The following is a 113,664-nucleotide window of genomic DNA, read 5'->3' as shown; positions in this document are numbered from 1 at the left end:
GAGTGGAGGACCGTGACGACCCCGTCATCCAGGAACCCACCGATGCGATCATCAAGGTGGTGGCCGCGTGCGTGTGCGGCTCGGACCTGTGGCCGTACCGCGGTGCCCCGGAGGGCAATCGCAGCTTCATGGGCCACGAGTACGTGGGTGTCGTGGAGCAGATCGGCGATCAGGTCACCACGGTCGCGCCCGGTGACTTCGTGGTCGGCTCCTTTATGATCTCCGACAACACGTGCCCCATCTGCACCGCCGGCTACCAGTCCCGCTGCGTCAACGGCATGGGCGTGGGCGGGGAGATCGGCACGCAGGCGCAGTACGCGCGCACCCCGCTCGCGGACGGCACGCTCGTCGCCACGGACGGGCAGCCCGACGCCGATCTGGTCCCCTCCCTGCTCACGGCCTCCGACGTGCTTGGCACCGGGTGGTTCGCCGCAGACGCCGCCCAGGCAGGCCCCGGTAGGACCGTCGCGGTCGTGGGGGACGGCGCCGTCGGCCTCATGGGCGTCCTGGCCGCGCGGCAGATGGGCGCCGAACGCATCATCGCGATGAGCCGCCACGAGTCCCGGCAGAAGCTCGCCCGGGAGTTCGGCGCCACGGACGTCGTCGTCGAACGCGGGGACGAGGGCGTGGCCAAGATCAAGGAACTCACCGACGGGCTGGGCGCACACAGCGTGATCGAAGCGGTGGGCACCCAGGAATCCATGATGCAGGCCATCCACTCCACCCGCCCCGGAGGGCACGTGGGGTTCGTGGGCCTGTCCTTCGACGTGAAACTCCCGGGGCGCGACCTCTTCGGCGGCCTCGTACACCTGCACGGCGGTCCCGCCCCGGTGCGCCGGTACCTGCCGGAGCTGATCCGGTTGATCATGGACCGCACCATCGACCCGGGCAAGGTCTTCGACATGACCCTCCCGCTCGAGGACGCCGCCCAGGGTTACCGGGCCATGGACGAGCGCAAGGCCGTCAAGGTCCTGCTCACGCCCTGACGGCGGACGACGACGCCGCGTACGGTTCCCGAGCGACGTCGCGCCGCGCCGGGGGTCGGGGATTGTTGAACAACTCAGGTAACTCGCGTATACCTATGGCCCGGGTCACACGACGACCCGCCCCCCATCCCCGACACCCCGGAGATCATGGTGCCGCACCGTACCGGAAGCACGTCCATCACACAGTCCACCGACGCGGCGCCACCCGCCGCACACCCCGACCCCCGCGCACAGGAACCGGTGCATCGGCGCCTGGAGACCAACTGGTCCGTCTCGCTGTTCGGGACGGCCGTGGGCGCCGGGGTCCTGTTCCTCCCCATCAATGCGGGGCTGGGGGGACTGTGGCCGCTGCTGATCGTGACCGTACTGATCGGGCCCATGACCTACTTCTCCCACAGGGCCCTGTCCCGGTTCGTGTGCGCGTCCCCCGAGCCGCGCGCGGACATCACGGTGGTGGCCCGCACGAACTTCGGGGAGGGCGCGGGGCGCCTGATCACCGTGCTGTACTTCCTGGCGGTGTACCCGATCGTGCTGATCTACGCGGTGGGGATCACCAACACCGTGGACAGCCTCCTGGTGAACCAGCTGGGCCTGCAGTCCCCGCCGCGCTGGCTGCTCTCGGGTGCGCTCGTGGCCCTGCTCATGCTCGTGATGCTGGCCGGTCAGCGCATCATGCTGATCATCACCCAGTGGCTCGTGTACCCGCTGATCCTGATCCTGTTGGGCGTGACCCTCTACCTGATCCCGTCCTGGGACTTCTCCGTGTTCCACGGTGTCCCCTCCGCGGGGAACCTCCTGCTGTCCCTGTGGCTCGTGATCCCGGTGCTCGTCTTCGCGTTCAACCACTCCCCGGCCATCTCCCAGTTCTCCGTGAGCATGAAGCACACCTACGGACCCCGCGCGAGCGAACGTGCCTCCGTGGTGCTGCGGCGCAGCACCCTGCTGCTCGTGGTGTTCACCATGGGGTTCGTGTGGTCGTGCGTGCTCGCGCTGGGGCCCATGGGCCTGCAGTCCGCCAAGACCCAGAACCTGCCCGTGTTGTCCTACCTGGCGAACAGCCACGGCAGCCCGTTCATCGCCTACCTGGGCCCGGCCGTGGCGCTCGCGGCGATCGCGTCGTCGTTCTTCGGGCACTACATGGGCGCCGCGGAAGGTGCCGTGGGCATCGTGCGCTCCATGGTGGACCGGGACGGTTCCCTGATCTCCGACAAGCGCCTGCGGGCCGCCGTGGCGGCGTTCATCTTCATCACCGGCTGGATCGTGGCCATCGCGAACCCGAGCATCCTCTCCCTGATCGAGTCCCTCGCCGGGCCCGTGATCGCCGTGATCCTGTACCTCATGCCGATGTACGCCATCCATCGGATCCCGGCTCTCGCGCCGTACCGGGGCAAGGCCTCCAATGTGTTCGTGACGGTGGCCGGGTTGGTCGCGGTGAGCGGGATCGTCTACGGCCTGGTCTCCTGACCCGTCCCGCCGGGGGGGCGGTCCGCGGTCTCACTGACCCGAAGCGCCACCCCCGCCCGCGGCACCCGGACCGGCTCCACCACCGGGTGCCGCGGCGTTCTGCGGCGCGGTGCTGGTGTCCACGGGTACGTCGATGGTGAGGGTGTACCCGCCGGACACGCCGCCCGTCACGCGGGGCAGCTGCATGTCCGTCCCGTCGGAGAAGACGTTGTCGCTCGTGAGGCTCACCCGGGACATGTTGGCCGCCGAGTCCGGGTAGCGGGAGTCCTTGTAGACCGCGGTGGCCATTGCCTGCGGGATCGCGATCTGCGACGTCAGCACGGCATTGCCCGCATCCGTGATGGAGCCGATGTCCGGGAACACCTCGAAGTGGATGTGCGGCCAGCGTCCCGCGTAGCAGCCGGGCACCACGGACGTGAACGTCACGGTGCCGTCCTTGCCCACCACCTGCACCCCGCGCAGGTAGGTCTCCTGCGTGACACCGTCCGAGTACATGGAGTAGTTGCCGTCCGGATCACAATGCCACACATAGACGGCTGCCCCCGTCATGGGTCCGTTGTCCTTGACCATGTCCACGATGTTCATGGTCAGGGTCATGGCTACGCCATCCACGGCGGCACCCCCGCCGATGCTGGTGGTGATGTCCCTGCGTTCCACGCCCGAGACCTCCAGGACGTCCTGCCCATTGGAACCGTCCCCGGGGTACGGCCCCGCCGTCTCCTGCGGCATCTCAGTGCTGTAGGTCCGGGTCGCGGTGGGTGAGGGGCTGGCGCTCGCGGGGGTCGACGACGTCGCCCCGCCCTGGGATCCCGCCGTCGAGGTCCCGCCGCATGCAGCCAGCAGCATGACACCGGATCCGGCGCCCAGGATCCCCAGCGCCCGGCGCCGGTTGAGCAGGGTGCCGAGGTCAAAGGCCAGTCCCTGGTCCGCCACGTCCTCGTGGGGGCGGTCCAGGACCCGTCCCTCGAACGTCCCGGCTGCGGTTGCGGGGAGGGTCCCGGAGGCGTCGTGACCCTCATCGTGGGGGTGGCCGGTGCCAGGGCCGCCGGTGTCGCGGTGCCCGGGGTGGCGGCGGCCCGCGTGGGCGCGGTCGGTGCTCTGCGACTGCATGGCGCAGGTCTCGGAGGTGGCCGGGTAGGTGCGGATGCTGCGGCGTCGACGGATCGGGTTCATCACGTGCTCCTTCGGAAGGCGCTCAGTGGCGCGTCGAACCCTCGACGCTACGGAGCCGGGCTGGATCCACGGTCCGACCGGCCTGTGCTGCGCGTGGGGTGTGCCTGCACCGGGGCTGTAGATTGACGGGGAGCAGGCTCCGGGCCCCGCGCAGTGCCGGACGGCCGGGGTGCGGACACGCACGTCCCATTGAGGAGTTCGCATGACCACCGTGGTGTTGTTCCGCGACGACCTGAGGGTCACCGACCACCCGGCGCTGCACGAGGCCGTGGTGCACGGTGAGCCCGTGGTGTGTCTGTACGTGCTGGACGAGGAATCCCCGGGCATCCGGCCCCTCGGCGGTGCGGCGAAGTGGTGGCTGCATCACTCCCTCACGTCGCTGGCGGCGGACCTCGCCGCCCTGGGGGTGCCCCTGACCCTGCGGCATGGGGCGGCAGGGGAGGTCGTGCGCGACGTCGTCCGCGAAACGGGCGCGGACCGCGTGCTGTGGAACCGGCGCTACGGCGGGCCCGAGCGCGCGGTGGACGCCGGGCTCAAGGACTGGGCCGGGGAGAACGGGGTGGAAGCGCACTCCTACGCCGGGAACCTGATGTTCGAACCGTGGACCATCACCACGCAGGCCGGCGACCCGTACCGGGTGTTCACCCCGTTCTGGCGCGCATGCACGAGCGGGCCGCCGCCGCGCGAACCGTATCCGGCGCCGTCGTCCGTGGTGCCCGCCGAGCCCGCCCCTGCCTCCGACGCCCTCGAGGACTGGGGGCTCCTGCCCACCGCTCCGGACTGGTCGGAAGGCCTGGCCCGCACGTGGACCGTGGGCGAGCGCGCGGCCCACGAACGCCTCGACGACTTCCTCGACGAGCGCCTGCCCACCTACACGCGGGACCGGGATGTTCCCTCGAAACCGGCGACGTCGGGCCTGTCACCACACCTGCGTTGGGGTGAGATCAGCCCGCACACCGTGTGGTACACCGCGCTGTCCCGCGCGGAGAACCCGGGGAAGTTCCTCACCGAACTGGGGTGGCGCGAGTACGCCTGGTACAACCTCTACGTCCACCCGGACATGGCCACCCGCCCCATCAACCCCAAGTTCGAGCGCTTCCCGTGGCCCCCGTTGGACGAGGACGCGCTCGCCGCGTGGCAGCGCGGCCGTACCGGGATTCCCCTGGTGGACGCGGGCATGCACGAGCTGTGGGAGACCGGGACCATGCAGAACCGGGTGCGCATGGTGACCGCGTCCCTGTTGGCCAAGAACCTGCTGATCGACTGGCGGCTGGGGGAGCAGTGGTTCTGGGACACCCTCGTGGACGCGGATCCCGCCTCGAACCCGCACAACTGGCAGTGGGTGGCCGGTTCCGGGACGGACGCGGCCCCCTATTTCCGGATCTTCAACCCCGAGACCCAGCAGAAGAAGTTCGACCCGGATTTCGTGTACGTGGACCGCTGGAACGGGCGGCAGGAGGGCGTGGAGCCCATCGTGGACCTCAAGGTATCCCGCGCCCACGCCCTGGAGTTGTTCAAGACCCTGTGAACCTCGCAGGCTCCGTGCCTACCCTGGCCCCATGAAGATCGCAGTGCTGGGTGCCAGCGGGAATTTCGGGTCCGACGTCGCCGACCTCCTCGAGGCCGACGGCCACACCTTGGTGCGGGCGAGCCGCCGCACGGGGGTGGACGTCGTGGCCGGCCGGGGCCTGTCACAGGCTCTGGCCGGTGTGGACGTCGTCGTGGACGCGTTGCATATCAACACGTTCGGTGCCCGCAAGTCCGTCCCGTTCTTCACGCGGGCCGCGTCCCGGACCGTCGAGGCGGCGCGCGAGCAGGGCGTGGGCCGGATCGTATGCCTGTCCATCGCGGGTGCTACTGATCCCCGGGTCAACGGCGGTTTCGGCTACTACAAGGGCAAGGCCGCGCAGGAAAGCGTGTACCAGCAGGCGGGGATCCCCTCCACCACGGTGCGCTCGACCCAGTGGTTCGACTTCATCCCCGCGACCACCGGCCTGGTCGCGCGCGGCCCGGTGGCCCTGGTGCCCACCCTCCTCATGGCGCCCGCGCGGCGTGAGGAGGTCGCGCGGTTCGTCGCCGACGTCGCCACCACCCCTCGCGAGGCACGTCACGAGATCCTCGCGGTGCGCGGTCCGGAGGCGGACACCATGGCGAACTTCGCCCGCCGCATCCTCGCGGCCGGCGGTGACCTCGCGGGCCGTACGCCCAGCGTCCTGAAGGAAGCACCGCTGCTCGGCCGGGCGATCGCCCACGGCGGCCTGATCCCGCAGGACGCGTTCGTCACCTCGCAGCGCTTCGATGAGTGGCTGCGGACGGAGTACTGAGAGGCGGCACCGCAGCGGCCCGTCGTGTGACGGGTCGATGTCGCGAGGACTGCTACCTCGCCGTCGTCAGAGCATGGTGCGTGGGCCTTTAGCGGGCTGGAGGTCAGCCGCGTTCGATCCCGAAGAAGCCGCGCAGCGCCTGCTTGCCCTCGTGGGTCACCGGTTCCCCGGGCCGCACGTAGGTGTCGGGCGTGACGACGACGCGCTGCTCCTCCATCCCGACCGTCCCCTCCCGGGTGTGCTGCACCCCGCGGACCCGGCCGTTGTCCACGTAACCGGTCTTCCGGCTGACCGCCGCCGAGGCGTGATTGCTTACGACGTACGCGGACTCGCACGTGAGCGCGTCCAGCTCATCGAATGCGAAGCCGACTGCCATTTGGCGCATGAGCGTCCCGAGACCCCTGCCTTGGTGTGCTCGGCCGAGCCACGATCCCGTGGTGACCCAGCGGGTGAGGGGGAAGTCCTGGGCCATCACGTCCTGCACGCCGACGAGCTCGCCGTCACAGCGGACGGTCAGCGCCAGGTTCCAGCGATCCGGCGCGAACGTTGACCGTTGCGTCCACCACCAGGACAGTGACGTCGCCGGGAAACCGTCTGGTGTCCCGGGGGCGTACGGTTCCTCGTGCCACGCGCGCGGGAAAGGCATGGGGAGGCCGGAGACCGAGATGCCGTTCTGGACGAGTTCTACGAGCTCCGGGAAGTCCTCGTCCCGGAGCACACGCAGTTCCACGTTCCTGCAGGTGATGCGCAGCCCGTAGGGCGGGAAGATCTCCTCCAACGTGAGCATGTCAGGAAGCGTCCTCAGGGTAGCTGAGCAATGTGGGCTAAGGCCTCTCGGATTCGGAAAGCAAATCGGGGACACCCAGCTTTGAGGAGCGCCTGGTCCAACTGCAGGTGGTTGGACTTGCCACTCCAATACTTTATTTGATTGCGCGCAATGGGAACTACGCAGGCCGGATTCGAATCAGTAACCAGCAAAAAGAAATCGTCTGGATGGATGACCTCATACGGTTCTGTCTCGGGTGTTGTCGTGATGTCATTGGGATCGTTGCATGTGAGGATGATGTCTGCGCCTCCGAAAACGGCCCCCGCGTGGACGTGGTAATCGTGGCGATCCATACCGGTGAAATCGAGATCGGACGGGAAGCCCTGCAGGACCTCATCCATGTTCTTGCGTATCAGCTGCGCCCGCTGGGCGGTTCTATGTCCCGGAGCTGTAGGGCATTTCTTACGCATGTTCGCGATGACCTCCGCGAAGACGTCCTCCGTGCTGTGGACCTGGAACATCGCGGGGTTTTCAAGGCGCAACAAGAAGAGCCAATCCATCAGGGTCTTGCTGAAGAGGACGTTGGCATCGACGAAAACTCTTTGCGTCATGGTCCCAATCTAATGACATCACGGGGGGCACCCTGGTTGAAAACAGGGGTGCCCCCCGTGTCGCTCACGAACGCATGATCTCAGTCCTCGAAAAGCTCGAAATTGTCTGCCGCGTCGAGTGCCCGCAGTTTCTCGAAGGCGTCGCGACGTTCCGTTTCCCGCTGTTCCCGCAATCGGAGGACATCGGAACGACGGAAGCGCGTATGTGATCCGACCTTGAAGGATTCGATCAGCCCCTCGCGGGTCCAACGGAGAAGGGTGGGGCGAGAGACCCCCAGGATGTCCGCGGCCACCGTACTTGTCAGCTCGTCGGGCATTTGAGCAATGCTGACCGAACCGTGCTCGGCAATGGCCGTGAGTGCATGGAGGAGTGTCCTCTGGACCTCGTCCGGGAGTTCCACCTCCCCGCCGTTTGCATCGCGCAGAACCAAGGTTGAACCCTGACGCGCGGGGGCCTGCGCCGCGCGCACGGTCTGGGCCGAGATCGTGATCCGCTCAGTCATGGTGGTCATTGGCGTCTCCCTTCGCGCCGTGCTCGTAAGTATTTAGTTATACCGTAATACTCATTCACATATAAGTAAAATAACCTGCGGGTTCAGCGCTCCAGATCCAGCAGCTTGAGCGCCTCCTCACGCATCTCCACCTTGCGGACCTTGCCCGTGACGGTCATGGGCAACTCCTCCACCACGTGCACATAGCGCGGGATCTCGTGGTGGGAGATCTTCCCCTGCGAGAACTGCGCGATGGATTCCGTCGTGATGGGGGCCGCGCCCTGACGCGCCCGGATCCACACCATGAGCTCCTCCCCGTACTTCTTGCTCGGTACACCGATCACCTGGGCGTCCACGATGTCCGGGTGGGTGTAGAGGAACTCCTCGACCTCGCGCGGGTAGATGTTCTCCCCGCCCCGGATCACCATCTCCTTGATGCGGCCGGTGATCTGCGCGTACCCGTCCTGATCCATGACGGCGATGTCCCCGGTGTGCAACCAGCCGTCGGAGTCGACGGTCTCGCGGGTCTTCTCCTCCTGACCCCAGTAGCCCTTCACGACCGAGTAGCCGCGGGGGTGGAACTCCCCGGCCGTGCCGCGCGGCACGGTCTCACCTGTGGAGGGATCCACGGTCCTGACCTTCACGGGCGGGTGCACCCGGCCCACGGTCTCCACGCAGCGGTCCAACGAGTCGTCCGCGCGCGTTTGGAAGCTCACCGGCGAGGTCTCCGTCATGCCGTAGCAGATCGCGACCTCGCTCATGTGCATCTTGTCGATCACCTTGCGCATGACCTCCATGGGGCACGGGGAACCGGCCATCACGCCGCTGCACGGCGAGGACAGGTCGTAGTCCCCGAAGTCCGGCAGCTCGAGCTCGGCGATGAACATGGTGGGCACCCCGTACAGGCTTGTGGCCTTCTCCTGAGAGACGGCGCGAAGCGCGGCCCGCGGGTCGAGCCCCGGCCCCGACAGGATGATCGCGCTGCCGTGGGACGTGGCCGCGAGGTTACCGATCACCATCCCGAAGCAGTGATACAGCGGCGGCACCACCACGATGCGGTCCTTCTCCGTGCAGTGCCGCCGAGAGAACGTTCTCGGCGGCGCTGCGGTTTCGCGTCTCAGGCGAGCCGACGCGTGACGTCCGCCAGGTGGACGTGGTCGCGCTGGTTGTGCGGCAGGGCCGAGAGCAGCTGGCCCATGGCGCAGGTGTTGCTCACGGCGGCGAAGACCAGCCCCGCGCCGACGGCGCCGGAGAACCATGTGGCACGCGGCGCCACGGTGCTCGTCAGAAGCCCTGCGAGTACCAGGGACCCGGCGGTCAGTCGGACCTGGCGTTCCAGATCCCAGCACCGGTGCGCACCGTGCGTCCGGCGTCGCGCCATGCGTCGATCCCGCCGGTCAGGACGGTTGCGCTCGTCATACCCGCCGAGGCCAACAGCTCCGCGGCGCGCGTTGAGCGGGCTCCGGAGCGGCAGATCACCACGGTGTCGCGGGGTAGTAGCTGCCCGATCTGCCGGGTGTGCTTCTCGGTGAGAGCCAGGGGGGGCGTTGACGGAGCCCGGAATGTGACTGATGCCGAACTCCACGGGGGCCCTGACGTCCAGGAACAGCGGTGCACCCTCATGGGGGTCCTGGAGTTCGGAGGCGGAAACGGTGGCGGGTGAGGACATGGTGTTCTCCTTCTCGAGTGGTTCTCGGACGGGACGGTGCCCGGCTCGGGTGCGGGGTGTCACAGGGTCAGCCCAGGAGCCGGGGCACGCTTTGCAGGGCGGTGTAACACTCCGTGAGCACCAGCAGGCCGGCGAAGTCCAACGACAGCAGGCGCGTGTTGATCCGGTGGCCCACGCGGGCGCCGAGTGCTGGGCCCACCACGGCGGCGCCCGCGAACGGCCCCACGGCCTCCCACTCCAGGTGGGGTAGGACGCTCGTGTGCAGCGACAGGGTCACGAGACTGTTGACGAGGGCGGTGAGGATGAGCGGTAGCCATGAGCGCGGGTCGGATCATACGAGACGGTTCTCGGGGCCGTCGTGGTTCGAGGACGGGCGGGACGAGCGTCGCCGCGTGTTCTTCACGATCATGGCCGCGGCCACGACCACGAGCAGCGCGGAGAACAGCGTGAGCAGCACGGCGTCGTCCATCAGGCCGGACACGTTGGCAGCGAGCACCGCGCCCCCTGTGCCCAGGGCGCCGAAGACCACGCCGATCCCAGGGCGGACGTGGCGGCGCCGGAGATGCGAGACCAGGCCCGAAATCGCACCCGAGATCACGACCACTAGGGAACCCACCGTTGCGTGGGTCGGGGGGAGTCCCAGGGCGAAGGTGAGCAGCGGCACGGTCATGATGGCCCCGCCGCCGCCCAGCGCGCCCATGACGAGCCCCACCAGCAGCCCTGCGATGACGACGATGAGCGCGATCACTCCTGCGGGATGATGACGGTCCTGGGGTGCGCGCCGAAGCAAGCCGCACTCGCTGTAGCACATACTCCCGGGGGTAATTTTGGAGCGAGGGAGAACCGTGTGCGGATCACGCGGTGGGGTGCAGGGGAGGGGGATTCCGGGTGGCCCTCACCGGCCCGTCCCGCATGAAAAGTGAACGTCTAGATTGTGGACAATCTAAATACCGCGACCTACCATCGATTGCGGTCGTACCACCCGGCGTTCAGGGCCGGGGCTCACCGGCCACGGAAAGGACGAGGAATCATCATGAAGGCTATGTATACCGCGGAAGCGCTTGCCCAGGGCGCGGGCCGCAACGGCAGCGTCGCCACCAAGGACGGGTCGCTGCAGTTCGACCTGGCCGTGCCGAAGGAGATGGGGGGATCCGGGAACGGCGCCAATCCCGAGCAGCTTTTCGCCGCCGGGTACGCGGCCTGCTTCCACTCCGCCCTGCAGATGGTCGCCCGCCAGCAGAAGGTCTCGCTCGGTGATTCCGCCGTGGGTGCCCGCGTGCAGATCGGCGACAACGGCGCAGGCGGGTTCACCCTGGCCGTGCAGTTGGAAGTGATCATCCCCGAACTCGAGCACGACGCGGCCCAGGAACTCGCGGACGCCGCGCACCAGGTCTGTCCCTATTCCAACGCCACGCGCGGCAACATCGAGGTCACCGTGACCGTCGTGGAGGATTGACGAGCGCGTCGCACCGCGCCCGATGAGAGCGCACGGCACGTCCCCGGCGTTCTGCGGCCCACTGAGGCCCTGACGGGGCCGTGCCGTGACGCACGGGCGGGGGCCACGAGCCCCACGGCGCCGAGGGGGATGTCACGTCCCCTCGGCGCGACGTCGCCCTCAGACGCTCTCGGGGACGCGCACCTCGGTGCGCAGGGTCGCGGAGCGGCGGTCGGCGAGTTCGCGGCGCACGACCCAGACGACCGCGACGATCCACAGCAGGGCGAGCGCGCCGAGGATCGCGTAGTACGCGGCGTCGCCGGGGAGGCGCGCCTGCACGGCGTCCAGGCGCAACAGGGTACGCGTGTTCGTGAAGATGATGAGTCCGCCGGCGCCGACGGCGAGGATGCGCGGGGCGAGCCAACGCACGAGCCACGCGGCGATCGGCGCGGCCACCACACCGCCGATCAGTAGAGCCAGGACCATGCCGAAGTCGACGCCCTGGCTGCCGAGTGCCATCAGGAACCCGATGGAGGCACCCAGACTGACCACGAACTCGGACGTGTCGATGGATCCGATGACCTTGCGCGGGGCGATCTTGCCGGAGGCCAGCAGGGTGGGGGTGCCCACGGGGCCCCACCCACCGCCGCCGATCGCGTCCATGAAGCCCGCGACCGTGGCCAGGGGGATCAGGAAGAATCCGCGCACCTTGCCCGTGAAGTTCGGGCGCCGCCCGCCGAGCCGCAAGAACCGCCACACCACGTAGCAGCCCAGCAGCAACAGGATCACGGACATCACCGGTGCGGCGGCCTCCCCGGAGAGGGTCAGCAGATGGGCGCCCGCGAACGCGGCGATCCCGCCGGGAACCGCCATGAAGCCTACGACGCGCCAATCGATGTTGCCGAAGCGCCAGTGCGAGAGCCCGGAGGCCAGGGTGGTGCCCACCTCCGCGAGGTGCACTGTCGCGGACACCGAGGCGGGGGTCAGGCCCACGGCCAACAGCAGGGTGGATGAGGTCACGCCGTAGGCCATACCGAGCGAACCGTCCACGAGTTGCGCCCCGAAACCCACCAGGGCGAGCAAGATCAATGTACGCACGGTGCGACTCCTGTGCAGTGGAAGGGGTGAGGTCACTCAGCCTAGGAACCGGGCGGGCGCTCACCCAAGGAATGTTGCGCCGTGCGTCACAACGTGTAGTGCGATGACATCCGCTTGACATCGGCCGGGGGACGTCTTCCCTTGTCAATCGTCAGTACGCTGACGAGGATGGGAGGGTCAGCGATTCCGCCGACCGAGACGTCCAACGAAAGGACAGCACGTGGCAGAGAAAAATCCCGCCAACGCGGGCGAGGAATCCATCAAGATGAGCCCCCAGGAAGAGAGTGCGGCCCTAGGTCAGGAGACCCAGACGGACGCCGAACCCGCCGACGAGGGCGTGGGCGCCATGACGGACAACAAGGGCGACGAGCCCGCCACCGAGAACTGACCTGAACCACTACGCGATCGGCCCGTGGCACATGCCACGGGCCGATCGCGTATTCAGGTCTCCGATGTCCGGCTCAGTCCTCCTCGCCGGGATCCTCGCGGGGGTTGCCGATGTTGTACCGCGGCGGGCGGGTGCGGAAGTTCGCGAGCTTATGCGAACCGTCGCAGAACGGCGCGATCGACGACATGTTGCACCGGCACAGGGCGACGACGCGCCGCGGCGGCTTCTGCGGCTCGGCCCCCGGTTCCGGGGCGATCAGCACGTCACCGCGCACCAAGAGCGGCCCGTCCGGGCACGGGGTGATCACCACGGGATCCTCGGCGTCGTGCGCCACCGAGAGGACGGGGCTCCCGTCGTCCGTGGTGCGTGGATCCTGCTCGCTCACAGGGCCACCCGCTCGGCGACCGGGGCCTCGGAACCCACGGTCTGCAGTCCCGGCATGCTCCCGCGCAGGGAGGTCCGCCCGTCTGACCAGCACTCGAGCATGTGATCACCCATGAGCCCGTCCACGTAAAGGCACGCGGCCGCGCCGAACAGGACGTCCTCGAGCAGCTCGGGCTCGTCCTGGGCGAGCGCCCCGGCGAGGTCACGCGCGGCGATCTGTTCGTGAACGGCGTCGGCCTCCACGTGCTCGTCGTAGTACCAGGTGACGTCCGCGTCGTAACCGAGCTTGCGGAACGCTCGGCCGTAGTACTTGTTGGGGATCGAGGACGTCATCTCGAACGCCGCGAGGTGACCCGCGATGGCCCCGCGCAACCGGCGGTGCAGTCCGAACAGGCTCATGAGGTTCATGGACGCGAGCGTGGGGGCGGGCACGAGGTCCAGGTAGTGGTCCAGGGTGTCGTCCAGGCCGAAACCTCGCATGGTCTGCGCGAAGATCGTGGCGTGCACGCGCTCGGGACGGCCCCCGCCGTACTCGTCCGACTGGATCTCCACGAGCGCCGCCTTCGCGCGGCCCCGCAACCGGGCGATGCCCCACGAGTGGGGGTCCGCCTCGCGCAGCGTGTAGATGGAGCGGTGGACCAGGAACTCGCTCAGGATCTCCTCGCTCGGGTGCCGGGCGAGCCACGTGGCCAGGGTGGGCTTAGCGTCCCCGCCGGTCATCGCGAACATCGTGTCCACGAGCTGCGCGGAGTCGCCGGGCAGGGGATCGGGGAGGGGCACGCGACGGCGCAGCTCGGCCTCGAAACCGGCCTCGAGCACTGTGCGCACGCGCAGCAGCTCGGGATCCCACTCGCGGTCCGCGGTCACGAATTCCGCGGGCCCGTAGTGCAACAGGTAGAGCAGGAACAGGGACAGCTGCAGGTCCTCGTCCGCGAGGACGTCCTGCGACGCGTTAACCGCGGTGGCCGTTGCTTCGGACAGCGCCGCGTACCCGCTCGCCGGGGTCTCCTCCGGGTCGGTCAGGATCTCCAGGAGGGCCGTGCTCACGGGTCCGCGAGCGGTCGGGGTCACGGTTCGGGTGGGGACGGTCGTCATGATGGTGTTCTCCGCTCGGGAAGGTGGGTGCTCGGCGCGGGTAGGGTGTCTCTGAAGGCGGAGATTGCCCGCGGACCGCGGTGGAGCGGTCCGCGGGCAATCGGCGGAAATAGTACGACTACTTCCTATTCATTAGGCCAACATACCCGTGGTCGGGAAACGTTCCCAGACCCGGTGGCTGCCGAGCAGTTCCACCACGGTGCTCAGCACGTCCTTGGCGGAGTCCGCGCTCACGACGCCGGGCGTCTGGGCGATCTGCAGGGCGTCCAGCACGTCCGTGCCGGGGCCGAACGCGGCGATCGCCTTGGCGTGGCGCCACATCTCGTTGAGCAGCAGGCTCACGCGGGGGTCGATGTCACCCGGGCTGGGTGCACCGGCCTTCGCGTCCAGGCCACCGGCCACGGGGTTCACAGGAGCGCCGGCGGTGGCGACCACCACGGCGTCGAACTCGATGGACCGTGCCGTGAGCAGGGTGCGGTGCGCCACGATGCCCGGGGCCACCTCACCTCCCTGGGGTGCGATGACGAGCGGGACCATATCCGCGCCGTCGATCTCGGAGACGAGCGTGGCGAGCTGGTCGGCGTCCGTGTCCGGACCCACGAGAATGCCCACCTGGCGGCCTTCGACGGGCCACGTCTCGCCCACCTGGGTGAGGGCCGGGGAGGCCTGGACGTCCTGGGCAGGAGCCTCGGTGGGCTCCTGCTCGGGCAGCCCCAGCGCCTGGGCCACGGTCTTGCCCAGCGCGGGGTCGATCGCGAACAGGTGGCGCAGCTGGCGGGTGCGGATGTTCTCGTCCCAGCACTTGCCGAGCTCGAACGCGTAGGCCTGCGCGGTGTGCTCGCGCTCCACCTCGCTCAGCGAGAGCCAGAACAGGCGTGGCTGGCTGAAGTGGTCCTCGAAGGACTGGGGCCGCACGCGCTCCTTGACGGACGCGGGGACCGGGGCCGGGTAGTCGATGAACGCGTGCTCGTCCTCGGGAGTCTCCGCCGGGTTGCCGCCGTCCAGCGAGTTGGGCCGGTAGGGGGCCACACCCGAGTGCACCGCACTCTGGTGGAAACCGTCACGCAGCATGTCGTTGACCGCCGCGTGCGGGCGGTTGATGGGCAGCTGGTTCCAGTTGGGCCCGCCCAGGCGGGTGATCTGGGTGTCCAGGTAGGAGAACAGACGCCCCTGCAGCAAGGGATCGTTGGTCACGTCGATGCCCGGGACCAGGTTGTTCGGGTTGAACGCCACCTGCTCCGTCTCGGCGAAGTAGTTGGAGGGGTTGCGGTCCAGGGTCATCAGACCCACGGGCTCCACGGGGACGAGCTCCTCCGGGATGATCTTGGTGGGATCCAGCAGATCGATGCCCTGGAACATCTGGTCCTCGGTGTCCTCGAAGACCTGGACACCCAGTTCCCACTGCGGGTACGCGCCGGCCTCGATGGCGTCCGCGAGGTCACGACGGTGGAAGTCCGGATCCGCACCGTTGATCAGCTGAGCCTCTTCCCACGCCACGGAGTGCACGCCCAGGCGGGGCTTCCAGTGGAACTTGACCAGCACGGTGGAGCCGTCCTCGGCCACCAGGCGGAACGTGTGGACGCCGAAGCCCTCCATCATGCGGAACGAGCGCGGGATGCCGCGGTCGGACATGTTCCAGATGGTGTGGTGCTGGGCCTCGGTGTGCAGGGACACGAAGTCCCAGAACGTGTCGTGGGCGGACTGGGCCTGGGGGATCTCGCGATCCGGGTGGGGCTTACCGGCGTGGACGACGTCCGGGAACTTGATGGCGTCCTGGATGAAGAACACCGGCATGTTATTGCCCACGAGGTCCCATGTGCCCTCGTCCGTGTAGAACTTGACGGCGAAACCGCGGGTGTCACGGGCCAGATCGCCCGAACCGCGGGAGCCCAGCACGGTGGAGAACCGCACGAACACCGAGGTTTCCTTGTCCTTGGCGAACAGGCCCGCGCGGCTGAGCTTGGTGGCCGAACCGTAGCCGCGGAACGTGCCGTGGGCACCCGCGCCGCGGGCGTGCACCACGCGCTCCGGGATGCGCTCGTGGTCGAAGTGGGAGATCTTCTCGCGGAAGTGGTGGTCCTGCAGCAGCACGGGACCGCGGGCCCCGGCCTTGAGGGACTGGTCGGAGTTCGTCAGGCGCGCGCCGTGCGCGGTGGTGAGGTACTCACCCTGCTGGGCCATCGCGGACATCGGGGCATCGGTGGGCGCACCCGTGGGCGTGACCCGCTCGGGGGCACCCTGATCGGGCTTGGGCGGAAGCGGCTGACGGGGAGCCGTGGGCTCCTCGATGGTCGGCTCACCGGTCCCGGGAACTCCCGGGACCTGGGGGGCGTTGTTCTCGCGTGCGGACATGACGATCCTCCTACGAAGCTGACGCACGCCGCGGTCATGGAGTGCGACGTGGTCCTCCCATACTGTCAGCACCCTTGGGGGTGGGCATACACCTGTAGGGAGGCAGTCGCTGTCCTGCGGGGTTATGAACCCGTCAGGGGCTGCGCGCGCGGGCCGCGCGGCGTCGTCGTGAGACAGTGATTCCATGACGTGGACACCGGTGACACTGCGCGGGCGGCTGGTCCGCCTGGAACCCCTCATCCGCGAGCACCTGGACGGGCTGATCGAGGCCACCGAGGACGGGCGCATGTGGGAGCGCTGGTACACGAGCGTGGCGGACCCGGGCGGCATGGCCGCGGCCGTGGAAAAGTGGCTCACGTGGCAGGACGAGGGATTCATGCTGCCCTTCGTGACCGTGCGGCAGGCCGACGACGCCGTGCTCGGGATGACCACGTTCTACGACCCGCAGTGGGGTGTGCCGCGCGTGAGCGTGGGGCACACGTGGAACCGGGCGTCCACCCACGGGACGGGGACGAACGCGGAGTCCAAGCTGTTGCTCATGACCCACGCGTTCGAGGAGCTCGGGTGCCGGTGCGTGCGTTACGAGACGAGCTGGGCCAACCAGCAGTCCCGGACGGCGATCGAGCGCCTCGGTGCCCGGCTGGACGGTGTGCTGCGCGCGGACCGGTTGGAGCGCAACGGGGTGCTGCGGGACACCGTGGTGTACTCGGTGCTCGAGCACGAATGGCCCTCCGTGAAGGCGGGGCTCGAGGCGCGGGTCGCACGACGCTGAGGTAGAGGCTCACTAAAAACGTTTGTTTGCTATTGCGAATCACTGTGGGCGTTCCTACGCTGGGTCCATGGGACCCAAACTCTTTTCGGAGATCTCCCCACTGACCTACCGCATTGCGGTGGAGCGTCAGAGATGGCAGCGGCGCGCGAAGGACCTCGGCAGACGCGGGGCGTTCGCCGCCGAGCGTTCGACCGAGGACCTGCCCGTGAAGGTCTACCGTCACAACTCACTCATCCGGCGCACGCTCGGCAACACCGAGCTGGACCTGCAGGAGGGCAAGGCACGCTCGCTGGAACTGTCCGCGCCGCTCGTGGACGGGATCGTGATCCGCCCGGGGCGGACGTTCTCCTTCTGGCGGCTCGTGGGCAATCCCACGCGTTCCCGCGGCTACCTGCCGGGTGTGGTGATCAACGGTGACCACGCGGACGTCGGGATCGGCGGGGGCATGTGCCAGTTCACCAACCTGCTGCACTGGATGGCGCTGCACTCGCCACTGACCGTGGTGGAACACCACCACCACAGCGGATTGGACCTGTTCCCCGACTTCAAACGCCAGATCCCGTTCGGGACCGGGACGTCCATCATTTACAACTTCCTGGACTACCGGCTACGCAACGACACCGGGCAGAGCTACCAGTTCCGCGTGTACGTGGACGACGAGTACCTGCGCGGTCAGCTGCTCTCGGACGACACCTGGCCGGAGAAGTTCCACATCCGCGAGGACGAGGCGTACTTCTACCGCGTCACGGATCCCGCGACGGGTGAGGAGCAGGTGCGCCGGCACAACGTGGTGCTGCGGGAGACCCGGTCCAAGCGCACGGGCGGCACCTATCGGGACTCCCCGTCCAGCCTGCCCGCCCGCACGGTGATGGGCCAGACGACGTCGCGCGGCCGGGACGGTTCGCCCCACGCCTCGGTGAGGTCGGCGGCGTAATGGCGCAGAACGTCGTCGTGCCCGGACTCCGCGGCGTTGCGCACCGCGGACCACGTGCCCAGGTAGTCCAGGAAGGCATCGAGCGGCCAGGATCGCCGGATAAACAGCGCGGCCACCGGGACCTGCGGGAAGGGGAAGTCGATGTCCCGGTACCCGGTCTCCACGAGGCGGCGCTCGGGCGGCCAGAACGGGCCGATCTCGCGCCAGTAGAACCGCTCGAAACGTTCCCGCAGGCCCGGCTCCACCTCCACCACGCCGTAGCTGATGAGTGCGAGGACGGCGCCGGGGGCCGCGATGCGGCGTGCCTGCGTGTAGAAAGCCGGCAGGTCGAACCAGTGTGCGGCCTGGGCCGCGGTCACGAGATCGGCGCGGCCGTCGGCCACGGGCAGGTCCTCCGCCGTCCCGCGCGCGTAGTCGACGCCGCGTACGGGGGCGGCATGAGCGAGTTGATCCTCACCGGGGTCCACGCCGATCACGTGCGTGAAGTGTTCGGCCAGCAAGCCCGTGAGCTGGCCTGTCCCACAGCCCACATCCACCGCGGTGCCCCGTCGCGGGGCGATCCGTGCCAGTTCCGCGCCCAGCTCCGCGGGGTAATCGGGGCGGTGCGCGGCGTAGTTCCCTCCGCCCTGCTCGAACCAGTTCCGGGTCATGTGGCGGTCCTCTCATGGGATGGCGGGGTCGGGTGTACCGGTCGTTCCCACAAGGTCACACGGCTGCGTACCTCGTCGTTCTCGTACGGCGCTGTCTCGCCCGTGGGCTCGTACCCCAGAGCCTTCCAGAAGCCGACGGCGCTCGCCGCGTTGGTCTCCACGATCCCCAGGCGCAGGGTGGTCACCTCGGGCCAGCCGCTCACGAGGTTCGTGACGGCATCATGCATCGCCCGCCCCAGGCCCTCTCCCTGGTGGTCCTGCCGCACGAGAAGCAGACCGATGTGAGCGTGATGCTCCTCGGGGAAATTGCGGATGACGTCGGCCATGGCCGCCAGAGTAGGCCCGCGGAACAGCCCGACGTCGTACTTCTGTTCGCGTGCGAGGCCGGGCGGGAGCGCGGAAAGGATCTCGGCGGCGTCGCCGGGGAGGGGCGCGTGTCCACTGATCCGGCGGGTGTAATCGGGGGTCGCCTCGAGCAGCGCTTGTAGCGCCGGCGCGTCCTCCGGTCTCAGTCGACGCAGTTCTGCCGGTTCGGCGACGGCGCTCACCCGAGTTCCGGGGTCCGCGCAGGGGAGGTGACCGCAACGGCGTCGGGCACCCGGACGGTGCTGGTCAGGGCGGTGAGGCTGGGCCGGCGCGGGGTGGAACTGAAACCGAAGTCCGGGGCCGGGGTCATGTCCGTGAGGCGGCCCAGGTCCTGGTCGTCCCAGGTGGCGCGGGAGTGGGTGATGGTGTGGAGGTCGTAGGCGGCGTACCACTCGGTGCGGTCGTTGCCGGCCGTACCCAGGGTGCGCACGCCGGGCATCACGCGGTGGGCCACCTGATCGGTGAGCCGGGCGAAGGTCAGCGAGGTGCTGATCGGTCGGGGGACCGTCTGCAGCAGGTACCCCAGGGACGCTCGCGGCCCCACGCTGAAGTGCCATGTAAGCGGCCCCGCGGTGACCGTCCACCGGGAGGCGCGGGAGAAGCCCGTGCGCTGCACGTTCACGGGGACGCGGGTGACGGTGTCGAAGGTGTAGGTGTCGGACACGAAATGCGCGACCCAGTCGTTGGGCGCCAGCAGTTCACGGCGTCCGTCCGGGTGGGCGACCATGACGTCCGCGAACGGGCCCTGCGGCGTGTGGGACCAGCACCCCAGCACCAGACGCGTGCCGGAGGACGTGCCGACCCCGGCGATGTGGCCGGTGAAGCGGTGACGGATGGAGGAGGTCATGGGGCCAGGGTAGGGGAGGGAGAGGTGGTGGGGGAGAAGTTGGCATACGGACCGGGTACGTCACTGCTGCGTGGCAAACCCGGGGGCGACGTCGCACCCAGCCCGAGCGCCGAGGCCACCGTGGGTCCCGGGGTGTCGACGTCGCACGAACCCCGGCGGCGACGGCGTACCGGGCCCCACGTGGACACCCCACCGACCCGCCATTTCCCGCGGCTCACCCCACCGCCCCCGGCTCGTCCCGCGGGATGGCCAGCGTGGCGGCGGCCATGAGTACGGCGGTGACCGCCGCCGCCACGAAGACCCATCCGGAGGCATGGATCACGGTGGCGGGATCGCCCTCACCGCCGCCGGCGCGGATGAGGTTGGTGGCGATGGCGCCGTAGATCGCCACACCCACGGCTGACCCGGCGGAGCGGGCGAACATGTTGAGACCCGTCACCGACCCGCGCTGGTTCCACTCCACCGAGGACTGGGCCATGATCAGTGACGGCGCCGCGGTGTAACCGAGTCCCAGTCCGATGATGAACGCGCACACGGCCATACCGATCACGCTCGGCCACGGCGACAGAGCGGCGGTCAGGGCCGCTCCCACGATCGCGATCGCACCGCCCAGGAGCACGGTGCGCCGGAAGCCCCACCGCATGTAGATCCGCCCCGCCGTGGACGCAGCCACGGGCCAGCCGATGCTCACCGCGGCTACGGCCGCCCCCGCCGCGATCGGTGTGGCCCCGGCCGTGCGCTCCAGATAGGTGGGGACGTAGCTCGTCATCCCCACCAGCAGCGCGCCGATGCCCAGGGAGACCAGGGTGGTGCTCGCGACCACGCGGCGTCGTAACAGCGCGAGGTCGATGATCGGTTCGCTCGCGCGACGTTCGACGGCCACGAAGATCGCCAGCCCCACGACGCCGACGACGCCGCACACCAGGGTGGGCACCGAAAGCCACTCCCACGCGTTGCCGCCCTCCAGCGCACCGAGGATGAGGGCGGACAGGGCGATCGCGAGCACGGCGGCGCCGGTGAAGTCCACCCGGTGCTCCTCGCGCTCGATCTTCTCGTGATAGCTGCGTAGCAACAGCCACCCCGCCACGAGGGCCACCGGGATGTTGACAAAGAAGACCCATCGCCAGCTCAAGAACTGGGACAGCAGCCCACCCAATGTGGGCCCCACGACCGAGGAGACCGCCCACACCCCGGCCACATAGCCCTGCACGGCGGCGCGCTCGGCCACGGTGTAGATGTCACCCACGATCGTCATGCCCATGGGCGCCACGGCTCCCGCACCCAATCCCTGGATCACCCGGAAGACGATGAGCGACGTCATGCTCCACGCGCATCCCGCCAGCACGGAGGAGACCAGGAACAGCCCCACGCCGGTGAGGATCACGGGTTTGCGCCCGTACATGTCCGAGAGCTTGGAGAAGATCGGCACACTTACCGCCTGCGCCAACATGTAGCTCGAGAACAGCCACGGGAACTGGGCGAAGTTGCCCAGGGAACCCACGATGCTCGGTACGGCGGTCGCCAGGATCGTGGCGTCCAGAGCCACCAGGGCCGTGGAGAGCATCACGGCCAGCAGGACGGGACCGCGCTGCGAGCGCAGCCCCACCGAGGCACGATCCACGCCGGAGGTGTTCACGCGCCCCGCCGCGCCACGACCACCCGGTCCCGCGAGTGGCCGGACCCGGCACCGCGTTCCAGGTGGCGCTCGCGGATCTCGTCGGTCTCGATCTGCCACCCCTGCCCGGTCAGATACGCCACGATGTCCTCCGGCATCACGTAATCGGCGGGGTCGAAACCGTGAGGTGTCTCATCCAGTTCGTGATGCACGAACACCAGCCGCCCGCCCGGTGCCACGGCGTCGGCGAACGCGCGCTCCGCCGCGTCGTCGCCCCGCTTGGGCACCGCCGGGTACTGCGCGGACACCAGGTCGAACGGGCCGAGGGGGCGCTCGCCGAACCCTTCCATGAGCCACGTGATCTCGACGCCCGCGGCTTCGGCCGCCGCCTGGGCGCGGTCGACGGCGACGCGCGAGACGTCCAGGCCCGTCACCGTCCAGCCGCGCCGGGCCAGCCACACGGCGTCGGCACCCTCACCGCAGCCCACGTCCAGCGCCGTGCCGGGAGCCAGGTCCGACGTGAGCGCCATCAGGGCGCCATTGGGCTCGCCGCTCCAGATGTGAGCGGCGCCGTAGCGTTCGTCCCAGTCGGCGGCGGTCTCGGGCGTGCGGTGGGGAGCGTGTTCGTGGGTCATGCGTCCCAGAATTGCACCGCGGGCCGATGCGCGCCACGTCGTCCGCGCTGGGCGTGACCAGCCCGGAACGACGCCGTGACAGCCAGGGACAACTGGCGTCTCTATCTAATTGTGGACAACCCAAATGTGAACAACTATGATTAAGCCCGGTCGCCCGAGCACTGCACCCCGGCCCCCGCCTCGGTCCAGCACACGGCCGGTGACCGCGCGTCCGGATCGAACGCCCCGTTCCCCCACGGGGCTCCATACCGTTCGCCGACGCCGCAAACGTGCGGTGAGTCCCGGCACTTGGGGGGTCGGGACTCGCCGATCACGCGACCGTTCGCGACCCGCCGGGGACGACGACGCTCAGCGCGGTTCCCTGTGGAAGCCCACGCAGGCGGCTCCCAGCACCCCCATGATGATGTCCCCCAGCGTGTCCAGGGGCGGGATGTGGATGTCCGGTGTCACGAACAAGAACCCCAACAGTTCCATGACCTCCCACACCACGGCGATCACGAATCCGGCCACCGCACACCACGTGAACCGCAGCGCGGGACGATCACGTACCCGGCCCCGCACCCGGGGGTGGTGGGTCAGAACGCGATTCCACGCCATCCACACCAGGGCGTACAGCGCCACGAAGTGGATGAGGATGTCCCACCACCAGATCCTGCTGTAGAGCTGTTCGGCCGCGCTCACGGCGGCGGTGAGCATGATGAGCGAACACACGGCTCGCGCATGCGGGGTGCGGAACCACAGGAACGCGATCACCTGCCCCAGTCCCGCGAGCAGCAGGACCGCCACGTCCACCCAGCGCCCGTCCAGCGCGTAGTAGCCCGCGGCGATGATCGCGGTGAAGTACATGGCCGACGCGACCATACCGCCCACGCTGTGCGTCCGCACGGGCGTCATCGGCTGCCCCCACGACTCAGGGTGCTGGAGAGAATGCGTCGCCGAATGCGCACCCATGGTCGTTCACCGCGCCAGTTGAGGAACACGGTGGCCATGGCCATGCGCAGCTGCCGGCGGATCCGAGCGGGGGAGACCATGGCCCGCCAGGACACGATCGCGGCATTGCCCGGGTCCATGATCACGCGCTGATCGCGGCGGACGCGGAAGCTGAGGTCGAAGTCGTCGTGCACCCGTGGATCCCGGTGCACCTCGCCCCGGACCTGCTGCCACCACGCCCGGGTGAAGGCCATGTTGGACCCCCACAACGCCCAGTGGCCCAGGGCTGTACCGGCCACCAGGCGGTAGGCCGTGATGTATGCCGCTCCCAGGATGCGTCCGGCCAACCCGTACTGCGGCCCGAACCGCGCGATCCCGGACACCGCCACGGTCGTCTTCCCCCGCGGATCCCGCAGGGCCCGTGACAGCACCGCGGCGTGTCGCTCGACCCAGTCGGGGGAGGGGAGGCTGTCCGCGTCACAGCGCAGGATGAGGTCCCCGTGGGCGGCGTCGTAGCCAGCAGCCGCGGCGACGGCCACTCCGGGCACGGGCTCCCATACCCGGTGCACTTCGGGGTGGCGGTCCAGCACCCCCGGGAGATCGTCGGTAGAACCGTTGTCCACAACGACGATCTCGTCCGGGGTGCGGGTCTGCTCACGCAGGGCCCGGAGACAGCGGTCCAGATAGGAAGAGTCGTTACGAACGGGGATGACCACGCTGCAGGTCATGCGTTGCTCGGTATTCTCCCGTTCCACCCGTCCAGTCTGTCATGCCGCGGAGCGTGCCTCCCGCCGCAGCAGATCACGTTTAATCGCCTCGCCCCACGCGAACCCACCCATAGAACCGTCCGAGCGCAGCACCCGGTGGCACGGGACGAACAACGCCGCGGGATTGCGGGCACATACGGACGCAGCCGCCCGCACGGCCCGGGGGCTGCCCAGCTCCCGCGCGAACTCGGTGTAGGTCAGCGGGGACCCGGGACGGATGCGGCGCAGTGCGGCCCACCCGGCCTGCTGGCCCTCGGTGCCGTGCAGGTCCACGGGCACGGACATGACGGAGTCGAGGTCGCCATCGTAGAACGCGCGAACGGCCTCCAGCGCGGGCACGTCGCCGGATTGCGCTTCCTCCGGACGGAAGGCCGGGCGGATCCGCGCGAGCAGCTGCTCGGTCGAGCTTGTCCATCCGGAGGCCACGACGGTTCCGTCCTCCCGGGCCACTGCCGTGAAGGGGCCAGCAGGGGTGTCAATGCTCTCAACGACATATGTCATGACTGCTCACTTTCCGAGAAGGATGCGGGAGGGGTCAGCGGACCCCACAGATGGGTGGTGGCGTAACTGCGCCACGGGGCAGCGGCCCGGGCCCACTCCACGAGTGCGGGTTTGGTGTCCGGGAGGCCGAGCCGTCGGGCACCGGCGCGCATGGCGCCGTCGTCGATCAGGAAAACGTCCGGGTCCCCGGTGACCCGCATGCGCACGTGGTCCGCGGTCCACGGCCCCACCCCGGGCAGGGCGAGGAGCGCGGCGCGTTGCTGAGCGGCGTCGTCGCCGGGGGACAGCCGCAACTCACCGGAGGCGAGCGCACGGGCGGCACCCAGGACCGCCCGGACCCGCGCGGCCGGCCCGCCCAAGAACCGGGCGCCGTGCTCGGCGATGGCCTCGGCGGTCGGGAACATGTACCGGATGCCCGTGGCGAAGGAGGGCGCGGGCTCTCCCATGTCCCGCGCGCGGGCGCCCAACACGGTGCGGGCCGCGGCCAGGGAGATCTGCTGACCGATGAGCGTGCGGATCAGCGTCTCGTGCGGGTCCGCGGAACCGGCGACCCGCAGCCCCGGGGTGGCCTCGACCAGCGGACGCAGCACCGGCACCCAGGACAGCGCGGCGGTCACCGCTTCCGGATCGGCGTCCAGGTCGAAGAGCCGACGCACCCGGGCGATCAGCACGGGCAGGTCCGCGAGATCCGTGACCCGCGCGCGCAACCGCAACCGCCCCGCGCGCTCGTACACGCGCAGCCAGGCCGGGCCGCCGGGCAGGCTCAGCGCGCGGGTGTAGGAGGCGGGGGTCCCGACCTCCACGCCGTCCACCGCATGGACCGCGAACCACACGAACAGCCCGCGCACGTCCAGGGGCTCGCGATAGCTCAACGCGAGGTCCACCTCGCCCGGCTCACTCGCCGCGCCGTGTCCCGAGGGTCCGGTGCTCGTGCTGCGCGCCCGCAATTGCTGCGGGGTCATGTCGTACACCTCGCGGATCACCTCGTTGCACTGTCGGATGCTCGAGAATCCCGCGGCGAACGCGGTCTCCGCGACCGGCAGGTCCGTCTGCGTCAGTAGGGCGCGCGCCGTCTGGGCCCTGTGGGCGCGGGCGAGCGCGAGCGGTCCGGCGCCGAGTTCCTCGGTCAGCACGCGGGTGAGGTGGCGCGTGGAATATCCCACGCGCCGCGCGAGTCCCAGCACGCCCTCGCGGTCCACGACCCCCTCGGTGATGAGCCGCATGGCGCGCCCCACCACGTCCCCGCGCAGATCCCACTCCGGGGACCCCGGCACGGCCTCCGGGGCACAGCGTTTGCAGGCGCGGTACCCGGCGGCGTGGGCGGCCGCGCTCGTGCGGTAGAAGCGCACGTTCTCGCGGTGGGGCGTGCGCGCGGGGCAGCTCGGGCGGCAGTAGATCCCGGTGGTGCGCACCGCGGTCACGAACTGCCCGTCGAAGCGCCCGTCCCGGGATTCGACAGCCCGGTAGCGCTCGTCGAACGAGGAGTCTTGAGGGGGCATGCGTCCCACGGTCCCACGCCCGGGCGCCGGGCGCTAGCGGATTTCGGACACGGCGGTGGACCGAACCGGTTACTTCACGCGCTCCCACTCGGCGACCGGCCCGGGAACCGGGACGAACAACGGGTGGTGAGGAGCGGCATGGGGATCGATGCCGTCCAGTGCGGATCGCGCCCACTCTGGGTCGCGGTCGAGGACCTTGCGCAGCAGGAACTCGAACTCGTAGCGCAGCTGACCGGTGGTCACGGTGAGCGTGATGGGCTGTGTGCTCGCCTCCCGGGCCAGGCGGGTGCGGTCGAAGTTGTAGCCGCGGCGGTCGGCCTCGTCGGCGACGCCGTGCAGGTACGTGGCCACGGACAGGACCGGATCGCTCGTGGCGCGGAAGCGCTGTAGCTGGGGGTGGCGCGTGTAGCCCTTGGTCTGACCGAGCAGGACCTTCTGGGCGAGCAGGCCCTCCCGCCAGCACGCCACCAGAGCACGACGGTCCAGCAGGGACGGGTGAACTGACCACAGACGCATGGCCCCATTCAATCGCGCACCGCCCCGATAGCTCCAAGCGGACCCCAAGATTCCTCCCGTAGCATGGCGGACACACCCCTGACGACCACGTGCGGAGAACACCTTCATGTCCCTGCCTGCCATCCTGGCCGCCACATCAGCCGACGAGAGTGCTCAGCTCTCCGGTATCGCGGGGTGGGTGGTGGACGTCATGGAAGCCATCGGCGCTCCCGGCGCCGGACTGCTCGTGGCCCTGGAGAACCTGTTCCCGCCGCTGCCGTCCGAGGTGATCCTCCCGCTCGCCGGTTTCACGGCCAGCCAGGGCAATTTCAGCCTGGGCGGGGCCATCTTCTGGACCACGCTGGGGTCGGTCGTGGGCGCGATCGCGCTGTACTGGATCGGCGCCGCACTGGGACGACGCCGCCTGCGCGTGATCGTGGACAAGATGCCGCTCGTGGATCTGCATGACCTGGATCGCACCGAGGAGTGGTTCGACCGCCACGGCAAGGCCGCCGTGTTCTTCGGGAGGATGATCCCCATCTTCAGATCCCTGATCTCCGTTCCCGCGGGGATCGAGCGGATGTCGTTCGGACTGTTCGTGGTGCTCAGCGCGGCCGGGTCCCTGATCTGGAACACCATTTTCGTGCTCGCCGGGTACTTCCTGGGGGAGAACTGGCACATCGCGGAACAGTACGCCGGGGTGTTCTCACGCATCGTGGTGATCGCGGTCCTGCTGTTCCTGGTGTGGTGGGTCGTCAAGCGGATCCGGCGCAATCGTCGTTCGGCTCACGAGGGATGAATCACGGGGCACCTCGAGGGGTCGCAAACTGGGATACAGTTGTCCCCTAAGATGCCCACAATTCTAGATAATTAATGCACTAACAAGGCTTTGACCAGTACGATCGCACGTGTGGCCCGACCCCGAAAATTTGACGAGACCACTCGCAAAGCACTGATTAAGAACACCGCCGAACAGATCCTGGCCGGTGGTGTCGAGTCCGTTTCCCTCCGGCCACTGGCCGCCAAGCACGGCTGCTCCACCACCGCGATCTACACCATGTTCGGCAGCAGGGACGCCCTGATCGATGCCGTGCGGGAGGAAGCGATCGTGAGCTACCTCAGCGCGCACGAGATGGCCGTGCGCACCGGCGAACCCGTGGCGGACATGCGCGCACTCGCCCGCTCCGGCAGACGCTGGGCCCTGGAGTTCCCGGCGCTGTACAACGTGATCCTGGGCAAGGCGGGAGACTGCATCGGCGCCCGCAGGGACGGTTCCACCGGGGGATCCAGCCGCGCGGAGTTCGCGAACACGGCCATGCAACCCATGTACCGACTGGTCCGCGGGGCCATCGACAAGGGGATCTTCCATGACCTCCCCGTGGAGGTCATCGGTGCCACACTCTGGGCGGGCGTCCATGGATGGATCGCCATCGAGATGAGCCGTCCGGTCTTCCCCGACGCGGATGCCGACGCCGCGTTCGACCGTCACGTGCTCGCCCTCCTGAGAGCTTGGTGCGCGCGCACGCCCCTGGGTGAGTGATCCCGGACCCTCACCGTTCCGGGGCCGGTGGGATACTGGCCGCATGAGCACCCTCGAACCCTTCTCGTTCCGTATCGCCGACCGTCTGCGCGGGGTGAATTCCTCCCCCGTGCGCGACCTGTTGGAGGTGGTGTCCAAGGAGGGTGTGATCTCGTTCGCCGGTGGTGTCCCGGATCCCGCGTACTTCGAGGTCGATGACATCAAGGCCGCCTACGAGTGGGTATTCGCGAACCACCCCGCACGCGCGCTGCAGTACGCCTCGAGCGAGGGTGAGCTGGAACTTCGCGAGCAAGCGGCGCGTCGGGTCAGCAGGCACCTGCCCACCACTGCGGACCAGGTCCAGGTGACCACGGGCTCTCAGGAGGGGTTGTTCGTGGTGGCCCAGGCGCTCGTCAACCCGGGGGACGTGATCCTCGTGGAACGGCCCACCTACCTGGCGGCTGTACAGGCCTTCGATCTCAACGGTGCGCACATGGTGGGCGTCCCCACGGACGAGCACGGCGTGGTGCCGGAGGAACTCGAGCGGCTCATCGCCGAGCACAACCCCACCTTCGTCTACCTGATCCCGTCCTTCCAGAACCCGTCCGGGATCTGCATGCCCGTGGAACGACGCCGCGCCGTCGCGGACGTCCTACTGCGCACCGGCACCGCGCTCGTGGAGGACGACCCGTACGGCGAGCTGTGTTACACGGGCGAACCCATGGCCCCCATCGCATCCCTTCCGGGGATGTCCGCGCAGACGATCCTGCTGAACTCGGTGTCCAAGATCATCGCCCCGGGGGTGCGGATCGGGTGGATGCGCTCCGAGGGGCCCATCCAGTTCACGCTCACTGTGGCCAAGCAGGCGATCGGGCTGCAGTCGCCCGTGCCGGACCAATTGGCCGTGGCGCGGTATCTTGCAACCGCCGACGTCGAGGCGCACCTCGAGCGCGTACGTCCCGTCTACGCCGAGCGGGCGCGGGCCATGTACGCGGAACTCGAGGCCGTCCTCCCGCGGGACGCTCACATCACCCGCCCGGACGGAGGCATGTTCCTGTGGGTCCGACTGGGGCACGGGATCGACACCGCCCGATTGCTACCGTTCGCGGTGGAGGAGGGCGTGGCCTTCGTCCCGGGTGCCTCCTTCTATGCGCACGACCCGGACGAGTCCACCATGCGGTTGTCCTTCGTGACCCATGCCCCGGACGTGATCCACGAGGGCGTGCAGCGGCTGGGCCACGCGCTGGCCCGCTACGGGGAGCTGTAGACCTCGACCCCATGGAACACCGCGGCGGATCCGCACGGGCGGCGTCGCGCCGACCCTCCCATTGATCCGACCCTCCCGTTCCTGCGACCGAAAGGATCCCTCATGAGTGTGAAACCCCTTCCCGTGCCCCCGCTGGAGGAGACGCTGCAGCGGATGCTGAGCGCCGTCGAACCCCTCGTGGACGGCGCGGCGCTCGAGCGGACCCGGCGTGATGCGGAAGCGTTCCGGACCGGGGAGGGTCCGCGGTTGCAAGCGGCACTCGAGGAGTTTGCCCGTGCGGAGGACGCCGAGGGGCGCAGTTGGTTGTCCCGGGAGTGGCTGGACGGATATCTGAGCGTGCGCACACCCCTGCCGCTGACCACCAACGTGGGATTCCAGATCACGGGGGACTTTGGCGCCCCGGGGCTGGGCCGGGCGGCCGAACTCGTCTACCGGGCGGCGTGGGTGCATCTACGGCAGGTGCGCGGGGAGACCCCGCAGGAGGTGGACCCCCGCGGTAACGACGTGAGTATGTCCCAATGGGAATGTCTCACGGGCGGAGTGCGGCATCCTCGCGCGGAACGGGATGAGATCCGCAGACCGGAGCGAGCGGCGTCGTCGGGGTCGGCCGAGGCAGCGGAGGAGATCGGCGTGATCCACCGCGGCCGGCTGTACGCGCTGACGATCAGCACCCGGGACCGGCAACCGCTGCCGCTGCGCACGGTGGCCGCGGGGCTGCGCGCGGTCGTGGAGCGGGACGAACCGCGGGAGACCGAGCTGCCGTTCGGGGCGCTGTCCTACCTGGGCAGTGAGACGGCCGCGCCCCTGTTGGAGAAGTTGACTTCGAACGAGGACAACGCGGAGATCTACGACCGGATCAGCCGCATGGTGTTCCTGGTCAATGTCGTGGGGGCACGGGCCGAGGTCGTGGAGCACCTGGAGCGCTGCGCGTTCGAGGTGGGGCAAGCGTGGGCCTACAAACCGATCACATACGAGGTGTGCCTCGAGGATCCGTGGCTGGCCATGCACGTGGAACACAGCACCGTGGACGGGGCTACGATCCTGGCCGTCGCGGGAGCCATGCAGGACGTGACGATCCCGGACGAGGCCGCGCTGCCGGACGCCCCGCAACCCGCCGCGATTACGTGGGAGCTCGAGCCGCAGTTGCGTGACGAACTCGTGGCGCGGGTCGCCCAATACCGCACGGAGGCCGCGCTGCTGGGCGTGCACCGGGTGTTCGTGCCGCGGCTGCACCGCGCCGAACTCCCGTTCAGGATCAGCGACGACGCCGCTCAGCAATTCATCATGTTGCTCGCCCAGCTCGCGACGTACGGGACGGCGCGCGGTGTATATGAAGCGGTGGACATGCGTGAGTTCCAGGCGGGGCGCACCGAGTGCCTCCGCCCCGTGACCCCGCAGGCCACCGAGTTCGCCCGCGCCCTGCTCACCGGTGAGGCGACCGAGGAGCTGTTCACGGAGGCCCTGGACGCACATCGTGGCTGGGTCAAGGCCTGCAAGAACGCCCGCGGCGTGGATCGCCACCTGTTGGGACTCGCCATGATGGCCCGGAAGACGGGGGAGCTGTCCGAGTTCTTCGACTCCCCGGGGATCGCGGCCATGCGCCACGACTTCCTGTCCACCACGTCCATCGGCGGTCCGGACCCGATCGTGCGCTACGCGTTCGCGCCCACCACACCCGAGGGCTTCGGTGTCACGTACACGACCCATACGGACGGCTACGAGTTCTGCGTGAACTACCGCCGGGACTCGAGTGAGGACCTGGAGGCCTTCGCGCACAATCTGACAGTGAGCGCGGAAACGTTCTGGGGATTCGTGAAGGGGCTGGCGGGGTGACGACGCCCGCGGAGCCGCCCACCGTTCGCACCACGTGCGCCATCGTCGGCGGCGGTCCGGCCGGCCTGGTGCTGGGTCTCCTACTGGCGCGTGCGGGTGTGGCGGTCACGGTGTTGGAGAAGCACGCGGACTTCCTCCGCGACTTCCGCGGGGACACCGTGCATCCCACCACTCTGGCCCTGCTCGACGATCTCGGTCTCGTCGATCGTTTCAAGGCCATTCCGCATTCCAGGGTCACCCACGTGGACCTCCCGGACCCCGAGGGCCGCCCGGTGCGCATGGTGGACTTCACCCGGTTGCCGGTGCGCCACCCCTACATCGCCATGGTCCCACAGTGGGATCTTCTGAACCTGCTCGCGGACGCGGCCGCCGCCGAATCCACGTTCTCGCTGCGCGCGGAGCACGAGGTCACCGGGGTGACGTGGGAGAAGGGGCGGGTGAGCGGCGTCGTCGTCGAATCGCCGGAAGGTACTGGACAGGTGGCGGCTGATCTCACGATCGCGTGCGACGGCCGCTGGTCCGTGATCCGCCGCGCCGTAGGGTTTCCGGCGCGGGAACGCGCCGTGGGCTTCGACGTCTGGTGGTACCGCTTGCCCACCGATCGCCGCGTGGGGGAGTCGCTGCTGCCGCGCTCGAACCGGGGGCGGGTGGCCATCGGCATCCCGCGCGACGGCTACATCCAGGTCGCGCAGCTGGGCCCCAAGGGTGCCGACGACGCCGTGCGCGCCCGCGGTCTCGACGCCTTCCGGGCCGACGCCGCGCAGCTCTTCCCGGAGGCGGCCGCCGGGGTGACCGGGATCGGGTCCATGGCGGACGTGAAGCACCTCGACGTGCGCCTGGACCGGCTGCGCCGCTGGCACGCCCCGGGGGTCCTGTGCATCGGGGACGCCGCACACGCGATGTCGCCGGTGGGCGGCGTCGGGATCAATCTGGCGGTGCAGGACGCGGTGGCTGCGGCCCGCATTCTGGCTCCGCTGCTGCGTTCTGGCGGGGCCTCCGGGCGGGCGGAGGCGCGTGCGTTGGCGCGGATCCAGCGACGCCGCATGGTGCCCACGGTGGTCATCCAGGGCATGCAGCGAATCCTGCACGCGGCACTGATCATGCCGGCGATCCGGGGCAGGGACCTGCGGCCGCCGTCGTGGGTCGTGAAGGTCGTGCGGCGGGTCCCGTGGCTCAGTGCGTTCCCGGCGTTGGCGGTGGGCGTAGGACCGCGGCCGGAGCGGGCGCCGCGCTGGGCGCGACGCCCTTCCTGATCACCCACCCACGGCCGGGGCTTCCGGGACCTGCTCATCGGCATGGAACGAATGGATCGAGTCCAGGTCCCGGTCGAAGGCGTCCGGCGAGGCCAGGCGAGTGTTGCGTTCCCGGGCGCGAGCGCCGTCGGGCAGGTGGAGCATTTCACCCACGGTGACGGACGCGTCCACGATCTTGCGGGTACGGAAACGGCGACGCCGCTCGTACTCGGCACGCGCATGGTCCCAGTCGGTCGTACTGGAGAGTAGGTCGGATAGGACGATCGCGTCCTCGATGGACTGGTTGGCGCCCTGGCCGTGGTGGGGGACGGCGGCGTCGACCTCCCGCAGGACAGCGGTCTGTTCGTAGATCCGGACGTCCAACCCCTTGCGCTGCAGATCGATGGCAAGGGTCAGACCGCCGATTCCCGCGCCGATGATGGCGATGCGCTGGGATATGTGAGCTCCTCCCGGGGTGACTGATCTTGAAACTACCCGGGGAAGGGGGTGCGCTGGTCCGGGGCGGGTGAGGTTACGGAGGGGGGGTAGGGGAATGTCCTCTGCGTTCCTCGATCATCGGTGCTGGGGGCGCGAGGACGAAATCGTATATTTATTCCCGATTCATCCTCTTCGCTCGCGTGTATGCGGGAAAATTTAAGGAAATCGCCGATTCACCTGGGTGATGCAGTACGCGCCGGTGTTCCGGCGGGCCCCGGCCAGGAGAATCAAGCTCTCGGACTCGCCTCCGATTATTCCCGAATATAAAGAGAGCACACTGTTGCCCGCGAGAGGCGGCGACGTCATAATGGGGGGCACGTTAGGCCAGTTAAGACCATATTTCCAAGGGTGCGAAATCAATGCGCCCCCTTATCGAATATCCATGCTGTTATTCCCGGCCCGCCACGAGCCAGCAGACCAACGACGACAACGGCAACGCCGGCCTGTGGGGTCTGGCCGGTCTCCTGGGTCTGGCCGGTCTGCTGAAGAAGAACAAGACCGTCCACAACGATCGCCACGTCGACCACACCACGGATCGTCGCCGCGACACCGGGACCAGCACCGTGCGCGACACCGGGACCACCAACGTGGACGGCACCACCCACCCGGGTCGCTGAGACCTCGTTCCATAGGTTCTAGATCCAGGACCTGATGACTGGGGCCCACTCATTCGTGAGTGGGCCCCAGTCCTGTATCCGCAACATCAACTGCAGTGGAACGCGCGCTGTCATGTCGTGGTGTTCACGACCGCGCCCTGAACGCCGCCAACACCCCGCCCACCGTGAACACCACGGTCGCGGCGAGCATCAACAGCAGGGGCGCCGTCCACGCCCCGGTCGCGGTGTTCAAACCTCCGGCCAGGGGTGGCCCGATCGTGGCCGCGAGGTAGCCGATACCCTGCACCCGCGCGGACATCCGCGCCGCCTCGGCGGAGGAGCGGGCTACGCGGGCGACGATCGAGAAGATCGCCGTGAAACCGCCGCCCTGGGCCGCCCCGCCGATGAGCGACCACGCGATGAACCACCCCGGCGCGAGCATCAGGCCGATGGGTAGCGTGATCCACAGCGCTCCGATCAATGCCACCGGAACCCACGCGGGCGCCCGTGCGGCCAGGAGGGGCACGCCGAACGCCCCGATGACGGCGGCCACCTGGAACAGCGACGCCGAGGCCCCGGAACTCGCCAAGCTCAACCCCCGCGTGTCCGCGAGCAGCGTGGGTAGCCACGCCGTCACCGAGTAGTAGGCCATGGCCTGCCCGCAGAACGCCAGCGCGAGCAGCCAGCCGATGCTCCGCACACGCCCCGTCGCGTGAGCGGTGTCGGGTTCCGCTGGCGGCAGCATCTCCGCGGGGGCCTCTGAAGTTTCGGGGGCCGACGGCGCGTGGGGGTTGGGGGCCGCGCCGCGGCCGGGGGCGTCGGGGGACGACGGCGTGTGGGCGGCTGGGGCGGCGTCGTCGCCGGGGCTGCCGGAGCGGCGTCGTGAAAGCAGGAGCCAGTAGCCGATGCCGGCGAGCGCCAGGACGCCCCAGGCCGTGAGGGCCCAGCGCCACCCCAGGGCGGCGGCGAGCGGCGCGGTGCCGAGCGCGGTGATCATGGACCCCACGTTGAGGGCCGCGGAGTAGGCGGCGGTGACCACGGAGACCTGGCGCCAGGGGACGTCGCGGCGGATGATGACCGGGATCACGATGTTGCCGATCGTAATCGACGCCCCGATGGCCACGGTGCCCACCAACAGCAGGGGCGTGGAGCCGAGGGAACGGATGATGGTGCCCACTAGGACACCGATGAGGCAGAGCAGGACGGCGGCCTCGGGGCCCGCGCGTCGGATGACCGCGGAGGCCGCCGGGGTGACCACGGCGAAGAGGAACACCGGGAGTCCCGTGAGCAGCCCCGCCGCGACCGAAGAAAGGCCGATGTCCGCCTGGATGTTCGTGATCACGGGCGTGGGCGCGATGATGGGCCCGCGCAGGCTCAGCGCCACGAGGATGATCCCGGCCACCACCCACGGCAGCCGTGCTCGGATGAAGTGATGCGTGCTCGTGGGGACTTTTCGGTCGATGTGCGTCCCCAGCATCAATATCAGATGGCGCAGCGGCTCGGGGAACGGAACCGTTCCCCGAGCCGCACGGGGTTGCCGGAGGGGGCTCACCCCCTCCGTGAACCCCTCACCCCTCCCGCTGCGCGAGAATGTCGTCGAGCGTCTCGCGCACGGCTTGGCGTGCTGCCACGCGGGAGCTGGCGGCGCGTTGCTGCTCGTGGTTGTCCGCGTCCTCGACGCGCTGCATCTCCTCCTGCTCCCGTTCCTTGGCCTTGTCGCGTGCGGATTCCAGGGCATCCCAGATGCTGTTTTCACTCATGCGTTCATTCGACCACTTGCCACGGGACGCGACAACCGTCTCGCGGCAGCGAATTTCGGACGGACCCCTTCCAGTCTTGAACCCGCCGGAAAGCTCCGGTGTAGGACCCTGGTCACATAAATAATCGCGGCCACTGTTCCGGGTGCTCGTATGAGCGGGTCCCGGGGCAACGGCACCACTTCCCTGATCCAGAGGTTGTCACGTCCAGCACGACCGAAGGTCCCACGGACCATACCGCGGAGCATCCCGCGGCCCGAGAACACGACCCCCGCAAGGCCTGCAAAGCGCTGATCGGCGCCTACGTGGGCACGTCCCTCGAGTGGTACGACTTCTTCCTGTTCGGCGCCACCGCGTCCATCGTCTTCGCGCCCTTGTTCTTCGGCGGTGAGGACCCCGCGCTGGCCGTCCTGCGGATCGTGCAGGGCATGGCGGTCGGCGGCGAATGGGGCGGCGCCACCCTGCTGGCCGTGGAGAACGCCCCTGAGCACAAGCGCGGTTTCTCCAGCGCGGTGGTGCAGCTGGGTTCGCCCACCGGCACCATCCTGTCCTCCATGATCGTGGCCGCCGTGGTGGCCCTCTCGGGCGAGCGGTTCCTCGAGGGCGCGTGGCGTATCCCGTACCTGATCTCCATCGTCCTGGTCGCCGTGGGCGTGTGGATCCGGCTCAAGATCGACGAGACGGACGTCTGCAAGCAGGCCGAGGCCGCTCGGTCGGCGACGCCGCACGAGAAGCAGAGCGCGCCCGCCGGCGACATCCTGCGCGCCGCTCCCGGTCGGCTGATCGTGGGTATCGGCACCTACCTGTTCGGTAACGCCGGCTTCTTCGTGCTGACCACGTTCATGATCAGCTACGTGACCAAGCAGCTCGGTCTGCCCTCCACCGTGATCCTCACGGCCATCGCATGGGGTGCCGTGGCGCAGATCGTGGTGATGTTCATCGCGGGCAAAGTCGCGGACAAGACCTCCCCGTCCATCGTGGTGGCCGTCGGCTACGCGATCGCCGCGCTCGTCGCTTTCCCCATCTTCTGGCTCGTGGACACCCGGGACACCGCCCTGATCACCGTGGCCATGATCCTGGGACTCGGCTTCGCCTCCATTCCGTACGCCCCCGTGGGCACCGTTTTGACCCAGTTGTTCCCGGTCAAGGTCCGCTAGTCGGCCATCGCGCGCACCCCGGAGGGTGCACCCGTTGTGGATGCGGGCGGGCGTTACCTCATGCCGGGGCTCATCGAGTCCCACGGGCATCCCGGAATGTATGCCTGCCTGGCCATGAAGGCGGACTGCAGGCCGTCCGTGACACCGCGAGCGAGCGACGTCGTCAAAGCGATCCGCGAGGCCGCACAGGAAGCTGAGGCGGAGGAGTGGGTGAGTGGGTGGCGATCCACGGGATCGGGGACCGCGCCGTGAGGCAAGTCTTGGACCTCATCGCGGCGTCCTCGACTGCGTTCGTGTAGGAGCTCGGGAATTCGTACATCAATAATTTGGGCCAGGAGCGCATGAACCGCGCCTATCCCATGCGCACCTTCCTGGACCGGGGGATCACGGCGCCCAGCAATTCGGACTTCCCCGTGACCACCGCCAATCCGTGGTTCGGGACCTACGCGTGCGTGACCCGCACGTCCGTCTCGGGTTGGGTCGCGGACACCGTCCAGAACATCACCGTGGCCGAGGCGCTCGACGCCTACACCGCGGAAGCGGCCAAGACGTCGTTCGGGGAGGACCGCCCGGGGCACATTGCCGAGGGGTTCCTGGGCGACCTGGTGCTGCTGGACCGCAACCCCCTCGACGTTCCCGAGTCCGAGCTCAAGGACATCGTCTCGGAGTTCACGGTGTGCGACGGTCGCATCGTGCACCGGGGGCGGGTGTAGCGCCGTTCCGGTCTGTCATGCGGTGACGGCGCGGCGTTCCAGTGCCCGGCCCGTCACTTCACCGTACCTTTGGGCTGCGGCGGGGTGGTGCCCTGCCCCGTGAAGTAGGCGATCACGCGCCCGTCGGCCTCCAGGACGACGTCGCAGATCTGATTCCTGCCGAAGCTCACCCGGCGCGTGGCGATCGCGGTGATCACCTGGCCGCTGTGCGCGGGAGCCGTGAACGTGATCTCGGCGTTGCGCGTGAGGATGGGGGAGCCGGCGGTCGCGCAGCAGTACGCGAGCGTGGTGTCCGCCAGGGTGAACAGGTATCCGCCGTGGCAGACACCGTGGCCGTTGGCCATGAAGTCGGACACGGTCATGGACATGGTCACTCGGCCCTGTTCGATCTCACCGAGGTCCATGCCCAGGTGCAGGGGTGCGGGATCGTTGCGCAGGATCTCGTGCAGGAGTTCACGGATGGCGGTCATGTCGGCGGGGTCTGCGTACACGGTCACCCTTCGGTGCGGGGCCTGGCCGGGCCTGGAGGACCACTCCCGGGTACGGGGTGGGGCGATACGAGAACACTCTAGAGTGCGGCCACCACTGGGCGGGCGCGTCCGATTTCTGACAGGCTGGCAACGGCTCCCGCGTCCCGTCGGTGCCGTCCAATGACCAGGAAGGGGTGGCACGTGAGCCGTGTCCAGGAAGTCAAGGTTCAACGGCCCTTCCGCGCCGTCGAATCGGCCATCGGGAGCCAGGACTTGCCGGAGGTGGCGCGCTTGCTCGCGGAGCTCACGGTGGGGGAGGTCGTGGACCTGTTGGAGCGGCTGGGAGTGCGCCAGCGCGCCGTCGCCTACCGGATGCTGGCCAAGGACCGCGCGGTGACCGTGTTCGAACGTCTCGACGCGCCGCTGCAGCGCGAACTCGTGACGGGTCTGCGGGACGAGGAGGTCGCGGGCGTCGTCGAGTCCCTGGACACCGACGACCGCGTGAGTCTGCTGGACGAACTGCCTGCGGCCCTGGCCACCCGGCTGTTGAAGGGATTACCGCTCTCCGAGCGCGAGCTCACCGCGGCGGTGCTCGGCTACCCGGAGAACTCGATCGGGCGGCGGATGAACCCCTCGTACGTCACGACCCACCCCGACCTGACGTGCGCCGAGAGTCTGGAAAGGGTGCGCGGGGAATTGGAACGCACCCGCAATGTGTACACGGTCATGGTCACGGATCCGCAGCGGCGGCTCCTGGGAGTGACCAGCCTGCAGCGACTCATGGCAGCCCCTCCGGATACCCTTGTCTCACAGGTCATGGAGGAGGCGGACCGGGTGTCCGCGACGGAACCCCGGGAGCGGGCGGCGCGCCAGTGCGCGGCCCTGCGGGTGCTCAGCCTGCCCGTCGTGGACGACGAGGACCGCCTGGTGGGCGTGCTCACCGTGGACGACGCCCTGAACATTCTCGAGGACGCCTAGTCCGAGGACCAGGCGCGGCTCAGCGGTTCCGAGCCGTTACGCAGGCCGTACCTGTCCACCCCCGTGTTCCGGCTCGTGCGCTCGCGCGTGGTGTGGTTGTTGGTGCTCGCGGTCAGCGCCGTGCTCACCGTACGGGTGTTGGAGACGTTCGAGTCCACCCTGGAACAGCTCGTGGTGCTGTCCGTGTTCATCCCGCTGCTCACGGGCACCGGCGGCAACACGGGTAACCAGGCGGCGACATCCCTGACCCGCGCGCTCGCCCTGGGGGACGTGCACACCCGGGACGTCGTCAAGGTCATGCTGCGCGAGATGCGCGTGGGACTGTGTCTGGGGCTGTTGTTGGGCGGACTGGGATTCGTGATCGTGGGGTTGATCTACGGGTGGGACATCTGCGCGGTGATCGGGCTGACATTGCTGGCCCTGTGTACGTTGGCCGCCACCGTGGGGGGATGTATGCCATTGATCGCACGCGCCATCGGGGCGGACCCGGCCGTGTTCTCCAACCCGTTCATCTCCACGTTCGTGGATGCAGCCGGGCTCGTGGTCTACTTCCTGATCGCCCGGGCGATGCTGGGGCTGGCCTAGAGCGGGAGCACCCCCAGGCCGGAGCCATTCACCCCGGTGCCCGGAGCGCCCTGCAACGCCGCAGTGGTCAAGCCCTCCGAGTACACCCCGCTGTCCGTGCTGGGCTTGATCCACGTGCTCAACCAGGTGCTCCCGGCGGACGTCCTGCACGTGGTGCCCGGCGGCGGCGAGGTGGACAAGGCGCTGTCCGAACACGACGGTGTGGACAAGATCATGTTCACCGGCTCCACCAAGACCGGCCAGGCGATCATGCGCTCGGCCGCGGACGGGCTCGCACGACTGACCCTTGAGCTCGGGGGCAACGATGCCGGTGTGGTGCTGCCGGACGTGGACCTGCAGGCCATTGCCGGGGACCTGTTCTGGGGTGCGTTCATCAACACGGGCCAGACGTGTGCCGCGCTCACGCGCCTCTACGTCCACGAGGACGTTTACGACTCCGTGTGCGAGGCGCTCGTCGGGGTGGCGCAGCAGATGCCCATGGGCAATGGCCGTGAGGAACAGAACGTCCTGGGTCCGCTGCAGAACAAGCTGCAGTACGACATCGTGGCCGGCCTGGTGGAGGACGCCAAGCAGGGCGGCGGGCGGGTCCTGATCGGCGGGGACCCCGGACCGGATCAGCCCGGGTACTTCTACCTCACGACCCTCGTGGCGGACCTGCCGGACGACAACCCGTTGGTGGGCCAGGAGCAGAAGGGCTGCGGCAACTCCTCCGGCGACCCTTCTGAAAGCCTTCCTCGGGAATGGTGTGCGGGGGAAGGATGTTGTGGGTACTGACTAAGTACCAACAGCTTTCGACGAAGGGAAACATATGCCCACCCTGTTCGACCCGATCACCGTAGGAAAGTTCGAGCTCGCGAATCGTGTGGCCATGGCGCCGCTGACCCGGATGCGTTCCGACGCGGACGGCGTACCCAAGGACATGAACGTCGAGTATTACTCGCAGCGGGCGTCCGCGGGCCTCGTGGTCACGGAGGGGACGTTCCCGGCCGTGACGAGCCGCGGGTTCTGGGGTCAGGCCGGCATCGAGACCGCCGAGCAGGCCCAGGGCTGGTCCCGGGTGGCGGACGCCGTACACGAGAAGGGCGGCGTGATCTTCCTGCAGATCATGAACGCCGGGCGGGTCTCCCACCCCGAACTCACCGGCGGCCCCCTGCCCGAGGCCCCCAGCGCGATCGGTGTGGACCAGGCGGTGCACGTGCCCAGCGGCAAGCAGCCCATGCCCACGCCCCGTGCCCTGGAGACCGACGAGCTGCCCCGCATCAAGCAGGAGTTCGTCGCCGCGGCCCGCCGCGCGGTGGACGCCGGGATCGACGGCGTGGAGATCCACGGCGCCAACGGCTACATCCTCCACGAGTTCCTCGCCCCGTCCTCCAACCACCGCACCGACGAGTACGGCGGCTCCCCGCAGAACCGGGCACGGTTCGTGATCGAGGTGGCGCGCGCCGTCGCCGAGGAGATCGGCGGGCAGCGCGTGGGGCTGCGGATCTCGCCCGAGCACAACGTCCAGGGCGCGATCGAGGACGACCACGACGACGTCGTGGCCACCTATGACGCGTTGCTCACCGGTCTGCGCGGACTCGACCTCGCGTACCTGTCCGTGCTGCACAAGGACGTGGACGGGGAGTTCGTGCGGGACCTGCGCCGTGGCTTCGAGGGTGTGTTCTACCTCAACAGCGGCTTCGGCGTGGTCACGGAACTCGAGGAGGCGGAGCACATCATGAGCGCCGATCTCGCGGACGGAGTGGTGGTGGGCCGCGAGCTCATTGCCAACCCGGACCTGGTGGAGCGCTGGCGTGACGGGCTGGAGCTGAACACCCCGGACTCCACGACCTTTTACGTGGGCGGACCCAAGGGGTACGTGGACTACCCGTTCGCGAATGTGGCGGCCCGGTAGGCACGGGTTCCTTCAGGAGGGTGGCAGCCGTCTGGACGGACGGCTGCCACCCTCCTGCGTTTCTTGGGTCGTGACTGGCGCCTCAGCCCGGGGACCCTCTGATCCCACTGCTTTAACTGAGTAGATGTCGATTCGCGGGGGTGATGTTGCTTTTGCTCCACTTCGCATTCCCCCCGCGGACGGCATTCGCGACAGGCCCGGCGCGGGTCACGCGTCGAGCAGCATCCGCGCGCCCTTCTCCCCGATCATGGCGGTGGGAGCGTTGGTGTTGCCGTTCGTCACGAAGGGCATGATCGAGGCGTCGATCACCCGAACACCCTCCACGCCGCGCACGATGAGGGTGGTGGGATCCACCACCGCCATCTCGTCCGTGCCCATCTTGCAGGTGCCGACCTGGTGGTGATAGGTCGTGACCGCTCGATCCATGTAGGCGTCCTCGGCCGCCTCGTCCGACGCGTCCGGACCCGGGTAGATCTCCCGCGCACCCCATTGCTCGGCCAGGGGAGCGGACCGGACCATCTCCCGGCCCTGCCGCAGGGACACCCGCAGCGCCTCGCGGTCCCGCGGGTCGGAGAAGATGTTGGGGTCGTAACGAGCGGGATCCGTGCTGCTGGGACCCGTCAGGGTGATCCTCCCGCGTGAGTACGGGCGCACGAGCCCGGTGTGAAGCGTGAACGCATTGCCCGGCCCGCTCATCCAGTCGTCGTACATGGGCACGCAGAAGTGGATGGGCTGGGTGTCCGGGCGGTCCTGTTCTGGGGAGGAGCGCCAGAACAGGTGGGTCTGCGTGACGGACTGTTCCGTTTCCGGGTGGTCGATGGTGCGCGCCGTGGCCTCGGCGATCACCGGGACCAACAGGTGGTCGTGCAGGTTCTCACCCACGCCCGGCAGGTCCACGACCGGTTCGATCCCCACGTCCCGCAGGTGCCCGGCGGGCCCGATCCCGGAGCGCATCAGGATCTTGGGACTGTCCAGCGCACCGGCGCACAGGATCACCTCGTCCGCCTCGATGACCTCGCCGTCGGACGACCCCGGAGCCGTCGCGGTGTCCGTGTCCACTCCGTCCACGTCGGTGTTCTCGCCCGCGTGCAGCTGCACCCCCGTGACGCGGGTCCCGTCCATGACCAGGCGTTCCACCACGGCGCCGGTGCGCACCGTGATCGCGCCCTTCTCCACCCAGGGTTTGGCGTACGCCATGTAGGTGGTGACCCGTTTCCCGTCGCGCACGGTCAGCTGTTCCTGCGCGACACCCTCCTGGGTCCCCGCGTTGTAGTCGGGGTTGAACGGCACGCCCACGGCTTCGGCCGCCTCGGTGATCGCGTCGAAGATCGGGCTGCGGTCGTAGCCTCCCACCACCGGGACGGGGCCTGCGGTACCGCGGGGCGCGGCGTCGTCGTCCTGCGCGAGGCCGTCGTAGGCCTCGAGCGCCTCGAAGACGGGGGCGACGTCGCTCCACGCCCATCCCTCGCACCCCGCCGCTGCCCAGTCGTCGTAGTCGAGCGGGTTGCCGCGCACCCAGATGGTGGCATTGAGGGCGTGCGATCCTCCCAGCACACGCCCGCGCGGCCAGTGGATGACGCGACCGGAGGCGTGGTTCTGGGGGACGGTGAAGTAGTCCCAGTCCTCGGGACCGTGCCACAGCTCGCCCATGCGTGGCAGGGCGGCGATCGCGGGGTTGGTGTCCTGGCCGCCCGCCTCGATGAGGGTGACGCGGTGGCCCGCTTCGGCCGTGCGACCGGCCACGATGGACCCGGCCGTTCCCGCGCCCACGACGACGATGTGGCGGGCGGAGTGCGTGCGTTCGGTCGTGTTCATGGCACCACTATCCACCCCGTGTGTGACCTGCGTTTCGTCCTTCAGTGCGGAGCATTTGTCCGTGCGTGCGCCGCCGTGTGCAGGCCGGGGCCACGCTGGGGCCACGCTGGGGCGGATATTCACCGCATTGCGTCCGCGTGACTCCCACATTGCCCGGCCGCGCATTCGGATCCCCTGCTTTAACTGAGTAAATGTCGATTCGCGGGGTTGATGTTGCTTTTGCTCCACTTCGCATTACCTGGCTGCGTCAACTGGAAACAATGTCTGACCCTTGACCGGCAGTAACGGGCGTTCGGGCTCTACGGATTGCGCTGCAATCACCCGCGGTGCCACGTCGCGGCCGTGACCGACGTGATTGGTGTAAGACCCGCGCGTTCGAGGATGGGTCGGGAATACTCCGTGCAGTCGACCTGGATGAAGCGCTTGCCTCGATCCTGGGCTGATCTGGCGCGCTGGGCCACGAGGGTGCGGTAGAGACCGCGGCCCCGGTGGTCCCCTTCGCAGGCGCCACCCCACAGCCCCGCGAATTCGGTGCCGTCGATGAAATCGATGCGGCCCGAACACACCACGCGACCCTCGTCGTCACGGACGGCCCACATCTCGAAGGATTCCGGGGCGCTGTGCCACCGCTCGATCAGTTCATTCTCTTGCTGACGGATGAGTTCCGGTGGGTCCTGGAACACCCGGCCGGCGAGGTTCTCCGCCTGCCTGATGGCTCCTTCCGTCACCGCTTGTTCCACGGAGTAGTGCGGTGGCACGCCCGGGTCCGCGGCGATCGCGGCGTCGACATCTCCTGCCAGGACCGTCTCGGAACCGTCGACGGTGAAACCGTGATGTCGGAGCCGGTCCAGCAGGTGTGGCAGGGGGTCATGATCGCGGGTCTTCCACTTGATGCTGTCCACACGTGGGTCCGCCGAGTAGCGGGCCACAACCGTCTCGATGAGGTGGTCCAGCTCCGGACCGTCCATCGAGAAGGGTGGATACGTCACGAAGGCGCGCCTGCGCGCGGGGAAGGTCGCGGCGAGCAACGGACCGATCGTGGTCACCTCGGGGGCGTCCGCCATTTCGGCTGTTCCGCGTAATTGGGAGTCGTACATGGCCAAGAGATGGTCCGGGGACATGCGAGGGAGCCTGTCACCCCTGACCGTCCGGATCAACCACTCGTGCCCGTGGGTCATGAGGGATCAATCGTCGGGGGTGGCGTCAGAGGTGAGTCTTGCCCTGAGGCTCATGACCGGACCCCACGACATCACAGCGGCGATACGGGCCGTCATGTAGACGATTCATCCCCACAGCTCGCCGGGGATGAAGGCGCAGAAAGCGAAGACGAGCGCGATGATTCCCAGGACCGGTATGTGGAGGCACGCAACCCCGACCATCCAGCGCGGGGCGTCGGTCCTGAACAACGGGCGGTTCTTGCGCCGGTACCACCACCAGATCGCCAGCCAGAAGAGGCAATACACGAGGGTGGCCAGGGGAATGAAGACCTCGGACACCGTCGCCGTGTCGGTGACGTGTGTGGCGTCCCAGAAGTCCTGTCGGGGCATCGGCATGAGGCATTGTGACACGGGTTCGCTCCACGGGGGTGCGCCGATGGACGGGGGCCCGGCGTGGTGACCATCATCCGTCACTCAACGGGCGGCAGACAGCCCGACGATGCCGGGAGCCATCCGGCCCCCGGGTAGCATCGAGGTGTCGTCAGGGGATTATCCGCGCGTGTGGTCGGGTGCGCGGCGTCGGTCGTACCCAGGAGAATCCGTGAGCACTCGCCCACCCGCCGTCCCCGAACCCGCCCGGGACTCACCGTCCCTCTCAGCTGCGGGCGGATGGCCCTTCCTCATCACCGCGCTGGTGGGCAGGCTCCCCGCCGCCACGGTGCAATTGGGTCTGTTGCTGTATGTGAGCGGGGCCGGTCTGGGCCTGGGGCTCGCGGGGATGACCGTGGCCGCCGCGGGACTCGGTTCCGCCGTGGGCGCGCCCGTGATCGGGCGGTTGGTGGATCGCTTCGGACCCCTGCCCGTGGTGCTCGCGGCCACCGCGGTGCAACTGCTCGGGATGGGATTGTTGCTCGCCGTGGTCCTTCACGACGCGCCCCGGTCACTGATCCTGGTGTGCGCCGCGGTGGTCGGCGCCGCGAACCCCCAGGTGGGAGCCATCGCGAGGGCCCGGTGGTCCGCCCTGGCCATGCGCCGGGACACCCCCGGCCTGGTGGGCAAGGCTCTGGGGTACGAGACCGCGTGCGACGAGATCAGCTTCATCCTGGGGCCCGTGATCGCCGGGATCCTGGTGGGTGTGCTCGGCCCGAATCCGGCGCTCTTGGTGCTCATGGCGTGGGTCGTGGTGGGTCAGGGGTGCTTCATCGCCTACCTGGTGAGTCGCCGCGGCATGAGGGTGGACGCGCAGACGCCCAGCCCCACCGACGGCACCGCCCCACGGATCCGCCTGAAGGCCGTCCTCCCGCCCATGCTCGCGTGCCTGTGCGTGGGCACGGTCTTCGGCTCCACGCAGACCGCACTCACCGCGATCAACGCGGCCCGAGGGACCGATGCCTACACGGGCATCATCTACGGCTTCATGGGGGTGGGCAGCGCCGTGGCGAGCGTGCTGGTGTCCCGGTTCCCGGAGCGCGTGCCGCTCGCATGGCGCGTGGCCGGCGGAGCACTTCTCGTGGTGCTGGTGTCCGTCCTGCTGCTGCCGGTCCCCGGCTCGGTGGGTCTGGCGCTGCTGTTCACGGTGATCGGCCTGGGCGTCGGCTCCATCCTGGTCAGCGCCTACACGCGCGGTGAGCGTGTGGCCCCGTCCCACCGGATCGCGAGCGTCATGACCATGCTCACGACCTGCCTGGTCCTGGGGGTCTCCTTCGGCTCGGCACTGGGCGGGGTCCTGTCGGTCGTGCCGCGGCACGGGTTCCTGCTCACCCTCGGGGCCGGGGTGGCCGCCCTGCTGGTCTCGGTCGCCATCCACGCGACCCGCCCGCCCGGACGCCGCCGGGACGTCTGAGGACGGGGCCGCGCGGCGTCGTCGTCCCCGTGCTCGGACGACGACGCTGCGCAGCCTCCGCGACCCGCCGCACCTGACGGCGGGCAGACGGAAGGCGCGACCGGGGAGCTCCCGACCGCGCCTTCCACGGAATGGCAGTGCGATGACCAGAGCCCGGAATCAGCGGCCCGCGGCGTTGCGCTTGTCCAGTGCCACGACCTCGAGAGCCTCCGTGCGGCTGGTGTGCAGGTCGTCGATGTTGCGCAGCGAACGGGACTTGGTCTCCTTGGCCGTGAGTGCGGCGATCACCGAGATCAGACCGGCGGCGCAGACCACGAGCGCCACGTTGAGCCAGGCGTCGCCCTCGGCGCCGGCCACGGCGGTGGCCAGGAAGGGGGTCACGCCGCCGGAGATCGCGAAGCCGATCTGCGTGCCCAGCGCGAGCCCGGAGACGCGCACCCGGGTGGGGAACATCTCGGCGTAGAAGGACGGCCAGATGCCGTTGGCCATGGAGTAGAACACGCCGGAGAGCACCGCACCCAGGAGGAAGATCAGGACCCAGTTACCGGAGGACACCGCGCCCAGATAGGGGAACATGAGCAGCGAGGAACCGATCACACCCATCACGAAGATGGGCTTGCGGCCCACCCGGTCCGCGAGCAGCGCCCACGCAGGGATGGTGAACAGGGCCACGAAGTTGGCGAGCACGGACACCCACAGCATGGTGGAGCGTTCCAGGCCCACGACCGAGGTCGCGAAGGACAGGGACCACACCAGGAACACCACGTTGACGGTGTTGATCAGCGCGGCGGCGGCGATCCGGATCACGGCGGCCTTGTGGTACTTGAGCATCAGGGCCAGCGGGGTCGCGGGCTTCTCGCCGGGGGTCTCGGCCTGGGCGTCCTCGAAGGCGGGCGGCTCCTCCAGGTGGCGGCGGATCAGGTAGGCGACCAGGACCACCACGGCGGAGATCCAGAACGGGACGCGCCAGCCCCAGCTGAACAGCTGCTCCTCGCTCAGCAGCAGGGTGAACGGGATGAACACGGCGGTGGCCAGCAGGGTGCCGAACTGCGTCCCCTGCAGGGTCCACGAGGTGGTGAACGCACGGTGGCGGTCGTCGGCGTGCTCCAGGGACACCGAGATGGCACTGGCCTGCTCACCCGAGGCGGACAGGCCCTGGATCACGCGGCACAGCACGAGCAGGGCGGGTGCCAACAGGCCCACCTGGTCGTACGTGGGCAGGCACCCGACCAGGAACGTGGCGCCACCCATCATGAAAAGGGTCAGCATCAGGACGAACTTGCGTCCCATCCGGTCACCGAGCGGGCCCATGATGAGCGCCCCCAGCGGCCGCACCACGTAGGCCACGCCCACGGTGCCCATGGCCAACAGGATGGCCACACCCGGGGACGCGTCCTTGGGGAAGAACAAGTGGTTGAGCACGAGCGCCGCCGCGGTGCCGTACACCGCGAAGTCGTAGTACTCGAGCGCGGAGCCGATCCAGCTGGCCAGCGCCGCCTTCTTGGGGGTCTTGACGTTCTCGGGGCGTGCGTCGGTCAGTTGTCCCGACGACGCCGACGCCGCCGGGGCCGGCGGGTGGATCGGCTGATCCGGTCCTGGGGTCGTGCTCATGAGCGGGTCCTTCCGTGGGGCGTCATCGCGTGAGCGATTGCCAAATAATGAAAATCACTTCCGAATACTTGAAACCAAGAATGGTGTGGGTCACACTGTTCGTCAAGTGGTCGAGAAAAATGCCCGTTAGCGAATCAGGAGTTGAGTGTGAGCCCCAACGCATCGCAGCCGCGCGTCGCGGCGTCGGTGGCCCAGGAACCGGCCCAGGAGCCGGAGCAGGAATCCGGCCGGGAACCGGAGCGAGAAGGCGACCGAAAACCGGGCCGGGAGTCCGGGGAGGGTGGGGCCGGTAGCCGGTCCCGGGCCGCTGACCGTTCGGGAACCGTGCGCAAGGGGCTCGCGCTGCTCGAGATGCTGGCCGAGTACCCCCACGGGGCGACCGCCGGGCAACTCGTGGCGGACTCCGGCTACGCGTTCAGCACGTGTTACCGCTTGCTGAGCACCCTCGTGGACGCCGGGTACGCGGAGTACGAGCCCGCGACCAAGCAGTACCGGTTGGGTCTGCTGCTCTTCGCGATGGGACAGAAGGCGGCCACGGCCAGGGGTTACGCCGGCACCGCACTGCCCGTCATGCGGGAGGTCGTGGAGGCGACCGGTGAGAGCTGTCTGCTGGCCGTGCTGGACGGGGACCGTTTCCTCACCGTGCACACCGTGGACGGCCCGCACCACCGCATCACCACGGACCCGGGGGACCGGGGGGAGCTGCACACCTCCGCACTCGGCCGGGTGCTGCTGGCTTTCACCGCACCGGACGTCCGCGAGGACCTCGTGGCGTCCCTCGACCTAAGCACGCGCACGGAGCGCTCGCTCACCGACCGCGAGCGCTTGCGCGCGATCCTCACGCAGGTCCGGGATCAGGGGTGGGCCCTACAGGACCAGGAGCACGACGACGGTATGGCCGCCCTGGCCGTGCCCGTTATGTCCCCAGGTGCTCCCCTCCAGGCGGCGCTCGCGCTCGCCGCGCCCGTACACCGGTGCGATCCCACTGAGCTCATCCAGAACGTCCCCCTGTTGCGGGAGGCCGCGGACCGACTCGCGGTGGTGCTTCCGCAGCGCAGCTGATGTTCGGGTCCGGGCTCCCCGGGCCCTGAATTCGCACCTCTTGACCACGGCACACACTCCCCGGAAGGAGTCCCATGTCCACTCGCAACGAGTCCTACCTGGTGGGTTTGATCGGCGACGGCATCACCCAGAGCCTCACCCCGCCTATGCACGAGGCCGAAGCGGACCGGCACGGTCTGCGCTACCTCTACCGCCCCGTGGACCTGGGGGTGATCGGACGCCCCGGCACGAGCGTGGGGGACCTCTTGCGGGCCGGGCGTGATCTGGGGTTCAACGCCTTCAACATCACGCACCCGTGCAAGCAGCTCGTGCTCGAGCACCTGGACGAGATCGATCCGCGCGCCGAGGCCATCCAGGCCGTGAACACGGTGCTCATCCGGGAAGGAAAGTTCATCGGGTACAACACGGACTGCTCGGGGTTCACCACCGGATTCGGGCACGGTCTGCCCGGCGTGACCGTGGGGTCCGTGGTGCAGTTCGGTTCCGGCGGGGCGGGGTCCGCGGTGGCCGAGGCCCTGCTGTCCCTGGGTGCGCAGCGGCTGTGTCTCGTGGACGTGGACGTGGCCCGCGCCGCTGAGCGAGCGAGCGAACTCGCCGCCCGCTACCCGGACGCGGTGGTGGAAGCCGTCACGGCCGAACGGGCCACGGAGCACATCGCGGCGGCCGACGGCGTGGTCAACGCGACCCCGGTGGGGATGCACCATCACCCCGGGACGCCTTTCGACGTGGGTCTGTTGCGACCGGAGCACTGGGTCGCGGACGTGATCTACCTTCCGCTCGAGACGCCCCTGGTACGGGCGGCGCGGGCTCTCGGGTGCTCGGTGCTGGACGGTGGACACATGGCCGTGGGGCAAGCAGTGGATGCGTTTGCATTAATCACGGGGGTCGCCCCGGACAGTGCCCGCATGCGCCGGCACTTCCTGGAGCTCACCGGCCAGGGCGACGACCCCGTTGCCGTTCCCGCGTCCGCCCCCAGCGGCGACGAGAGCCATGAGATCCAGGAGGGCTCCCTGTGAGGACCAGTATCGCCACGGTGTGCCTGTCCGGAACCCTCGAGGAGAAGATGCGGGCCGCCGCCTCGGCAGGGTTCGACGGGATCGAGGTCTTCGAGCCGGACCTGGTGGTCTCGCCGTCGTCGCCCGAACAACTTCGGGAGCTCGCCGCGGAGCTGGGGCTCTCCCTGGACATGTACCAGCCGTTCCGCGACGGCGTGGAGGTGGCCCCGGAGGCGTTCCCGGATTCCCTGCGCCGACTGCGCGCCAAGTGCGAACTCATGAACCGGCTGGGCACCACGGTGCTGCTCGTGTGCTCGAACGTGGCTACCGGTGTTCTGGACGACGACCAGGCGATCGCTGAGCAGCTGCGGACCGCGGGCGACGTCGCCGACGAATACGGGATCGACCTGGCCTACGAGGCTCTCGCGTGGGGCGCGCACGTCAACGACTGGCGCCACGCACACCGGATCGTGGAACTCGCGGACCACCCCCGGGTCGGGACGTGCCTGGACAGCTTCCACATCTTCTCCCGCGGGGACACCGTGGCCGGGGTGGAAAAGTGCGACCCGGACAAGATCTTCTTCGTGCAGCTCGCGGACGCGCCCCTGCTCCAACAGGACGTGCTCTCGTGGTCGCGCCACCACCGGGTCTTCCCGGGTGAGGGGGACTTCGACCTGGTGGACCTGCTGGGCCGCCTGCACGAGTGCGGGTACGCCGGGCCCGTGTCCCTGGAGATCTTCAACGACTCGTTCCGGCAGGCGGACGTCTACCGCACGGCCGTGGACGGGTTGCGGTCCCTGCGCTGGCTCGAGGACCAGACCGCGGACGCCGTGCGCGACGCCGGCGGGGAACCCGAGCGCGAGCCGCTCGTGCTCACCGATCTGCCCGCTCCGCAGACCCCCGACGACTGGGACTTCGTGGAGCTGCACACCCGGGAGCTCGGGCGCGTGACCCGGTTGCTACATCAGCTGGGGTTCTCCCTGGCCGGGCACCACCGCTCCAAGGACTCGGTCCAGGCGTGGACGCAGGGGCCGGTGCGGATCGTGGTCTCGGAGGACCCGGGGGCCACCGTGCAGCCCACGCGGCTCGCGGCCCTCGGCTTCCAGGTCGCGGATCCCGACCTCGCCGCGTACCGCGCGGAACGCCTGCTCGCCCGGGCCGTGGATCGCGCCCAGCAGCCGGACGAGACCGTGCTGCACGGCGTGCTCGCGCCGGACGGGACGGAGTTATTCTTCGGCCCGCACGGCAACCATGGGGTGCCCCCGTGGCTCGGGGAGTTCGGCGCGGACCAGGACGACGCGGCGTCGGGCGCCCTGATCACGGGCGTGGACCACGTGAACCTGGCCCAGCCGTGGCAGCACTACGACGAGGCGGTGCTGTTCCTGACGTCCCTGCTGAACCTGCATCCCACGTCCTCGCAAGAGGTCGCGGGGCCGTCCGGACTCGTGCGCTCGCAGGTCATGCGCTCGGAGGGCAACACCGTGCGGATCCCCCTCAACGTGGCGCCCATGGCCGCGGAGCAGGGCGCCTTCACGGGCGCGGCCTACCCGGAGCACGTGGCGCTCGCGTGCTCGGACGTCGTCGCGGTGGCACGCCGGGCACGACGCCGCGGGCTCGCCTTCCTGCCCGTGCCGCGCAACTACTACGAGGACCTCGTGGCCCGCTTCGACCTGGATCCTGAGTTCGTGGCCGAGCTCGAATCCCACGGGCTGCTCTACGACCGGGACGAGCACGGGGAGTTCCTGCACTTCTACACGGCCACGCTGGGCGAGGTGTTCGTGGAGGTCGTGGAACGCCGCGGCGGCTACGAGGGCTTCGGCGCCCCCAATGCTCCCGTCCGGTTGGCCGCGCAGTACCGGGAGTTCGGGGGCTGAGCCCGGTCGGTGGCCTGTGAGAGCATGCCGCGCCATGATGGGGCCATGGATACGCCGGAGATTGAACCCACCGCGGAGCCGCCGAGGCAGCACGGGTCAAGGGGTGCGTCGGATCCCGTGCTGTCCCGGCTGGCCCGGGAGGAACCCCTGACATGGTGGAATCCCGCGGTGGACAGCGCCCGGGGGCTGGCGGCTTCCGGGGTGGACCCGGCCTTGGTCGACGACGCCGCGGCGCGCCTCGAGCGGTTCCGGCCCTGGATTGCGGCGACCTTCCCCGAGACCGCGCCCGCGCGGGGGCTCATCGAGTCGCCATTGGACGAGGCCCGCGAATGGCAGCGCATTGAGGATGTCGGGGTGGGGCGGGTCCTGCTCAAACGTGACGACATCCTCCCCGTGAGCGGTTCCATCAAGGCCCGCGGCGGGGTGCACGAGGTCCTGCAGTTCGCCGAGACACTCGCGGTGCGCCACGGCCTGCTGCCGGAACCACCGCGGTCCGGGCCGGACTACACCGTGTTCGGGACCGAACCCTTCCGCCGACTCATGCGGGAGCACCGCGTGGTCGTGGGTTCCACGGGAAACCTGGGGCTGTCCATCGGGATCATTGCCGCGGCGCTCGAGCTGCGGGCCACGGTGCACATGTCCGTCCACGCGCAACAGTGGAAGAAGGATCTGCTGCGCTCGCGGGGAGTGGAGGTCGTGGAACACAGCACCGACTACACGGAAGCCGTCGCGGCGGGGCGTGTGGCCGCCGAGGCGGACGAGTCGGTGCACTTCGTGGACGACGAACATTCGCTGAGCCTGTTCGCGGGGTACGCCGTGGCGGGGGCGCGGGTGGCCCGGCAATTACATGACCTGGGTATCGCGGTGGACACTGAGCATCCCCTGTTCGTGTACCTCCCGTGCGGCATCGGGGGAGCCCCGGGCGGCGTGGCGTATGGATTGAAACGGGAATTCGGGGATGCAGTGCACTGTGTGTTCGTGGAACCCACCCGGGCGCCGTGCATGCTGTTGGGCGTGTACACGGGTCGTCATGACGGGATCTCGGTCGTCGAGCTGGGGTTGGATACCCGCACCGTGGCGGACGGGCTCGCGGTGGGGCGGGCCTCCGGCTTCGTGGGCCGTGCCATGGAAGGACTGCTCGCCGGTTACGTCACGTGCACGGACGAGGCCATGTTGTCGCAGGTCAGAAGCCTGTATGGCGCAGAGGGCATGGTGGTGGAGCCCTCGGCCGCCGCGGCCCTGCACGCCCTGCGGCGCGTCGCCCGCGAGGGAGCGGGGGAGAGCCCGATCAAGATCTCCGACGGGGCCACCCATCTGGCCTGGCTCACCGGTGGTGGCATGCTCCCGGATCACGTGCGGGCGGGATACCTCGCAGGACGCTCCGACAACCGACGCTCCGACAACCGACGTTCCAGGGACTGACGCACTCAACGTCGACCCCTAAAGGACCGACCATCCAAGGACTGGCGTACGCAGACCTGGCGGGGAGGTGATGAGAGCCTCCTCACCAGAAGATGCACACAGTGCAATTACTGTCGTACGATGAAGTATGTGTTGACCACATTGATGTCCGGATGCGCCGAAGACCGTCCGGGTGAGCCCAAGGACAAGCGCGAGGCCATCCGCCTGCGCAATCGGCGGGCCATCATCACGGTGGCGGGTGAACTGGCCACCGAGCTGGGCACCGACCGTGTGACCGTCAACGAGTTGGCCGCACGGGCGGGGGTCTCCCGCCGGACCATCTTCAACCACTTCCCCTCGGCCCAGGACGCGGTGTTCGAGTACCTCTCAGAACTCGTGGCCGGGCTGATCAACCGGGTGCTGCAGGACCTCCCGGAACCGGACACGTCGGAGGCGGGCCACGCGGCGTCGTCGGACGTTTCCCTGGGGGACGTCTACCGGCAGTTGATCGGATCGCTGCGCACCCACACCCTGATCGAGGAACTCCAACCGGTGTTCTCCGTGGACCTGCAGGACACCCCTGCGGCCTCGCTGTGGGGATTCAGGGTGACCCGCACCGCCGTGGACCGTTTGAACGAGGTCCTGCGTGCACGACTGCCGCAGCACTCGTCCTTCGAGACGCACCTGGTGGCCACCACGCTCATCAACTCGTTCGCCGAGTGCCTCGACGAGTGGGTCGCGCGCACCGGGGGCGTGCTGGACGAGCGGGGCCGCCGGATCTGGGACGAACTGTTGGCCACCGCGCTCGGCGTCCTGGGGCGGGGCTTCGATTCCTGATGCGGCATCCCGAGACGAAGCACCCGGGCGAAGCATCGGTCCGAAGCACCTGCCCGACGATCCGGCCCCATCATCGACACGCACCACCGGGACCTGACGGCGAGAGCCGGCGCCGCGGCGTCGTCGACAACCGCACAGCCCCCCACGAACCGACCACCCGCCGACCCGCGCGGCGCACGCACCAGAGAACTTCCAATCCAGTAGGAGAATCCCGTGGCACGACTTCTGTACAGGCTGGGCAAGAGCGCAGCCTCCCACGCGTGGGCGGTGATCTTGGTATGGCTCGCGGCGCTCGCGTTGGCCGTGGGCGGGGTCGCCGTGTCGGGCGTGAACCTGAGCAACGCCATCACGATCCCGGGGACCGAGACGCAGAACCTCGCGGACCGGCTCAAGGACGAACTGCCGGAGGCCAACCGGGGCACGGGGCGCGTCGTGTTCTTCACGGAGGACGGCTCCGAGTTCACGCAGGCCCAGAAGGACGGCATCGCCGAGGCACTGAAGGCCACCGAGGACGTGGACCAGGTGGCCTCCACGAGCAACCCGTTCCAGACGCAGCAGCAGCTGGATGACGGTCGGCAGCAGTTGCGGGACGGCCGCCAGCAGCTCGAGCAGGGCGAGCAAGCGCTCGCGCAGCTGCGTCAGAACCTGCCGCCGGGCGTGAGCGAACAGCGCATCCTGCAGCAGCGCGGGATCGACCCGCAGCAGATCGCCCAACAGAAGGCCCAGCTCGAAGAGAGCGAACGGGCCATGGAACGCATGGGTGACTACCGCGTGGTCTCCCAGGACGGTAACTCCGCGATCAGCGTGGTGAGCTTCTCGGTGGACCAGACCTCGGTGGAATCGGACACCAAGAGCGCAGTGATGGACGCCATCAAGGACCACCCCGTGGACGGTGTGGACGCCGAGTTCTCCCAGGAGATCGCGCAGGACATCTCCTCCCTGGTGGGTCCGGCGGAGATCGTGGGCGTGATCATCGCGGCCCTGGTGCTGCTCATCATGCTGCGCGCCATGGTCCCCGCGGTGCTGCCCGTGTTGACCGCGCTTTTGGGCGTGGCCATCGCCACGAGTGCCACCCTCGCGTTCTCCGGCGTGATCGACATGATGTCCGTGACCCCCATGCTCGGGGTCATGCTGGGCCTGGCCGTGGGGATCGACTACTCCCTGTTCGTGCTCAACCGGCATCGGCAGCAGTTGCGCCGAGGTATGCCCGTGCGGGAATCTATAGGGATGGCCGTGGGCACCGCCGGCACGGCCGTGTTCTTCGCGGCGCTGACCGTGATCGTGGCCCTGGTGGCCCTGAACGTGACCGCGATCCCGTTCCTGGGGCTCATGGGCACGGTGGCCGGTGTGGCCGTGGCGATCGCCCTGCTGTTGACACTCACACTCACCCCTGCTCTGCTCTCCCTCGCCGGACGGCGTGTGCTGCCCAAGAAGGTGCGCGACGCCGCGCCCCGCCAGGAGAACATCGACGAGCACGACGTCCCCCTGCACCTGCGCCACCCCTGGATCACCACCCTGGCGTGCGCGGCCGTGCTCATCGTGCTCGCACTGCCGGCCCAGACCATGCGTCTGGGTCTACCGGACGCGTCCACCGAACCCCAGGACAGCACCCAGTACCAGGCCTACCAACGCATCGCGGACGACTTCGGCGCGGGTGAGAACGGACCGCTCGCGGTGGTCGTGGACCTTCCCGAGGGTCTCAGTGACGCCGAGGCCACGGACAAGATGAACACCGTGGCGGACCGGCTGGCGCAGAAGGACGACGTCGCCAACGTCCTCCCGGGCGTGACCACGGACGACAACACCACCGGCGTGATCCAGGTGATCCCCTCCTCGGGCCCCGCGGACGCCGCGACCGAGGAACTCGTCAACAACATCCGTGACCTCAACGGCGACCTCCAGGCCAGCGAGGACGTCCACGTGGGCGTGGCCGGCACCACCGCGGCGAACATCGACGTCTCCCATTTGCTGGGGGAGAAACTGCCCCTCTACCTGGGCGTCGTGCTGATCATCTCGCTGCTGTTGCTGCTCATGGTCTTCCGCTCCATTCTGGTCCCGGTGATCGCCACGCTGGGCTTCCTGCTCTCCGTGCTCGCGGCCTTCGGTGCCGTGGTGGCCGTGTACCAGTGGGGTTGGGGCGGCGCCGTGTTCGGCGTGCACGATCCCGGGCCCATCCTGAGCTTCCTGCCCACGCTGATGATCGGCATCCTGTTCGGCCTGGCCATGGACTACCAGTTGTTCCTGGTCTCCGGGATGCGCGAGGCCTACGCCCACGGGCACCCCGCGCGCCAGGCCGTGGTCTACGGCTTCAAGGCGGGCCGCTCCGTGGTCACCGCCGCGGCGATCATCATGATCTCCGTGTTCGCAGGCTTCATCTTCGCGGACATGGCCATGATCCGGCCCATCGGCTTCGCGCTCGCGATCGGTGTCCTCCTGGACGCGTTCGTGGTGCGCATGCTCCTGATCCCCGCGGTCATGCGTTTGCTGGGCGGGAAGGCCTGGTGGCTCCCGCGCTGGCTGGACAAGATCCTCCCGCACGTGGACGTCGAAGGTGAGTCCCTCGCCGCGCAGGGTGCCGGGCAGTCCGGCACGGTGTCCGCGGGCGACGCCGCCGAAACCGCCCCCGTCACCGGTCGCCATCGCGCGGTGTCCGGGAAGCGCCGGGGGGATTCCGGTCACGGGCAGCACGTCGGGACCGCCGCCGCCGTGGCCACCGCGGGTGCGGCCGGCGCAGCGGGTGCGGCCGGTGTTTCCGGTCGGACGACGTCGCACGGTCACCGTGCCGGGGCCGGCGAGCGGACCCACGGTCACGTCGGGAACCACCGCACCGCGGCCGATCACCGTGCCACCGACCACCGGGGAACTGCGCACCGCTCGACCGGGCAGCACCGTGCCGCCGGGGCCCCCGTCGGTCCCATGGCCGACGACGATCAGCACCGCGGCGAGACCGCGGGCGCTGCCGAGAACGGCGGCTCCCGCGAGGACGCCGCAACGCCCGGGACCACCGGGGCCCAGCGGCGTCGTGGTCGGCACGCGGCGGCCTCCACGAGCACGTGCATCGCCGAGGACCGGGCCGCGAAGCCGGCTGCGGACGTGATCGTGCGTGCCGCGGACCCGGTGCTGCGCGCCACGAACCAGGCGCTGCGGGTGCTCCCGGACGTACTGGATTCCGAGGAGAAGCTGCTCGAGTCCCTGGCCGTGCGTGGCGAGGAAGCGGCACCGCACAAGGCGATGCACAAGCGCGCGAGCTTCGAGAAGGTCATGGTGGCCGGGTACCCGGTCATCGTCGCGCGGCCCAAGGCGGCCCTCACCCGGGCGGACGCCCCGGTGGTCGTGCACTGGCACGGTGGCGCATACGTGAACCCCATGACCACGGTGCACTGGCGCTGGATCGACGCCCTGATGCAGCGCACCGGGGCCACCGTGGTGGTGCCGGGCTACGGACTCGCCCCCGATCACACGGTGGACGAGGCGCTCGAACTCGCCGATGGCGTGTGGGACCTGGCCCGTTCGTTCGGCCCGCGGGTCTTCCTGTCGGGCGATTCCGCCGGCGGTGGTCTGGCGCTGGCCCAGGCCATGCGACTGCGGGACGCGGACGATTTCGGCGTGGCGGGTCTGATCCTCATGGCCCCGTGGGTGGACACCACGGTGACGAACCCCCAGATCGAGGCGTACCGGGACGCGGACCACATGCTCGGTACCGACGGCGCCCGGGCCGCCGCGCGCTGGTGGGCCGGCACCCGGGACGTCACCGACCCCATGGTGAGCCCCGCGTTCGGCGACGTGCGCGGACTGCCCCGCACGTTCGTGCTGCAGGGTGACCGGGACATGCTCTACCCGGACACCATGGAGTTCGTGGCCGAGCTGGTGCGCGCGAACGTGGACACCACCGCGGTGGTGTGCGAGGGCGGACCGCACGTGTACGCGCTCATGGTCTGGTCCTCCCGCGCGTCCGAGGACCTCGACCACGTGGTGCGGTGGATGAACCGCTGACCCCGCCGTGAACATGACTGTGCCCCGCAGGGTCACCTGCGGGGCACAGTCATGTCATGGGCGGTGAGCCCCCGATTCAGCAGGCCTGTTCCGACCGGGTGGATTCGCCGGTCAGTGCCGGTGAAGGGTCGGTCCTGATCGGCCTTGTTCGGTTCTGGTCAGTCCTGCGACCCCTCGGAGTCCTTCTGCACGTTCTGCGAGCGGTCCTCGTCCGAGCCCTTGTCGTGCTCCAGGATTACGTTGTCGTGGTGTTCCTGGCCGGTGGCCACCTGGATCTTGCGCGGCTGGGACTTGGGGGACACGGGGATGGTCACGGTCAGCACGCCGTTGTCGTACGCGGCGGTGATGTTCTCCGTGTCGATGCCCTGGCCCAGGTTGAGCTGGCGGACGAACGAGTGGCTGCGACGCTCGCGCACGATCCACTTGGTGTCCTTCTCAGCGGAGGGCAGACGACGCTGCGCACGGATGGTCAGCAGCTGACCGTCCACGTCCACGTCCACGCTCGTGGGATCGATGCCCGGCAGGTCCGCGGCGAGGTAATAGTTGGCGTCCTGACGGTAGAGGTCCATGGGCATCTGCTCCAGGCCGTTGCGGCCGGAGAGGACCTGGTTGGCGAAGTTCTGGACCTCGGAGAACGGATCGAATGTAGCCATGACGATTACTCCTTCACTCTGTGACACCGACGTGTTGTGCCCCGCGATCCGGTGATTTCCCGCGTGGAGCCATCACGTTTCTTGAGTCTCTGTGACTCAACAACATCTAATGTAGCAGGCTCTCGGCGGAAGTGCTAGCCATTGACGTACGAAAGTTGAGTGGCACTGACTCAAGCAGCGGGCGGGCCTGTCGCAGCGGCGTCGGCGGCGCGTAGAATCAAGCCATCAGTGACACCCGAACGCTTTGAGGAGGCCCCCGTGCCCAAGGCGAAGAAGAACGGCCGTGCACGCCAGGACGAGATCCCGTCCACGCTGCAACGCTCGGACGAGAAGGCACAGGACACGTTCGCGCAGACCTACGGCTCGGCGCAGGAGGAATACCACGACGACGCTCGGGCGGCGCGCACCGCGTGGTCGGCCGTCAAGCACACCCACGAGAAGGTCGGGGACCACTGGGAGCCCAAGGAGCACAACGGGCCCTCGGACGACAGCGCCGAGAAGGGCGGTCTGAACTCGGAGGACACCGCCGGCGGGGTGGACGCTAATGCCGGCAAGGAGCACCTGTACGAACTCGCCCAGGAGCTGGACATCACGGGACGCTCGGACATGGCCAAGGACGAATTGGTCGAGGCGATCGACAAGGCCAACCGGAAGAAGACGCGCGAGGCCCGCGACTGAGGTTCACCGCTCGGCGGGCTCATACCCTGCGGGTTTGTGACTGCTGGCCTGCGATCGGTGGGTCTACAACTGGCGGGCCAGGAAGACCGAGGCCGTGGTGGCGTCGTGGAAGGAATCCACGGGTTCGTAGCCGCGCTTGCGGAACATCGCGATCCCCTCGGTCATCTCCTCGTTGAGGGAGACCACGGCCGTGGTGGCGCCGAAAGCGCGCACCTTGTTCTCGAGTGCCCGCACCAGGGTGCGCGCGTGGCCCTGTCCGCGGTGTTCCGGGGTGACCCAGATCCGGCGCAGTTCCACGCGGTCATCGTCGAGTTTGCGCACCGCGCCGCACGCGATGACCGAGCCCGTGACCAAATCCGTCATGAGGAAGAAATCCCCGTGCGGCGGAGTGACGTCCTCCGGGGCGGTGACCTCGGTGAGTTCGGGATCGAAACCGCCGTCGATCCGGTTGTTCAACTCGCTGAAGTACGCGCTCAGGGCGCGCAGCGTGTGCTCACTGGCGGCCTGACCTTCCACGATACGAACCGGTGCGGTGACGTTCATCCCACCATGGTGACACCTTGGTGTGCTGTTCACCAGCGCCCGTGTCAGGTAGCTTTCGTTCGTGACCGAGACCCGCCCCGGCCCCAAGCCGCGTATCTCCATCCTGGTTCCCACTCCGCTGCTGATCACGGAAATCACGGAACCGGCTGCGCATCGTAACCGTAGTTCCCACGAGTCGGACGTGCACATGCACCCCGGCGGGCAAGGGCTGTGGGTCGCCCGGATGGCCGGGTCGCTGGGGGCGGACGTGTCCGTGAGCGGGCCGTTCGGCGGGGAACTGGGCTCGCTGATCCGCACCATGCTGGACGGGCTGGGCATGCAGGTCAATGCGGTGCGCTACGGGTACGGCAACGGCGGGTATGTCTACGACCTGCGCGGTGAGGACCGGGAGACCGTGGCCCACATGCCACCCCCGGAGCTCTCCCGCCACGAACTGGACGACCTCTACGGCACCGCGTTCGTGGACGCGCTCGCCTCGGACGTCCTCACGGTCACCGGGGCGGAACCCGGGGACGTGGTGCCGGCGTCGTTCTTCGGCCGCCTCATTCGGGACACGCGGGATGCCGGGACCACCGTGGTCGCGGACCTCAGTGGCAAGCCCGCGCTCGCGGCCGTGGCGGCGAACGTGGACGTGCTCAAGATCAGCCACGAAGAGGTGCGCGATCTCGAACTCGTCACGGAGGACACCGCGGAGGCCCTGGTGAGCGCGGGACACATGCTGCTCGAACGCGGTGCGGGCGCCGTGGTGATCTCGCGTGCCAAGGACCCCGCGCTGCTCGTGGAGAAGGACTCGGTCCGGGAGGTCTCCGCGCCGTCCATCACACCGCTGGACCATCGTGGGGCGGGGGATTCCATGACCGCGGGGATCTCGGTGGGGCTGGCGCGCGGGCTCGAACTCGTGCAGGCCGTGGCACTGGGGGCTTCGGCGGGAGCGTTGAACGTGGCGCGCCGCGGCCTGGGGACCGGCAACCGCACGACCATCGAGAAGTTCGCCCGCGAGATCACGGTGCGCACGCTCTCCTGACGCTTCGGGTACTTGACCTGTGGTTCTCTGACTCGGTGCCACGACCCGGCTTCGGCTCGACGCACCGGGTAGTTCGGCCTGACGCCCAGCGCACCCTGACCGGACGTCGTCGCGGCCAGTCCGGCCCGCGTGAAGCGCGACCGGGCTGGTCCTTCTGGGAGGCCTGACCCGAATAACGGGCTCTGGTCCGCGTGACGGGCGCGTGTCACCATGGTGCACATGCACATCCTGGTCACCAATGACGACGGCATCTCGTCCCCGGGGCTCGCGGTTCTGGTGCGCGCTGCATTGGATCGGGGGCACACCGTGAAGGTGGCCGCACCCGCCGAGGAGTACTCGGGGGCAAGTTCCTCCCTCTCCGGTGAGGAGATCGACGGGCGGATCGCGCTGGTCGCAGCTGCGCCGCCCGGGATGCCACGCGACGTCGACTGCGTGGGCGTCAAGGCCGCCCCGGCGCTGATCGCGTTCCTGGCGTCCTACGGGGCGTTCGGCCAGCGGCCCGATCTCGTGCTCTCGGGGGTCAACCTGGGCGCGAACACGGGCAAGGCCACATTGCATTCCGGCACCGTGGGGGCAGTCCTGACGGCCGCGTCCCACGGGATCCCCGGCATCGCGGTGTCCATCACGTCCGGCGCGCCGCAGCACTGGGACACCGCACATCTGGTCACCCGGTTCGCGCTCGAGCGATGGGAGACCCGCCCGTTCGACGAGTGGATCCTCAACATCAACGTCCCCGACGTCGCCCCCGAACGCCTCCGCGGCCTCAAACCCGCGCGGTTGGCGGGCTTCGGCGCGGTGCAGGCGCAGATCGGCCGCGGGGACGAGAAGCACATCGCCGTCACATACAGCGCCGAGACCGGCCCGGAGGAACCCGACAGCGACCACTACCTCCTCACCCACGGCTGGGCCACGGCCACCCTGCTGCGCGCCCCGGTGGACGACCCCCACCAGACCCTGCGCACCATTGCACCCGACGCGCTGGGCATCACCCCCCGCGATCCCTCCGCCGACGACGCCGCACCGGGCCCCCTGGGCGACGTCACCGTGGACGCCGCCACGGTCATGCGCCGCACGTGACCCGGCGCTCCTGCTGCCGCGGCGTGGAACACGGTGCCACGGCGATATCCCAGTGACCCGCCGCGGCAATGCCCCGCTGACCCGTCCCCGGGAATGCCCGCCCATGTGGGTCTCGCAGATTTTTGGGCACGGGGAAGCCAGTATCAAGATTCTGGGCGAGCGGAAGCCAGTATCAGGGCGGGTGAGTGGCTTTGGACTGCCCCAGAAATCGCCGGTGGCGTGGGAGTTCCCCAAAGTGCGCGGATGGCCTTGGGGTGCCTCCGAAGTTGTGGCCGACTGAGCTACGTCGACGGGATGCCCCACCTTCGAGAACTGGCCGTTCGGCCATTGCGAGGTCCCCGCGCCCGCTGGGAGTGTGGAGGTCCGGGACCGTTCCGGAACGTTGCACGAGGTGAGGTGTTTGTCGTGGCCGCCCATGATTCCCGAGCAGTCGGCGCCGCTCCCGAGGTGGAGCGTGCCGCCGAGCGACGGCGGGAGATCCTCACGGCGGACCCCTACTTCCCACATACGGCGCCGCGCGCGATCGTCGTATGGCTCGTGTACTTCTTCGGATTCCTGGGGCTCTCCGCTCTGCTCGTCCTCGTGTGGCCCAACCGCGAGTTCGGGTGGTACTACGTGGTCGTGACTGCCGTGAATGCCACGGCAATGGTGGGCGTCCAGTTCCTGATGCGGCGGTACAGGGTCACGGTCCTGGAGAACGCGGGCAGGCTCAGCAGGGAGCACTAACTCCCACCGGCCGACCCAACCGTGGGCGCGCGAGGACGTGGGCGTCCAAGTTTTCGGGCACGCGGAAGCCACTATCAAGATTCTGGGCAAGCGGAAGCCAGTATTTGGGCGGGTGAGTGGCTTTGGGCTGTCTCAGAAATCGTCGATGGAGTGGGGGCGCCTCAAAGTTCGCGGGTGGCCTTGAAACGCCTCGAATGTCGTGACCGCCCTAGATGCGAGCACCTGCAGGTGCTCGCGTGAACTTTGAGGCACGCGGAAGCCAGTATCAAGATTCTGGGCAAGCGGAAGCCAGTATTTGAGCGGGTGAGTGGCTTTGGAGTGCCTGAGAATCCGTGGTGGACCTCAACGTGCCTCACAAGTTGCCGGTGGCCTCGGCGTGCCTCACGATTCGCCGCCGGTGGCACATGCGCCGCTGGACACGGCACACAGCGCCGGGAGGGCATGCAGCCGGGCCAGGGGAGCGAGGTCCGTGACGTCCTCGGCCCCCGCGAGGGGCTGCCACCGCAGTTCCACGATCTCCGCCGCAGGCACGGGGGTGTCGGTGAGCGGCACGGTGCTCACGAACACGTGACTGTGCAGCCCGTGACCGGGTTCGTTCGCGGCATCCGAGTGCCATTCCCCCACGGGGCGCAACTGCTCCGGGGTCAGCGAGATCCCCAGTTCCTCCCGGACCTCGCGGATCCCGGTCTCCAGCGGTGTCTCGTCCCCCTCCGGCTTGCCCCCGGGGAACATGAACATCCCGGTCGAACGCTTGCGCACGGTCAGGACCGCCCCGTCCGAGGCGCGCCGCAGCACCACACCGGTCACCTTGATCACGGGACGTGAGGGGGTCCTGTCGGCGCTGGTGAGGGGACTGGCATCATGGGAATCCGGCACGCCCCCACTATAAGGAGCCACGATGACGAACCCTCTGCACGATCTGTCCGTACCCGTGGTGCAGGCGCCCATGGCGGGTGGCCCCTCGACCTGCGCGCTCGCCGTGGCCGTAGCGGAAGCGGGCGGACTGGGGATGCTGGCCGCGGGTTACAAATCCGCGAGTGCCATGGCGGAGGAGATCCGTGAGGTCGCCGCACGCACGGACCACTTCGGGGTCAACCTCTTCGTCCCCGAACGGGACCCCTCCGATCCGGAGCAGCTTGAGGCATACGCGCGAGCCCTCGCCCCCGTGGCCGCCGACCTGGACGTCCCCGCCCCGCAGCCGGGCCCGTTCACGGATGACGACTACCCGGCCAAGCTGGATCACCTCGTGGCCAACCCCGTGCCCCTCGTCTCGCTCACGTTCGGACTGCCGGGAGCGGCCGACGTCGCGCGGTTGCGTGAGGCGGGCAGCGTCGTCGTCCTCAATGCCACGGACGCGCGGGAAGTCGAGGCCGCGGCGGAACTCGCACCGGACGCGATCGTGGTGCAGGGACGCGAAGCGGGCGGACACCGGGCCACACACGGCCAGGCCACGACCCCGGAGGGCATCAGCACCGCGGAACTGCTCGACCAGGCGCGTGAGTTGAGCGAGATCCCGTTGATCGCCGCGGGCGGGATCGCGAGTCGCGAGGACGCCGCGGACCTGCTCGGCCGCGGAGCCGTAGCGGTGCAAGTGGGCACCCTGTTCCTCACCGCGCGGGAAGCGGGGACCAAACCCGCCCACCGGGAGGCCCTGCTGAACGGCGGGGGCAGGGACACCGTGGTCACCCGGGCGTTCTCGGGCCGCTGGGCCCGCGCCCTGCGTAATGGGTTCACCGACCGACTCGGATCTGCGCAGGTGAGTGGCTACCCGCAGGTGCATTACATGACGGCGCCGCTGCGGGCCGCGTCCGCGAGCGACGCCGAGGGGCTGAACCTGTGGGCGGGCACCGGTTTCAGCGCGTGTCGGGACACGAGCGCGGCGGAGATCGTGGAACTCTTCCGGGGGTTGTGACCCACTGCCGCGGGACGGTACCCGAGGGCTAGCGTGGGAAGGACAGCACACCCGCCCACCCCGGATCGACCGCGCTCGGTACGCCCAGGGCGCGTGAGTATCCGGGTGGCGCACCGCCCACCCACGGAGAGCCCATGCCCACTCGGAAGATCGTGGCCGCCCCGGCCAAGTCCGCGATGTTCCTGGTCCTGACCATCGAGGAGGGATCGGAGGCGGGGGTCGCGGACATCCTCACGGACGTCTCGGACCTCACCAAGGCGGTCTTGTTCCGCGTCCCCACGAGTGACCTGTTGTGCGCGGTCGGTATCGGCTCCGATGCGTGGGATCGGCTCTACGATGCGCCCCGCCCCAAGGACCTGCACCCGTTCCCGGAGATCGTGGGTCCTGTGCACACGGCGGTGTCCACCCCGGGGACCTGCTGATCCACTTGCGCGCGGTCTCCCAGGACATGTGCTTCGAGCTGGCCAAGCACCTCATGAAGCGCCTGGGCCCGCACGTGGACGTGGTGGACGAGGTACAGGGCTTCACGTTCTTCGAGGAACGCGATCTGCTGGGTTTCGTGGACGGCGCCGCGAACCCGGAGGACGAGGACGCGTTCACGGTCGCGGTCGTGGGTGACCAGGACCCGACCTGCCGCGGCGGCAGCTACGTGCACGTGCAGAAGTACCTCCACGACATGGGCGCGTGAGAGGCACTGTCCGTCACGGAGCAGAAGCTGGTGATCGGGCGAACCAAGCTCGAGGACATCGAGCTCTCGGACGAGGACAAGCCCGCCAACTCGCACGTGGCCCTCAACGACCTCGACCACGTGGACGGCCGGGCCTGCGAGATCATACGTGACAACGTGCCGTTCGGTCGCGTGGGCACCGAGGAGTTCGGCACGTACTTCATCAGCTACGCCGCGGATCCGGGCGTCGCGGAGACCATGCTCGAGAACATGTTCCTGGGCGACCCTCCGGGCACCTACGACCGCATCCTGGACTTCTCCACCGCGGTCACGGGGTCCCTGTTCTTTGCGCCGCCGCGCTCGTTCCTGGAGGACCCGACCACGGTGCCCCCGCGCGACGGTGCCCCGGACGCGGACCCCGCGGGCGCCGAGTTCTCGGCACTGGGAACAGGACACGTGAGCGACCTGGCCGCGGACATCCAGGGCAACGCGCCCGCGAGCGACAACGACCCGGTGACCGCACCGCAGGACGTTCGCGAGTTCCCGGACGCCGTGGCCCGCGCCAAGACCGAACTGCGCCTGGGCCTGGACGCCGCGATCGGCTACTCGTCCCACACCGCGGAGACCGTGGACCTCTACTTCCGGGAGACCCTCACGTTCCGGGTCAACACGTCCGAGGCGAGCGTGGTCATCACCCGCTGAGCCCGGCCCGGACTTCGTCACGGCTCACAGGGAGTGCCCCCCCCGGGGGCCGGGTCAGTTCTTGCGCAGAAACTTCCCGAAGAACTCGGTGAGTTCGTCGGTCGCATCGAGCGGCAGGACCGCGGCCACGTAGTGATCCGGGCGGACCACCACGACGGCGCCGTCGCGGCTGATCGTGCGCACGTCGAAGACGTCCTCGCCGGGGATCGCGGCGTAGACGCGCTCCCAGTAGTTCAGCTCGAACGGGCCCACCTGCGGCTTGAACGCGCGCGGCACCTTGGTGATGTCGACGTCCGTGTAGGGCTGCTGGTAGGTGACGTCCACGTCGAAGAGGGTGGCATCGCCGTCGTCATCACGGCGCAGCGCCACGAGCGGGGATGAAGGATCGTTCTGCCACCACTCGGCGAACGCGGTGGTGGGGGAATCCGCCCCGGCCACGGCGCTGTCTGCGAAGACGTGGATGCGCCAGCGCCCGTCCGCGGTGGCCTCGTGACCCTGGTGCACGACCATGGAATCGCACACGCGCTGGACGCGAGCGGACTTGAAACGCTTGCCCACGGGGTAGCCCTCGGCGAGGTCCTGGTGCTCGGTGCCCGCGGTGATCAGGGACGGCTGGTACTCGGTCATGAACCCGGCCGGGAATTCCGCGGTCTTCACGTAGAAGTCCTCGAGGTACTTGGGGTCCGGCAGCTTGTCCTGCGGGGTGGCCATGAGGGTGGACCACTCACGGTCGAAGTCGATCAGGTTCTTGGCGATCACCTGACGCTCCTCGGAGTAGGTGTCCAGCAGCGACTGGTCCGCGCGCCCGGAGAGCACGGCACCCAGCTTCCAGCCCAGGTTCCACCCGTCCTGCATGGACACGTTCATGCCCTGACCGGCCTTGGCGGAGTGCGTGTGGCACGCGTCCCCGGCGATGAACACGCGGGGGCAGCGGGTGCCGCGGTCCTCGGTGTCGACGTCGTCGAAGTGGTCCGTGAGGCGGTGGCCCACCTCGTACACGGAGGACCACGCCACGGACCTCACGTCCACGCTGTACGGGTTGATGATCTTGTTCGCGCGGCGGATGATCTCCTCCACCGGGGTCTTGCGGATCTCGTGGTTGTCGTCCTCGGGGACTTCGCCCAGATCCACGTACATGCGGAACAGCAGCCCGCCCTCGCGCGGGATCAACAGGATGGAACCGTTCACGGAGTTGATCGCGCACTTGGTGCGGATGTCGGGGAAATCGGTGTTGGCGAGCACGTCCATGACGCCCCACGCGTGGTTGGCGCCCTGGCCGCTGAGCTTGCGACCGATCGCCTTGCGCACGCGGGAGGACGCGCCGTCGCACCCGAAGACGTACTTGGCGCGCACCGTGCGCTCCTCGCCCTCGCGCTCACCGGCGGCGTAGCGCACGGTCACGGCCACGGGGTACTCCTGGTCCTGGTCGATCTCCAGGTTCACGAACTCGATGCCGTAGTTGGGGGTGATCCGGGCCGGGCCGCGTTCGGCCGAGCGCAGGAAGTAGTCCAGCACGCGGGCCTGGTTCACGATCAGGTGCGGGAACTCGGACACGCCGTGGGGGTCATCCGCGGGGCGGCCGGTGCGCACGATGTTCTGCGGGTTGGTGGGGTCCGGGTTCCAGAAGCACATCTCGCGCAGGTGGTAGGCCTCCTGTGTGATCTCCTCCGCGAAACCGAAGGCCTGGAAGGTCTCCACGCTGCGGGCCTGGATACCGTCCGCCTGGCCGATCTCCAACCGGTCCGGACGGCGCTCGATCATGCGCGTGTTGACGTCCGGGTACTGGGACAGCTGTGCCGCCGCGATCACACCCGCCGGTCCCGTGCCCACGATCAGCACGTCCATGGTGTCGGTCAGGTCCGCGGGACGGTCCACGCCGTAGCCGCGGGGCTCCTCGATCCGGGGATCCTCGGAGACGTATCCGTTCTGGTGAAATAACATGCCTTCTCCTGGTTTGTGCGGTGATCTCGCAGGGCGTTCCCGCAGGGTCCGGGATCCGGGTCCGAGTCGCGGACGTGCCGCGGGGCGGCGTCCGTGCTGCGCGGTTCCACCGGTGAGATCCGTACGGCGGGTGCGGGCCACGTTGCCCGCCCCGGGGTGGTTCGGTGGGGTCGAAAGGGTGTGCCGCAGGTCATATATGATCTGTGTTCCGGGTAACAATCCCGGTTCCATTGTCTTTCCGGGTACACGGGAACTCGGAACCGAGAGGTCGTGCGTCACTTTGTGACCGGGTCGCGGCTCACACCATGCGGGTGCGGGAACCGCGCAGCGGACTCACCGCCTGCTCCGCCTCGTGGTCCGGACCCAGCGGGATCCCGCTGCGGTCGCGCAGCAGAAGCGTGGCGATCAGACCCACGAGGGTCATGGCGCCCAGGTAGATCGCAATCGCGGCGGTGCCACCCGTGGCCTGGCGCAGCGCCTGGGCGATGGTCGGGGCGAACGCGCCGCCCAGGATGGACCCGAGCGCATACGTGATGGACACCCCGGAGTACCGGATGGATGCGGGGTAGAGCTCGGCGTACATGGCCGACTGCTGCCCGTAGGTCAGGCCGAGCCCCACGCTGAGGATCGCCAGCGCGAAGAACAGGGACAGGGCGTCCCCGCGATTGACCGTGGGGAACAGCAAGGCCACGCCCACGAGCTGGGCGATCCACCCCACGATGTACGCGGTACGCCGCCCGATCGCGTCCGAAAGCGCCCCGGCCACCACGGTGAACGCGAGCCACACCACGGCGGAGCCGGTGACGGCGAGCAGTACGGTCCCGCGCTCCAGCCCGATGGGCCCGGCAGGGTTGGAGGCGTAGTTCTGAATGAACCCACCCGTGGTCATGTAGCCCACGGCACCGTTGCCGGCGAAGACGAGCGCGGCCACGATCACCACGGGCCAGTGCTTGCGGAACAACTCGGGCAGCGGCGCCTTGGTCTGGGCGGCACGCTGGGAGATCTGCGCGAACACGGGGGACTCCTCCACACCGTGCCGGATGAAGTAACCCACCACGATCAGCACCACGGACAGCAGGAACGGGATGCGCCAGCCCCACTCGAGGAAGGCGTCACCCGGGGCGATCACCGTCATCAGGGCGAGCACGCCGTTGGCGAGCAGCAGCCCCAGGGGGACACCCACCTGCGGGCTCGCGCCGTAGACGCCGCGCCGGTTCACGGGTGCGTGTTCCACGGACATCAGGGCGGCGCCGCCCCATTCACCGCCCGCGGAGATGCCCTGCAGGATGCGCATTAACACGAGCAGGACGGGGGCCATGTAGCCCGCGGTCTCGAACGTGGGCAGCACACCGATCAGCGCGGTGGCCACGCCCATGGTGATCAGGGTGATCATGAGGATCACCTTGCGCCCGTACTTGTCTCCGAAGTGCCCCGCGAGGAACGCTCCGAGGGGGCGGAAGAGGAAGCTCAGGCCCACCGTGGCGAAGGCCACAAGAGTGGCCGCCTGGGGGCCCATGGGCTCGAAGAACAAGTGGTTGAACACGAGTCCCGCGGCGGAGGCGTAGAGGAAGAAGTCGTACCACTCGATACTGGTACCGATGATGGTTCCGGCCACGACCTTGCGCTGCTCACGACGCTGCGTGGCACTTCTGGCCGTTGTTTCGTAGGTGGTGGGATCGTGGGTCGCCATGCGTGACTCCTTCGTCCGGCGAGTCCGGTTCTCTGGGATGGGTGCGCCGCCCGGGTGTCCCGGGGGAAGATGGTGTGGTCCGCGCCACTTGCTCAGAATACACAAATAATATACGATTTCAAATAACATTCTGACGATGACGAGGAGGCGGTCGCCGTGACCGAGAACCCCCAGAACGCTCAGCAGGCTTCATCCGGAGCCCCTGGACAGCCGGTTCCCGTGCACCCGGGCAAGATCATCGCGGTGCACGTGGCCTACGAGTCCCGTGCGGCGCAGCGCGGTCGCAAGCCCGCCGTCCCGTCCTACTTCCTCAAGCCCGCGAGCTCGCTGGGTGGTTCGGGCACCGCGGTGGAACGCCCCGCCGGCACCGAGCTGCTCGCGTTCGAGGGCGAGATCGCCCTGGTGATCGGGACGCCCGCGAAGAACGTCTCCCTCGAGGACGCGTGGTCCCACGTGGCCTCCGTGACCGCCGCCAACGACTGGGGCCTCTACGACCTGCGCGCCGCGGACAAGGGCTCCAACCTGCGCAACAAGGGCCGCGACGGCTACACCTCGCTGGGTCCCGCCCTGATCGACGCCCGTAAGATCTCCCCGGAGCAGCTGCGCGTGCGCACGTGGCGCAACGGTGAGCTGGTCCAGGAGGACACCACCGCGGCGGAGAACATGATCTTCCCGCTCGCCCAGTTCGTGGCGGACCTCTCCCAGCACCTGACGCTGGAGGAGGGGGACGTGATCCTCACGGGCACCCCCGCCGGTTCCTCGGTCGCTCAGCCCGGGGACGTCGTGGAGATCGAGGTGGACGCGCCGGAGGTGGCGGGAGCGCCGTCGTCGGGCCGCCTGATCAGCCACGTGACCGAGGGTGATGAGAGCTTCGACGAGGGGCTGGGCGCCATGCCCGCCGTGGACGACAAGCAGCGCGAGGAGGCGTGGGGTTCCCGCGAGGCCGCCGGGTTGCCGGAGGCGGACGCCAAGGCGCTGCCCGACGCGCTGCGCGCCAAGCTCGCGAAGGCGCCCACGGCCGGGCTGTCCGCCGAGCTGCGCAAGCGCGGGCTCAACAACGTGGTGATCGAGGGCGTGTACCCGCAGACGCCCGGCACCACGATGGTCGGCACGGCCAAGACCCTGCGCTTCGTGCCCAACCGCGAGGACCTCTTCAGGTCCCACGGCGGCGGGTACAACGTGCAGAAGCAGGTCTTCGACACCGTCGGGCCGGGTGAGGTGATCGTGATCGAGGCCCGCGGCGCCGCCGGTTCCGGGACGCTCGGTGACATCCTCGCGCTGCGCGCCAAGTTCAACGGCGCGGCCGGTGTGGTCAGCGACGGCGGTGTGCGCGACTACGCGGCCGTCGCCGAGATCGGGCTGCCCGTCTTCGCGCAGACCGCGCACCCCGCGGTGCTGGGCCGCCGGCACGTCCCGTGGGACCAGGACGTGGCCGTGGCGTGCGGCAACGCGACCGTGCTGCCCGGTGACGTGATCGTGGGCGACGACGACGGCGTGATCGTGATCCCGCGCGAGCTCGCCGAGGACGTCGTGGACGCCGCCCTGGCCAAGGAGCACGAGGACGGCTGGGTGGCCGAGCGCGTGGCGGAGGGCAACCCCGTCAAGGGACTCTTCCCGCCCACGGGGCAGTGGAAGGAAGAGTTCCAGCAGTGGTTGGCGGAACACCCCGCCTCCGACGACTGACCGAGACCCCCATCGAACCGAGGAATCCATGACCACCACCACGGCCACCGGGGCCCCCAGCAAGGCACAGCGCGCCTACGACTGGATCAAGAGCCAGATCATGACCCAGGCCTTCTCACCGGGCTACCGCCTGGTGCTCGCGAGCATCGCGGAGACCCTGGACATGTCCGTGGTGCCCGTACGCGAGGCCATCCGGAGGCTCGAGGCGGAGGGCCTCGTGACGTTCGAACGCAACGTGGGTGCGCGGGTTTCCATGGTCAACGGCGAGCAGTACCGCTACAGCATGGAGACCCTCGGTCTGCTGGAGGGCGCGGCCACCGCGCTGTCCGCCGAGCACATGACCGCTGCGGACCTCGCACACGCCCGCCAGCTCAACGTCTCCCTGGAGGCGTCCCTGAAGAACTTCGACCCGCAGGCGTTCACCGAGACCAACCACGAGTTCCACCGGGTGCTCGCTTGCCGGTGCCCCAACGAACGTCTCAACGACCTCGTGATGGTCGAGTGGGAACGGCTCAACCACCTGCGCACCTCCACGTTCTCGTTCATCCCAGAACGTGCGCGCGCCTCGGTCAACGAGCACTACCACATCCTGCACCTCATCGAGACCCGCGCCCCGGCCGACGCCGTGGAGCGCGCCGTGCGCCAGCACCGTTCCGCGACCCTGCGCAGCTACCTCAGCAGCCGCGCCGACACCCACGAGGAGCCGCAGCGCCGGAGCTCGTGAACCACCGACCCACCCGTACCGATCGGGCCACCGGCCGGGCGCGCCCGGTCCATCAAGAACACGCAATCAGAAGCAACCCGTCAGAAGTCATCGACTGGAGGAGTCATCCCATGGCAGCTCTGCAGGACACCAAGCCCGAGAACCTTCCCGAGTCCATCCGCCACTACATCAACGGCGAATGGGTGGATTCCGTGGACGGGGACACGTTCGACGTGCTCAACCCCGTGACCAACGAGCCCTACATCAAGGCCGCCTCCGGCAAGAAGGCGGACATCGAGGCCGCCGTGGCCGCGGCCAAGAAGGCGTTCGACGAGGGCCCGTGGCCCAAGATGTTGCCCCGCGAGCGCTCGCGGGTGCTGCACAAGATCGCGGACATCGTGGAGTCCCGCGGTGACCAACTCGCCGCCATGGAGTCCTACGATTCCGGTCTGCCCATCACCCAGGCCCTGGGTCAGGCGCGCCGCGCCGCGGAGAACTTCCGCTTCTTCGCGGACCTGATCGTCGCCCAGATCGACGACGCCTACAAGGTTCCCGGCCGCCAGGTGAACTACGTCAACCGCAAGCCGATCGGTGTGGCCGGGTTGATCACCCCGTGGAACACCCCGTTCATGCTCGAGTCCTGGAAGCTGGGTCCGGCCCTGGCCACGGGTAACACCGTGGTGCTCAAGCCGGCCGAGTTCACGCCCCTGTCCGCGTCCCTGTGGCCGGGCATCTTCGAGGAGGCCGGCGTCCCGGCCGGTGTGTTCAACCTGGTCAACGGGTACGGCGAGGAGGGCTACGCCGGTGACTCGCTCGTGAAGCACCCGGACGTCCCGCTGATCTCGTTCACGGGCGAGTCCCGCACCGGGCAGATCATCTTCGGCAACGCCGCGCCCTTCCTCAAGGGTCTGTCCATGGAGCTGGGCGGCAAGTCCCCGGCCGTGGTGTTCGACGACGCCGATCTGGAGGGCGCAATCAACGCCACGATCTTCGGCGTGTTCTCCCTCAACGGCGAGCGCTGCACCGCGGGTTCGCGCATCCTGGTCCAGCGCGGGATCTACGACGAGTTCGTGGAGCGCTACGCGGCCCAGGCCAAGCGCGTGAAGGTGGGTCTGCCCTCGGACCCGTCCACCGAGGTGGGCGCGCTCGTGCACCCGGAGCACTACGAGAAGGTCATGTCCTACGTGGAGATCGGCAAGCAGGAGGCCCGTCTGGTGGCCGGTGGCGGCCGCCCCGAGGGCTTCGAGACCGGTAACTACGTGGCCCCCACGGTGTTCGTGGACGTCAAGCCGGACGCCCGGATCTTCCAGGAGGAGATCTTCGGCCCGGTCGTGGCGATCACCCCGTTCGACACCGAGGAAGAGGCCCTCGAGCTGGCCAACAACACCAAGTACGGCCTGGCCGCCTACATCTGGACGAGCGACCTCAAGCGCGCCCACAACTTCGCGCAGAACGTGGAGGCGGGCATGGTGTGGCTCAACTCCAACAACGTGCGTGACCTGCGCACCCCGTTCGGCGGCGTGAAGGCCTCCGGGCTGGGCCACGAGGGCGGCTACCGCTCGATCGATTTCTACACGGACCAGCAGGCCGTGCACATCAACCTGGGCGAGGTGCACAACCCCGTGTTCGGCAAGCAGGAAGACGCCGCCGAAAAGATGGACGCCTGAGCGTCCCCCTCCTCCTACAACCCGGTACCACCCACGAGAAGGACACATCATGACGAATCCCGCTGACCGGACAATGACGTCCTCGGGCTTCTACGTTTCGCAGGAAGCTCCGATCACCACCGACAACCCCGTCAAGACCCCGTCCGTGCCCGCGCCGGACATCCTGCGCTGCGCGTACATGGAGATCGTGGTCACCGACCTCAAGCGTTCCCGTGACTTCTACGTGGACGTGCTCGGCCTCACGGTCACCGAGGAGGACGAGAACACCGTCTACCTGCGCTCGCTCGAGGAGTTCATCCACCACAACCTGGTGCTGCGCCAGGGCCCGGTGGCCGCCGTGGCGGCGTTCTCCTACCGCGTGCGCACCCCGGAGGACCTGGACAAGGCCGAGGCGTTCTACCAGGAGCTCGGCTGCCGCGTGGAGCGCAAGAAGGACGGCTTCGTCAAGGGCATCGGTGACTCCGTGCGCGTGGAGGACCCGCTGGGCTTCCCGTACGAGTTCTTCCACGACGTGGAGCACGTGGAGCGTCTCGCGTGGCGTTACGACCTCTACACCCCCGGTGCCCTGGTGCGCCTGGACCACTTCAACCAGGTCACCCCGGACGTCCCCCGCGCGACCAAGTTCATGCAGGACCTGGGCTTCCGCGTGACCGAGGACATCCAGGACGAGGAGGGCACGGTCTACGCCGCGTGGATGCGCCGCAAGCCCACCGTGCACGACACCGCCATGACCGGCGGCGACGGTCCCCGGATGCACCACGTGGCGTTCTCGACCCACGAGAAGCACAACATCCTGGCGATCTGCGACAAGCTGGGTGCGCTGCGCCGCTCGGACATGATCGAGCGCGGCCCCGGCCGCCACGGTGTCTCCAACGCGTTCTACCTCTACCTGCGCGACCCGGACGGGCACCGCGTGGAGATCTACACGCAGGACTACTACACGGGTGACCCGGACAACCCCGTGGTCACGTGGGACGTCCACGACAACCAGCGCCGCGACTGGTGGGGCACCCCCGTGGTCCCGTCCTGGTACACGGACGCCTCCCTCGTGCTGGACCTGGACGGCAACCCGCAGGAGGTCGTGGCCCGCACCGAGGAGTCCGAGCTCGCCGCGACCATCGGCGCGGACGGCTTCTCCTACACCCGCCCCTCCGAGGGCGAGGAGTCCATGCCCGAGTGGAAGCAGGGCGAGTACAAGCTAGGTCACCAGCTCTGACCATTCGGCTTCCACCACCGACGACGACGCCGGGACGTTCCGTGCGCGGGGCGCCCGAGCGGCGTCGTCGCCGGTGATACCCGACCAACGCGAGGGAGACACCATGCTGGAGAAGGAACGCATCACTAAGATCGCGGACGATCTGGCCGCGGCCGAGCGCGAGCGCACCATGATTCCGCGGCTCACGCAGCAGTACCCGGAGATGACCGTGGAGGATTCCTACGCGGTGCAGAACGAGTGGCGCCGCCGCAGCGAGGCCGCCGGACGTCGGCTGGTGGGGCGCAAGATCGGGCTGACGTCCAAGGTCATGCAGGAGGCCACGGGCATCACCGAACCGGACTACGGGGCGATCTTCGCGGACCAGGTGTACGAGAACGGCTCCGTGATCCGCCACGACCAGTACTCCAACGTGCGCATCGAGGTGGAACTCGCCTTCGTGCTCCGGGACGAGCTGACCGGGCCGAACGTGACCATCTTCGACGTCCTGCGCGCGACCGAGTACGTGGTCCCGGCGCTGGAGATCCTGAGCTCGCGCATCGAGATGGAGGGCCGCACGATCGTGGACACCATCTCGGACAACGCGGCCCTGGGCGGAATGGTCTACGGCGGCAACCCCGTGGCCCCGGACGCCGTGGACCTGCGGTGGGTCTCCGCGCTGCTGTACCGCAACGAGAGCCTCGAGGACACCGGCGTGGCCGCGGCCGTGCTCAACCACCCCGCGAACGGTGTGGCGTGGCTGGGCAACAAGCTGGCCGCGCACGACGACACCCTGCCCGCCGGGAGCATCGTGCTGGCCGGTTCCTTCACCAAGCCCATGTGGGTCCACCCCGGGGACACCGTGCACGCCGATTACGGAGATCTGGGGGCCATCACATGTCGGTTCGAGTGAACGATCTGCTCCACGCGTTCCGCGCGGAGGACGCTCCCAACCTGCCCGGTGTGCTGCCGAGCCTCAAGGACCTCTTCCCGCTGGCCTCCGGTGAGCAGCCCGTGATCGGGATGTTTCACTCCTCCGGGGATCCCGCGGCCGCGGAGATCCTGGCCGGGACCGGTTTCGACTACCTGCTGATCGACGGCGAGCACTCGCCGCTGTCGCTCGAGACCATCCAGTCCGTGCTGCGCGCGATCGCCGCCTACCCCACGCTCGGGGTCGTGCGGGTCCCCGAGAACAGCGAGGTGCTCATCAAGCAGTACCTGGACCTCGGGGCCCAGTCGCTCGTGGTGCCCATGGTCGACTCGGTCGAAGAGGCGCAGGCCGCCGCTCGGGCGGTGGCCTATCCGCCCGGGGGTGTGCGCGGCGTCGGCTCCGCCCTGGCCCGCTCCGGCCGGTGGAACCGGATCCCTGGGTACCTGACCCGGGCACGCGAGACCATCACGCTGATCGTTCAGGCGGAGTCCGCTGCTGCCGTGGAGAACGCCGCCGCGATCGCCGCCGTGGACGGCGTGGACGGTGTGTTCATCGGCCCGTCGGACCTCGCCGCGTCCATGGGGTTGCTCGGTCAGCAGACCCACCCGGACGTCGTGGCCGCCGTGAAGCACGTGATCCCGGAGGTGAAGGCCGCAGGCAAGTTCGTGGGCGTCAACGCGTTCGCCCAGGACCAGGCGCGGGACTACCTCGCTTCGGGCGCGGACTTCGTGAACGTGGGCGCCGACGTCGCTCTGCTCGCCGCCGGCAGCAAGGCCCTGCTGGAGGCGTTCCGGAAGTAGCCGCCGAGGGCCGGCGTCGCGCCGCAGCTCTCGGGCCCGGCAGGCCATCCGCGCACTTCGAGGCACTCCGAAGCCACCGGCGATTTCTGGGGCAGCTAAAGCCAGGCACGATTTCCTAGGCACTCCAAAGCCACTCCCTCGCCGGATACTGGCTCCAGGGTGCCCAGAATTTCGATCCTGGCTTCCGCGTGCCCAAGAATTCACGCGGCACCCATTCGGGCGCCCCTCAGGGACAGCCCCAACATTTGAGGCACGCCGAAGCCCGCCGGAGAAGTTTCAGGCACCGCGAAGCCCGGGAACGTGGTGTTCCCGGGCTTCGCAGTGCCTGGAATGTTGTGTGTCAGGCCAATCGCATGTCAGTCCATGGAGATGCTGTGCAGCATCGCCTGAATGGCGGGGACGTCCGGGTGTGTGGCGACCGTGGTGTTCAGGATGTCGACCAGTTCCTCATCGGTGACGAACCTCCCGGTCGTGTTGACCGGGCCGGTGGAGAACTCGACCCACAACTCGCGACCCGTCTCGCCTCCCGCCAGGCTCACCAGGCCGGAGGAGTTGACCTGTGAGAGGCCGAAGAGCACGGTGTCGTCGCCCGGACCCTTGTCGCTGCGGAGGTACGCGGAGTACGTGCTCACCTGCGCGCCGATGTCCTCGGACAACGGTGTGGTCTCACCGGGCACCGTGTAGCGGGGGGACGTGAACCAGTCCTCGCGCAGCGGTCGCACGTCCGTGGTGGCGATCCGACCCATCGCCTGGCCCGTGGGGCTCGTGAGCTCCAAGTACCCCTGATCCGTCTTCGCGGTCCACGAGGCGGGATACTTCATGCTGAAGGCCCCGTCCGGCGCGGTGTAGGTCTCGGTCAGGGCGATCGTGTCACCTGTCTGGCCGCCCGGCGCGGGCTCGGCCGGTGCAGTGGTAGCGCCGGGCGCCCCGACCGGCTCGGAACTCGCATCCGGCGCGGAGGGCGTGGACGGTGCGGTCGTTCCGGAGTCCCCGGGCTGTGTCGCCGACGGCGCGACGGACCCGGCGGGCGACGTCGCCGACGGCGCGGTGGAGCCCGCAGTCGACGTCGCGGTCCCGCCCGATTGCGGCGGTGCGGTGCTGTGCGTGGTGGTATCGGAGCTCGTGGGGGTGGCCGCGCCGTTCGAGGCAGTGCACCCCGTCAGGGCGAGGGCGGACGTGATACCGAGGGTGATGGCCCAGTTGCGGGCTGTGTTGTGTGTCATGGCTCCAGCGTGGATCCGAGCCATAGGGTTTGCAATAGTGAACCGGAAAGTGTGATGCACTTGTGGTGTAGTTCACCTAAGTGTTTGCCGTTGTCGCACGGGTGTTCTCGAGTGATGGGATCGGCGTGCCCACTCGGATCACCCCGCGAAAAAACATCAGTGCGGTCATCCCGGCAACCCACCGGAATGACCGCACCGGCCACTCTCCCCGCGCTCTTTGCCCCGCCTCGACGAACTGCAGGCGGGTCGTCCCTAGTGGACGGCCCGGATGGACTTGAGGATCGCGTCCACCGTGCCGGCCTCGTCCGTCTCGTTGATCTGATTGACCAGCTTGACCCCTTGGCTCTGGGACAGGGGTCGGTTCCCCTCGTTCACGGGGGCGTAGTAGAACTCCGCCCACAGCTCGTCCCGTTTGTCCCCGCCCGGGAGGGACACGATGCCCTGGCCACCGGACTCCGTGAGCCCCCACAGGATCGAGTCGGTGCGCTCACTACGCGGCGGGGCCGGGACGTAGGTGGAGTACGTGAACACCTGGGTGCCCACCTGCTTGCTCAACCCGGTTTCCTCCCCGATCAGGGGGTGGGTGGGGCGGGTGAACCAATCGCCCTTGGGGGGGCGGACCTTGGTGGAGGCCACCTTGCCCTGGACCTTCCCGTCCGGGCTGGTCAACTCCAGGTACCCGTTGTCCTTCTGGACCTTCCAGGACTTGGGGTACTTCACCGTGAACAATTTCGCCGGATCCGTGTACGTCTCCGTGAGCTCGTAGACGTCCGCGCTGTGGTCGGCATCCGGCGTGGCACTCGCCCCGGCTTGCGGAGTGCCGGACTGCGCCTCACCGGACGGCGAGTCACCGGACTGGGGCTGTGTGCCGCTCGCGTCGGTGCTCGTCTGCTCCCCGCCCTGCGGGGTGCTCCCCTGGGTGGCCCCGGCGGCGTCGTTGCCCGGGCCGGAATCGTTGCTGGACCCGCATCCGGTCACTGCGAACGCCCCGACCAGGGCAAGGGTGGTCAGCCATGTCCGAGGTGATGTCGTCTTCGCCATAGCAAACAGACTGACAACTTATCCGGGTCGCTGCAATGCCACATCCGCGTTGTTAATCAACCCGTGATTTTTCATTTTCATAGAACGCAGTTCCGTCCTCGCGCAAACCTGCGGTGACATGGGAGAACGCGGTTCATGGCGGCGTCGAACTCTTAAGGGGACAACACTGTTCCTTTTGGGGGACAACGAGCGAAGTGTCCATGAACATTGCGGCGTCAGCGCGTGGGGGAGCCGGGTCCGAGCGGGATGCCCAGACCCCACCAGGCCAGGAAGAACAGGAACCACACCACGAGCATGGCCAGGGAGAGGGGCAGCACCATGGACATGAGCGTGCCGATCCCCGCCTTGGGGTACCAGCGCTGGATGAAGCCCAGGGTCATGGCGAAGAACGGGTTCAGCGGCGAGAGCACGTTGGACGGGGAATCCCCGATGCGGAACAGCATCTGCGTGGTCTCCGGGGGGATGGACAAGTACATAAACATGGGCACCAGCACGGGTGCGGTGAGGGTCCACTGTGCGGAGCCGGACGTGATGAACAGGTTGATCACGGAGATCAGCACCACCATGCCCGCGAAGAGCACCACGGGCGGGACCCCGGCGGAGCCGAGCACCCCGGCGGTCTTGATGGCCAGTACGGTGCCCATTTTGGACCAGTCGAACCACGCGATGAACTGGGCGGCCGCGAAGAACAGCACGATTAGGGGTGCCACCTGGGTGATCGCGGAGGCCATCATGGGCGGCACGTCCGAGGCCTTGTCGATGGTCCCGGCCACGATCCCGTAAGCGATACCGCACACAAAGAACAGCAGCCCGATGGGCACCGCGACACTGCTGATCAGCACCGAGGTCAGGGGGGTGCCGTCCTCCCCGGGGAACGGTGTGCCGGGGATGAACAACAGGGTGAAGTAGATGCCCAGGCCCGCGACGAGCGTTCCCACGGCGGCCCACAGGGCGGTGGTCTCCCGCCGGGACGTGACCGTCAGGGTCTGGGCCGTGAAGGTCTCGGCGTGCTCGCCGTCGCCGGCCTCGGCCGCCCGTGCGGCCTCCGCCTCGGAGCGTTCCGCCGCGTGGTACTTCTTGGTCATCCGGGTCAGGACGGTCTCCGAGACCAGGGTGATCACGAGCGCGAGCACCACGGCGGAGGCCGCGGAGAAGAAGTAGTTGGCGATGGGGGAGACCGTGTACTCGGGATCCACGAGCTGCGCCGCGGACTAGGTGATCCCGCCCACCAGCGGATCGGTCAGGTTGACCACGAGCGAGGCGTTGAAGCCGGCCGAGGACGAGACGAACGCGATCACCGCGCCCAGCACGGCGGAGCGGCCGGCCGCCTTGAACGCCGCCGCGCCCAGGGGGATCAGCACCACCACGATCGCGTCCGAGGCCACGGAACCGGTGACACCCGTGAGCGCGAGCACGAACGTGAGCCATCCCGCCGAGACGCGGGAGACCACGAGTTTCACCGCGGTGTTGATGAGCCCGCTGCGTTCGGCGACGGCCACGCCCAGCAAAACCGTGATCACCACCCCCAGGGGCGGGAAGGAGGCGAAGTTCTCCACGGCGTCGCCCACCATGGCCTGCAGCCCCTCGGACGTCAGCAGGTTGTGAACGGTCTCCACGTCCCCGGTCGCGGGGTTCTGCGCGGTGACACCGGCCGTCGCGAGTACCGCGGACAGCACCGCCACGAGACCGGCGAGAATCACGAAGAGCCAGAACGGGTGCGGCAACTTGTTGCCCACCCACTCGACGCCGTTCAGGAACCGCAGCAGTGCGCCGTCGCGCCCGGACGTTCCCGAGGGCGGTCGGCCGCCGGGCGCGGGGTCCCGCCCCGGGTCGAGGGCGGGCGAGCTGCCGGCCGCGGCGTGCACGGTGGACGAAGGGTCGGTCATGGCCCGGTTCTTCCGTGGTCGGGGACGCGGCACCTGCGGTGCCCGGAAAGCCCGAGACTATCAAGGCCGCGCAAACACGAGCGCCCGGTCGAACGGGTGTTCGACCGGGCGCGCATGCGGGACCGCCGTCAGTTGTTCGGCAGGTCCTTGGGCGTGAGGTAGCGCTCGCCGTCCTCGGTGGTCTCGAGGTCGTAGTCGCGTTCCTGCTCCTGGACGCGCTCCTCGACCATGTGCGAATGCCGTACGGGTTCGATGTCCGGCATCTCCTCGGAGCGCTCGTACTGGGCGTTGCCCTCGTCGAAGACCTCGCCGTCCACGTCCGGGCGGTCGGCGGGGTTCGCAGAGATGTTCGGGTTGGGGTCCCCGGACCTGGGCTGGAACTTCCGCGTCCCGGCCAGCGCCTCCGAATCGACCTCGCGGGCGCTCTGCTCGTCCACGGTGCCCTCGCCCACGTTGGGGAAGCCGGTCTCCTTCAACGCCTTGGGCGGCTTGCCGTCGTCCGCGGTGTGGTCATCACGCACGACGTCGCGGTCGTCACGGACGGTGCGCTCCTCGACGACGTCGCCGCGATCGGTCGCGTTCACCGCGCCGTCGACAGTGGTCGAATCGGTGGTGCCCGCGGGGGCGACGGTGGTGCGACGGACCGCGCCGGGTTGGTCGGGGTCCCCTTCCGCGGAACTCTCATCCGGTTGGGTGTCGCGGCCGGCGCGGGAGTCGTCGTGGCCCTGCACTGTGGTGGGCTGGTCGGGATCGTCGATCTGACCGGCGGACGCGATGGGATCCGGGTTCTCGGGTTGCTGAGTCATGACGTGCCTCCTGTATTGTCCGTGGCGCTAACCACTGTGGTGCTTCCCATCTTGGCACCGAGGTGGGGAAACCGTAAGTACCGTGATGGATGGTTCAGCCCTGAGGGGACGTCTCCACGGGGCGGTCCGTGTGGGAGTACTGGGACCAGCTCCCGGGGAACAGCCGTCCCGTGCCGAGTCCCGCGTGCTCGGCCACGAGGAGGTTGTGGCACGCCGTCACACCGGAGCCGCAATAGGAGATCATGTGGTGCGCGTCCGTGACCCCCGCGCGCTCGAATCGCTCCCGCAACTGCTCCACCGGTTGCAGGGTCTGTCGCTCGGTCAGGTGCTCACGGCACGGGACGTTCACGGCACCCGGGATGTGGCCGGAGCGCGGATCCACGGGATCGGGGGTGTTGCCCGCGAACCGTGTGCGGTCGCGCGCGTCCACGACCAGCGGGCCGTGGACCGCCTCGTCGATGCTCGCGAGCGCGTCGGGCGGCCACGGCACCGGGGTGAAACGTGCCTCGGGGAGGACCGTGCGGCGTCGTTCCAGCTCGCCGGAGCCTGCGGCAGACAGGCCGCCGTCGAGCAGCGCGGCGCGGTGGCCCGTGGTGCGCAGCATCCAGATGAGGCGCGCGGCCATGACGTTGCCGGCGTCGTCGTACGCGACCACCGTGGTGTCGTCGCCGATGCCCGCCCGGGACATCGCCGCGGCGAAATCCTCGGGGGTGGGCAGCGGGTGCCGACCCTTCTCCGGGGAGGCCGGGGCCGCGAGCGCGGTGGCCACGTCCACGAACACCGCGCCGGGCAGGTGTCCCTGCAGGTAGGCGGCCTCCGCGCTGCGTCCGTCCAGGTACATGCGGGCGTCGGCGAGCACCACGTCCTCGCGGTGCTCGCCGAGCCATTCGGGTGACACGAACGGGTCCATGACCGTCTCCTCCACTTCCTGCGACGACGTCCTCCGACGACGACGCCGCGTGCTGTCTCCCAGCCTAGGCCCGGTACGTGCGTCCCTTCACGAGGAACGCGGGATGACCGATAAGCGCCGGTTATGGCAGGAGGTGGTCACCAGCTCTGTTCCTGCTCGAGCGCGGGATCCGGACCCACGGCGTCCCCGGGTCGCGCCCACGTGGCGGGGTCCAGCAGGACGTCCTTGACGCGCAGGACGGCGGGGGACAGCGATTGCTGCGTGCGCCAGCCGACGACGGCGGTCTGTGGCGGCACGCTCTCCCGCACCTTCCGGATCACGCACTTGGCACCCATGATCTCCCGCACCTGCTCGGGCACGAGCGCCACCCCGCGCCCGGCCGCCACGAGCGGGACACATGTCTGTAGCGTGGACACCTCCGTGACGGCCGCCGGGCGGGTCGTGGGGCGTTCGCGCCACACATTGGCCAGTAACTCCGGCAGCCCGGACAGTCCCGGGTAGCGGGCGGGCACGAGCCACGTCTCGGACGCGAAATCTGCGAGGGACACGTAGGGCGGCAGGGTGTCCATGCTGCGCGGCAACAGCACCACGAGCGGCATGGTCAGCAGGGGTTCCAGGCTCAGATCCGCGCCGTGGATCCGCCGCAGGGCGGAGACGTCCGAGGTCAGGACCACCCCCAGATCGATCACGCCCTCGTGCAGCGTGCGCAGGGTGATGTCCGGGGAGGGGTCCCGCAGGTCGATGTCGATGTCCGGGGCCGCGTTCTCCACGATGTTCAGCGCGTGGGGCAGGTGCCACCACTCGAATGCCGGCGCCACGGACAGCGTGACCTGACCCCGCCGGCCCTGGGCGATCGACCGCATGCGCGCTGTGGTGGACGCGAGGTCGTGCAGGATGCGCCGGGCGTCCGTGGCGAGTTGTTTGCCGGCCTCGGTGGGCCGGGTGCCGCGTGCGCCGCGGTGCAGCAGCGGCACGCCGCATTCCTTCTCGAGTTGCTTCACGGTGTTGCTCAGAGCCGGTTGCGTGATCCGCAGGGCCGCGGACGCGGCAGTGAAGCCCTGGTGGTCCACGACCGCGAGGAAGTACGTGAGCTGGCGCGTATTCATAATGTTTCCTTATGTCTGCCTAGAAAAAATTGTCTTGAATCTATGAATATGGTGTGCACCACACTGGAAGGACATCAGGATCGTCCAGTCAAGGCAGGTTTCCCATGTCCATCCAGCGTTCCGACTCAGCGCCCCGGCCGATGGTCTTCGAGCACACGACCCTGGGACAACGTGTCCTGTTCGGCTCGGGCAAGGCCGCCGAACACCTCGCGGCCGAACTCGACCGCCTCGGCGCCACGCGCCCCATGATCATCGCGGGGGAGCACGAAGCGGAGCTGGTCCGGCAGGTCGCCGAGCGTGCGCAGCCCGCCCTGACGTGGAACGACGTCGTCCAGCACGTCCCCGTGGAACTCGCCGAGCGCGCGCGGGACGCCGCACGCGAGGCGGACGCGGACGCGCTCGTCACCGTGGGCGGCGGCTCCACCACGGGGCTGGGCAAGGCCATCGCACTGACGTCCGGGCTGCCCCTCCTGGCCGTGCCCACGACCTACGCGGGCTCCGAGGCCACCAGCATGTGGGGTATGACGGAGGACCGCACCAAGTCCACCGGCCTGGACCCCAAGGTACTGCCCGAGGCCGTGATCTACGACGCCGAACTCTCGCGTTCCCTGCCCGTGGGCCTGTCTGTCGCGTCCGGGCTCAACGGGCTCGCGCACTGCGTGGACTCGCTGTGGGCGCCCAAGGCCGATCCCATCAACCAAGCGCATGCGCTCGAGGGGGCGCGGGCACTCGCGATCGCCCTGCGGGGGATCGTGAAGGACCCCGAGGACATGCACGCCCGTGAGCAGGCGCTCTACGGCTGCTACCTCTCCGCACTGTCGTTCGCGTCCGCGGGGTCGGGGATCCACCACAAGATCGCGCACGTGCTCGGGGGGACGTTCAACCTGCCCCACGCCGAGACCCACGCGACCGTGCTGCCGTACGTCCTGGCGTTCAACGCCCCGGCCGTCCCGGAACTCGCCGGCCGCCTCGCCGCCGCGCTCGGGTACGAGGGCACCGTGGCCGGTGGGGAGGCCCGGGCCGCCAACGACGCACTGGCCGCACTGCGGAAGGACCTGGACGCACCCCGGGCGCTGTCCGACGTCGGCTTCACCGAGGAGGACGTTACCGAGGCCGTGGAGCGCTCGCTCAAGGCCATCCCGGAGTCCAACCCGGTCACGCCCACGACCGAGAACCTCACCGTGCTGTTGCGCGCGGCCCTGCAGGGGGAGAACCCCTCGGTGGTCACGGCCGCGACCGGTGACGCGTCCGACAGCACCGAGAGTGAGGAGCAGTGCCAGCGCGAAGCGCAACTCACCGAACAGGTCCTGGCGTCCTTCGACGAGTCCCCCGACCAGCGCCTCGCGGAGGTGCTGCGCAGCGTCGTGACCCACGCCCACGCCGTCGTGCGCGAGACCCGGCTGACCGAGGACGAGTGGAACGCCGCGATCAAGTTCCTCACCGACGCGGGGAACATCACCACGGACACCCGCCAGGAATTCGTGCTGCTCTCGGACGTGCTGGGCATCTCCATGCAGACCATCGCCGTGAACAACCAGGCCTACGAGGACGCCACGGAAGCCACCGTGTTCGGCCCGTTCTTCGTCCAGGACGCCCCGCGCATCGACCAGGGCGAGGACATCGCCGGAGGTGCCCCGGGCCAGCCGTGCTGGGTCGAGGGAACCGTCAAGGACACGGACGGCAACCCCGTGGCGGGTGCGCGCATCGAGGTGTGGGAAGCGGACGACGAGGGTCTGTACGACGTCCAGCACACCGACGGCCGGGTCTACGGTCGTGCATGGCTCGAGTCCGACGACGACGGGACGTTCCGTTTCTGGGGCCTCACACCCACCCCGTACCCGATCCCGCACGACGGGCCCGTGGGCAAGATGCTGCAGAGCACCGGGCGCTCGCCGTACCGCGCCGCGCACCTGCACTTCATGGTCTCGGCCCCGGGGCGGCGCACGCTCGTGACCCACATCTTCGTGGAGGGCGATCCGCAGCTCGAGGCCGGCGACTCCGTGTTCGGCGTCAAGGACTCCCTGATCAAGACATTCGAGACCCACGACGCGAACGAGCCCACCCCGGACGGTCGCAGCCTGGACGAGAGCTGGGCCAGTACCCGCTTCGACGTGGTGCTCGCCCCCGAGGACGTCTGAGCCCACCTCTTTCCCCTCCACCGCAAGCGCCGTGCCGTCACGGCCCGGCCGGATCGTCCTCCGCCGTGGTCGCGGACGGCACCGAGCTGCCCGTGGACGAGCGGGACGCCGAGCTGTACTACCGTCCGACGACGCGCCCCGGCTCGCGGCTGCCCCACGCGTGGCTCGGGCTCGCTGACCCGCGGGAACCCAGCGTGTCCACGCACGACATCTGCGGGCACGGCCGGTTCACGGTGCTCACCGGGATCAACGGCGCCAAGTGGGCGAACGCCGTCGAACGGGTGGCCGAGGAGCTCGGCATCCCGCTCACGGCCCACGTGATCGGGCCGGAGCAGGAGTACGAGGACCTTTACGGTGACTGGGCCGGACTGCGCGAGGTCGCGGACGACGGCATGGTGCTCGTGCGCCCCCACAACCACGTGGCCTACCGTTCGCACGGGATGGCCGAGGATCCCGCGGCCACGCTGACCGAGACGCTGCGCGCGGTGTTGGGCAGCGGGGAGGGTGCGCTTCAGGGCGGCCGGAGCTCCGTGAGTGCTCGCGACGCTTCCGAGCAGGACTCCGGGGGCGCTTCCGAGCAGGGAACGCGGGACGCTTCTCAGCAGGGGGCCCGGGCATGAACGTCGCACCGCGGCCACTGAGTCGGGAGGACGCCTCCCGTTACGCCACGCGCGTGACCCTGCTGGGGACCTCCGGTGGGCCGCCGTGGTGGGACGGCTCCGACCGGGTGGGCATCTCCACGCTGCTCACCGTGAACGGTTCGCAGTACCTCATCGACTGCGGTGAGGAGTGGGGCCCGTCCTACCGCCGCTGCGGGGAGTCCACTCCCGGGTACCGTGGAGCATGACCAAAAAACTGATGACCGCCCGCCGCAGGGCCCACCGCGCCGCGCTGTTCACCGGATTGGCCCTCACGGGGATGGGCACCCTGCACCTCGTGAAGCCGGAACCCTTCGATCACCTGATCCCCGAACAGCTGCCCGGCACCGCGCGGCAGTGGTCCATCGGCTCGGGGTTCGCGGAACTCGGGACCGCTGCGCTGCTGCTCATTCCCGCCACGCGCAAGGCCGGCGGGGTGGCCGCGACCGCCTTGTTCGTGGGCGTGTGGCCCGGCAACTTCAAGATGGCGTGGGACTGGCGCCACGCGTCCGCCGCGAAGCAGGCGATCTCCCTCGGCCGCCTCCCGCTGCAGATCCCCATGATCATGAGCGCGGTCAAGATCGCAAAGAACGCATAGGTCCCGGGGTCGCCCCGCACCCGCGGGCGGTCGGGTGGTTCCGCGTGGGACGCGCCGTCGACGTCCGCGCGGAGACGACCCCCGCGCCCCGGCAGCACTTCCGGACCCCTGCGCCGCCCGGCTACCGTGACTGACATGCGTATCGCACTCGGCCAGTTGCTCAGCACCCACGACTCGCAGCGGAACCTCGAGCGCGTCCGAGAGCTCGCGCGCCGCGCGGGGGAGGACCGCGCGGACCTCCTCGTGCTGCCCGAGGCCACGATGTTCGCGTTCGGTCGCAGCCTCGAGGACGTCGCCGAACCCCTCGACGGCCCGTGGGCCACCGCGGTCTCCGAGCTCGCGCGCGAGAACTCGGTCGCGATCGTCGCCGGCATGTTCACCCCCGGCGACGGCGATCGCGTGCGCAACACCGCGGTGATCGCCCTCCCGGACGGCACCGTGCGCGGTTACGCCAAGATCCACTTGTACGACGCCTTCGGTTTCCTGGAGTCGGACACCGTGGACCCCGGCGACGAACCGGTCACCTTCTCCGCGGGCGGCCTCACGGTGGGGGTCGCCACGTGCTACGACATCCGTTTCCCGCGCCTGTTCACACGATTGGCGCACGACGGCGCCGTGGTCACCGTTCTCGGCGCGTCCTGGGGTGACGGGCCGGGCAAGGTCGCGCAGTGGGAACTGTTGGCCCGCGCGAGAGCCCTGGACACGACGTCGTACGTGGTGGCCGTGGGACAGGCGAACCCCGAGTCGGTGGGGGAGGAGAACCCGGACAAGGCGCCGCGCGGTGTGGGGCACAGCCTGGTGGCAGCCCCGGACGGCTCCGTGGTGGCGGAGCTGGGAGACGCCCCGGACTACACGGTCGTGGACCTGGACCCGGAGCTCGTGGAGCGGACGCGCAAGGCCATCCCGGTGCTGCGCAACGCGCGCGAACTCTGAGACCCGGGAGGCTGTGCGCGGTGGGTGAACGAGCGCTGACAAGGCTCGCGGCCCGTGCCTACAGTGGGCAGTGGCACGTCATAAGCCCCCTGACTTGTGCGCGTGGACCGTCATATTCGAGCAGTCCGGAGGTCAGAATCATGGCTGATGCCACTCAGAACAACCACCCCGTCCGCTTCGCCGTGGTGGGCGTGGGACAGATCTCCCAGCAGGCGTTCATCCCCGGGCTCTCCCGGATCGAGGACGCGGAGCTCGCGGCCCTGGTGACCTCGAGCCCGGAGAAGGCGGAGGCACTGGGTCAGGAATTCGGCGTGGCCACCTACTCCTACGAGGAGTACCCCGCGCTGCTGGAGTCCGGCGACATCGACGCCGTGTACGTGGCCACCCCCGTCTTCCGGCACCGCGAGTTCGCGGAACCGGCGTTGAAGGCCGGGATCCACACCCTGCTCGAGAAGCCCATGGCCACCTCCGTGGAGGACTGCCAGGCCATCACCGACGCCGCGAAGCAGAGCGGGGCCACCCTCATGGTCGCCTACCGCCTGCACCAGGAACCCGCGACCGTGGAGATGATCGAGAAGGTCCGTGACCAGCAGGTCATCGGTGACCCGCGATTCTTCACCGCCACCTTCTCCCAGGACATCACGGAGGAGAACCACCGCGGTCACTCCGGTTACTGGGGTGGGCCCATCCCCGACATGGGGACCTACCCGCAGAACATGGTCCGCAACCTCTTCCACGACGAACCCGTGGAGGTCTACGCCAAGGGTGTCCGCACCCCGGGCCGCGAGTTCAACTTCGACGACACCGTGGCCGTGACCCTCACCTTCCCGGGTGAACGGGTGGCGCAGTTCACCATCAGCTACGCCTCCGAGTCCGCCGAGCAGTTCACCGTGGCCGGGACCAAGGGCGAGATCAGCGCCCAGCCGTGCTTCGGTTTCGGTCCGGGCGTGGGCATCGAGTACACGCTCACCCAGGAGGGCTCCTCCGAGAGCTTCGCCCACGACCCCGTGGAACAGTTCGGTGGCCAGACCCAGTACTTCGTGGACTGCCTGCGCCGGGGCGAGGCTCCGGAACCGGACGGCGAGGAGGGCATGCTGGACGTGCGCGTGAACGAGGCCGTCCTCGAATCGCTCGAGACTGGCCACCCCGTGACCCTCGAGCCCTATCAGCGGGAACGGACGGTGACCTCCGAGCAGGTCCGCCGCGTCACCCCCGCGGACGAGCCGGAGGACGACGAGCTCGTGGACCAGGTTCCCCAGAACGGCTGATCTCCCGCATCCCGGGTCCCTTGACGAACGGACGGCGCTGCCATGACACACCAGTACATCCATGAGACACGGTTGTCCCAACCCCGGGAGCAGGTCTTCGCGTGGCACGAGCGTCCCGGCGCCCTGCCCCGGCTGACCCCGCCGTTCGGTGGGGGCCCCGACCAGGTGCGCCAAGCGCCGTCGGACGGGATCGAACCGGGCTCGGAAGCCAAGCTGGGGATCTCCGTGCCCGGGACGTTCGGCCTGGTGCACCTGCCCTGGACAGCCGAACACGGTGAGTGGGATCCGCCGCGGTACTTCACGGATCGCATGGTCAGCGGGCCGTTGGGGGAGTGGGAGCACCGGCACGTCTTCGAGGAGACGGAGAACGGCGGGACCCTGGTCCGGGACCAGGTCACGGTGCGCCCACTGCCGGAGTGGGCGGGCAAGCTCAACGACCTGGGTGAGCGCGTGATGACGCCGCAGCTCGAGCGGATCTTCGCCTACCGGGAACGCCAACTGCGTGCCGACCTGGACTTCCACGACCAGCACAACGGGCCCCGGCTCACCATCGCGGTGGCCGGTTCCTCCGGGCTCGTGGGCACCCAGGTGTGCGCGCTACTCGAAACGGGCGGGCACACGGTGCTCCGTCTCAAGCGCGGTGGCGCCACCGGTGAGGGTGTCATCGGCTGGGTCCCGGACGAAGGGGTGCTGAACCCGCACGATCTGGAGGGGGTCGACGTCGTCGTCCACCTGGGCGGCGAAAGTATCGCTACGCGTTTCACGCCCGCGAAGAAGCACGAGATCATGCGCTCGCGCGTGGACAGCACCAACCTGCTCGTGCGCGCGCTGGGCCAGGTGTCGGCCGAGAAGCGCCCGCGCGCGCTGGTGGTCGCCTCCGCGATCGGTTACTACGGCACCGGGCGGGGGGACGAGATCCTCACGGAGGACTCCGCGTCCGGGGACGGTTTCCTCGCGGGGGTGTGCCGGGAGTGGGAACATGCCGCGCACGGGGCCGCCGTGTACGGCATGCGCGTGGTCAACGTCCGCACCGGTCTGGTGCTCTCACCCACGGGTGGCCTGCTGAAACCGCAACTGCCCCTCATGGAGGCCGGTCTGTCCGGGCCCATGGGCGGCGGGAAGCAGTGGCAGAGCTGGATCGGCCTGGACGACATGGCCGGCGCCGTGGCCCACCTTGCGCTGAGCGACGACGCCGAGGGCCCGTTCAACGTGGCCGCCCCCGAACCCGTGCGGCAGAAGGAGTTCGCCAAGACCGTGGCCGGTGTGTTGCACCGCCCCGCGGTGGTCCCCACACCCCTGGCCGGTCCCAAGGCCGTCCTGGGGGCGCAGGCCACCGAGGAACTCGTGGCCGCGAGCCACCGGGTGGACGTGAGCAAGCTCCTGGCCAGCGGCTACCGGTTCCGCAACGAGGACCTGCGCAGCTGCGCCGAGCACATCCTGGGCCGCACCCGCTGAGGTCGCGCCCGCCCGCTCAGATGTGGACGCCGAACACCGCGGGGACCGGGCTCCAGCGGTCGGGCGGTGTCCCTCTCCTCCCCGGGAGCGGATTCGGTATCCTTTTCCCGTGACATCTCAACACAACCGGCCCGCAGCGTACTTCGGTGCGCTCCCCTCGGCCGATGACAAGGAGTCGGACAGTCCCGGGCAGCGCCGCTGCTCCCCTGACATCCGCTCGTTCGGTTCCCCGTTCCCTTCCCGCACCGGTGCGGTGTGCATTGAGGTGAGCTGGTGCTGACGGCCTGGCTGCTCCTCCTCGTCTTCCTCCTGCTGGTCCTCGCCAACGCCCTGTTCGTGGCGGTCGAGTTCTCGTTCCTCACCGTGGACCGCCAAGCGGTCCAGCGCGCGGAGGCCGAAGGCGACAAGCGCGCCAAGACCATCGAGCAGAGCCTCAAGAAGACCTCCACCAACCTTTCCGGTGCCCAATTGGGCATCACCGTCACGAGCCTCATGGCGGGCTTCCTCACCGGCCCCAGCCTGGGCACCCTGCTCAGCGAGGGTCTCGGGTGGACCGGTGTGCCCGACGCCGCTGCGGTGGGTATCGCGACCACCGCCGCGTTCATCGTCGCGACCTTCACGCAGATGGTGTTCGGTGAGCTGGTCCCCAAGAACTGGGCCATCGCGGACCCCCTGCGAGTTACCCACGTGGTCGTGCTGCCGCAGAAGATCTTCATGGTGGTCTTCGGCTGGCTCGTGACCATGCTCAACAGTTCGGCGAACGCGGTGCTGCGCATGCTCGGTTTCACGCCCACGGAAGAAGTGGCCAACGCGCGCACCGCGGAGGAACTTGCGTCCGTGGTGAGCCGTTCCGGACGTGAGGGCACGCTGGACGCCGGCACCGCGGAACTCGTGGCCCGGTCCATCGAGTTCGGTGACCGCACGGCCGCGGACGTGATGCGTCCCCGCCCCCGGGTCACCTTCCTGGACGCGGACGACACCGTGGAGCACATGCTGCTCACCGCGTCCGAGTCCGGTCACTCCCGGTTCCCCGTCACGGGGGAGTCCGTGGACGACATCGTGGGCGTGGTGCACTACACCCACGCGCTCGCGGTCCCGTTCGAGGAACGCGCGGTACTGCGCGTCGCGGACGTGTGCGTCCCCGCGGACGTGGTCTCCGAATCCATGACCCTGGACCCGCTCATGCGTCAACTGCGCAACAAGGGTCTGCAAATGGCCGTGGTCGTGGACGAGTACGGCGGCACCGCGGGCATCGTGACCCTGGAGGATCTCATCGAGGAGATCGTGGGGGAGATCGACGACGAGCAGGATACCCGCGTGCAGCGCTTCCGCCGCACCCGTGACGGCGGCCTGGTGGTCTCCGGACTGCTGCGCCCGGACGAACTGGGCGACGTGCTGCGCGTGGACATGCCCGAGGGCGAGGAGTCCGACACCCTGGGCGGTCTCATCGCCGAGGAACTGGACCGGCTGCCCAGCGTGGGCGACAAGCTCACCCTGGAAGCGATCGACCACATCCACCGCGACGAGGACGACCTGCCCACCAAGGCGCAGATCCACCTGGCCGTGGTGCGCATGGACCAGCACCGCGTGGACCGCATCGTGGTGCACCGCGAAGGTGGCAATCCGGACGAACGGGGCGGTTCGACGTCGTCCACGTCCTGGCGCCCACCCGGGCGGCCGGACCCGCTGGGCGGTGAGAACCGCGATCCCGAGACCGCGGAGGAGTTCCGGGTCTCGCACGGTGACCGTGTGGGCGCCGCCGGTTTCCACCGGGACGAGGACGTGTCCGTGGAGGACCCGCGTGAGGAGCAGCAGCGATGACCACGAGTACCGCCATCATCGTCCTGGTCCTGCTCCTGGCGGGCAACGCGTTCTTCGTGGCCAGCGAGTTCGCCATGGTCTCGGCCCGCCGCGACCAGCTCGAACCCCGCGCCTCGGACGGATCCAAGTCCGCGAAGTACGCCCTCAAGGGCATCGAGAACGTGTCCGTCTCGCTGGCCGCCACGCAGCTGGGGATCACCGCGTGCTCCCTGCTGATCGGTGCCGTGGGTGAACCCGCGATCGCGCACCTGATCGAGGTGCCCCTCGAGGCCGCGGGCGTGCCGTCCGCGCTGCTGCACCCGATCGCCCTGGCGATCGCGCTGCTGATCGTCACGTTCCTGCACATGGTGCTGGGCGAGATGGTGCCCAAGAACATCGCGATCGCCGTGCCCAGCCGCGCGGCGCAGGTGCTCGGCCCGGTGCTGCACGGCTTCGTGGTCGTGTTCCGCCCGTTCATCTGGATCATGAACGAGACCGCCAACCACCTGGTGCGCTGGGTGTTCCGGGTGGAGCCCAAGGACGAGGTCGCCTCGTCCTTCACGTCCGACGACGTCCGCGGTTTCGTGGCCGAGTCCGGCCGTGAGGGCCTGCTCGACAACGACGAGATCCGCTTGCTCACGGGCGCGCTGAACTTCGAGAACAAGACTGCCGCCGACGTCGCCCTGCCCCTCGCGGGCATGCGCACCGTCCCGTCCGACATCACCGTGGCCGGGGTCGAGCAGTTGTGCGCGGAGACGGGCTTCTCGCGCTTCCCCGTACGGGACGTGAACGAGCGGCTCATGGGCTACGTCCACACGAAGGACGTGTTGGGGCTGCCCGAGACCGCCCGGGAGCAGCCGATCCCCGCGGCCATCATTCGCCCCTTCGCGCGCGTGGCCCCGGAGGACAAGCTGCGCAAGGTCACCCGCACCATGCAGGCCAACGGCGCGCACTTCGCGCTGCTCGGCCAGGTGGCCCGGGACTCGCGCACCACGGACGAGTCCGTGTACATCGTGGCGCTCGAGGACGTGCTGGAGGAACTCGTGGGCGAGGTCCGCGACGCCACCTCCAAGGCCGATCAGGACTCCGCCGCATGAGCCCGCGGAAGCTGTACCGGATCGCCGCGACCGCCGAGGCCGTCACGTGGGCGCTGCTGATCCTGGGCATGATCGCCAAGTACGGATTCGGTGCCGGTGACCTCCCCGTGCGCCTGGCCGGGGGGATCCACGGGTTCGTGTTCCTGAGCTACTGCGTCTCCACCGTGGTGGTCTGGACGGACCGGCGCTGGCCGGCCGCCACGGGCGTGCTGGGCCTCGTGCTCTCCGTGGTCCCGTTCGCCACGGTGCCGTTCGAGCAGCACGTGGAGCGCAAGGGCCTGCTCGCGGACGAGTGGCGCGTGGCCCCCGCGGGTCACGCGCGCACCGGGGCCGGCACCACGTCGGACGGACGGGTTGCGGGGGACGACGACGCCCGCGCCACCTCCGCCACCCCCGGCGGGGTCCCGAGCCGGCTGCGTGAGCCCGCCCGCACTCCCGCGGAGCGGCTGCTCGCGGTCATCCTGCGGTGGCCCGTGCTCTCCGCCCTGGCCCTGCTGGTGTTCGTGGTGGCGCTGTTCTCGGTGCTGCTCACCGCGGGCCCGCCCACCGAGTGGTTCTCCTGAGGGGAGCCCCACGGTGGCCCGCTCATCCCCTCGCATGATGCACACCGCAGGTCCTGTGGGACGTGATCGCGGGACTGGTCACCGGCGTGCTCCTGACCCTCGTGGCCTCCTGGGCCCGGCGCGGCGGCACTCGACGGTCTGCGCGGCTCCCGCTCCGCCGACGGCATTCCGACGCCGCGCAGCGCCTCGACGTGCAGGAAGCCACCAAGCTGGAGGAATCCGTCGCGAAGATCCTGCACGTGGGCACGGATGAGCTGGGTGGAGCCTTACTCGAGAAGGCCGGCTACGCGAACCTCCTGGACATCCTGCTTGCGGTGGTGCTGGCCCTGCTCGCGGTGGCCGTGGTGGTCTCCGTCCTGGGGATCGCGTCCACCACATCCCTGTCGGTGCTGGAACGCTCCCGGGAGAACTCCCTGTTGCGCGCGCTGGGGTTGTCCAAGCGGCAGCTCGGGGCGCTCATCCGGCGGGAAGCCCTGGTGATCTCACTCGTGGCCACGGTGGTGGGCCTGGTGGTGGGCTGGCTCTTCGGGATGTTGGGGGGTGATGTCCCTGGTCGTGGAGGGGATGACCGTCCGGCCCGTGGTGCCGTGGGGTGGTTTCCTGCTCATCCTGGCCGGTGCCGTGGTGGTGGCGGTGATCGCCTCCGCGCTGCCGGTGCGCCGGGCCACGAAGCTCAACCCGGTGGAAGGGTTGGCGCGGGTGGACTGACGTGATCGCTCCGGCACGGCGGCGCCCTGAACGGCCCCGCCACAAAGCCCCGGCTGAGTACCGCGAGGTGCTCGGCCGGGGCTTCGTCACGCGTCCCGCGTCAACCGATCCGCGGTGTCCAGCAGGCGCTGCAGGATCTGCTGCTTCTCCTCCGGGTCCTCCGGCAGCAGGCCCATGGACGCCCGTTGGTAGAGGCCGTCCCCCATGCACTGCACGGCCGTGGCGACCATGGGATCCCCCACGTCCTCGAGGACCACCCGGTACCACTCGCGGGTCACGCGCTCGCACGTCTCTCGGGCACCGGGTTCGCCGGACTGCACCATGCGGAACGCCACCATGAGACTGCGGTCCAGGGGACTGTCCTCGTAGAGGGACGTGGCCAGGAACTCCCGCGCGGCACCCCGGGGGGACTGGGTGAGCCGGGTCAGATCCTCGCGGGCCATCTCCTCGCACCGGGCCAGGGCGGCGTCCACGAGTGCTTGCCGGTGGGGGAAGTGGTAGAGCAACCCGCCCTTGGACACCCCCGCCCGGGCGGCGACGGCGTCCAGCGTCGCGGCGCGCTCGCCCTCCGACAGTACGAGGTGCTCGAACGCGGTGAGTAGTTTCTCGCGGGCCACGGGTTTGCGGGGCATGGGTGTTGTGAACCTCACGGTGTGGGAATCATTGCCAGACGGACCACGTTAACTGTACCGTCTAGACGGTAAAAACTTGGCGAGAGGCTCCTGTGAAGGAGCTCGGTACAACGGTGTACGGCTCGCGTCGACACCCTATTCCGCAGCTCTGTTCCCAGGAGGTTCCCACGTGTCCGTGATGGTCGATCAACACCGCAAGGCCGGTGCCCGTGGCTGGGCCGCCCTGGGTGCCCTCATGTTCCCGGTGCTCCTGGTCTCCGTGAACAACACCGCTCTCAGCTTCGCCCTGCCCGCGATTTCCGCGGGACTGCGTCCCACCGCGGCGCAGCTGCTGTGGATCGTGGACATCTACCCCCTGGTCCTGGCCGCCCTGCTGATCCCCATGGGGAGCCTGGGGGACCGGATCGGGCGGCGGAAGATGCTCATCATCGGTTCCTCGGGCTTCGGCCTGGTCTCCCTGGGCGCGGCCTTCGCCCCGAGTGCGGAGTGGCTGCTGGCCGCCCGCGTGGGGATCGCCGTGTTCGGTTCCATGCTCTTGCCCACCACGCTGTCCCTGCTGCGCACCGTGTTCCAGGACGATCGCCAGCGCAGCTTGGCCATCGCGATCTGGACGGCCGGGTTCAGCGCCGGCGCCGCCCTGGGGCCCATCGCCGGAGGCTTCCTGCTCAACCACTTCTGGTGGGGCTCCGTGTTCCTACTGGCCGTGCCGGTGCTGATCGCGTTCCTGATCGTCGCCCCCCTGCTGCTGCCCGAGTCCCGTGACCCTCACCCGGGGCCGGTGGATCCCGCGTCCATCGTGCTCGCGGTGCTGACCATGGCCCCGATCGTGTACGGCATCAAGACCATGGCCACGGGCGGGTCCACCCTGCACGGTGTGCTGTTCATCGCCGTGGGTGCGCTGTCCGGGTTGTTGTTTGCGCGCCGCCAGGTGGTCAAGGACTACCCCATGCTGGACCTGCGCTTCTTCCGCAGCCCCCGGTTCTCGGGCGGGTTGTCCGTGAACGTGGTGTCCAACGTGGCGATGTTCGGGTTCCTGTTCTTCCTCACCCAGCACCTGCAACTGGTCAGCGGCATGGACCCCATGACCTCCGGTCTGTTCATGGTCCCCGGGCTGCTGCTGGCGATCGTCGCCGGGCTCACCGCCGCGAAGCTGGCCTACACGATCGGATTGCGCAACGCCGTGGTGCTGGGTCTGTTGCTCGTGGCCCTGGGCTTCTTCCTGGTGTTCTTCACGGATCAGCAGGCCTCGGCGCTGCCCGTCCTGGGCGGTTTCACCGTGATGAGCGCGGGTGTAGGAATCGCGACCACGCTGTCCACCGACCTCGTGGTCTCGTCCGTGCCGGAACGCAAGGCCGGAGCGGCGTCGGCCGTGTCCGAGACCGGGTACGAGGTGGGCGCCGTCCTCGGCACCGCTGTGCTGGGTGGCGTGACCACCGCGTTCTACCAGACCCACTTGGACCTGCCCGCGGCCCTGGATCCCGCGAGCGCCCAGGCCGCGCACGAGACGCTGGGTGGCGCCCTGGACGTGGCCGCTCAGTCGCCGTTGCAGGCTTCGATCGTCGACGCCGCCACGGCCGCCTTCTCCTCCGGCATGCAGTGGAGCTCGCTCGTGGGCGGTCTCATGGTGCTGGTCGTGGCCGTGGTCCTGGTGCGCGTGCTCCGCACGGACCGTCGCATGCCCCGCACCCACTGACCGGACCGCGGTGCGGTGGCGGTCCTCCTCACACGAGTCCTTCGAGCCGATGGATGCCCGTGACCAGGTCCGCTGTCGTGGGCGCTGCTGCGTAGCTCAGGCGAACGCGCGGGACGTCGGGCTGGTCGGCGTGGAAGTAGGTGCCGGGGGCCAGCGCGGTGCCGCGCGCGAGGGCTGCCGAGACGAACTCGCTCTCGTCGGCACCCCGGGGAAGGTGAAGCCACAGGTGATAACCCCCGCGGGGGTGATCGGGGAGGACATCTGCTCCCAGGGTCTCGACGACCGTGCGGACCGCCAACCGCCTGCGCTGCGCGAGCGCCGTCTGCAGCCGGGCCACGGATCGCTTCCATGCGGACGAGGTCAGTACTTCGAGCGCGGTGTGTTGCAAGGGTGCGGGCACCACCATGGTGTCGATCATGTGGGCCGTGCGCAGTCTCTCGAGCACGGGCCCGCGAGCCGCGAGCGCCCCGATCCTGAGATTGGGCGAGGTCACCTTGGTCAGGGACCGGATGTGGATCACCGTGCCGTCCGATTCGAGCAGGATCAACGGCTTCACGGGCGGGATACCGTCGTCGTGCGTCATGTGCCGCGCGTAGTCGTCCTCCAGAACGAACGCGTCGTGGCTGCGGGCGACCGCGAGCAGTTCACGGGCGCGCCCTTCGGTGAGGCTCACGCCGGTGGGGTTCTGGTACAGGGGCTGGAGCACCACGAGACGGGCCCCGGTGCGGCCCAGGGCGTCGTCGAGGTAGTCCGGGCGCATCCCGTGCGCGTCCAAGGGGAGCGACACCGTGCGCAGACCCGCGGCGCGGGCGGCGGCGAGGGTCCCCGGATACGTGGGTGCCTCCAGGATCACGGGGTCACCCGGTTGGGCCACCGCCCGCATCGCGGTGGACAGGGCGGCCTGTCCGCCACCCACGACCAACACGTCCTCGCGCCCCAGCCCTGCGCCGATGTCCTCCGCAAGCCACATCCGCAGGTCCGCGAGGCCTCCCACGGGAGGGCGCTCCCACGCGTGCGGACTGCGCGCTGCGCGGGTCAGTGCCGCACGCAGCGCCGTCATGGGCAGCAGGCTGTGATGGGCGTAGCCGCTGTTGAGGTCGATCACCCCGGGGCTCGGTGTGGCCAGGGTGTTGGACAGGCCGGGTGAGTGCAGGCGTCGCGCTCCCGGGTTGCCGTCCGCGAGCCCCGGGTTCAGTGCCAGGGCCGCTTCCTGCCACGTCGTATCTCCCGACGACGCCGCGGGCTCCTGTGCCGCGCGGAACGTCCCCGCCCCGGGTCGGGACACCACCAGTCCGCGCTGGGCGAGGAGCGCGAGTGCCCGGGACACGGTGGAGGCGCTGGCGCCGAAACGGGTCACGAGAGCCCGGTGGGACGGTAGCCGCGTTCCCGCGGCAAGTGGTGTGATGTCCCGCGTCAGTTCCCGGGCGATGTCCTCGGAACTGCTACTGTGATTCATGAAAGCTGAGAATAGCGCTACTACTCCCACGAGAGTATCGGTCCGGGGCCCGGGACGGGCCCACGGCCTATGGGGAAATGGCCCCCTTCTCGCGTCCCTGGGCGTCGTCGCCTTCTCCCTGAGCTTCCCCGGCACGGTCTTCGCCCTGGACGGGTTTGGACCCTGGACGGCCACCGGACTGCGAGGCGTCATCGCAGCGGCACTGGCCGGGACCGCCCTGCTGTGGGCCCGTCCGCCCGTGCCCGCGCGTCACGACTGGGCGGGGATCACCGTCGTGGCCCTCGGCTGCGCCCTGGGCTTCCCCCTTCTGACCACTCTGGCGCTGCAGACCACGTCCGCCTCGCACTCCGCGGTGGTCATCGGGGCCCTGCCCATGGCCACCGCCGTCATCTCCACGCTGCGCACCGGGAACCGGCCCTCGTGGGCGTTCTGGTGTGCGGCCGCCGCGGGAGGGGTGGTGGTCGTGGGATTCGCCCTGTTGCAGAGCAACGGGGTACCCGGCATCGGGGATCTCTATCTCGTGGCCGCCCTCGTGGTGTGTGCCGCGGGCTACGCGGAGGGCGGGAGATTGTCCTCCCGCATCCCCGGCTGGCAGGTGATCGCATGGGGTGTGCTCCTGGCTGCTCCCGTGAACCTGGTCGTGACGATCGCCGCTCTGCCCATGGAGCCCGTCCACCTCTCCGCGCGCGGTGTCGCGGGGCTTCTCTACATCGCGGCGGTCTCCCAGTTCCTGGGATTCGTGGTCTGGTATCGCGGCATGGCGCTGATGGGCGTCACCCGGGCGAGTCAACTGCAGCTGATGCAACCGCTCCTGACCCTTGTCTGGGCCGTCCTGTTGCTCGGCGAACCGTTCTCTCCGGATGTCGTGGTGGCCGCGGTGCTCGTCCTCGCGTGCGTGGCCCTGACACAGCGCACCAGAGCGTGACGTCCTGCCCCGTCGATCCACGCCCTGGAAAGCACAGCCCCGTGAAGACCTTCTGCAGGGTGGGGCCGATCAGGCCCCACCCCTCCCGGATCCGCCGGGGCGCCCGTAGAGTGGCCAGCAGCGCCGTCGTCGGACCGGAAGGAACCGGACCGGGCGGCGTGGACCGTCGGCACGAGGAAGTGGGGACACGGGCATGAGCGTACTGGAACTGATCGCGGACGCCGCGCAGCGGCCCCTGGATGCGGCGCGGGCCGCCCTGGAAGGGGCCTCCGCGGACACCCTCAACGAGATGCCGCGCGGTGAACTGAACTCCATGTCCTGGCTCGTGTGGCATGCGGCGCGGCAGCAGGACGCTCAGGTCGCGGAGCTGCGCGGAGCGGAGCAGGTGTGGCGTTCCGGCGGGTGGTGCGAGAGGTTCGGGTTGGACCGCCCGTGTGAGGACTTCGGCTTCGGGGACGACCCGCAGGCCGTGGCGAGCGTGCGCGTGGACGGCCCCGAGTTGCTGCTGGGCTACCTCGAAGCCGTCACGGACACCACGGCCGAATACGCGCACTCCCTGTCGGACGCCGAGCTGGACGAGGTCATCGACGATTCCTGGGATCCGCCCGTCACGCGGGGTGTGCGGATCGTGTCCGCGATCGACGACGCCGCCCAGCACGTGGGGCAGGCCGCCTACGTCCGCGAGCTGGTCGAGCACGGCTGGTCCGGGAAGTACTGAACACGCGGGGATCTTAGTCTTCATGCAACTACATGGACACCCCCGGTTCACCTACACTGGCTGTACTGACTATCGGGCCGCGGGCTAACGGTGCCGAAGTCCATCCCGGGAGACACGATCGCCTCATGACTCGTTCACGCTCACGCGCCGCGGCGGCCAGGAAGCCGTCCATGGCGCTGACCGCCTTCACGTCCTTCTCCATGCTCGTGGCCGTGAGCGTTGCGCTCAGCAATGGCACCGAAACCGCCCCCTGGCAGCCCGCCATGGCTCACGACGCGCAAGGCCCCCAGCGCCCGGGCGTTCCCGCTCCCGACGACGACGCCGCGCGGCCGGCTCAGGCCTCCCTGTTCGCCGTGGTGCCGGACCAGGCGGCGATCGCCGCGTCCCACGACGTGCCGGTGACCGCCCCGGGCACGTTCGTCCGCAATGCGGTGGACATCGCTCCCGGGGGTTCCGGTCCCCGCGCCTCCGGAGCCGGAGGCGCGGGCGCTGCCGGATCCGGAAGCGGTTCGGGCTCGAGCGGCTCCGGGAGCGGCGCGGGGGACACGTCCCCCGTGGCACCGAGCACGCGCGCTCCGGCCACGTTCGAGGGTGAGCTACCCGTCAACACCATCATCGCCCCGGCCCAACCGGTGGTCGTGCTGGACGGCGGCCGGTTCGGATGGCGGATCGCCCCGGACACCAAGCAGAAGGACTTCCACAACGGCACGGACATCTCCGTACCGGAGGGCACACCCGTGGTAGCTGCCCTGGACGGCACCGTCACAGCGGTCTTCTGGGACGTGTGGGGTGGCAACCGGGTGGAGGTCACGCACGCGGACGGCATCAAGACCACGTACAACCACCTCAAGGACGTCATGGTGCGCGTGGGGGACACCTTGCGTGCCTCCGAGCAACTAGGCACCGTGGGACAGACGGGTCTGCGTGTCACCGGCCCCCACCTGCACTTCGAGATCTGGGTTCACGGCAAGGTCGCGGACCCGGAGTCCTTCGACTGGGAGACCGGCAAGGGTGTCATCCCCGCGTCGCGCGCGCCGTATTCCACGGAGGACCAGGCCGCGATGCAGCCTCCCGTGGATCCGCACGCGGAACCCGGTACCGATTCCGGTCCCGCACCGGCCGACGTTCCCGATGCAGATCACGAACGCGTGATGGCACTGGGTCGGAAGACCCCGCCACCGGCAGCGGCGTCGTCGAACTCCGGAAAACCGGCTGACGCGAAGCAGGCGTCCGGCGAGAAGGCCGGGAACGACGCCAAGAAGTCCGCGCCCCAGGCTGCACCGGCCACGAAGGCACCTGCCAAGAAGGGGCCCGCTCACGAGCCAGGGTCGACGACGACGCCGCGCCCGAACACGATCCCGTCCAAGTCCGGTGGTTCCACGGGTGAGCCGAGCGATCCGGGCAAGCAGAAGCTCGACCCGAGCGGCTCCCCGACTCGGAGTGCTACGCCGATCCCGTCGAAGTCCGGTGGTTCCGCGGGTGAGCCGAGCGATCCGGGCCAGCAGAAGCTCGACCCGAGCGGCTCCCCGACTCCGAGTCCTACGCCGACCCCGTCGAAGTCTGGTGGCCCCGCGGGTGAGCCGAGCGATCCGGGCCAACAGAAGCTCGACCCGAGCGGCTCCCCGACTCCGAGTCCTACGCCGACCCCGTCGAAGTCCGGTGGTTCCGCGGGTGAGCCGAGTGATCCGGGCCAGCAGAAGTTCGACCCGAGCGGCTCCCCGACTCCGAGTGCTACGCCGACCCCGTCGAAGTCCGGTGGCCCCACGGGCACCCCGAGTGATCCGGGGGAGACCCTGCCCACCCCGAATCCGTCGACGTCCGGGCTCCCCAAGCCACCGGAGCACACCGAGCCGGGCGAGGATCCCAACCCTCAGTCGAACGTGCCCGGTCTGGATCCCTACACCGCGCCCGTGGATCAGCTGACCACGCTGGAGCAGGTGCAGCAGCGCACGCAGCACCTGCTGGCCACGCAGATTGTGCTGACCCCGGCGCAGCAGTTCGGACCCGCCACGCCACTGAACACCGAGCTGACCTTGCTGTCCCAGCGGTTTACGGATTCCAAGCTGGCCGCCGCGGATCCGACGTTCGCCGCGCAGCTGAACAAGACCCAGCACGCGGTGGCGGCGGCGTCGGCCAAACCGGCGGACAAGAAACTCACCGCCGCGGCCTCTGCCGAGCTGACCGCACTGCAGAAGCTGGTGGCCAAGGCCCCGCCGTACCAGCCTCCGGCTCCCCCTGCCAAAGACCGGTGAGGATCGGGGTTTCACCTCCCGCCCGTAACGGCGGGGATACGCGTGGACCGGCGAGCCCGCTCACAGCGGCGGGCGACACCCCGGTTTTCCAGAAATAGAAGTGCTCACACGAAGGGCCACCCCGCTCGCACGCGGGGTGGCCCTTCGGTTCGCTCGGGTGGATCAGTGGGCGGTGCGCACCCGCATGCCCGTAGCGGGGCGGGTCAGCATGTGGGTCCACGAGAACGTGAGGTCGTCCGGGTCGGTGCCCAGTTCCACGTTCGGGCGGGCCAGTGCCACCACGGCCGCGGACAGGGATGTCACCGCGATCTTCTCACCGGGGCAACGGTGGCCCGTACGGACCTCGGCACCGCCCTGGGGGATGAACGTGCGGATGGCCTCGGCGTCGTCGACCCCCATGAAGCGTTCGGGGTCGAAGGTGCCGGCGCGCTCCCACGAGGCGGGATCGTTGTTGGTGCCCAGGATGTCGATCAGCACGCGCTGACCCTTGTGGATGGGGCAGCCCTTGATCTCGGTGTCCGCGGTGGCCTCGGCGGGGAGCATCGGGACGAACGGGTAGACGCGGCGGACCTCCTGGGCGAAGGCCACGGCCTCCGGGATGTCGAGCAGAGAACCACCCCGTGCCTGGGACGCCTCGTGGATGCGGGCGGCCCATTCCGGGTGCTCCACGAGTGCTGCCCCGGCGAAGGCCGCGAAGCGAGCCACCGCCACGTTGGGGCGGGTGAGGTTCTGCAACTCCACCGCGGCGGTCTTCTCGTCCACGAGGCCACCGTTCTCGTCCACGAGACGCGCCATGTGGGCGAGCACCGAATCCGGGTCGGCGGCCACGGTGCCCGAACGCACACCGTGGATCAGCTGCGTGAACGTGCGATCCAGGCGGAAGCGCTCGAACCATGAGATCGGGTGCGTGGCGGGGCGCCCAAAGGTGTCCAGCAGACGGCTCATGCGGCGGGCCTGCCGGTCCATCTCCTGGCGGCTCCACGGGATCCCGGCCCAGCGGAAGGACGCACGGCCGAAGGCCAGGGCCGTGCCGTCGTAGACGTTGCCGGGGGAGGTCCATTCACGGATGAGCATCTCGAGTTCCTCGGCCACGAACGGCTTGTACTGGGCCACCCGCTCGTCCTCGTAGGCCATGTCCGCCATCTGGTTCTTACGTGCGGCGTGGGCGTCCCCGTCCAGGGCGTGGACGGCACCCGACCCGAAGAGCGGGCCGCGGATGAACAGGGGCATGGCGCCGTGGCGCTTCATGCGGGAGGTGTCGTAGAAGAGGTCCACCCCTTCTTCCCCGCGCACCAGGACCGAGCGCTTGCCCAGCAGGTTCATGCTCACCGGGGCGCCGGACTCCGGGGAGACGCCCGTGCGACGTCGTACGCGCGAGGCGAAGAGGTAGCCCGAGCGCAGGAAGGAGAGGACTTGGTCGGGGCGGGTGCGTCCCGCGGTGGAAGTCATGCTCTGATCGTACGGGTACTGACCTTTCGCCGACTGGGAGGTTTCAACGCCGGGCACGCACCTGCAGGGCGCCCGCGAAGAGGAACGCGAACAGGCCCATGAGCGGGAAGACGAACAGCGCGGTCCGCAACCCGGCGGCATCGGCGAAGAGGCCGATCAGCGGGGGCGAGAGCACGAACACGATGCGCATGCACCAGCTCACCAAGGTGAGTCCCGTGCCGGGTTTCAGGCCGGGGGCACGGTCTGCGGCGGCGTAGGCGTTGGGGACCATGGTCGCGCAGCCGAAGCCCGCGAGGGCGAAACCAGCCAGGGCCACCCACGGTGTCGGCGCGAGCGCCACGGCGCCCAGGCCCACGAAGATCAGTACGCCCCCGATGCGCGTGACCAGCACGGCTCCCAACGCGTCGATCAGCCTGTCCCCTAAAAGGCGACCCACGAACTGCGCGCCCACCAGGCTGACGTAGCCGAGCCCCACCATGCCCACGGGTGCGCCCAGGGCGTCCCGCAGGTAGACGGCGGACCAGTTGGAGCCCACGTCTTCCACGAGCACCCCGGACATGGCGACGACGGCGATCGGCAGCAGCGCGAGCGCGGCCACTCCCGCGCTACGCGGGAGCTTAGGCATCCCGGCGGTGTCCAGGGGGGCGTTCTCGGCCTGGGTGGCGGCGTGTTCCGCGTGGTCGTCGGGGACGGCCCAGCGCATGGCGAAGGCTGCCACGGCCGCGAAGATGACACCGCTGATCAGGAAGTGCCAAGGCAGGGGTAGGTTCATGGCCGCAGCGGCGGTGCCCATGAGGCCGCCGATCACGGCACCCACGCTCCACAGGGCGTGCATGGAGTTGATGATGGAGGTTCCGGCGAGGCGTTGTACTCGCAGTCCTTGCGCGTTCTGCGCTGTGTCCACGAGGGCGTCCAGCATGCCCGCGACGAACAGTCCGATCCAGAACACGGCCACGAGGGGAACGGATCCGGCCACGAACACCGCGGTGGCGAGCAGGATCGAACCCACCACGGCGACGCGCGCCGTTCCGAACCTCCGCAGAATGGGGGCCGGCAGGGGGCCCGCCACCACACCTCCGATGGGGAACGCGATCAGCGCGAACCCGTACAGGGCGTTGGACAGGTCGTACATGTCCTTGATCTCGGGCAAGCGGGGCAACAGGTTGGAGAAGATCGCGCCGTTGGTGAGGAACAGCAGAGACACCGCGATGCGCGCTCGGGTGATCCGCAGGCGGTCCATGGCCGGTGGTGGGGAAGCTGGCGTCACCCCGTCAGGCTACGAGCCGGGGAGGGTGGAGCACACTCGGGGGTGGTGTGTGCGTGAGTCCGCAGGGCCTGAATCCGCGGGGTTCGTAACATGAACATTTTGGGTGAGAAATGCGTGAAAAGTACACCCATAGGGGTGTTTGACATGTATGTCAAAGGCGCGCATTGAGCCATTCGCCCGAAATAATCGGAATCTCCCACCAAGCCAAGGCATCGGCAATATCGACATTTTGCGTCATGCAGAACGTGGATTCGTCCAGGACGCCTCCCTCCCCACGACGCCCCTGGGGGTCGATTTAGGTTGTGCGAGGCCTATGGTTTACTGAGAGAAGCCTCAAGGGTGGGGCTGGACCGAGTCTCCCCGGGCCCCGGTGTGAGAACTCAAGAAGGAGTGAAGAACATGGCAGGCAACCGTTCCGTCGTCTTCCGCGGCGTGAAGAACATGCAGGTTGAGGATCTGGACTTTCCGAAGCTCCAGATGCCCAACGGCAAGAAGGCACCCCACGGTGTTGTCCTGAAGATCGTGGCTTCCAACATCTGCGGTAGTGACCTCCACATCTACCGCGGGTCCTTCCCCGCCCCGGAAGGCATGGTCATGGGGCATGAGATGACCGGGGAAGTCGTGGAAATCGGCTCTGACGTCGAGTTCCTGAAGGAAGGCGACCTGGTCTCGGTTCCCTTCAACGTGGCTTGCGGCCGCTGCCGCAACTGCCGCAACGGTCGTACCGAGGTCTGCCAGACCTGCAACCCGGACGCCGATTCCGCTGCCTACGGCTTCAACCTGGGCGGCTGGGACGGCGGACAGGCCGAGTATCTTTTTGTTCCCTATGCGGACTTCCAGCTGCTGAAGTTCCCGGACCGTGACCAGGCCATGAAGAAGATCCGCGATCTGGCGCTTCTCTCTGACATCCTCCCGACTGCCTTCCACGGCCTCATGGAGGCTGGCGCCAAGCCCGGGTCCACTGTCTACATCGCGGGGGCCGGCCCCGTGGGCCGTTGCGGCGCCGCAGCTGCGCGCCTGCTGGGGGCGTCCTGCATCATCGTCGGCGACCATGACAAGGATCGCTTGGCCCTGATGAAGCGCAACGGTTGCGAAACCATTGACCTCAACGAGGATGTCCCGCTGCAGGACCAGATTGAAAAGATCCTTGGCGAGCCGATGGTCGACTGCGCCGTGGACTACGTCGGCACCGAAGCTCACGGCATCGGCAAGGACGCGGACAAAGAGGATCCGGCCTATGCGATCAACCAGGTGATCGACGTTACCCGCGCGGGAGGCGCCACCGGCATCATTGGCATCTACGGGCCTGACCCCCTGGCGGATTCCAAGGACGAGCAGAACGGCATCTACCCGATTGAATTCGGCAACGCCTGGATCAAGTCCCCGAAGATCACCGCTGGCCAGGCGCCGATCATGCATTACAACTACGAGTTGATGCAGGCGATCCTGTGGGACCGCATGCCGTACCTGTCGGACATGCTGCAGACCAAGGTCATCGGCCTTGACGATGCTCCTCAGGCCTACGCGGACTTCGACAACAGCTCGCAGGAGAAGTACATCATCGACCCCCACGGCATGATCGCCTCCTGATCTTGCTCACCCGGTAGTGAGGCCCTGGCAATTTGCCAGGGCCTCACTACCGCCAGGACGCGCCCCAAGCTGAGGGCGCCTTTTCGTTCTCTCCTATGGCCGGTCAGGAAAACAGCTGGCCGTGAACCCGGTGCCAGGGGTTCCACAGCACCCTCCGCCGACGGCGCGTCGAGCTGGAGGAAGCGGGGGCCACCATCACCTCCGCCGGGCGGCGGGTGCCCATGACCGCACTCATCGCCGTGGGCCTCATCCACGGCGAGGGGTTCCGCCCCGCCCCACAGGCCAGACCATCGACACCGTCTGCTCAACCCGCGGAGGAAGCAGAGAACACTGGGCGTCTACTCGAGCGCGTCCGTGAGTTGGAAGCTGAAATCCAGGAATGGCGCCGGCGCGCCGAAGTTGCTGAAGCACGAGCCGAAGAACGCCGCTGAGCTCTCGACGCCCTGCAAATCGCCAACGAAACCGAGCGCATGGCGCTTCGCATGCTCATCGGGCAGAGCTCCCACATCACGCAGGCTCCTGCTACTCCAGAACCTGTTCGTCCCGCCCGACGGCAGAGCCGGAAACGTCACCGGAACCCGCAGCCCCTGTGGCACCGCCCGAGCCGCGCCGCGGGTTCTTCTCCCGCATCTTCTCGGCCTAAGCCCAGCTACAGGCCCCGCCCGTGGTCCTCCCGGCCTGGGTCGGAACGGCAAAGATGCTGCGCCTGTTCCAACGAATGAAGCGGGGCTACCCGCTGTTGCTGCTGGGGCGCCGGGGGTTGCTTCCGAGGTGCCGGGTTGTCCAGCTCCACGACCTTGCGGATCTGCTCCCACTCCGCGCGGCGGACCGCTACCACCTCGGTCTGTTGCTCCTGCAGCTGACGCACCGCGACCACCGAGCGTTTACCCCGCCCCGCCTCACGGCGCCGCGGCGCCGTCTGCAAACCGTGCTCCAACTCCAGCCGGGTGCACGCGCTCTGGGCCGCACGCCGGTCGTTGCGCCCGTGCCACACCGTCCCCTCGTCACTGACCCGGCACACCACCACATGCACATGGTCATCAGCGTGGCGGACCATCACGCACGGGTGCTCCTCGAAACCTATGGGATGCGAGACGTCTCGTGAGCGCCTACGTGAGGGCATGACGAAAGCGCGAATTTCCGGGTTTCTTCTACCCTCAGCGATTCTCGCAACTATGTATCGTAACCCAGTGACTAGAGTTGTGTACTCATCGTTGGTTGCGAGACACTCGGGGTCGTCATGGGAAAGCTCATCGGTTATGCGCGGGTCTCGACCCGGCGGCAGGATGCCGACCGGCAGGTCGAGGACCTGCTAGCGGCCGGGGTCCGGCGGAATGACCTCTACGTCGATCAGGGGGTGTCCGGGGCCCGGGCCTCCCGGCCGAAGTTCGACAAAGCGATCGCCGCGCTGCATGAGGGGGACACCCTGGTGATCACCACCCTGGACCGGCTGGGCCGGTCCACCCAGAACATGCTCGCCTTCGCCGAGACCCTCAGAGAACGAGGTGCAGGGCTGCGGGTGCTGAGCCTGGGTGGGGGAGACGTGGACACTCACACGCCGATGGGCTCGATGGTGTTCACGGTGATGGCCGCCTTGGCCCAGATGGAGCTGGAAATCAAGCGCGAACGCATCACCGACTCCGTCGCCAAACGACGGGCCGCCGGTCAGGACCTCGGCGGCCGGCGCCCGACCTTTACCGAGTCGCAGATCCGCAGTGCCGCCCACCTGGTCGAGTCCGGCCAGCCCGCCACACAGGTCGCCCGCGATCTGGGCATGTCCCGAGCCACCCTCTACCGACGCATCCGCGACCTACCCGCTGCAACGTAGCGCTCTTGACACAGCCCCTCGTCTGCAAGCGGCAACATGGGGGGCATCCAGACTTATGCCATACATCGGTGCCATGCCAGAAGACTGGAAGACAGGTGCCAAGGTGGGGACGATACTGCCGTCTACTGGCGCCGACTTCTGCGGGCGACTTGGGTGATTGTGACCCTAGCCCCTTTCATTTTGCCCTGTCAGGTGGCGCGGCGGCGATGACGCCAAGCTGCGATGCCGGCCAGGACGGCAGCGACGGCGAGGAAGGGCAGGCCGAGCCGCCAGACCTCTCCCTCGACCTGCGTGGCCAGGCCGATGCAGGAGACGAGACCGGCGACCGGCAAGAAGGACGGGACGCGGAAATGGCGGTGCTGAACGGCATCGCGGCGCAGCACCAGGACGGCGGTGTTGACCGCGGCAAACACCACGAGCAGCAGCAGGACCATGGTGCTGGCGAGAATCTCGAGCGTCCCAGTGAGGGAGAGAACCAGGGAGAGGCCGGTGGTGACGATGATGGCCACCCACGGTGTCCGACGGCGGGGCAGTAGCCGGGCCAGCCCTGCTGGCAGAAGTCCGTCGCGGGCCATGCCGTAGGCCAGGCGGGAGGACATGATGCCGGTCAGCAGGGCGCCGTTGGCCACTGCCACCAGGGCTATGAGGCTGAAGACCACCGGAGGGATGATGCCCGCGGCGGTGACGACCTGCAGCAGAGGAGCGCTGCTCTCGGCCAGGTCAGCCGTCGGGACGACCGCCGAGGCCGCGACCCCCACCAGTGCGTAGACAACGCCGGCGACGATGAGAGCGCCGAAAAGCGCCCGGGGGTAGGACCGGGCCGGATCCTTGGTCTCCTCGGCGATGTTCACACTGGTCTCGAAGCCCACATAGGAATAGAAGGCCAGCACGGAACCGGCGAAGACGGCGGCGAGTGGGCCGTTCTCAGATGTCCCCAGCTCGGTCAACCGACTAAGGTCGCCGTCACCCCGGGCCACCACGATCGCGCCGAGGACAATGACCAGGAGCAGGCCGGAGACCTCGATGATCGTGGCCACCCGGTTGGCGCCCATCGACTCCGAGATGCCCCGCGCGTTCAGTGCTGCGAGCAGACCCAGGAAAACGACCACGACCAAGGTTGTGGGGAGGGTGATGAACTCTGTCAGGTAGTCACCTGCGAAGCCCAGGGCCAGCGCCCCCACTGAGATGATGCCCGCCGAGAGCATGCAGAACCCCACCAGGAAGCCGACGAACGGACCGAAGGCCCGGGTGGCGTAATGGGATGACCCGCCGGCCCTCGGATACTTGGTGGCGAGTTCGGCATAGGAACCGGCGGTGAGCAACGCGAGAACGAGGGCCACCACGAGCGGCACCCAGACGGCGCCTCCCGCGATCCCGGCGATCTCACCGGCCAATACGTACACGCCGGCACCGAGCACGTCACCGAGGATGAACAGGAACAGGCCCGCAGTGGTGACCGTACGGCGCAGACCCCGCCCTTGGGCGCTGGTAGAGGTTGATAACATGAAGCAACAGTAGACCCGGCTGGCCGCCGGGGTACTCAGTTTGCTCAGACCCGCTCCGATACCAGCAGAAGAGTTGAGTCCTGACTGGACGCTCGAGATCCTCGGCACCACCGTTCTGCACCAGGGTATGGATTAGCTGCCCAGGACGATGGTGGATACGAACATCTCTACCCCGCCGGCCAGTTATGTCGACCAGACGTCGGGTCCGTCGATGGATTCGGAGTCGCCCGGCTCGCCCCACTGTTGGAGTCGACTCCGACACAGAGTCGGCTCAGACGGGGAAATACTGCAGTTGGTTAGCCCTTGGGGTGAGGCAGTGCGGCAGTTACCGTGAGTCGAGTCAGGCCGATACGCGGGGAGGGAACACCCTGCCCGCCTAGAGAAGGAGACGCAGTATGTTCATTCATCAGCAGAAGCTCCAGTACAACTCCAGACCGGAGAAGCCTGATGCGGTGTATGCGCGCAAGCTTCAGGAGGTGATCGGGGGCCAGTATGGGGAGATCACGGTGGCGATGCAGTACAGCTTCCAGGCGTGGAACGCGCACATTCCCGGCAAGTACCGTGACCTGTTGTTCAGCACGGCGGCGGAGGAGTTCGGCCACGTGGAGATGCTGGCCACCATGGTGGCCCAGCTGCTGGAGAAGGCGCCGTTGGGTATCACCGAGGATGCCGTCCAGGATGATCCGGCCGTGGCCGCGGTGATCGGCGGGACGGATATGCAGCAGGCGATCGTCTCCGGTGCCGGGGCGCGGCCGGTGGACAGCATGGGCAATCCGTGGACTGCCGGGTATGTCACCGCCAGCGGCAACCTGCTGGCGGACATGACCTCGAACGTGAATGCGGAGATGCAGGGCCGGACCCAGGTGGCGCGGCTGTATCACATGACCGACGATCCGGGGATCCGGGACCTGTTGTCCTTCCTGCTGGCCCGGGACACCATGCACCAGAACCAGTGGGTCGCGGCGGTGCGTGAGTTGCAGGCGGACGGTCTGGAGGAGATGCCGGTGCCGAGCAACTTCCCACAGTCCAAGGAGGCCAGCGAGCACGCCTACACCGCCTACAACTTCTCGGACGGGGAGGCGATGGAGCAGGGATCGTGGGCCTCGGGCCCGACCCCGGACGGCAAGGCCGAGTTCTCCTATCAGCCCGAGCCGATGCCGGGAGTGCCGATGCCGCCTCCCACCCATCCCGATGCCCGGTTCTACGGCACCACGGAGCTGCCGAACATCGTCGAGAAGGCCGCTGGAACCATTCAGGACAAACTCAACAAGGAATAGGCCCGCGGGCGACCTTCGACGGTGTCCCCGGTCGCATCCGGCTGATACCCTCGCGTTCACCCACCCCGCATGTATCAACACATCTACAACCTCTGGAGGCTGCAATGATCAAGTGGCTTCACAGCATGGGAATCAAGTCCGAGTACGCCTACGCGGCCGGTTTCGGCTCCATCGGGATGACGTTCGCGTCCTGGCTCGCCTCGCGCGGCAAGCCCGATGACTCACGGGCACAGTCCGACCGCTGGGGCATCTTCGTCGGCCAGTGGGCACCGACCTTCCTGGCTGTCGGGATCGCCCTGCGGCTGGAAGAGCAGAAGTCTTTGACCATGAAGAAGTGACTCCCTAAGTCACTAGCGCAGGAAGAGCCCGGGGCCGGTCGGTCCCGGGCTCCTCGTGTCGCAGGCCGGAGAAGAGATGATTCGTTCCCGAGATCACGGAGACACTTCATGAGCGCCCCGAGCGGGGCGCCTCCTACCAGTGCCGCACCGCCTACATCTACGCCACCACGGAGAAGGGTGCCAAAACCCTCCGCGCGGAGCTGGATGCCGCGCAGACCGCCGATCCGTCCGTGGCTTGGACGGCCGCGATACGCGGGATCTCTACAACCTGGTGGAGGAGATCGCCCAGAAGGGTGCAGCGGTCGGGTTCGTTTCGGAGCGGATCACCGTGGACTGCCACGGCGCGTCTCCACTAGATTCGCTGATGCTGGGAATCCTTGCGGCCTTCGCGGAGTTTGAGCGGCGCAGGATCAAAGAGCGACAGGCTGAGGGGATAGCGATCGCGAAGGCTAGCGGGAAGTATGCGCAGACTCCCAAGCTGTCGGCAGACGACGTAGAGCAGGCGCGGGCCATGGTCGACATGGGGATCCCCAAAACCGAAGTGGCTGCGCGGTTCAAGGCCGCCAGACGTTCTATACAGCCCTTGGGACTGCTGCACGAATAGGTGACATCTGATCTGTGACGCTGTGAGGCATCGCTAGAAGAATGAACACCGCGCCCGAGCCCCATCCCCAGGAGTTCCGCGACGACGTCGTGAACGCCCCAGGGGGCAGGACAAGGGGCAACGGCGTCCACCAGATGGACTTACCCGCTGGCCTCACCGGATGCCAAAGCGAGGTAGCGGTATACAGTAGCCCGGCTGACCCCGAGCAGCTTGGCGATCTCCGGCGGCGTGAGTCCCGCATGCCGGTACTGGCCAGCCTGGCGAACCCTTTCCGTCTCTGGGGTGACTGCCGGCCGACCACCTCTACGGCCGCGGGCCGCGGCCGCGGCCAACCCGGCCTTGGTGCGTTCGGCAAGTTGGTCGCGTTCGAGCTGCGCGAAAGCGGACATCACTGTGAGCATTGCCTTGCCCATCGGCCCGGTGGTTGCGATCCCCTCGGTAAGGGACCGGAAGTTGATGCCCTGGGACTCGAGCCGGTCAATCAGCTCAAGCAGCTGACGGGTGTTGCGTCCCAGCCGGTCGAGTTTCCACACCACGACCTCGTCCCCGGCGCGGGCGTGCTCGAGCAGCTTGTCGAGCTGGGGGCGCTTGGCCTTGGTCCCACTGACCCCATGGTCGGTGTAGACCTTCTGGCATCCCGCGTCCTTCAGTGCGCGGGTCTGTAGGTCCGCGTTCTGCTCGACAGTGCTCACGCGCGCGTATCCCAGGCTTGCCATCCGGTCCTCGTCTCAATAACTCGACTGTTTTCGGTTTGTTGAGACGATAGCAAATGAGACAGGCAAATGAGACAAAAGGGCACGGTTGTGGCGTTGGTGGGTTGCGTGTGGAGTTCGCCGGTAGGTGGCGTGCTTCTAGTTGTTGTGGGTCATGAGGTTCTTGTCGCGGGTGCGTCGATGAGATGAGGAACGGGCTCCTCGCCACAGGATGGAAGTTCCTACACCGTCCGTCCGTACGAGAGAGCCCGTTCATGACCCACCGTAATGCACCCCTGACCCCGACCGGCCGGCTGCGCATGGTGGCCCGTCACCTCGAGGACGGGATCCCCAAGGCCCACGTCGCCGCCGAATTCCACGTCAGCCGTCCGACGGTGTCCACCTGGGTGGCCCGCTACCTCGAAGACGGCGAGGATGGCCTGGCCGACCGGCCCTGCACCCCTGTCGGGAGTCCGTTCCGCACGGCCCCGGAGGTGGTGGAGCGCATCGACGCCCTGCGCCGGGGCCGGAAGTGGTCGGCCCGGCGCATCTGGCACCACCTGAGCGCCGGCGGCTACGACAACGACCCACAGGACGAGAAGGGCCCCGGGCCCTTCCACGCCCCCGTGACCATCGCGCTGCGCACCGTGGGCCGGTGGCTGGCCCGGCTGGGGATCTCCCGGTTGCGCGACCTCACCCCGGACGGAGAGGACTCCCGCCGGGTCCCGCGGCGGATCACCGCGCACTGGCCCGGGCACATGGTCCACCTGGATGTGAAGAAGGTCGGCAGGATTCCCTACGGCGGCGGGTGGCGTGCCCACGGCCGCGGCACGACCAAGGCCCTGGCAGCCAAACGCGGTCCCGGGGCCAGGATCGGCTACACCTACCTGCACACCGCCATCGACGGGTTCTCGCGCCTGGCCTACACCGAGGCCCTCGACGACGAGAAGGCCACCACCACGATCGGGTTCTTCGCCCGGGCGAGGGCGTTCTTCGCCGCTCACGGGATCGAGCGGGTCCACCGGGTGGTCACCGACAACGGCGCCAACTACCGGGCCAAGGACTTCACCCGCACCGTTGAGGCCCTGGCCTCGAAGCACCAGCGGATCCGCCCCTACACCCCGAGGCACAACGGCAAGGTGGAGCGGTACAACCGGTTGCTCGTCGACGAGGTCCTCTACACCCGGACCTACGCCACCGAGCACGACCGCCGGACCGCGATCGGGACCTGGGTCAATCACTATAATTACCACCGCCCGCACACTGCCTGCGGCGAAAAGCCCCCGGCCTCACGCGTCCCGGCCCGTGTCAATAACGTCATGCCCTCTTACATCTAGGGGTGTCG

107 protein-coding genes and 5 pseudogenes (1 of these 112 only partly in view) are annotated in these 113,664 nt (G+C 68.7%); 61 read left to right on the top strand and 51 right to left on the bottom strand.

Translation table 11 applies throughout. From position 1 onward, the window contains the following. Together AS25_RS13080 and AS25_RS13075 are read left to right on the top strand one after the other, a co-directional pair. Positions 1 to 986, top strand: the 3' portion of a protein-coding gene (locus AS25_RS13080) for a zinc-dependent alcohol dehydrogenase family protein (RefSeq protein ID WP_035965689.1). The gene continues 37 nt to the left of window position 1, outside the view; only the last 986 of its 1,023 coding nucleotides appear in the window; the start codon falls outside the window, past its left edge; the stop codon is at positions 984 to 986. Positions 987 to 1,133: 147 nt separating this feature from the next. Continuing rightward, on the top strand, positions 1,134 to 2,450 hold the full coding sequence (locus AS25_RS13075; protein WP_035965687.1) for an SLC5/6 family protein: 1,317 nt from the start codon (positions 1,134 to 1,136) through the stop codon (positions 2,448 to 2,450). Positions 2,451 to 2,480: 30 nt separating this feature from the next. Here AS25_RS13075 and AS25_RS13070 read toward each other — a convergent pair whose 3' ends face one another. Next, entirely contained in the window at positions 2,481 to 3,623 is a 1,143-nt protein-coding gene (locus tag AS25_RS13070; RefSeq protein WP_253270594.1) for a dioxygenase family protein, read from the bottom strand. A gap of 202 nt (positions 3,624 to 3,825) precedes the next feature. Between AS25_RS13070 and AS25_RS13065 the strand changes: the two genes are divergently transcribed. Continuing rightward, positions 3,826 to 5,151 (top strand): cryptochrome/photolyase family protein, encoded by a 1,326-nt coding sequence (locus AS25_RS13065; protein WP_035965685.1) that lies wholly within the window; start codon positions 3,826 to 3,828, stop codon positions 5,149 to 5,151. Between the two features lie 31 nt (positions 5,152 to 5,182). After that, complete coding sequence (locus tag AS25_RS13060; protein WP_035965683.1) at positions 5,183 to 5,947, top strand: SDR family oxidoreductase; 765 nt, start codon at positions 5,183 to 5,185, stop codon at positions 5,945 to 5,947. 103 nt (positions 5,948 to 6,050) lie between these two features. On the opposite strand, the gene AS25_RS13055 is transcribed toward AS25_RS13060, so the two are convergent. The 9 genes and pseudogenes from AS25_RS13055 to AS25_RS13025 all read right to left on the bottom strand — a co-directional run bounded on the left by AS25_RS13055 (position 6,051) and on the right by AS25_RS13025 (position 10,232). Beyond that, a complete protein-coding gene (locus AS25_RS13055) occupies positions 6,051 to 6,734 on the bottom strand; it encodes a GNAT family N-acetyltransferase (protein WP_035965681.1) in 684 nt (227 codons plus the stop codon). A 14-nt stretch (positions 6,735 to 6,748) separates the two neighbouring features. Beyond that, positions 6,749 to 7,324 (bottom strand): hypothetical protein, encoded by a 576-nt coding sequence (locus AS25_RS13050; RefSeq protein ID WP_035965679.1) that lies wholly within the window; start codon positions 7,322 to 7,324, stop codon positions 6,749 to 6,751. An 80-nt stretch (positions 7,325 to 7,404) separates the two neighbouring features. Then, a complete protein-coding gene (locus tag AS25_RS13045; RefSeq protein ID WP_035965677.1) occupies positions 7,405 to 7,836 on the bottom strand; it encodes a helix-turn-helix domain-containing protein in 432 nt (143 codons plus the stop codon). Positions 7,837 to 7,919: 83 nt separating this feature from the next. After that, positions 7,920 to 8,885 (bottom strand): annotated as a pseudogene (locus AS25_RS13040) (AMP-binding protein); the annotation flags it as partial. A gap of 47 nt (positions 8,886 to 8,932) precedes the next feature. Next, entirely contained in the window at positions 8,933 to 9,196 is a 264-nt protein-coding gene (locus AS25_RS15390; RefSeq protein ID WP_239321949.1) for a YgaP family membrane protein, read from the bottom strand. Beyond that, positions 9,133 to 9,438 carry a rhodanese-like domain-containing protein gene (locus AS25_RS15385; RefSeq protein WP_367379162.1) on the bottom strand — a complete coding sequence of 102 codons (306 nt, stop codon included), beginning with the start codon at positions 9,436 to 9,438 and terminating at the stop codon, positions 9,133 to 9,135. Before AS25_RS15385 ends, AS25_RS15390 begins: the two co-directional genes overlap by 64 nt. Beyond that, positions 9,415 to 9,484 (bottom strand): annotated as a pseudogene (locus AS25_RS15590) (rhodanese-like domain-containing protein); the annotation flags it as partial. The gene AS25_RS15385 and the pseudogene AS25_RS15590, both read right to left, overlap by 24 nt. Positions 9,485 to 9,551: 67 nt before the next feature. After that, positions 9,552 to 9,761 carry a hypothetical protein gene (locus AS25_RS13030; protein WP_035965675.1) on the bottom strand — a complete coding sequence of 70 codons (210 nt, stop codon included), beginning with the start codon at positions 9,759 to 9,761 and terminating at the stop codon, positions 9,552 to 9,554. 54 nt (positions 9,762 to 9,815) lie between these two features. After that, positions 9,816 to 10,232 (bottom strand): sulfite exporter TauE/SafE family protein, encoded by a 417-nt coding sequence (locus tag AS25_RS13025; RefSeq protein WP_052161002.1) that lies wholly within the window; start codon positions 10,230 to 10,232, stop codon positions 9,816 to 9,818. A 285-nt stretch (positions 10,233 to 10,517) separates the two neighbouring features. Between AS25_RS13025 and AS25_RS13020 the strand changes: the two genes are divergently transcribed. Continuing rightward, positions 10,518 to 10,940, top strand: a complete 423-nt coding sequence (locus AS25_RS13020) for an organic hydroperoxide resistance protein (RefSeq protein ID WP_035965673.1) — start codon at positions 10,518 to 10,520, stop codon at positions 10,938 to 10,940. 159 nt (positions 10,941 to 11,099) lie between these two features. On the opposite strand, the gene AS25_RS13015 is transcribed toward AS25_RS13020, so the two are convergent. Continuing rightward, positions 11,100 to 12,017 carry a sulfite exporter TauE/SafE family protein gene (locus AS25_RS13015; RefSeq protein WP_035965671.1) on the bottom strand — a complete coding sequence of 306 codons (918 nt, stop codon included), beginning with the start codon at positions 12,015 to 12,017 and terminating at the stop codon, positions 11,100 to 11,102. A 220-nt stretch (positions 12,018 to 12,237) separates the two neighbouring features. Here AS25_RS13015 and AS25_RS14955 point away from each other — a divergent pair, with 220 nt between their 5' ends. Further along, on the top strand, positions 12,238 to 12,405 hold the full coding sequence (locus AS25_RS14955) for a hypothetical protein (RefSeq protein ID WP_167319024.1): 168 nt from the start codon (positions 12,238 to 12,240) through the stop codon (positions 12,403 to 12,405). Between the two features lie 73 nt (positions 12,406 to 12,478). Here AS25_RS14955 and AS25_RS13010 read toward each other — a convergent pair whose 3' ends face one another. From AS25_RS13010 to AS25_RS13000, 3 genes are all read right to left on the bottom strand, one after another. After that, positions 12,479 to 12,790 (bottom strand): CDGSH iron-sulfur domain-containing protein, encoded by a 312-nt coding sequence (locus AS25_RS13010; RefSeq protein ID WP_307723023.1) that lies wholly within the window; start codon positions 12,788 to 12,790, stop codon positions 12,479 to 12,481. Further along, entirely contained in the window at positions 12,787 to 13,884 is a 1,098-nt protein-coding gene (locus AS25_RS13005) for an iron-containing redox enzyme family protein (protein WP_052161001.1), read from the bottom strand. Before AS25_RS13005 ends, AS25_RS13010 begins: the two co-directional genes overlap by 4 nt. 132 nt (positions 13,885 to 14,016) lie before the next feature. Then, entirely contained in the window at positions 14,017 to 16,236 is a 2,220-nt protein-coding gene (locus AS25_RS13000; RefSeq protein WP_035965669.1) for a catalase, read from the bottom strand. A gap of 184 nt (positions 16,237 to 16,420) precedes the next feature. Between AS25_RS13000 and AS25_RS12995 the strand changes: the two genes are divergently transcribed. Both AS25_RS12995 and AS25_RS12990 read left to right on the top strand, forming a co-directional pair. Continuing rightward, on the top strand, positions 16,421 to 17,008 hold the full coding sequence (locus AS25_RS12995) for a GNAT family N-acetyltransferase (RefSeq protein ID WP_035965666.1): 588 nt from the start codon (positions 16,421 to 16,423) through the stop codon (positions 17,006 to 17,008). Between the two features lie 67 nt (positions 17,009 to 17,075). Next, positions 17,076 to 17,942 (top strand): VanW family protein, encoded by an 867-nt coding sequence (locus AS25_RS12990; RefSeq protein WP_253270593.1) that lies wholly within the window; start codon positions 17,076 to 17,078, stop codon positions 17,940 to 17,942. On the opposite strand, the gene AS25_RS12985 is transcribed toward AS25_RS12990, so the two are convergent. The 10 genes from AS25_RS12985 to AS25_RS12940 all read right to left on the bottom strand — a co-directional run bounded on the left by AS25_RS12985 (position 17,837) and on the right by AS25_RS12940 (position 26,268). Beyond that, positions 17,837 to 18,592, bottom strand: coding sequence for a class I SAM-dependent methyltransferase (locus AS25_RS12985; protein ID WP_035965665.1), 756 nt, complete (start codon positions 18,590 to 18,592; stop codon positions 17,837 to 17,839). The genes AS25_RS12990 and AS25_RS12985 overlap by 106 nt on opposite strands. After that, positions 18,589 to 19,140 carry a GNAT family N-acetyltransferase gene (locus AS25_RS12980; protein WP_052161000.1) on the bottom strand — a complete coding sequence of 184 codons (552 nt, stop codon included), beginning with the start codon at positions 19,138 to 19,140 and terminating at the stop codon, positions 18,589 to 18,591. The genes AS25_RS12985 and AS25_RS12980 overlap by 4 nt, the downstream gene beginning before the upstream one ends. Beyond that, complete coding sequence (locus AS25_RS12975) at positions 19,137 to 19,805, bottom strand: hypothetical protein (protein ID WP_035965663.1); 669 nt, start codon at positions 19,803 to 19,805, stop codon at positions 19,137 to 19,139. The genes AS25_RS12980 and AS25_RS12975 overlap by 4 nt, the downstream gene beginning before the upstream one ends. Positions 19,806 to 20,019: 214 nt before the next feature. After that, complete coding sequence (locus tag AS25_RS12970) at positions 20,020 to 21,441, bottom strand: MFS transporter (RefSeq protein WP_253270592.1); 1,422 nt, start codon at positions 21,439 to 21,441, stop codon at positions 20,020 to 20,022. Next, positions 21,438 to 22,055, bottom strand: a complete 618-nt coding sequence (locus tag AS25_RS12965; RefSeq protein ID WP_084118227.1) for a class I SAM-dependent methyltransferase — start codon at positions 22,053 to 22,055, stop codon at positions 21,438 to 21,440. The genes AS25_RS12970 and AS25_RS12965 overlap by 4 nt, the downstream gene beginning before the upstream one ends. 348 nt (positions 22,056 to 22,403) lie before the next feature. Continuing rightward, positions 22,404 to 22,940, bottom strand: coding sequence for a hypothetical protein (locus tag AS25_RS12960; protein ID WP_253270591.1), 537 nt, complete (start codon positions 22,938 to 22,940; stop codon positions 22,404 to 22,406). Between the two features lie 5 nt (positions 22,941 to 22,945). Continuing rightward, the gene (locus AS25_RS12955) at positions 22,946 to 23,740 is read right to left on the bottom strand and encodes a glycosyltransferase family 2 protein (RefSeq protein WP_253270590.1); all 795 of its coding nucleotides are present in this window, start codon (positions 23,738 to 23,740) and stop codon (positions 22,946 to 22,948) included. Positions 23,741 to 23,752: 12 nt separating this feature from the next. Further along, positions 23,753 to 24,253 carry a methylated-DNA--[protein]-cysteine S-methyltransferase gene (locus AS25_RS12950; RefSeq protein WP_035965662.1) on the bottom strand — a complete coding sequence of 167 codons (501 nt, stop codon included), beginning with the start codon at positions 24,251 to 24,253 and terminating at the stop codon, positions 23,753 to 23,755. Beyond that, entirely contained in the window at positions 24,250 to 25,752 is a 1,503-nt protein-coding gene (locus AS25_RS12945; protein WP_035965660.1) for a DNA-3-methyladenine glycosylase 2 family protein, read from the bottom strand. The genes AS25_RS12950 and AS25_RS12945 overlap by 4 nt, the downstream gene beginning before the upstream one ends. Before the next feature lie 69 nt (positions 25,753 to 25,821). Further along, positions 25,822 to 26,268 (bottom strand): pyrimidine dimer DNA glycosylase/endonuclease V, encoded by a 447-nt coding sequence (locus AS25_RS12940; protein ID WP_035965658.1) that lies wholly within the window; start codon positions 26,266 to 26,268, stop codon positions 25,822 to 25,824. A gap of 106 nt (positions 26,269 to 26,374) precedes the next feature. Between AS25_RS12940 and AS25_RS12935 the strand changes: the two genes are divergently transcribed. The 5 genes from AS25_RS12935 (at position 26,375) to AS25_RS12915 (ending at position 32,119) form a co-directional block, all read left to right on the top strand. Further along, positions 26,375 to 27,046, top strand: a complete 672-nt coding sequence (locus tag AS25_RS12935; protein WP_035965656.1) for a DedA family protein — start codon at positions 26,375 to 26,377, stop codon at positions 27,044 to 27,046. Between the two features lie 111 nt (positions 27,047 to 27,157). Then, positions 27,158 to 27,787 (top strand): TetR/AcrR family transcriptional regulator, encoded by a 630-nt coding sequence (locus tag AS25_RS13955; protein WP_052160999.1) that lies wholly within the window; start codon positions 27,158 to 27,160, stop codon positions 27,785 to 27,787. Between the two features lie 43 nt (positions 27,788 to 27,830). Then, complete coding sequence (locus AS25_RS12925; protein ID WP_035965655.1) at positions 27,831 to 29,033, top strand: aminotransferase-like domain-containing protein; 1,203 nt, start codon at positions 27,831 to 27,833, stop codon at positions 29,031 to 29,033. A 102-nt stretch (positions 29,034 to 29,135) separates the two neighbouring features. Continuing rightward, complete coding sequence (locus tag AS25_RS12920; protein ID WP_035965654.1) at positions 29,136 to 30,866, top strand: choline/carnitine O-acyltransferase; 1,731 nt, start codon at positions 29,136 to 29,138, stop codon at positions 30,864 to 30,866. Then, a complete protein-coding gene (locus tag AS25_RS12915) occupies positions 30,863 to 32,119 on the top strand; it encodes an FAD-dependent oxidoreductase (RefSeq protein ID WP_035965653.1) in 1,257 nt (418 codons plus the stop codon). The genes AS25_RS12920 and AS25_RS12915 overlap by 4 nt, the downstream gene beginning before the upstream one ends. Here AS25_RS12915 and AS25_RS15110 read toward each other — a convergent pair whose 3' ends face one another. Further along, entirely contained in the window at positions 32,120 to 32,536 is a 417-nt protein-coding gene (locus AS25_RS15110) for an NAD(P)-binding protein (protein ID WP_301280195.1), read from the bottom strand. A 419-nt stretch (positions 32,537 to 32,955) separates the two neighbouring features. Here AS25_RS15110 and AS25_RS12905 point away from each other — a divergent pair, with 419 nt between their 5' ends. After that, complete coding sequence (locus tag AS25_RS12905) at positions 32,956 to 33,213, top strand: hypothetical protein (RefSeq protein ID WP_035965651.1); 258 nt, start codon at positions 32,956 to 32,958, stop codon at positions 33,211 to 33,213. Positions 33,214 to 33,337: 124 nt separating this feature from the next. Here AS25_RS12905 and AS25_RS12900 read toward each other — a convergent pair whose 3' ends face one another. Both AS25_RS12900 and AS25_RS12895 read right to left on the bottom strand, forming a co-directional pair. After that, complete coding sequence (locus tag AS25_RS12900) at positions 33,338 to 34,669, bottom strand: MFS transporter (RefSeq protein ID WP_084118224.1); 1,332 nt, start codon at positions 34,667 to 34,669, stop codon at positions 33,338 to 33,340. A 91-nt stretch (positions 34,670 to 34,760) separates the two neighbouring features. After that, a complete protein-coding gene (locus tag AS25_RS12895; RefSeq protein WP_035965649.1) occupies positions 34,761 to 34,952 on the bottom strand; it encodes a hypothetical protein in 192 nt (63 codons plus the stop codon). Positions 34,953 to 35,254: 302 nt separating this feature from the next. On the opposite strand from AS25_RS12895, the gene AS25_RS12890 reads away from it, so the two are divergent. The 3 genes from AS25_RS12890 to AS25_RS15375 all read left to right on the top strand — a co-directional run bounded on the left by AS25_RS12890 (position 35,255) and on the right by AS25_RS15375 (position 36,819). After that, positions 35,255 to 36,106, top strand: a complete 852-nt coding sequence (locus AS25_RS12890; RefSeq protein ID WP_052160998.1) for an MFS transporter — start codon at positions 35,255 to 35,257, stop codon at positions 36,104 to 36,106. A 60-nt stretch (positions 36,107 to 36,166) separates the two neighbouring features. Next, on the top strand, positions 36,167 to 36,358 hold the full coding sequence (locus tag AS25_RS15380) for a hypothetical protein (protein WP_253270589.1): 192 nt from the start codon (positions 36,167 to 36,169) through the stop codon (positions 36,356 to 36,358). An 89-nt stretch (positions 36,359 to 36,447) separates the two neighbouring features. Beyond that, a complete protein-coding gene (locus tag AS25_RS15375; RefSeq protein WP_035965647.1) occupies positions 36,448 to 36,819 on the top strand; it encodes an amidohydrolase family protein in 372 nt (123 codons plus the stop codon). A 53-nt stretch (positions 36,820 to 36,872) separates the two neighbouring features. On the opposite strand, the gene AS25_RS12880 is transcribed toward AS25_RS15375, so the two are convergent. Further along, a complete protein-coding gene (locus tag AS25_RS12880; RefSeq protein WP_231885612.1) occupies positions 36,873 to 37,289 on the bottom strand; it encodes a PaaI family thioesterase in 417 nt (138 codons plus the stop codon). 201 nt (positions 37,290 to 37,490) lie between these two features. Here AS25_RS12880 and AS25_RS15370 point away from each other — a divergent pair, with 201 nt between their 5' ends. The 4 genes and pseudogenes from AS25_RS15370 to AS25_RS12865 all read left to right on the top strand — a co-directional run bounded on the left by AS25_RS15370 (position 37,491) and on the right by AS25_RS12865 (position 40,746). Beyond that, the gene (locus AS25_RS15370) at positions 37,491 to 38,267 is read left to right on the top strand and encodes a magnesium transporter MgtE N-terminal domain-containing protein (protein ID WP_253270588.1); all 777 of its coding nucleotides are present in this window, start codon (positions 37,491 to 37,493) and stop codon (positions 38,265 to 38,267) included. A 63-nt stretch (positions 38,268 to 38,330) separates the two neighbouring features. Beyond that, positions 38,331 to 38,852 carry a magnesium transporter gene (locus AS25_RS15365; RefSeq protein ID WP_253270587.1) on the top strand — a complete coding sequence of 174 codons (522 nt, stop codon included), beginning with the start codon at positions 38,331 to 38,333 and terminating at the stop codon, positions 38,850 to 38,852. 54 nt (positions 38,853 to 38,906) lie between these two features. After that, positions 38,907 to 39,548, top strand: a pseudogene (locus tag AS25_RS12870) (aldehyde dehydrogenase family protein); the annotation flags it as partial. Between the two features lie 112 nt (positions 39,549 to 39,660). Then, positions 39,661 to 40,746 carry an alkene reductase gene (locus AS25_RS12865; RefSeq protein ID WP_035965645.1) on the top strand — a complete coding sequence of 362 codons (1,086 nt, stop codon included), beginning with the start codon at positions 39,661 to 39,663 and terminating at the stop codon, positions 40,744 to 40,746. A 207-nt stretch (positions 40,747 to 40,953) separates the two neighbouring features. Here the strand turns inward: AS25_RS12865 and AS25_RS12860 are convergent, their stop codons facing one another. The 3 genes from AS25_RS12860 to AS25_RS12850 all read right to left on the bottom strand — a co-directional run bounded on the left by AS25_RS12860 (position 40,954) and on the right by AS25_RS12850 (position 44,108). Continuing rightward, on the bottom strand, positions 40,954 to 42,561 hold the full coding sequence (locus tag AS25_RS12860; RefSeq protein ID WP_052160997.1) for a GMC family oxidoreductase: 1,608 nt from the start codon (positions 42,559 to 42,561) through the stop codon (positions 40,954 to 40,956). 317 nt (positions 42,562 to 42,878) lie between these two features. Then, the gene (locus AS25_RS12855) at positions 42,879 to 43,682 is read right to left on the bottom strand and encodes a GNAT family N-acetyltransferase (protein WP_035965750.1); all 804 of its coding nucleotides are present in this window, start codon (positions 43,680 to 43,682) and stop codon (positions 42,879 to 42,881) included. Positions 43,683 to 43,844: 162 nt separating this feature from the next. Then, positions 43,845 to 44,108 (bottom strand): hypothetical protein, encoded by a 264-nt coding sequence (locus AS25_RS12850; protein ID WP_172644456.1) that lies wholly within the window; start codon positions 44,106 to 44,108, stop codon positions 43,845 to 43,847. 211 nt (positions 44,109 to 44,319) lie between these two features. Here AS25_RS12850 and AS25_RS12845 point away from each other — a divergent pair, with 211 nt between their 5' ends. Then, complete coding sequence (locus tag AS25_RS12845) at positions 44,320 to 45,561, top strand: MFS transporter (RefSeq protein ID WP_035965640.1); 1,242 nt, start codon at positions 44,320 to 44,322, stop codon at positions 45,559 to 45,561. 159 nt (positions 45,562 to 45,720) lie between these two features. On the opposite strand, the gene AS25_RS12840 is transcribed toward AS25_RS12845, so the two are convergent. Beyond that, positions 45,721 to 47,172, bottom strand: coding sequence for an MFS transporter (locus tag AS25_RS12840; protein ID WP_084118221.1), 1,452 nt, complete (start codon positions 47,170 to 47,172; stop codon positions 45,721 to 45,723). A gap of 147 nt (positions 47,173 to 47,319) precedes the next feature. On the opposite strand from AS25_RS12840, the gene AS25_RS12835 reads away from it, so the two are divergent. From AS25_RS12835 to AS25_RS12810, 6 genes are all read left to right on the top strand, one after another. Further along, a complete protein-coding gene (locus AS25_RS12835; protein WP_253270586.1) occupies positions 47,320 to 48,234 on the top strand; it encodes an IclR family transcriptional regulator in 915 nt (304 codons plus the stop codon). Between the two features lie 74 nt (positions 48,235 to 48,308). Further along, entirely contained in the window at positions 48,309 to 49,250 is a 942-nt protein-coding gene (locus tag AS25_RS12830) for a shikimate dehydrogenase (protein ID WP_052160994.1), read from the top strand. Continuing rightward, positions 49,247 to 51,103 (top strand): bifunctional sugar phosphate isomerase/epimerase/4-hydroxyphenylpyruvate dioxygenase family protein, encoded by a 1,857-nt coding sequence (locus AS25_RS12825; RefSeq protein ID WP_035965638.1) that lies wholly within the window; start codon positions 49,247 to 49,249, stop codon positions 51,101 to 51,103. The genes AS25_RS12830 and AS25_RS12825 overlap by 4 nt, the downstream gene beginning before the upstream one ends. 45 nt (positions 51,104 to 51,148) lie before the next feature. Further along, on the top strand, positions 51,149 to 52,525 hold the full coding sequence (gene dsdA / locus AS25_RS12820; protein ID WP_084118220.1) for a D-serine ammonia-lyase: 1,377 nt from the start codon (positions 51,149 to 51,151) through the stop codon (positions 52,523 to 52,525). Positions 52,526 to 52,645: 120 nt separating this feature from the next. Further along, on the top strand, positions 52,646 to 53,341 hold the full coding sequence (locus AS25_RS12815; protein ID WP_052160993.1) for a TetR/AcrR family transcriptional regulator: 696 nt from the start codon (positions 52,646 to 52,648) through the stop codon (positions 53,339 to 53,341). 213 nt (positions 53,342 to 53,554) lie between these two features. Further along, a complete protein-coding gene (locus tag AS25_RS12810; RefSeq protein WP_035965634.1) occupies positions 53,555 to 57,334 on the top strand; it encodes an MMPL family transporter in 3,780 nt (1,259 codons plus the stop codon). A 158-nt stretch (positions 57,335 to 57,492) separates the two neighbouring features. Here the strand turns inward: AS25_RS12810 and AS25_RS12805 are convergent, their stop codons facing one another. Further along, complete coding sequence (locus AS25_RS12805) at positions 57,493 to 57,987, bottom strand: Hsp20/alpha crystallin family protein (RefSeq protein ID WP_035965633.1); 495 nt, start codon at positions 57,985 to 57,987, stop codon at positions 57,493 to 57,495. Positions 57,988 to 58,245: 258 nt separating this feature from the next. Between AS25_RS12805 and AS25_RS12800 the strand changes: the two genes are divergently transcribed. Continuing rightward, positions 58,246 to 58,665, top strand: coding sequence for a ChaB family protein (locus tag AS25_RS12800; protein ID WP_035965632.1), 420 nt, complete (start codon positions 58,246 to 58,248; stop codon positions 58,663 to 58,665). 63 nt (positions 58,666 to 58,728) lie between these two features. On the opposite strand, the gene AS25_RS12795 is transcribed toward AS25_RS12800, so the two are convergent. Next, a complete protein-coding gene (locus tag AS25_RS12795) occupies positions 58,729 to 59,208 on the bottom strand; it encodes a GNAT family N-acetyltransferase (RefSeq protein WP_035965631.1) in 480 nt (159 codons plus the stop codon). Positions 59,209 to 59,269: 61 nt separating this feature from the next. Between AS25_RS12795 and AS25_RS12790 the strand changes: the two genes are divergently transcribed. The 3 genes from AS25_RS12790 to AS25_RS12780 all read left to right on the top strand — a co-directional run bounded on the left by AS25_RS12790 (position 59,270) and on the right by AS25_RS12780 (position 62,035). Then, positions 59,270 to 60,232: a 1-phosphofructokinase family hexose kinase gene (locus AS25_RS12790; protein ID WP_035965628.1), complete on the top strand. Its 963-nt coding sequence runs from the start codon at positions 59,270 to 59,272 to the stop codon at positions 60,230 to 60,232. Between the two features lie 219 nt (positions 60,233 to 60,451). Continuing rightward, positions 60,452 to 61,309: a 5'/3'-nucleotidase SurE gene (gene surE, locus AS25_RS12785; RefSeq protein ID WP_035965742.1), complete on the top strand. Its 858-nt coding sequence runs from the start codon at positions 60,452 to 60,454 to the stop codon at positions 61,307 to 61,309. 405 nt (positions 61,310 to 61,714) lie between these two features. Then, a complete protein-coding gene (locus tag AS25_RS12780; protein WP_035965741.1) occupies positions 61,715 to 62,035 on the top strand; it encodes a hypothetical protein in 321 nt (106 codons plus the stop codon). A gap of 381 nt (positions 62,036 to 62,416) precedes the next feature. On the opposite strand, the gene AS25_RS12775 is transcribed toward AS25_RS12780, so the two are convergent. Beyond that, on the bottom strand, positions 62,417 to 62,851 hold the full coding sequence (locus AS25_RS12775; protein WP_035965626.1) for an NUDIX hydrolase: 435 nt from the start codon (positions 62,849 to 62,851) through the stop codon (positions 62,417 to 62,419). Between the two features lie 82 nt (positions 62,852 to 62,933). On the opposite strand from AS25_RS12775, the gene AS25_RS12770 reads away from it, so the two are divergent. Both AS25_RS12770 and AS25_RS12765 read left to right on the top strand, forming a co-directional pair. Next, positions 62,934 to 63,947, top strand: a complete 1,014-nt coding sequence (locus tag AS25_RS12770; RefSeq protein WP_035965624.1) for an NAD(P)H-dependent flavin oxidoreductase — start codon at positions 62,934 to 62,936, stop codon at positions 63,945 to 63,947. A gap of 134 nt (positions 63,948 to 64,081) precedes the next feature. Then, positions 64,082 to 65,316 (top strand): annotated as a pseudogene (locus AS25_RS12765) (Dyp-type peroxidase). A gap of 54 nt (positions 65,317 to 65,370) precedes the next feature. Here the strand turns inward: AS25_RS12765 and AS25_RS12760 are convergent. Next, the gene (locus tag AS25_RS12760; RefSeq protein ID WP_035965622.1) at positions 65,371 to 67,257 is read right to left on the bottom strand and encodes an FAD-binding monooxygenase; all 1,887 of its coding nucleotides are present in this window, start codon (positions 67,255 to 67,257) and stop codon (positions 65,371 to 65,373) included. Between the two features lie 298 nt (positions 67,258 to 67,555). Continuing rightward, positions 67,556 to 68,947: an MFS transporter gene (locus AS25_RS12755; RefSeq protein WP_035965621.1), complete on the bottom strand. Its 1,392-nt coding sequence runs from the start codon at positions 68,945 to 68,947 to the stop codon at positions 67,556 to 67,558. Positions 68,948 to 69,103: 156 nt separating this feature from the next. On the opposite strand from AS25_RS12755, the gene AS25_RS12750 reads away from it, so the two are divergent. The 6 genes from AS25_RS12750 (at position 69,104) to AS25_RS12725 (ending at position 75,923) form a co-directional block, all read left to right on the top strand. After that, positions 69,104 to 70,630 (top strand): fumarylacetoacetate hydrolase family protein, encoded by a 1,527-nt coding sequence (locus AS25_RS12750; protein ID WP_035965619.1) that lies wholly within the window; start codon positions 69,104 to 69,106, stop codon positions 70,628 to 70,630. A gap of 28 nt (positions 70,631 to 70,658) precedes the next feature. Further along, positions 70,659 to 71,354, top strand: coding sequence for a GntR family transcriptional regulator (locus tag AS25_RS12745; RefSeq protein WP_035965617.1), 696 nt, complete (start codon positions 70,659 to 70,661; stop codon positions 71,352 to 71,354). 110 nt (positions 71,355 to 71,464) lie between these two features. Further along, entirely contained in the window at positions 71,465 to 73,000 is a 1,536-nt protein-coding gene (hpaE, locus tag AS25_RS12740; protein ID WP_035965616.1) for a 5-carboxymethyl-2-hydroxymuconate semialdehyde dehydrogenase, read from the top strand. A 49-nt stretch (positions 73,001 to 73,049) separates the two neighbouring features. Continuing rightward, entirely contained in the window at positions 73,050 to 74,216 is a 1,167-nt protein-coding gene (hpaD, locus tag AS25_RS12735) for a 3,4-dihydroxyphenylacetate 2,3-dioxygenase (protein ID WP_035965615.1), read from the top strand. A 103-nt stretch (positions 74,217 to 74,319) separates the two neighbouring features. Then, on the top strand, positions 74,320 to 75,105 hold the full coding sequence (gene hpaH, locus AS25_RS12730) for a 2-oxo-hept-4-ene-1,7-dioate hydratase (protein WP_035965614.1): 786 nt from the start codon (positions 74,320 to 74,322) through the stop codon (positions 75,103 to 75,105). A gap of 110 nt (positions 75,106 to 75,215) precedes the next feature. Continuing rightward, entirely contained in the window at positions 75,216 to 75,923 is a 708-nt protein-coding gene (locus AS25_RS12725) for an aldolase/citrate lyase family protein (RefSeq protein WP_253270599.1), read from the top strand. Positions 75,924 to 76,279: 356 nt separating this feature from the next. Here AS25_RS12725 and AS25_RS13945 read toward each other — a convergent pair whose 3' ends face one another. The 6 genes and pseudogenes from AS25_RS13945 to AS25_RS12695 form a co-directional block, all read right to left on the bottom strand. Next, a complete protein-coding gene (locus AS25_RS13945) occupies positions 76,280 to 77,146 on the bottom strand; it encodes a hypothetical protein (RefSeq protein WP_052160991.1) in 867 nt (288 codons plus the stop codon). Positions 77,147 to 77,398: 252 nt separating this feature from the next. Then, the gene (locus AS25_RS12715) at positions 77,399 to 78,187 is read right to left on the bottom strand and encodes a hypothetical protein (protein ID WP_216594124.1); all 789 of its coding nucleotides are present in this window, start codon (positions 78,185 to 78,187) and stop codon (positions 77,399 to 77,401) included. A gap of 215 nt (positions 78,188 to 78,402) precedes the next feature. Continuing rightward, a pseudogene (locus tag AS25_RS12710) lies at positions 78,403 to 80,073 on the bottom strand (AbgT family transporter). A 128-nt stretch (positions 80,074 to 80,201) separates the two neighbouring features. After that, the gene (locus AS25_RS12705; RefSeq protein WP_052160990.1) at positions 80,202 to 80,879 is read right to left on the bottom strand and encodes a hypothetical protein; all 678 of its coding nucleotides are present in this window, start codon (positions 80,877 to 80,879) and stop codon (positions 80,202 to 80,204) included. A 94-nt stretch (positions 80,880 to 80,973) separates the two neighbouring features. After that, positions 80,974 to 81,789: a sulfurtransferase gene (locus AS25_RS12700; protein ID WP_035965734.1), complete on the bottom strand. Its 816-nt coding sequence runs from the start codon at positions 81,787 to 81,789 to the stop codon at positions 80,974 to 80,976. A 137-nt stretch (positions 81,790 to 81,926) separates the two neighbouring features. Then, the gene (locus AS25_RS12695) at positions 81,927 to 82,895 is read right to left on the bottom strand and encodes a LysR family transcriptional regulator (RefSeq protein WP_052160989.1); all 969 of its coding nucleotides are present in this window, start codon (positions 82,893 to 82,895) and stop codon (positions 81,927 to 81,929) included. A gap of 104 nt (positions 82,896 to 82,999) precedes the next feature. On the opposite strand from AS25_RS12695, the gene AS25_RS15630 reads away from it, so the two are divergent. From AS25_RS15630 to AS25_RS12640, 11 genes are all read left to right on the top strand, one after another. Then, complete coding sequence (locus AS25_RS15630; RefSeq protein ID WP_437123717.1) at positions 83,000 to 85,033, top strand: maleylacetate reductase and hydroxyquinol 1,2-dioxygenase domain-containing protein; 2,034 nt, start codon at positions 83,000 to 83,002, stop codon at positions 85,031 to 85,033. 65 nt (positions 85,034 to 85,098) lie between these two features. Next, positions 85,099 to 85,653, top strand: a complete 555-nt coding sequence (locus tag AS25_RS12685) for an aromatic-ring hydroxylase C-terminal domain-containing protein (RefSeq protein ID WP_035965613.1) — start codon at positions 85,099 to 85,101, stop codon at positions 85,651 to 85,653. Beyond that, positions 85,650 to 85,880: a hypothetical protein gene (locus AS25_RS12680; RefSeq protein WP_035965611.1), complete on the top strand. Its 231-nt coding sequence runs from the start codon at positions 85,650 to 85,652 to the stop codon at positions 85,878 to 85,880. Before AS25_RS12685 ends, AS25_RS12680 begins: the two co-directional genes overlap by 4 nt. Further along, complete coding sequence (locus tag AS25_RS12675; RefSeq protein ID WP_035965610.1) at positions 85,877 to 86,269, top strand: DoxX family protein; 393 nt, start codon at positions 85,877 to 85,879, stop codon at positions 86,267 to 86,269. Before AS25_RS12680 ends, AS25_RS12675 begins: the two co-directional genes overlap by 4 nt. Positions 86,270 to 86,404: 135 nt before the next feature. Then, on the top strand, positions 86,405 to 87,202 hold the full coding sequence (locus AS25_RS12670; RefSeq protein ID WP_035965608.1) for a carbon-nitrogen hydrolase family protein: 798 nt from the start codon (positions 86,405 to 86,407) through the stop codon (positions 87,200 to 87,202). Positions 87,203 to 87,342: 140 nt separating this feature from the next. Then, a complete protein-coding gene (locus AS25_RS12665) occupies positions 87,343 to 88,470 on the top strand; it encodes a Gfo/Idh/MocA family protein (RefSeq protein WP_035965606.1) in 1,128 nt (375 codons plus the stop codon). Between the two features lie 42 nt (positions 88,471 to 88,512). Beyond that, positions 88,513 to 89,925 carry a TIGR01777 family oxidoreductase gene (locus tag AS25_RS12660; protein ID WP_035965604.1) on the top strand — a complete coding sequence of 471 codons (1,413 nt, stop codon included), beginning with the start codon at positions 88,513 to 88,515 and terminating at the stop codon, positions 89,923 to 89,925. Between the two features lie 273 nt (positions 89,926 to 90,198). Continuing rightward, positions 90,199 to 91,746 (top strand): hemolysin family protein, encoded by a 1,548-nt coding sequence (locus AS25_RS12655; RefSeq protein WP_035965601.1) that lies wholly within the window; start codon positions 90,199 to 90,201, stop codon positions 91,744 to 91,746. Then, positions 91,743 to 92,822 carry a hemolysin family protein gene (locus AS25_RS12650; protein WP_035965599.1) on the top strand — a complete coding sequence of 360 codons (1,080 nt, stop codon included), beginning with the start codon at positions 91,743 to 91,745 and terminating at the stop codon, positions 92,820 to 92,822. The genes AS25_RS12655 and AS25_RS12650 overlap by 4 nt, the downstream gene beginning before the upstream one ends. Then, complete coding sequence (locus AS25_RS12645) at positions 92,819 to 93,385, top strand: DUF3817 domain-containing protein (RefSeq protein ID WP_035965597.1); 567 nt, start codon at positions 92,819 to 92,821, stop codon at positions 93,383 to 93,385. The genes AS25_RS12650 and AS25_RS12645 overlap by 4 nt, the downstream gene beginning before the upstream one ends. A 62-nt stretch (positions 93,386 to 93,447) precedes the next feature. Continuing rightward, entirely contained in the window at positions 93,448 to 94,098 is a 651-nt protein-coding gene (locus AS25_RS12640) for an FtsX-like permease family protein (protein ID WP_035965595.1), read from the top strand. An 81-nt stretch (positions 94,099 to 94,179) separates the two neighbouring features. Here the strand turns inward: AS25_RS12640 and AS25_RS12635 are convergent, their stop codons facing one another. Next, on the bottom strand, positions 94,180 to 94,725 hold the full coding sequence (locus AS25_RS12635) for a TetR/AcrR family transcriptional regulator (RefSeq protein WP_035965593.1): 546 nt from the start codon (positions 94,723 to 94,725) through the stop codon (positions 94,180 to 94,182). 178 nt (positions 94,726 to 94,903) lie between these two features. Between AS25_RS12635 and AS25_RS12630 the strand changes: the two genes are divergently transcribed. Beyond that, entirely contained in the window at positions 94,904 to 96,418 is a 1,515-nt protein-coding gene (locus AS25_RS12630; protein ID WP_035965729.1) for an MFS transporter, read from the top strand. A 28-nt stretch (positions 96,419 to 96,446) separates the two neighbouring features. Here the strand turns inward: AS25_RS12630 and AS25_RS12625 are convergent, their stop codons facing one another. Next, a complete protein-coding gene (locus AS25_RS12625) occupies positions 96,447 to 97,874 on the bottom strand; it encodes an aminotransferase-like domain-containing protein (protein ID WP_052160988.1) in 1,428 nt (475 codons plus the stop codon). Between AS25_RS12625 and AS25_RS12620 the strand changes: the two genes are divergently transcribed. From AS25_RS12620 to AS25_RS12610, 3 genes are all read left to right on the top strand, one after another. After that, on the top strand, positions 97,873 to 98,799 hold the full coding sequence (locus AS25_RS12620) for a DMT family transporter (RefSeq protein WP_084118217.1): 927 nt from the start codon (positions 97,873 to 97,875) through the stop codon (positions 98,797 to 98,799). The two genes, AS25_RS12625 and AS25_RS12620, sit on opposite strands and share 2 nt — an antisense overlap. Positions 98,800 to 98,992: 193 nt before the next feature. Further along, a complete protein-coding gene (locus AS25_RS12615; RefSeq protein WP_035965591.1) occupies positions 98,993 to 99,517 on the top strand; it encodes a mycothiol transferase in 525 nt (174 codons plus the stop codon). A 125-nt stretch (positions 99,518 to 99,642) separates the two neighbouring features. Next, positions 99,643 to 101,769 carry a M23 family metallopeptidase gene (locus tag AS25_RS12610; RefSeq protein ID WP_156960997.1) on the top strand — a complete coding sequence of 709 codons (2,127 nt, stop codon included), beginning with the start codon at positions 99,643 to 99,645 and terminating at the stop codon, positions 101,767 to 101,769. 162 nt (positions 101,770 to 101,931) lie between these two features. On the opposite strand, the gene AS25_RS12605 is transcribed toward AS25_RS12610, so the two are convergent. Together AS25_RS12605 and AS25_RS12600 are read right to left on the bottom strand one after the other, a co-directional pair. Continuing rightward, a complete protein-coding gene (locus tag AS25_RS12605; protein ID WP_035965726.1) occupies positions 101,932 to 103,218 on the bottom strand; it encodes a cytochrome P450 in 1,287 nt (428 codons plus the stop codon). Between the two features lie 43 nt (positions 103,219 to 103,261). After that, positions 103,262 to 104,485 (bottom strand): MFS transporter, encoded by a 1,224-nt coding sequence (locus tag AS25_RS12600; protein ID WP_338075330.1) that lies wholly within the window; start codon positions 104,483 to 104,485, stop codon positions 103,262 to 103,264. A gap of 399 nt (positions 104,486 to 104,884) precedes the next feature. Between AS25_RS12600 and AS25_RS12595 the strand changes: the two genes are divergently transcribed. Further along, positions 104,885 to 106,075: an alcohol dehydrogenase catalytic domain-containing protein gene (locus tag AS25_RS12595; protein ID WP_035965587.1), complete on the top strand. Its 1,191-nt coding sequence runs from the start codon at positions 104,885 to 104,887 to the stop codon at positions 106,073 to 106,075. 338 nt (positions 106,076 to 106,413) lie between these two features. Here AS25_RS12595 and AS25_RS14815 read toward each other — a convergent pair whose 3' ends face one another. Next, a complete protein-coding gene (locus tag AS25_RS14815) occupies positions 106,414 to 106,581 on the bottom strand; it encodes a hypothetical protein (RefSeq protein WP_156960996.1) in 168 nt (55 codons plus the stop codon). A gap of 143 nt (positions 106,582 to 106,724) precedes the next feature. Further along, positions 106,725 to 107,198, bottom strand: a complete 474-nt coding sequence (locus AS25_RS14810) for a relaxase/mobilization nuclease domain-containing protein (RefSeq protein ID WP_156960995.1) — start codon at positions 107,196 to 107,198, stop codon at positions 106,725 to 106,727. A 117-nt stretch (positions 107,199 to 107,315) separates the two neighbouring features. Here AS25_RS14810 and AS25_RS12585 point away from each other — a divergent pair, with 117 nt between their 5' ends. Then, the gene (locus AS25_RS12585) at positions 107,316 to 107,903 is read left to right on the top strand and encodes a recombinase family protein (RefSeq protein ID WP_035965582.1); all 588 of its coding nucleotides are present in this window, start codon (positions 107,316 to 107,318) and stop codon (positions 107,901 to 107,903) included. A 188-nt stretch (positions 107,904 to 108,091) separates the two neighbouring features. Here the strand turns inward: AS25_RS12585 and AS25_RS12580 are convergent, their stop codons facing one another. Further along, positions 108,092 to 109,408 carry an APC family permease gene (locus AS25_RS12580; protein WP_035965580.1) on the bottom strand — a complete coding sequence of 439 codons (1,317 nt, stop codon included), beginning with the start codon at positions 109,406 to 109,408 and terminating at the stop codon, positions 108,092 to 108,094. 395 nt (positions 109,409 to 109,803) lie between these two features. Between AS25_RS12580 and AS25_RS12575 the strand changes: the two genes are divergently transcribed. The 3 genes from AS25_RS12575 to AS25_RS12565 all read left to right on the top strand — a co-directional run bounded on the left by AS25_RS12575 (position 109,804) and on the right by AS25_RS12565 (position 111,627). Further along, a complete protein-coding gene (locus tag AS25_RS12575) occupies positions 109,804 to 110,685 on the top strand; it encodes a manganese catalase (RefSeq protein WP_035965578.1) in 882 nt (293 codons plus the stop codon). A 104-nt stretch (positions 110,686 to 110,789) separates the two neighbouring features. Next, positions 110,790 to 111,023, top strand: a complete 234-nt coding sequence (locus tag AS25_RS12570) for a hypothetical protein (protein ID WP_035965577.1) — start codon at positions 110,790 to 110,792, stop codon at positions 111,021 to 111,023. Positions 111,024 to 111,294: 271 nt separating this feature from the next. After that, positions 111,295 to 111,627: a recombinase family protein gene (locus AS25_RS12565; RefSeq protein ID WP_240919039.1), complete on the top strand. Its 333-nt coding sequence runs from the start codon at positions 111,295 to 111,297 to the stop codon at positions 111,625 to 111,627. A gap of 140 nt (positions 111,628 to 111,767) precedes the next feature. Here AS25_RS12565 and AS25_RS12560 read toward each other — a convergent pair whose 3' ends face one another. Further along, positions 111,768 to 112,343: a recombinase family protein gene (locus tag AS25_RS12560; RefSeq protein ID WP_035965574.1), complete on the bottom strand. Its 576-nt coding sequence runs from the start codon at positions 112,341 to 112,343 to the stop codon at positions 111,768 to 111,770. Between the two features lie 251 nt (positions 112,344 to 112,594). Between AS25_RS12560 and AS25_RS12555 the strand changes: the two genes are divergently transcribed. Next, on the top strand, positions 112,595 to 113,656 hold the full coding sequence (locus tag AS25_RS12555) for an IS481 family transposase (protein WP_035963043.1): 1,062 nt from the start codon (positions 112,595 to 112,597) through the stop codon (positions 113,654 to 113,656). The last annotated feature ends 8 nt before the right edge of the window (positions 113,657 to 113,664 follow it).

This window comes from Kocuria marina, from assembly GCF_000786655.1.
Classification (GTDB): domain Bacteria; phylum Actinomycetota; class Actinomycetes; order Actinomycetales; family Micrococcaceae; genus Kocuria; species Kocuria marina_A.
Note: the sequence above shows the minus strand (reverse complement) of the source record. Positions and strands in the feature narration are given on the sequence as shown.

Coding starts and splice junctions, on each gene's coding strand:
- AS25_RS13075 (WP_035965687.1), top strand. CDS start 1,134: ATGGTGCCGCACCGTACCGGAAGCACGTCCATCACACAGTCCACCGAC.
- AS25_RS13070 (WP_253270594.1), bottom strand. CDS start 3,623: ATGAACCCGATCCGTCGACGCCGCAGCATCCGCACCTACCCGGCCACC.
- AS25_RS13065 (WP_035965685.1), top strand. CDS start 3,826: ATGACCACCGTGGTGTTGTTCCGCGACGACCTGAGGGTCACCGACCAC.
- AS25_RS13060 (WP_035965683.1), top strand. CDS start 5,183: ATGAAGATCGCAGTGCTGGGTGCCAGCGGGAATTTCGGGTCCGACGTC.
- AS25_RS13055 (WP_035965681.1), bottom strand. CDS start 6,734: ATGCTCACGTTGGAGGAGATCTTCCCGCCCTACGGGCTGCGCATCACC.
- AS25_RS13050 (WP_035965679.1), bottom strand. CDS start 7,324: ATGACGCAAAGAGTTTTCGTCGATGCCAACGTCCTCTTCAGCAAGACC.
- AS25_RS13045 (WP_035965677.1), bottom strand. CDS start 7,836: ATGACCACCATGACTGAGCGGATCACGATCTCGGCCCAGACCGTGCGC.
- AS25_RS15390 (WP_239321949.1), bottom strand. CDS start 9,196: ATGGCGCGACGCCGGACGCACGGTGCGCACCGGTGCTGGGATCTGGAA.
- AS25_RS15385 (WP_367379162.1), bottom strand. CDS start 9,438: ATGAGGGTGCACCGCTGTTCCTGGACGTCAGGGCCCCCGTGGAGTTCG.
- AS25_RS13020 (WP_035965673.1), top strand. CDS start 10,518: ATGAAGGCTATGTATACCGCGGAAGCGCTTGCCCAGGGCGCGGGCCGC.
- AS25_RS13005 (WP_052161001.1), bottom strand. CDS start 13,884: ATGACGACCGTCCCCACCCGAACCGTGACCCCGACCGCTCGCGGACCC.
- AS25_RS13000 (WP_035965669.1), bottom strand. CDS start 16,236: ATGTCCGCACGCGAGAACAACGCCCCCCAGGTCCCGGGAGTTCCCGGG.
- AS25_RS12995 (WP_035965666.1), top strand. CDS start 16,421: ATGACGTGGACACCGGTGACACTGCGCGGGCGGCTGGTCCGCCTGGAA.
- AS25_RS12990 (WP_253270593.1), top strand. CDS start 17,076: ATGGGACCCAAACTCTTTTCGGAGATCTCCCCACTGACCTACCGCATT.
- AS25_RS12985 (WP_035965665.1), bottom strand. CDS start 18,592: ATGACCCGGAACTGGTTCGAGCAGGGCGGAGGGAACTACGCCGCGCAC.
- AS25_RS12975 (WP_035965663.1), bottom strand. CDS start 19,805: ATGACCTCCTCCATCCGTCACCGCTTCACCGGCCACATCGCCGGGGTC.
- AS25_RS12965 (WP_084118227.1), bottom strand. CDS start 22,055: ATGACCCACGAACACGCTCCCCACCGCACGCCCGAGACCGCCGCCGAC.
- AS25_RS12950 (WP_035965662.1), bottom strand. CDS start 24,253: ATGACATATGTCGTTGAGAGCATTGACACCCCTGCTGGCCCCTTCACG.
- AS25_RS12945 (WP_035965660.1), bottom strand. CDS start 25,752: ATGCCCCCTCAAGACTCCTCGTTCGACGAGCGCTACCGGGCTGTCGAA.
- AS25_RS12940 (WP_035965658.1), bottom strand. CDS start 26,268: ATGCGTCTGTGGTCAGTTCACCCGTCCCTGCTGGACCGTCGTGCTCTG.
- AS25_RS12935 (WP_035965656.1), top strand. CDS start 26,375: ATGTCCCTGCCTGCCATCCTGGCCGCCACATCAGCCGACGAGAGTGCT.
- AS25_RS12925 (WP_035965655.1), top strand. CDS start 27,831: ATGAGCACCCTCGAACCCTTCTCGTTCCGTATCGCCGACCGTCTGCGC.
- AS25_RS12920 (WP_035965654.1), top strand. CDS start 29,136: ATGAGTGTGAAACCCCTTCCCGTGCCCCCGCTGGAGGAGACGCTGCAG.
- AS25_RS12905 (WP_035965651.1), top strand. CDS start 32,956: ATGCGCCCCCTTATCGAATATCCATGCTGTTATTCCCGGCCCGCCACG.
- AS25_RS12900 (WP_084118224.1), bottom strand. CDS start 34,669: ATGCTGGGGACGCACATCGACCGAAAAGTCCCCACGAGCACGCATCAC.
- AS25_RS12895 (WP_035965649.1), bottom strand. CDS start 34,952: ATGAGTGAAAACAGCATCTGGGATGCCCTGGAATCCGCACGCGACAAG.
- AS25_RS15380 (WP_253270589.1), top strand. CDS start 36,167: ATGCCGGGGCTCATCGAGTCCCACGGGCATCCCGGAATGTATGCCTGC.
- AS25_RS15375 (WP_035965647.1), top strand. CDS start 36,448: ATGAACCGCGCCTATCCCATGCGCACCTTCCTGGACCGGGGGATCACG.
- AS25_RS12880 (WP_231885612.1), bottom strand. CDS start 37,289: ATGACCGCCATCCGTGAACTCCTGCACGAGATCCTGCGCAACGATCCC.
- AS25_RS12865 (WP_035965645.1), top strand. CDS start 39,661: ATGCCCACCCTGTTCGACCCGATCACCGTAGGAAAGTTCGAGCTCGCG.
- AS25_RS12860 (WP_052160997.1), bottom strand. CDS start 42,561: ATGAACACGACCGAACGCACGCACTCCGCCCGCCACATCGTCGTCGTG.
- AS25_RS12855 (WP_035965750.1), bottom strand. CDS start 43,682: ATGTCCCCGGACCATCTCTTGGCCATGTACGACTCCCAATTACGCGGA.
- AS25_RS12850 (WP_172644456.1), bottom strand. CDS start 44,108: ATGCCCCGACAGGACTTCTGGGACGCCACACACGTCACCGACACGGCG.
- AS25_RS12840 (WP_084118221.1), bottom strand. CDS start 47,172: ATGAGCACGACCCCAGGACCGGATCAGCCGATCCACCCGCCGGCCCCG.
- AS25_RS12830 (WP_052160994.1), top strand. CDS start 48,309: ATGTCCACTCGCAACGAGTCCTACCTGGTGGGTTTGATCGGCGACGGC.
- dsdA (WP_084118220.1), top strand. CDS start 51,149: ATGGATACGCCGGAGATTGAACCCACCGCGGAGCCGCCGAGGCAGCAC.
- AS25_RS12815 (WP_052160993.1), top strand. CDS start 52,646: ATGAAGTATGTGTTGACCACATTGATGTCCGGATGCGCCGAAGACCGT.
- AS25_RS12805 (WP_035965633.1), bottom strand. CDS start 57,987: ATGGCTACATTCGATCCGTTCTCCGAGGTCCAGAACTTCGCCAACCAG.
- AS25_RS12795 (WP_035965631.1), bottom strand. CDS start 59,208: ATGAACGTCACCGCACCGGTTCGTATCGTGGAAGGTCAGGCCGCCAGT.
- surE (WP_035965742.1), top strand. CDS start 60,452: ATGCACATCCTGGTCACCAATGACGACGGCATCTCGTCCCCGGGGCTC.
- AS25_RS12770 (WP_035965624.1), top strand. CDS start 62,934: ATGACGAACCCTCTGCACGATCTGTCCGTACCCGTGGTGCAGGCGCCC.
- AS25_RS12760 (WP_035965622.1), bottom strand. CDS start 67,257: ATGTTATTTCACCAGAACGGATACGTCTCCGAGGATCCCCGGATCGAG.
- AS25_RS12755 (WP_035965621.1), bottom strand. CDS start 68,947: ATGGCGACCCACGATCCCACCACCTACGAAACAACGGCCAGAAGTGCC.
- AS25_RS12745 (WP_035965617.1), top strand. CDS start 70,659: ATGACCACCACCACGGCCACCGGGGCCCCCAGCAAGGCACAGCGCGCC.
- hpaE (WP_035965616.1), top strand. CDS start 71,465: ATGGCAGCTCTGCAGGACACCAAGCCCGAGAACCTTCCCGAGTCCATC.
- hpaD (WP_035965615.1), top strand. CDS start 73,050: ATGACGAATCCCGCTGACCGGACAATGACGTCCTCGGGCTTCTACGTT.
- hpaH (WP_035965614.1), top strand. CDS start 74,320: ATGCTGGAGAAGGAACGCATCACTAAGATCGCGGACGATCTGGCCGCG.
- AS25_RS12725 (WP_253270599.1), top strand. CDS start 75,216: ATGTTTCACTCCTCCGGGGATCCCGCGGCCGCGGAGATCCTGGCCGGG.
- AS25_RS13945 (WP_052160991.1), bottom strand. CDS start 77,146: ATGACACACAACACAGCCCGCAACTGGGCCATCACCCTCGGTATCACG.
- AS25_RS12715 (WP_216594124.1), bottom strand. CDS start 78,187: ATGGCGAAGACGACATCACCTCGGACATGGCTGACCACCCTTGCCCTG.
- AS25_RS12705 (WP_052160990.1), bottom strand. CDS start 80,879: ATGACTCAGCAACCCGAGAACCCGGATCCCATCGCGTCCGCCGGTCAG.
- AS25_RS12700 (WP_035965734.1), bottom strand. CDS start 81,789: ATGGACCCGTTCGTGTCACCCGAATGGCTCGGCGAGCACCGCGAGGAC.
- AS25_RS12695 (WP_052160989.1), bottom strand. CDS start 82,895: ATGAATACGCGCCAGCTCACGTACTTCCTCGCGGTCGTGGACCACCAG.
- AS25_RS15630 (WP_437123717.1), top strand. CDS start 83,000: ATGTCCATCCAGCGTTCCGACTCAGCGCCCCGGCCGATGGTCTTCGAG.
- AS25_RS12680 (WP_035965611.1), top strand. CDS start 85,650: ATGAACGTCGCACCGCGGCCACTGAGTCGGGAGGACGCCTCCCGTTAC.
- AS25_RS12675 (WP_035965610.1), top strand. CDS start 85,877: ATGACCAAAAAACTGATGACCGCCCGCCGCAGGGCCCACCGCGCCGCG.
- AS25_RS12670 (WP_035965608.1), top strand. CDS start 86,405: ATGCGTATCGCACTCGGCCAGTTGCTCAGCACCCACGACTCGCAGCGG.
- AS25_RS12665 (WP_035965606.1), top strand. CDS start 87,343: ATGGCTGATGCCACTCAGAACAACCACCCCGTCCGCTTCGCCGTGGTG.
- AS25_RS12660 (WP_035965604.1), top strand. CDS start 88,513: ATGACACACCAGTACATCCATGAGACACGGTTGTCCCAACCCCGGGAG.
- AS25_RS12650 (WP_035965599.1), top strand. CDS start 91,743: ATGACCACGAGTACCGCCATCATCGTCCTGGTCCTGCTCCTGGCGGGC.
- AS25_RS12645 (WP_035965597.1), top strand. CDS start 92,819: ATGAGCCCGCGGAAGCTGTACCGGATCGCCGCGACCGCCGAGGCCGTC.
- AS25_RS12635 (WP_035965593.1), bottom strand. CDS start 94,725: ATGCCCCGCAAACCCGTGGCCCGCGAGAAACTACTCACCGCGTTCGAG.
- AS25_RS12630 (WP_035965729.1), top strand. CDS start 94,904: ATGGTCGATCAACACCGCAAGGCCGGTGCCCGTGGCTGGGCCGCCCTG.
- AS25_RS12620 (WP_084118217.1), top strand. CDS start 97,873: ATGAAAGCTGAGAATAGCGCTACTACTCCCACGAGAGTATCGGTCCGG.
- AS25_RS12625 (WP_052160988.1), bottom strand. CDS start 97,874: ATGAATCACAGTAGCAGTTCCGAGGACATCGCCCGGGAACTGACGCGG.
- AS25_RS12615 (WP_035965591.1), top strand. CDS start 98,993: ATGAGCGTACTGGAACTGATCGCGGACGCCGCGCAGCGGCCCCTGGAT.
- AS25_RS12610 (WP_156960997.1), top strand. CDS start 99,643: ATGACTCGTTCACGCTCACGCGCCGCGGCGGCCAGGAAGCCGTCCATG.
- AS25_RS12605 (WP_035965726.1), bottom strand. CDS start 103,218: ATGACTTCCACCGCGGGACGCACCCGCCCCGACCAAGTCCTCTCCTTC.
- AS25_RS12595 (WP_035965587.1), top strand. CDS start 104,885: ATGGCAGGCAACCGTTCCGTCGTCTTCCGCGGCGTGAAGAACATGCAG.
- AS25_RS14810 (WP_156960995.1), bottom strand. CDS start 107,198: ATGCCCTCACGTAGGCGCTCACGAGACGTCTCGCATCCCATAGGTTTC.
- AS25_RS12585 (WP_035965582.1), top strand. CDS start 107,316: ATGGGAAAGCTCATCGGTTATGCGCGGGTCTCGACCCGGCGGCAGGAT.
- AS25_RS12580 (WP_035965580.1), bottom strand. CDS start 109,408: ATGTTATCAACCTCTACCAGCGCCCAAGGGCGGGGTCTGCGCCGTACG.
- AS25_RS12575 (WP_035965578.1), top strand. CDS start 109,804: ATGTTCATTCATCAGCAGAAGCTCCAGTACAACTCCAGACCGGAGAAG.
- AS25_RS12570 (WP_035965577.1), top strand. CDS start 110,790: ATGATCAAGTGGCTTCACAGCATGGGAATCAAGTCCGAGTACGCCTAC.
- AS25_RS12560 (WP_035965574.1), bottom strand. CDS start 112,343: ATGGCAAGCCTGGGATACGCGCGCGTGAGCACTGTCGAGCAGAACGCG.
- AS25_RS12555 (WP_035963043.1), top strand. CDS start 112,595: ATGACCCACCGTAATGCACCCCTGACCCCGACCGGCCGGCTGCGCATG.